Genomic DNA, 115,343 nt, shown 5'->3' with positions numbered 1-115,343 from the left:
TAAGGTATAGATCACGCAAGGGGTTTAGACGAACCGAAGGCGCTTTCATTCCCTGCCCCGGCAGACACAAGCGCCGACTATTTTTTTGCAGGCGGCAAACTCCCCTATAAATCAGTGGTCTACACCCCTCGATGAATTCGTAAACCAGCAGTTATATTCAGTTTCAGAGGTTTCAAAGCAAATGGCTTCAGTTCTCGTCGGACAATTTCATGCCAGAGATGCGGAAGGTCGCGTTTATCCGGTGCATGAATTTCATGAATCGCAGCCCGATGAGGCTCAGGGTCAGCCTGTGATCACTTATCGCCTGGCTATCGGCGACCGCGTCAAGCATCTGGGCGGGGACGATTTCGAGCTGGTGCAGTCCGGCGTGAAGATGACCCGCCTGCCGAAGTAACCCCCCGACAATCAGGCCCTGTTCATGCGCGAATCAGGGCTGGGGAAAGATCAGGTACCAGAAGATCGCCGACTCGCGGGTCTGCGGATCGATGCCCCTGTAGCGCATGTGGTCCACACCGCCAACCACGAATCCACACTGCTCATACAGCTTGCAGGCCGCCAGATTGTTGTTCTGGGTTTCCAGCATGATGCCGGGAAGGTTGCGCTTGCGACTCCAGAACTGGGCGACGTCCAGCAGTGACCGCGCGACACCATGACGTCGCGCCGACTCGTCGACGGCCAACTCATCGATATAGGCATAACCGCTCCAGTGGGTCCTGAGCACCATGTGCCCGACGGCTCGACCGTCCAGCCAGGCAACCAGCACCGAGCTGCCGGCAGAATCCCGGTAATCACAGAACTCCTGTGAGTCGATGCCGTAATTCTTGCGATAAGGCTCTACCGGCTCCACCTGCCAGGACTCGACGCTTTCCCCGACCTTCGGCGTTGCGTAACCGCGAACGGTAAACGTGAATTCGCTGTTGAGGATGTAATCCTCGAAGCACTCGTCCGCGACGCGGATACTCAGAGCAGGGTTTGCCACAGTCATGTCACCACTTTGCCGGTTGCTGTCAGGATGAAGCCTGCGCCTGGGCCTCCAGCAGTTGCACCCACAGCGCAGGCGCGCCGGATGCCTTGGCGATCGTAGACATACGCACTTCATGCTCGGCCAGTTCACTTTCGCTGGCATGAATGATTCGGCACGGCGCGCGATCGGCAGGCAGGCGGCGGATCTCACTGCCACGATTGCTCGACCCGCCATCCGAACCATTGCCATCGGACGCATTGCCCGCCAGCGACAGACTGGTCTGTCCGCCGGTCATTGCCAGATAGACGTCAGCCAGAATCTCGGAGTCGAGCAAGGCGCCGTGCAGTTCACGACCCGAATTGTCGACGCCGTAGCGCTTGCAGAGTGCATCGAGGCTGTTGCGCTGCCCCGGATGCCGCTCGCGGGCCATCATCAGGGTGTCGAGCACCGTACAGTGCTGGGTGATGTCGGTCTTGTCGTGAGCACCCATCAACGCGAATTCGTTGTTGATAAAGCCAACGTCGAACGCCGCGTTGTGGATGATCAGCTGCGCGCCCTTGATGAACTCGAAGAATTCATCGGCGACTTCGGCAAAGCGCGGCTTGCCGACCAGAAATTCGTTGGTGATACCGTGCACGCCTATCGCGCCCTCATCACTCTCGCGATCAGGTTGCAGGTAAACGTGAAAATGCCGCCCGGTCAGGCGACGGCCGATCAGCTCGACGCAACCGATCTCGATGATGCGGTGCCCGTCGGTCACCGGCATACCGGTGGTTTCGGTGTCGAGTACGATCGATCTGTTGTCTGTGTTTTGCAATGCCATGAACTGATGCCTCGTTTGCAGGCCGCGATATTAGCATGTCGCAGCCCTTGCCAGCCTGTTCCCCTGCCTCACCCTGCGGCAGACAGGACGATGTCAGTCTAGCCGTGCTTGATGCCACGCACTTCGTCGACGCCGCGGTTGGCCAACTGGTCGGCACGCTCGTTGCCGGGATGGCCGATATGACCGCGTACCCATTGCCATTTCACGGTGTGTCGGCTGACCTGTTCGTCCAGTTGCTGCCAGAGATCGGCATTCTTGACCGGTTCCTTGGCTGCGGTTTTCCAGCCGCGTTTCTTCCAGTTGACCATCCACTCGGTGATGCCTTTCATCACGTATTGCGAGTCGGTGACCAGCGTGACTTCGCAGGGACGCTTGAGCTCTTCGAGGCCGCGGATGGCGCCGGTCAGTTCCATGCGGTTGTTGGTGGTGTTGGCTTCGCCGCCCCACAGCTCCTTTTCAACGCCCTTGCAGACCAGCAGTGCGCCCCAGCCGCCGGGGCCGGGGTTGCCTTTGCAGGCGCCATCAGTGAAGAGTTCTACGCTATCGCTCATTACAACCTTTCCAGAATGATGGGCTTCATGGCGGGCGTGGGCAGGTCTGGACTCAGGAGTCCTGGGTGGTGCGGCTGACCTTGGCCATGGGCAGCGGAATCAGCTTGCCCATCGGTTCGCGACGCACCTGGCGCAATGGCCTGAGGCCCACTACCAGCTTGCGTGCGACCAGAAGATAGAAGCCGCCGCCGGGGCTCTGTCGCCCTTCGCCAAGGTTTTCCAGCCCTAGAAGCCGTGCCTGCCACGCCGCCGAAGCAAGGGGCGGACGATAGCATCCGAAGCGGCGTTTCTCCAGCGCGAAGCCCAGCAGGTTGAGCCAGTCGGCAACGCGTGAAGGCGAGATGCAACGGGCCTTGCGCAAAGCATCGCGGGCAAAAACATGGCGTACGCCCCAGGCGCTCCAGGGATTGATGCCGATGATCAGCAAGTGCCCGCCTGGGCGCACGCTGCTGGCAGCTTCACGCAGCAGGCCATGGGGCGACAGGCAGAAATCCAGACCATGTTGCAGCACCACCACGTCGGCGGCGTGCTCGCTCAACGGCCAGGCCTGTTCTTCACAGACGATTTCGACCCCCGGCAATGGCGCGCCGATCCTTACATTGCGCTGGACCTGATGCGCCACCGGCGGGGTTTCGGCCGACGGTCCGTAATGCACAAGGTAGCCGCCAAAGTAGCGGCCGAGTTCCTCTTCCAGAACCCGGCGCTCCTCTTCGAGCAGAAGCTGGCCCAGCGGGCCGGACAGCCATTGGCGAGCGGCGCTGATCAGGGCAAGCCACTCAGGATCAGCCTGAGCGAACGCTTCATCGGTCATGAGTTCTCCTCCAGAGGTGCTCGCATACAACGGCAACAGACTCTAAGATGCACGATTGTTCCCTGTGATGCGAACTGCGCCATGATACAGATCCATGCCCTTCCCGCTTTCAATGACAACTACATCTGGTTGTTACAAGACCTTTCGGCCAAACGCTGCGCCGTGGTCGATCCGGGAGACGCAGCCCCGGTGCTGGCCTGGCTGAACGATCACCCGGATCATCAGCTCACCGATATCCTGATCACGCATCACCACAACGATCACGTAGGCGGTGTCGCGCAGCTAAAGCAAGTGACGGATGCCACGGTGTCGGGGCCGCAGGCGGAAACCATTCCTGCGCGCGACGTTGCGCTTGTCGACCATGACGTCATTACAGTGCTGGGTCTGGACTTCACCGTTCACGCGGTTCCGGGACATACCCTCGGCCATATAGCCTTCTACCACGATGACGCCACCCGGCCGCTGCTGTTCTGCGGCGACACCCTGTTTGCAGCAGGCTGCGGGAGGCTGTTCGAAGGCACACCGGAGCAGATGCATACATCGCTCGGCCGACTGGCCGCCCTGCCGGACAGCACCCTGATCTACTGCGCCCACGAATACACACTGAGCAACCTCAAGTTCGCTCAGGCCGTCGAGCCCGACAACGAGGATATCGCCGAGCGCCTTGCTGCGGTTGTTAAGTTGCGTGAGGAAAATCGTATCACCCTGCCTTCCAATCTGGCGCTTGAACGACGCACCAACCCCTTCCTGCGTACCCATGAAACATCCGTTAAAGAAAAAGCGGACGAACGGGCCGGCGTGGAAAACACCTCGCAGAGTGCGGTCTTTGCCCGCTTGAGGGCATGGAAAGACAAGTTCTGAAACGACCGTCAAATCGCAATAAAATTCTGAAAGGTTGACCAGCGGCAGCACGCTTTCTAGAATCGCCCGACATTTTCGTCTGGATGTACCCCCCGAACAATGTCGTCATCTATTAGCAAGCCTGTAAATTCGGACGCATTGACTCGGTTGGCCCAGGCCGTGGCTGTAGCAGCGAGTGCGCTTCTGGTCGGCTGTCAGAGCACAGCCCACGTCGATTCTTCCAGCTCATACCGCGCGCCGAATCTGGCCACCGGCATCAAGCAAAAACCCATCTTTCTGACCAACAAGACTGCCACCCCGCAAGCACCGCCTCAGGATGTCTGGGAGCGTATGCGTCAGGGTTTCCAGTTGCAGCAGGGTAACGATCAGAACCCTCGCATCGATCAGCAACGCCTCTGGTTCGCCAACAACCCTTCCTTTCTGGAAAACGCTGGCGAGCGCGGCAGTCTTTACATGCATTACATCGTCGAGCGTCTGGAAGAGCGCAACATGCCGCTCGAACTGGCCCTGCTTCCTGTTATCGAAAGCGCCTACAACCCGATGGCCGTCTCGCGCAGCCAGGCTGTAGGCCTCTGGCAGTTCATTCCGTCGACGGGGCGCTACTTCAATCTGCGTCAGACCAATTTCTACGACGGACGCCGCGACATTCAGGCGTCGACCGTTGCCGCACTGGATTACCTGACACGTCTGCACGACATGTTCAACGGTGACTGGCTGCTGGCGCTCGCGGCCTACAACGCCGGAGAAGGCACGGTCAGCCGCGCCATCGAACGCAACGACAAGCTCAACCTGCCGACCGACTACTGGAACCTGCCGCTGCCGCAGGAAACCCGTGATTACGTGCCCAAGTTGCTGGCGCTGTCACAGGTGGTGCTGTCGCCGGAAGCCTATGGCGTCAATCTGAACCCGATTGCCAACGAACCCTACTTCGAAGTTGTCGAGCTCAACAAGCGCGTCGACCTGTCCAAGGTGGCCAGCGCCGCCGACATCGACGAAGACGAGCTTATCCAGCTCAACCCTGCTTTCAAGAAGCGCCTGACCATCGACGGCCCCCAGCATCTGCTGGTGCCAACGTCCAAGGCGCAGCTGTTGACCGCCAGCCTGTCGACCATGAAGCAGGAAGAGCTGGTCGCCTGGCAGCCTTACCGCGTTCGCCGTGGCGACACGCTTGAAAGCCTCGCAAGCCGTTATCAGGTGACCGTCAGCTCGATCAAGAGCAACAACAAGCTGGCGGGCAATCGCCTTAAAGCCGGCCAGTCGTTGAGCATTCCGGTCAAGCCGGGCCTGAATACCTCGCAGCCGGTGTTCGAAGCACTGGCCAGCAATGAGAAGCCTGCTCGCAGCCGCACCTACAAAGTGAGGAACGGCGACAACCTGACCACCATCGCACAGGCCAACAAGGTCGATGTGGAGGATTTGCAGCGCTGGAACAAGTTGTCCGGTCATAAGCTCAAGATCGGTCAGACTCTGGTGATGCAGGACAACAGCAAAACCAGCAAAACCAGCAGCAAGGCCGTTGCCAGCGCCAGCAGCAAGGATGGCGAAAAGAAATCCATGCAGTACAAGATCCAGAAAGGTGACTCGATGTATCTGGTCGCCAAGCGCTTCAACGTCGAGATGCAACATCTCAAGCGTTGGAACCCGCGTACCGGCCAGGCTCTCAAGCCCGGCCAGACCCTCACGGTCTATCTGCCACACTGATGAACTGCTCCGGATCATGCCGATGCCCTGCATTGGCATGGTCCAGAAAAGCCTCCGTATTACCACCCGAAATTGACCTGAACGCCTGCACCCTGTTGTTCTCCAGTCATGCGCCCTTCTCCAGTCTTTTTCCTGTCGGGACAAGCTGTTACTGTTAGCGACCCGAAAGCCCAAGTCGCCTGGATCGTGATACGTCCCTTCCTGCTAATCGTCAGTCTGGCCTTGAGCTTCTGCGCCAATGCAGCCATTACCGAAAGTCACGGTTATGCGCAGTTTGGCGTCCTCAAGTACCCGGCAAGCTTCACTCACTTCGACTGGGTCAATCCCGAGGCGCCGAAGGGTGGCACCCTGAGAATGATGGCCTTCGGCACGTTCGACACGCTCAACCCCTACACCTTCAAAGGCACCAGCCCGGTATCGACCGGCAATTTCCTGCAATACGGCGTCAATGAGCTCAACGAGACGCTGATGGTCGGCACCGGGCAGTACGACCCTTCCGGCGATGAGCCGACCTCCAGCTACGGCCTGATCGCCCAGTCTGTCGAATACAGCGAAGACCGCAGTTGGGTGGTGTTCAACATCCGCCCTCAGGCGCGCTTTCACGATGGCAAGCCGATCACCGCCTACGACGTGGCGTTCTCGTACCGCACGCTGCTCAAGGACGGTCACCCTCAATACCGCACCGCCCTGCAGGAAGTGCAGCGCGTCGACATTCTCGACCGGCACCGCATCCGCTTTGTGTTCAAACGGGCCGGTAATCCGCTGCTGATCCTGCGTCTGGGTGAACTGCCGGTACTGCCGCAGCATTACTGGAAGGACCGGGACTTCAAGGCCACTACCTTCGAGCCGCCACTGGGCAGCGGCCCCTATCGCATCACTCGTGTGCAACCGGGGCGCCAGTTGATCTTCGAGCGGGTCAAGGATTACTGGGGCAAGGACCTGCCGGTCAACCGCGGCAAGTACAACTTTGACCGCGTCGAAGTGGAGTTCTACCGCGACAACGACGTGGCCTTCGAAGCGTTCAAGGGCGGCGAGTTCGATATCTATATCGAGCATCAGGCGAAAAACTGGGCCAACGGCTACAACTTTCCGGCGGTTGCCAACGGTGACGTGATCAAGGCGCAGATACCGCACCGGATTCCGACCCAGACCCAGGGGTTGTTCATGAACACCCGCCGCGCGGCGTTCGCCGATGTCCGGGTGCGCGAAGCACTGGGGCTGCTGTTCAACTTCGAATGGACCAACCGGACGCTGTTCAGCGATGCCTATGCACGCTCGACCAGCTACTACCCGAACAGTGAGTTTTCCGCGACCGGGCTGCCAACAGGTGGTGAATGGCTTGCGCTCGCGCCCTATCGGGACCAGCTGCCGCCCAGCCTCTTTACTCAACCATTCATGCCCTCGAAAACCGATGGCGGCGGCATCCCGCGTGAAACCCTTCGCAAGGCATTGAGCCTGCTGGGCAGCGCAGGCTGGAAGCTCACAGACAGGGGTCTGCTCAATGCCGACAACCAGCCGCTGCGTTTCGAGATCCTGCTGGTCAATCCCAGTCTGGAACGCATTCTATTGCCCTATATCGAAGACCTGCGCCGCCTGGGCATCAATGCGGGCCTGCGCACCGTGGACCGCGCACAGTACAAGCAGCGCCTGGATCGCTTCGACTTCGACATGATCCTCATGACCCTGCAGCAGACGCTCAGCCCAGGCCTGGAGCAGTGGCAGTACTTTCATTCGAGCCAGGCGTCCATCCACGGCAGCAAGAACTACGCAGGTGTCGCCAATCCGGTGGTGGATGGCCTGCTCAACAAGCTGCTGGCCGCGCAGACCCGCGATGAGCAAGTGGCCACCGTCCGCGCGCTGGATCGCGTCCTGCTGTCCCAGCACTACAGCATTCCGAACTGGTACCTGAACAATCATCGCCTTGCGTATCGCAATCGATTCGCCATGGTCACCACCCCGCCCTACACCCTGGGGCTGCGTGCGTGGTGGCTCAAGTCTCTGGAGAAGCCCCGATGAACTCTTTGCATTCCCTGCGCCTGCGAACAGCCGCTCTGCTGTTGGCAAGCCTGGCCTGCTCGGTACAGGCTGCACCTCAGCACGCCCTGACGCTGTATGACGAAGCGCCCAAGTACCCGGCCGATTTCAAACACTTCGACTACGTGAATCCGGACGCCCCCAAGGGCGGCACCTTTCGCCAGGCGGGCTTTGGCGGTTTCGACAGCCTGAACCCGTTCATCAACAAGGGCGTGCCGGCAGATGACATCGGCCTGATCTACGACACCCTGGCACGCGGAAGTCTGGACGAGCCTCTGACCGAATACGGATTGATTGCGAGCAAGATCGAAAAGGCCCCGGACAACAGCTGGGTACGTTTCTACCTGCGCCCCGAGGCACGCTTCCACGACGGCCATCCCATTCGCGCCGAAGACGTGGAATTCAGTTTCAAGACGCTGATGGAGCATGGCTCGCCCATGTACCGCGGCTACTACGCCGACGTTGATCAGGTCATCGTCGAAGACCCGTTGCGCGTGATGTTCAAGTTCAAGCACGCCGACAGCCGTGAGTTGCCGCTGATCCTGGGCCAACTGCCGGTTCTGCCCAAGCATTTCTGGGCCACGCGAGATTTCAGCAAGGGCAATCTGGATTTCCCGCTGGGCAGCGGCCCCTACAAGGTCGCAGACGTGAAAGCCGGTCGTTCGGTGCGCTACGAGCGAGTCAAGGATTATTGGGCCAAAGACCTGCCGGTCAACAAGGGCTTTTACAATTTCGACGTCCTGACCACCGACTATTACCGTGACAACACAGTGGCACTGGAAGCCGGCAAGGCCGGTCAGTTCGATTACTGGATGGAAACCAGCGCCAAGAACTGGGCCACTGCCTACGACACGCCTGCCGTCAGAGAAGGTCGGCTGATCAAGGAAGAGCTGCCCAACGGCAACCCGACCGGCATGCAGGGTTTCATCTTCAACCTGCGCAAACCAGTGTTTCAGGACGTGCGCGTGCGCGAGGCGCTGACCCTGCTGCTGGATTTCGAGTGGACCAACAAGCAGCTGTTCAACGGCTCGTATAGCCGCACGAAAAGTTACTTCGACAACTCGGAAATGGCCTCAAGCGGCCTGCCCTCCCCTGAAGAACTGAAGATTCTGGAGCCATTGCGCGGCAAGATTCCGGATCGGGTCTTTACCGAAGCGTTCAAGCTGCCGGTCACCGATGGCAGCGGCATGATTCGGCCACAGCAGCGTCGCGCGTTTCAGTTGCTGCAGGAAGCGGGCTGGAAGATCGTCGATGACAAGATGGTCGATAGTCAGGGTAACCCGGTCAAACTGGAGTTCCTGATGGCTCAGACCGAGTTCGAACGCATCCTTTTGCCCTACAAGCGCAACCTCAGCGACCTGGGCATCGAGCTGGTGATTCGCCGCGCTGACGTCTCGCAGTACATCAACAGACTGCGCTCGCGTGACTACGACATGATCGTCAGCAGCTTTCCGCAGTCCAGTTCCCCCGGCAACGAACAGCGGGTCTATTTCGATTCATCCAGCGCCGACAACCCTGGCAGCCGCAACTTCATGGGCCTCAAGGACCCAGCGGTCGACGCACTGGTCAGCGGCCTGATCAACGCAGATTCGAGGCAAAGCCTGATCAACCACACCAAGGCGCTGGACCGGGTGTTGCTGTGGGGCTTCTATATCGTGCCGAACTGGCACATCAAGACCTGGCGGGTCGCGTACTGGAACCACATTGGTCACCCGCAAGCCAAGGCACTGTCGGACATCGGCCTGATGACCTGGTGGGTCAAGCCAGACGCCAAGCCCATGGGGCCGACTCAACCCGCCCCTGACCAGGCTGCCCCCGCGAGCACGGAGCAATAACATGCTGGCCTATATTCTGCGAAGGCTGCTGCTGATCATTCCGACCCTGTTCGGGATCTTGATCATCAACTTCATCATCATCCAGGCCGCGCCCGGCGGACCTGTCGAGCAGATGATCGCCAAGATCGAAGGCTTCGACGGTGCCACCAGCCGCATCGCCGGCGGCGGTGCGGAGGTTTCGGTAGCGGGCTCGAACTACCGGGGCGCGCAGGGTCTGGACCCGGCGCTGGTCAAGGAAATCGAGCGCATGTACGGCTTCGACAAGTCCGCGCCGGAACGCCTGTGGATCATGATCAAGAACTACACCACGCTGGATTTCGGTGACAGCTTCTTCAGGGACGCCAAGGTGATCGACCTGATCGTCGAGAAGATGCCAGTGTCCATCTCCCTCGGGCTGTGGAGCACCCTGATCATGTATCTGGTGTCGATCCCACTGGGCATCGCCAAGGCCACCCGACACGGCAGCCACTTCGACGTCTGGACCAGCTCGGCAATCATCGTCGGCTACGCGATACCGGCGTTCCTGTTCGCGATTCTGTTGATCGTGGTGTTTTCCGGCGGCAGTTACTTCAACTGGTTCCCCTTGCGCGGGCTGACCTCAAACAACTTCGAAGAGCTGAGCACGGCGGGCAAGATTCTCGATTACTTCTGGCACCTGGTGCTGCCGGTCACTGCGCTGGTGATCGGCAACTTCGCGACCATGACCCTGCTGACCAAGAACAGCTTTCTCGACGAGATCAGCAAACAGTACGTCACCACCGCCAAGGCCAAGGGCCTGAGCAATCACAAAGTGCTGTACGGCCATGTGTTCCGCAACGCAATGCTACTGGTGATTGCCGGTTTCCCGGCCGCCTTCATGGGCATCTTCTTCACCGGCTCGCTGCTGGTGGAAGTGATCTTCTCCCTGGACGGTCTGGGCCTGATGAGTTTTGAAGCGGCCATCAACCGCGATTACCCCGTGGTGTTTGGCACGCTGTTCATTTTCACCCTGCTGGGTCTGGTGGTGAAGCTGATTGGCGACATCACTTATACGCTGGTAGACCCGCGCATCGACTTTGAAAGCAGGAAGCATTGATATGAAGCTGTCTCCTCTCAATCGCCGCCGCTTCGAACGTTTCAAGGCTAACAAACGCGGCTGGTGGTCACTGTGGCTGTTCCTGCTGCTGTTCGGCCTGAGCCTGGGCGCCGAACTGATCGCCAACGACAAGCCGCTGGCCGTGCGTTACGACGGCCAATGGTATTTCCCGGTGCTGGAGCGTTATCCCGAAACCACCTTCGGTGGTGAATTCCCGCTGGAAGCCAACTACAAGAGCCCCTACATCAAGGAGCTGCTGGCGGCCAAGGACGGCTGGACCCTGTGGGCGCCGATCCCGTTCAGCTACCAGAGCATCAACTATGACCTGAAAGTCCCCGCTCCCGCCCCGCCGTCGCGGGAGAACCTGCTGGGCACTGACGACCAGGGCCGTGATGTGCTGGCACGGGTGATCTATGGCTTCAGGATCTCGGTGCTGTTTGCCCTGACCCTGACGATTCTCAGCTCGATCATTGGGGTGGTGGCCGGTGCGCTGCAGGGCTTCTATGGCGGCTGGGTCGATCTGCTGGGCCAGCGGTTTCTGGAAGTATGGTCCGGGCTGCCGGTGCTCTACCTGCTGATCATTCTGGCCAGTTTCGTGCAGCCCAACTTCTGGTGGCTGCTGGGCATCATGCTGCTGTTCTCCTGGATGGGTCTGGTGGACGTGGTGCGTGCAGAGTTCCTACGGGGCCGCAACCTGGAATACGTGCGTGCCGCCCGCGCACTGGGTATGGAGAACGGCGCGATCATGTTCCGCCACATACTGCCCAACGCCATGGTATCGACCATGACCTTCATGCCGTTCATTCTCACGGGTGCGATCGGTACCCTGACAGCACTGGACTTCCTGGGCTTCGGCCTGCCTGCCGGATCGCCTTCGCTGGGCGAACTGGTCGCGCAGGGCAAATCCAACCTGCAGGCCCCCTGGCTGGGGATCAGCGCTTTCGCGGTGCTGGCCCTGATGCTGAGCCTGCTGGTGTTCATCGGCGAATCCGCCCGCGATGCTTTCGACCCAAGGAAATAAGATGAACAATGACAATCTGATCGAAATCCGCGATCTGGCGGTCGAGTTCGTGACGGGCGACTCGCGGCAACGGGTGGTCGAGAACATCAGTTTCGATATCCGTCGTGGCGAAACCCTTGCCCTGGTCGGTGAAAGTGGCTCGGGCAAGTCCGTGACTGCGCACTCGATCCTGCGTCTGCTGCCCTACCCCATCGCCAGCCATCCCAGCGGCACCATCCGTTATGCGGGCGACGACCTGCTGAAGGTCGAAGAAAAAAAACTGCGTTCGATCCGTGGCAACCGCATCGCCATGATTTTCCAGGAGCCGATGACCTCGTTGAACCCGCTGCATTCAGTGGAAAAGCAGATCAACGAAGTCTTGGGCCTGCACAAAGGCCTTACCGGCAAGGCGGCCACTGAGCGTACGCTGGAGCTGCTGGATCTGGTTGGCATACCAGAGCCGCGCAAACGCCTCAAAGCGCTTCCACACGAGCTGTCAGGCGGCCAGCGCCAGCGTGTCATGATCGCCATGGCCCTGGCCAACGAACCTGAGCTATTGATTGCCGACGAGCCGACGACCGCGCTCGATGTGACCGTGCAGCTGAAAATCCTCGAATTGCTCAAGCATTTGCAGGCGCGGCTGGGCATGGCGCTGTTGTTGATCAGCCACGATTTGAACGTTGTGAGGCAAATAGCCAACCGAGTATGTGTCATGCAGCGCGGTTGCATCGTCGAACAGGCATCGTGCGAAGAGCTGTTCCGTTCACCGCAGCACCCGTACACCAAAGTGTTGCTCAGCGCAGAGCCCAGCGGCGGTCCTTCAACCAACCCCGCAGGTGCTCCGCTGCTCGAGGTCGAAGACCTGAAAGTCTGGTTTCCGATCAAGAAAGGCCTGCTCAAGCGCACCGTCGATCACGTCAAGGCGGTCGACGGTATCCGCTTCAGCCTGCCGGAAGGGCAAACACTGGGGATCGTGGGTGAAAGCGGATCGGGCAAATCGACGCTGGGCCTGGCGATTCTCCGGCTCATCGGTAGCCAAGGCACCATACGTTTCAGGGGCAAACCGCTAGACTCCCTGTCGCAGCAGCAGGTCCGTCCGTTGCGCAGACAGATGCAGGTGGTGTTCCAGGACCCGTTTGGTAGCCTGAGCCCGCGCATGTCGGTGAGTGATATCGTTGGCGAAGGCCTGCGCATTCACAACATGGGGACAGCCGCCGAGCAGGAAACGGCGATCATCGAAGCACTCAGGGAAGTAGGTCTGGATCCGGAAACCCGGCACCGCTACCCTCACGAGTTCTCTGGTGGTCAGCGACAGAGGATTGCCATTGCCCGAGCCCTGGTGCTCAAGCCGGCACTGATACTGCTGGACGAGCCGACTTCGGCGCTCGACCGGACAGTGCAGCGCCAGGTGGTAGAGCTGCTTCGCTCGCTGCAAACCAAGTACAACCTGACGTATTTGTTCATCAGCCATGACCTGGCTGTCGTCAAAGCGCTGAGCCACCAACTGATGGTGGTCAAGCAAGGCCAAGTGGTCGAACAGGGTGCGGCGCAGGCTGTTTTTGCCGCACCGCAACATCCTTATACACAGCAGCTTCTGGAAGCCGCCTTTTTGGCACCAGTCGCTGTCGATTAACCTGAAGAGGAACAACACATGGGTTTTCTCGCCGGTAAGCGCGTCCTGATCGTCGGTGTCGCCAGTAAACTGTCCATCGCATCCGGCATCGCTGCCGCCATGCATCGTGAAGGTGCAGAGCTTGCTTTCACCTACCAGAACGACAAACTCAAGGGTCGTGTCGAAGAGTTCGCCGCAGGCTGGGGCTCGGGCCCTGAACTGTGCTTCCCTTGCGACGTGGCCAGCGACGAAGAGATCAACAAGGTCTTCGAAGAGCTGAGCAAGAAGTGGGACGGCCTGGACGTGATCGTCCACTCGGTAGGTTTCGCACCGGGCGACCAGCTCGATGGCGACTTCACCGAAGCCACCACTCGTGAGGGCTTCCGCATCGCTCACGACATCAGCGCCTACAGCTTCGTGGCCCTGGCCAAGGCTGGTCGCGAAATGATGAAAGGCCGCAATGGCAGCCTGCTGACCCTGTCGTACCTGGGCGCAGAGCGCACCATGCCTAACTACAACGTGATGGGCATGGCCAAGGCCAGTCTGGAAGCCGGTGTTCGTTACCTGGCTGGCAGCCTCGGTCCTGAAGGCACGCGCGTCAACGCGGTTTCGGCAGGTCCGATCCGTACTCTGGCAGCGTCGGGCATCAAGAACTTCCGCAAGATGCTGGCCGCCAACGAAGCGCAGACCCCTCTGCGTCGCAACGTGACCATCGACGAAGTCGGCAACGCAGGCGCGTTCCTGTGCTCCGATCTGGCCTCGGGCATCAGCGGTGAGATCATGTACGTCGACGGCGGCTTCAACACCACCGCGATGGGCAACATCGAAGAGTGACGGGCGAGTGCCGCTCATTGCGAGCGGCACTTTCCGGGGCACAAAAAGAAGGCCGCTCAGTGAGCGGCCTTCTTTTTTGGCTTCTGCAAAGGGTCAGGTCGTTTCCGACCTGACCCTGCATGACACCGGGCTTAGAACTTCTCGATCTTCGCCTTGCTTTCCAGCTGGGCACGGAACGCTGCGAAATCCTGCTGACCAGCACGCGATGCGAGGAAGCGGCGGTATTGCGCCTTTTCCGCGTCAGTCGGTGCAGCCGCCTGATTCACACCATTGAGACGCACGATCACAAAGCTGCCATCGGCCGCGGTCTGGCTGGTGTATTCCGGCTTGTCCTTGCCAGTCGGCTTGGGCATGCGGAACAGCGCCTGCAGGACAGCAGGATCGACACCTTCCTGACTGCGAGTGACCGCTTCCATGACTTTCCACTCATGGCCTTCCTGCTTCGCCGCCAGCGGGATCTTGCCATCACGCAGACCGGCCAGCAGAGCCTCGCCCTTGGCCTTGGCCGCAGCACTTGCGTGCTCCTTGACCAGCTGGGCACGAATGGCACTGGCAACGCTTTCAAGCGGCAGCTGCTGTGGTTGCAGATGCTCTTTGGCACGCACCACCACTACGGTCTCCGGATCCAGCTCCAGCGTGTTGCTGTTGGAGCCTTCTTCCAGGACTTCCGGGCTGAACGCAGCCTGGATGATCGCACGGTTGGCCGTCAGACCTTCGCCGCCTTCACGACCGAATGGCGCGGTAGTCTGAACCTTGAGGCCCAGATCCTGAGCCGGCTGGGTCAGATCAGACGATTCGAATGCCGAATCTTCCAGCTGCTTGGTCACTTCGACGAACTTCTGCTCGACCTGCTGCGACTTGAGGTCGTTGGTCAGCTTGTCTTTCAGGCTCGCGAAGGTCGGCACCGAAGGCGCTTCAACACCCAGCAGCTTGATCAGGTGCCAGCCGAAGTCGGTGCGCACAGGTTGCGAAACCTGGTCCTTGTTCAAGCCGTACAGTGCGTCTTCAAATGCAGGGTCGTAAACACCCTTGCCTGCATAGCCCAGATCACCACCCTTGCTCGACGAACCCGGGTCCTGCGAGAACTCCTTGGCCAGCGCGGCAAAGTCCTCACCCTTGGCCAGACGCTGTTGAATTTCTTCAATCTTCGCCTTGGCCTGCTCATCGCTGAGCTTGTCGTTCACTTCGATCAGGATGTGCGCAGCGCGACGCTGCTCGGCGAGGTTGGCAATCTCTTTCTGATAGGCCGCCTGCAAGTCTTCATCCTTGACCTGCACCTTGTCGAAGAAGGCAGACTTCTTCAACTCGATGTAGTCGAGCACGACCTGCTCGGGACTCATGAACTCTTTGGCGTGCTCGTCGTAGTGAGCCTTGACCTCGTCGTCGGTGACTTTGACTGCCGAAGGATCGGCCGGCAGGGTCAACGAAGCGAAATCGCGGGTCTGTTTTTCCAGACGGGCAAAGGCATCGACCTGAGCGTCGGTCACGAAGGCACTGCCTGCGACACCGGCACGGACCTGACCGATGAGCATTTCCTGACCCAGCATCTGGCGGAACTGCATGCGGCTGTAGCCCAGCTGACGAATCACCTGATCGAAACGGTCTGCGCTGAATTTGCCGTCAACCTGAAATTCAGGCGTCTGCAAAAGCTGCTGATCCAGTGCCGCGTCGGAAAAGGAGAATTTGGAATCGGCTGCGCCCTGCAGCAGCAGCTTGCGGTCGATCAGCCCTTTGAGAGCGGACTCGCGCAGCAGCTTCTCGTCCAACATTGCAGGATCGAAATCCTTGCCCAGCTGTTGGGAGAGTTGCTGGGCCAACTGACGGCGTTGCATGTCCACCGCCTGGCTCAGCTCGTTCTGAGAGATATCCTCGCCATTGACCTCGGCAGCGTTCTGCTTGTTGCTGGTAGCGGTAAACATTGCCTCGATGCCGGTGAAGGCCATCAATGCGACGATGATTCCGATGATTGTCTTGGCAATCCAGCCCTGTGAATTGTCCCTGATGTTCTGCAGCATTGCGTCCCCCAAAACGGTTGAACCGACTAACCAACCGCGGAGCGTGGGTAGAAAGCGGATAGAAGAAAGGCGCATCCGAGGATGCGCCTTCTCGTAACTGACGGAGCGGAAGGGCTCGAACCCTTCGGCGTTGCAACCGACTGCACCACCGCTCCGCTACTGGATCAGAACAACACCGATCCAGCGGGCAAAGGCATAAAGAGGCTTAGTTGACAGCTTCTTTCAGGGCTTTACCGGCTTTGAAACCTGGTTTTTTAGCAGCAGCGATTTCCAGCGTCTTGCCAGTCTGAGGATTACGACCGGTGCGCGCAGGACGATCTGTAACGGAGAACGTACCAAAGCCAACCAAAACAACCGAGTCGCCAGCCTTCAGAGCGCCAGTGACGGATTCGATCACTGCGTCCAGCGCACGGCCAGCAGCAGCTTTCGGGATATCAGCAGATGCAGCGATAGCATCAATCAGTTCCGACTTGTTCACTCTAAGTCCCCTTATCTCTATTTTGAGTATGTTTCTAAGTTTTAGGTGTTAAGCAAAACGAGCGCTGGAAGGCCTGCCGGACTTGCTTCAAAGAGCCGCTTTATAACAAGGGCTCTAAAAAGCTGTCAAGGAAGCCTGCCAGACTTAATGCGTGCTAATTCTTTCCTTAGAGTCAGACTCGCGTTTTTCATCCTTTGCAACAAGATCAGGAGCCACATCCGGCAAGGGCTCCGGCGCGTATTGCAGCGCAATTTGCAGGACTTCGTCAATCCATTTAACCGGCTTTATCTGAAGATCCTGTTTGATATTGTCAGGAATTTCCTTCAAATCGCGTACATTTTCTTCAGGAATGATCACCGTCTTGATTCCACCACGGTGTGCAGCCAGAAGTTTTTCCTTCAGACCACCGATGGCAAGCACCTGACCCCGCAGGGTAATTTCACCGGTCATTGCCACATCGGCACGCACCGGAATCTGGGTCAATGCCGATACCAGCGCCGTGCACATGCCTACACCCGCGCTCGGACCATCCTTCGGCGTAGCACCCTCAGGCATGTGGATATGCGTGTCGTGCTTCTCGTGGAAGTCCGCAGAAATGCCCAGGCTGCGAGCACGGCTGCGCACGACGGTCTGGGCTGCCGTGATGGATTCGACCATCACATCACCCAGCGAACCGGTCTTGATCAACTGGCCCTTGCCGGGGACGACAGCCGCCTCGATGGTCAACAGCTCACCGCCTACCTGAGTCCAGGCAAGGCCCGTTACCTGACCGATCTGGTCCTGTTGCTCGGCAAGACCGTAGCGGAATTTGCGCACGCCCAGGAAGTGTTCGAGCATGTCGGCAGTGACGTGAACGGCAAAGCGTTTTTCCAGCGCATGCTCTTTGACTGCCTTGCGGCAGACCTTGGCAATCTGGCGCTCCAGCCCGCGCACACCGGCTTCACGGGTGTAGTAACGAATGATGTCGCGGATCGCTTCCTCGTCGAATTCGATCTCACCCTTCTTCAGACCGTTGGCCTGAATCTGCTTCGGCGAAAGGTATTTGACGGCGATGTTGATCTTCTCGTCTTCGGTGTAGCCCGGCAGACGAATGACTTCCATCCGGTCCAGCAGCGCTGGCGGAATGTTCATCGAGTTCGAGGTGCACAGGAACATCACGTCCGACAGGTCGTAATCGACCTCAAGGTAGTGGTCGTTGAAGTTGTGGTTCTGCTCGGGGTCAAGGACCTCCAGCAAAGCCGACGCCGGATCGCCACGCATGTCGCTGCCCATCTTGTCGATTTCATCGAGCAGGAACAGCGGGTTGCGCACGCCAACCTTCGTCATCTTTTGTATCAATCTTCCTGGCATCGAACCGATATAAGTCCGGCGATGACCACGAATTTCAGCCTCGTCACGCACGCCACCCAGGGCCATGCGCACGAACTTGCGGTTGGTTGCGTTGGCAATCGACTCGGCGAGCGAGGTTTTACCCACACCCGGCGGGCCTACCAGGCACAACACAGGACCGCGAATCTTCTTCACGCGCTTCTGCACGGCGAGATACTCAAGGATGCGCTCCTTGACCTCATCCAGACCGTAGTGGTCGGCATCCAGAATGGCTTCGGCACGGGCCAGATCCAGACGCACCTTGCTCTGGGCCTTCCACGGCACCTGAACCAGCCAGTCGATGTAGGAACGCACGACAGTGGCTTCAGCGGACATCGGCGACATCTGCTTCAGCTTGTTCAGCTCGGCAGTGGCCTTGGTCAGCGCATCCTTTGGCAGGCCAGCGGCATCGATACGCTTTTTCAGCTCTTCGATTTCGTTGTGGCCTTCATCGCCATCGCCCAGTTCTTTCTGAATGGCCTTCATCTGCTCATTCAGGTAGTACTCGCGCTGGCTGCGCTCCATTTGTTTCTTGACGCGGCCGCGGATGCGCTTCTCGACCTGCAACAGGTCGATTTCAGCATCCAGCAGCGCCAGCACGTGCTCGACACGGGCCGACAGGTCGATAATCTCAAGGATGTCCTGCTTCTGCTCGATCTTGAGCGCCATGTGAGCTGCCATGGTATCTACCAGACGGCCAGGCTCATCGATGCTGTTAAGCGACGACAGGACTTCTGCAGGGACTTTCTTGCCCAGTTGCACGTACTGCTCGAACTGAGCCAGCAGGCTGCGGACAAAGACTTCGGACTCACGATCCGGGGCGTCGACTTCGTCGATCAGCGCGACTTCGGCGCGGTAATGACCGTCGACCTCGATGAAGCGCTCGACCGAACCACGCTGCTCACCCTCGACGAGCACCTTGACGGTGCCATCGGGCAATTTGAGCAACTGCAATACGGTTGCAATGGTACCGACGCTATAAAGAGCCTGCTCATCAGGATCATCGTCGGCAGGGTTTCTTTGCGCGAGCAACAGGATCTGTTTATCACCCGTCATCGCTGCCTCAAGGGCTTCGATAGACTTCTCGCGCCCCACGAACAGCGGGATAACCATGTGCGGATAAACCACGACATCACGCAATGGCAAAAGAGGCAATTCGATGGTGGTCTTCATGATTTCGCCTCTACAGCGGCCAAACGGCCGGGACAGATGGAATTAGCTTGAAGCCAAGATGGGGGTAGTGTCCGAAAAAAACAAGCCCCATGGGCTGCGGCCCTCTCAGGTTCGCCCTCTTCTACAAGACGAACGGGAGTGCCGGAAATGCAAAAGGGGACCCTGAGGGCCCCCTTTCGTGTCTGTTCACGTGTAACGACAGTGTCGTTACGCGTCAGGAGCGACCTTTGCAGGCGGCTCGCTGTTTTCGTAGATCAGCAGCGGCTTGGACGAGCCATCGATCACACTTTCGTCGATCACCACCTTGCTCACGTCGCTCTGCGACGGGATCTCGTACATGGTGTCGAGCAACACGCCTTCCAGAATAGAGCGCAGGCCACGGGCACCGGTCTTGCGCTCCAGCGCACGACGGGCAACCGATTTCAGCGCATCGGTGCGGAATTCGAGGTCCACACCTTCCATCTCGAACAGCTTGGCGTACTGCTTGGTCAGCGCGTTCTTCGGCTCGGTGAGAATCTGCATCAACGCAGCCTCATCCAGCTCGTCCAGCGTTGCCAGAACCGGCAGACGGCCCACGAATTCAGGGATCAGACCGAACTTGACCAGATCGTCAGGCTCGACTTCACGCAGGGATTCGCCAACCTTCTTGCCCTCTTCCTTGCTGCGGACTTCGGCGTTGAAACCGATGCCGCCGCGAGTGGAGCGGTTCTGAATGACCTTTTCCAGGCCCGAGAAGGCGCCACCGCAGATAAACAGAATGTTGCGCGTGTCCACCTGCAGGAATTCCTGCTGTGGATGCTTGCGGCCACCCTGGGGCGGAACCGAAGCCACCGTGCCTTCGATCAGTTTCAGCAAGGCTTGCTGCACGCCTTCGCCCGAAACGTCACGCGTAATGGAAGGGTTGTCGGATTTGCGCGAAATCTTGTCGATTTCATCGATGTAGACAATACCCATCTGGGCCTTCTCTACGTCGTAATCACATTTCTGCAACAGCTTCTGAATAATGTTTTCCACGTCCTCACCCACATAACCGGCTTCGGTCAGGGTGGTGGCGTCGGCGATAGTGAACGGTACATTGAGCAGACGGGCCAGTGTTTCAGCCAGCAGCGTCTTGCCGGAACCCGTAGGGCCGATCAGCAGGATGTTGCTCTTGCCCAGTTCCACATCGTCATTTTTCTTGTCGCGCTGGTTCAGACGCTTGTAGTGGTTGTACACCGCTACTGCGAGAACCTTCTTGGCACGTTCCTGACCAATCACGTACTGGTCAAGGATGCCGCTGATTTCTTTGGGCGAAGGCAATTTATGCGCGCTGCTTTCGGCCTGTGCTTCCTGCACCTCCTCGCGGATGATGTCATTGCACAGGTCGACGCACTCGTCGCAGATAAAGACCGAGGGGCCGGCAATCAATTTGCGCACTTCATGCTGGCTTTTGCCACAGAAGGAGCAATAGAGCAGTTTGCCGTTGTCCTCGCCGTTGCGGGTGTCAGTCATTCGATCGATCCAAATCCGATAGGCTTGCAACACAAGATGAAGGCTATTGCGGGCTTTTTCAAGTCCGCAGGCGGTCGGTTGCACCGACCCCCTACATTTTGAGGTGCTTAGGCAGGCATTTGACGCTTGTTGATCACCGAGTCGATCAGGCCGTATTCGGCCGCACGCTCTGCGCTCATGAAGTTGTCACGCTCGGTATCGCGCTCGATGGTCTCGAGGCTCTGGCCGGTGTGATGCGCCAGCAACGAGTTCAGGCGGTGACGAATGTGCAGGATTTCCTTGGCATGGATGTCGATGTCCGACGCCTGACCCTGGAAACCGCCCAATGGCTGGTGAATCATCATGCGCGAGTTCGGCAGGCAGTGACGCTTGCCCTCGGCACCGCCAGCCAGCAGGAACGCACCCATGCTGCACGCCTGACCGATACAGATGGTCGACACGTCAGGCTTGATGAACTGCATGGTGTCGTAGATCGACATACCCGCAGTCACCGAACCGCCCGGTGAGTTGATGTAGAGATGGATATCCTTGTCCGGGTTTTCCGCTTCAAGGAAGAGCAGTTGCGCCGCGATAAGGTTGGCCATGTAGTCCTCTACCGGACCAACCATAAAGATCACCCGCTCCTTGAGAAGGCGCGAATAGATGTCATAGGCGCGTTCGCCACGGGCGGACTGCTCGATAACCATCGGGACCAAGCCGCCAGCGGCCTGGATGTCAGAGTTCTGCTGAATATAAGAATTGCGGGACATGTCCTGCATTCACTCCCAAATAGTCGAGTCTTGAATACGCACAAGCCAGCGCGAAGGCTGGCTTGTGGGTGTTTTCGAACGAAAATAGAAATCAGTCGGCTTTTGGAGCTTCCACCGGCTTGACAGCTTCTTCGTAGGAGACCGATTTGTCGGTCACGCTAGCTTTCTGCAAAACAGTATCTACAACTTGCTCTTCAAGCACAACAGAACGTACTTCGTTCATTTGCTGCTCGTTCTTGTAGTACCAGGCCACAACCTGCTCTGGCTCCTGGTAGGCCGAGGCCATTTCCTGAATCAGATCACGAACGCGGGCATCGTCAGGCTTGAGGTCGAACTGCTTGACCACTTCAGCAACGATCAGACCCAGCTCGACGCGGCGCTTGGCCTGCTCTTCGAACAGCTCGGCCGGCAGTTGGTCAGGCTTGATGTTGCCACCAAACTGCTGAACCGCCTGAACGCGCAGACGGTTGACTTCGTTTTCCAGCAGCGCTTTAGGCACTTCGATCGGGTTGGAGGCCAGCAGACCGTCCATTACCTGATTCTTGACCTTGGATTTGATGGCCTGACGCAGCTCACGCTCCATGTTCTTGCGAACTTCGGCGCGGAAACCGTCGATGCCGGTTTCCTTGATACCGAACTGCTTGAAGAACTCTTCGTTCAGCTCAGGCAGCTTTGGCTCGGAAACGGTGTTGACGGTGACAGTGAACTCGGCAGCCTTGCCGGCCAGCTCCAGGTTCTGGTAATCCTCAGGGAAGGTCACGTTCAGAACGCGCTCTTCACCGGCCTTGGCGCCAACCAGACCGTCTTCGAAGCCAGGGATCATGCGACCGGAACCCAGAACCAGCTGGGTGCCCGTGGCAGAACCGCCAGCGAATGCTTCGCCGTCGACCTTGCCCACGAAATCGATGTTCAGCTGATCTTCGTTCTGAGCGGCACGATCGGTCTCTTCAAAACGAACGTTCTGCTTGCGCAGCACTTCCAGCATGTTGTCCAGATCGCTGTCGGCCACGTCGGCGGACAGACGCTCTACAGCGATGCTGTCGAAGCCGGCAACGGTGAATTCCGGGAAGACTTCGAAAGTCGCCACGTATTCCAGATCCTTGCCTTTTTCGAAGGATTTCGGCTCTACAGCAGGTGCGCCAGCCGGGTTGAGCTTCTGCTCAACGACAGCTTCGTAGAAAGTAGCCTGAATCAGATCGCCCAGTGCTTCCTGACGCGCGCCGTCTTCGTAACGCTGACGAATTACGCTCATAGGCACTTTGCCAGGGCGGAAGCCCGGGATCTTGGCTTTACGTGCGGTCTGCTGCAGACGCTTGTTGACTTCAGTCTCGATGCGTTCGGCAGGCACGCCAATGGTCATGCGGCGCTCAAGAGCGGAAGTATTTTCAACAGAAACTTGCATGGATATTCCTCGTTGCACAGACGTTAGCCGGCCGTTTCCGACCCCAGAATCAAGGGCATGCATTCTAGTGGGTCAAACTCAAGAAGTCACCCTACTGAAAAAGGGCGGTTTAAGAGGAAGGAATCGGACCGCCGACGAGCACGGACCACAAAGGCCTCGCACTGCAGGCGAAGCGTCTGGCACGGCCTTCTATATAAGGAAGCCTGTGTACCGGATCACTACCGACTCCATCCGCGTAGCGCGCCTCGCTCGACCGACGGCAGCAGGCCTTCGGACCAGCGAAACGGTAAAACCAATACGCTGAAACAAAAAAAGCCGCACTAGGCGGCTTTTTTATTGCAACCGAAGCGTTTCCACTCAGGCTGTTTACATCTTGGTGCGGACGGAGAGACTCGAACTCTCACACCTTTCGGCGCTGGAACCTAAATCCAGTGTGTCTACCAATTCCACCACATCCGCGCTACAAGCTTTTAAAGCAAAGGCGCCAGATTATAAATCTGGCGCCTTTCTTAATATGGGGTGGACGAAGGGGATCGAACCCTCGACAACAGGAGTCACAATCCTGTGCTCTACCAACTGAGCTACGCCCACCATATTGCATGTGACCAGTACATCTTACTTGCTGTGCCAAAGCTGCCTTGAATGGCGCACCCGGCAGGACTCGAACCTGCGACCATCCGCTTAGAAGGCGGATGCTCTATCCAGCTGAGCTACGGGCACTTATATAATCTGTATTCTTTTACGATCACAAATTAAAAGGCTTTCAATCACACCGAGCTGATTTGCAACTCTGCCTGACCTAATCAACCAGTGCTAGCTTAACCAGTGCTGGGCTCTGCCCGGCAAGTGCGACGAATCTTATAGACGCCCCCAAAGGTCGTCAACTCTTTTTTGAAAAAAATTCAGTTAGATAAAGGGGTTAGCGGAATATGCTGACCAAGCGACTTTGCCCTCGCGCCATGTCATGCGAGAATGCGCGCTCATTTTATTTCCTCTCGATGGTTAATCACGCGTCATGACTGCAAAACTAATCGACGGCAAAGCGATCGCCGCCAGCCTGCGCCAGCAGATCGCCAAACGTGTCGCCGAACGTAGCCAGCAAGGCCTGCGTACGCCGGGCCTCGCGGTGATTCTGGTGGGCAGCGACCCCGCCTCCCAGGTGTATGTCTCCCACAAGCGCAAGGACTGTGAAGAGGTCGGCTTCATCTCCCAGGCCTACGACCTGCCCGCAGACACCACTCAGTTTGCACTGACCGAGCTGATCGATCGCCTCAATGAAGACGCTGCCGTCGACGGCATCCTTCTGCAACTTCCTCTGCCCGAGCATCTGGACGCTTCGCTGCTGTTGGAGCGCATCCGCCCCGACAAGGACGTGGATGGTTTCCATCCTTATAACGTCGGCCGTCTGGCTCAGCGTATTCCCCTGCTGCGCCCGTGTACGCCAAAAGGCATCATGACCCTGCTGGAAAGTACCGGCGTCGATCTGTACGGCATGGACGCGGTCGTCGTGGGCGCTTCCAATATCGTCGGTCGTCCGATGGCGATGGAGTTGCTGCTGGGTGGCTGCACCGTCACTGTGACTCACCGTTTCACCAAGGATCTGGCTGGCCATGTCGGCCGCGCCGATCTGGTCGTGGTTGCCGCTGGCAAGCCCGGTCTTGTGAAGGGCGAGTGGATCAAACCTGGCGCCATCGTGATCGATGTCGGCATCAACCGTCAGGCCGATGGCAAGCTCGTCGGCGATGTGGTCTATGAAACCGCCCTGCCCCGCGCCGGCTGGATCACTCCAGTCCCAGGCGGCGTCGGCCCCATGACCCGCGCCTGCCTGCTGGAAAACACGCTATACGCAGCCGAGACGCTGCACAGCTGATACAGCTTTTCGGCAGCAAAAAAAACGGCACCCGAGGGTGCCGTTTTTTTGTACTTCAAAAGCGCTTATTTCTTCGCAGCTTCCCAGCTTTTCAGCAGGTCGGAGTAGGCAATGGTTTCGCCTTTCGGTTTCTCGTTGGCCAGCTTGCGCTGAGGTGCGAGGAACTTGCCGCCGCTGTTCTCGGCCTTGCTGTACCACTCTTCAGCCGTGGTTTCCGGGTTCATCTTCGGCGCACAACCGCTGGCATCCTGGACCTTGGAGCGCTCGATGCGCGTCATGATCGCATCCTGATCCTTGGCCAGTCCGTCCAGAGCGGCCTGAGCAGTCTTCTCGCCCGTTACAGCTTCAGCCACATGGCTCCACCACAACTGGGCCAGCTTCGGATAGTCCGGTACGTTGGTGCCGGTTGGCGACCACTGCACTCGGGCCGGGCTGCGATAGAACTCGACCAGACCACCCAGCTTGGGTGCCAGCGCAGTCATTTCCTTGGAGTTGATGTCCGACTCACGGATCGGCGTCAGGCCGACGATGGTTTTCTTCAGCGACACCGACTTGGAGGTCACGAACTGCGCGTAGAGCCAGGCGGCGTTACGCTTTTTCTCTTCGGTGGACTTGAGGAAAGTCCAGGACCCCACGTCCTGGTAGCCCAGCTTCATGCCCTCTTTCCAGTACGGGCCCTTTGGCGAAGGCGCCATGCGCCATTTCGGCGTGCCATCGGCGTTCATCACTGGCAGGCCAGGCTTGGTCATGTCTGCAGTGAATGCGGTGTACCAGAAGATCTGCTGAGCAACCTCGCCCTGCGATGGAACAGGCCCCGACTCGGAGAAGGTCATGCCTGCCGCTTGCGGCGGTGCATAGGCTTTCAGCCAGTCGATGTATTTCTGGGTAGCGAAGACCGCTGCCGGACCGTTGGTGTCGCCACCACGGGTGATGCTGGAGCCGACCGGATGGCAGGCTTCAACACGAATACCCCACTCATCCACAGGCAAACCGTTGGGCAGGCCCTTGTCGCCACTGCCGGCCATCGAGAACCAGGCATCGGTGAAGCGCCAGCCCAGCGATGGATCCTTCTTGCCGTAATCCATGTGGCCATAGACCCGCTTGCCGTCGATGGTTTTCACGTCTTCGCTGAAGAACTTGGCAATGTCTTCATAGGCCGACCAGTTCACCGGAACGCCCAGCTCGTAACCGTACTTGTCCTTGAACTGCTTTTTCAGGTCTGCGCGATCGAACCAGTCGGCGCGGAACCAGTAAAGGTTGGCAAATTGCTGGTCGGGCAGCTGATACAGCTTGCCGTCAGGTGCGGTGGTGAAGGAAGTACCGATGAAGTCCTTCAGGTCCAGCGTAGGAGAAGTGACTTTCGCACCCTCGGCACTGGCCATCAGGTCGGTCAGAGACAGCGCTTTACCGTAACGAAAGTGCGTACCGATCAGGTCAGAGTCGTTGACCCAGCCGTCATAGATGCTTTTGTCAGACTGCATGGCGGTCTGCAGCTTCTCGATGACGTCGCCTTCCTGAAGCAGGTCGTGAGTGACCTTGATCCCGGTAATTTCGGTAAATGCCTTGGCCAGGGTCTTGGATTCATATTCGTGGGTGGTCAGGGTTTCCGACACCACTTTGATGTCCATGCCACGGAACGGCTCGGCAGCCTTGATGAACCACTCAAGCTCTTTCAACTGCTCGGCATCGGAAAGCGTGGTCGGCTTGAATTCGCTGGCCGCCCACTTCTTTGCCGCATCCTCGTACTGATCCGCCCAGGCTGAAACGCTCAGCCCGCTGAGCATGATCATGGTTGCCAACGTCACGCTATGTTGCAGCTTGTTTTTCTTATTGAACATAGACACCTCAAGAGTTGCTTCTTATGTAGTCCCGCTTTTCGAATACCGCCAGCCGTCGCCCGGACAATCACGCCCGCCCGCCTGCTAACCCCAACGCATCACCACCAACAGCCACACCAGAGAGGCTCCCGAAGCGACCCAGATACTCCAGTCGGTCGCGCCGATCACCATCAGATGCAGATAAGCACTGCCCAACAGCCCGATGAACAGCCGGTCGCCACGTGTGGTGGCAATCGGCAGAAACCCGCGACGCTCGATACTGGCCGAGCGCAGCTCCCATACCGTCATTCCCACCAACAGCAACGCGATACTGCCGAAGAAGGCCGCGGTGGGCAGTGTCCAGGACATCCACTCCATTTTTCGTCTCCTCAGACACGGCCAAGGGCAAAGCCCTTGACCACGTGGTTGCGAACAAACCAGATCACCAGCATGCCCGGCAGAATGGTCAGCACACCGGCCGCAGCCAGCACACCCCAATCGATACCGGACGCCGAGACCGTACGTGTCATGACCGCGGCAATCGGCTTGGCATTGACCGAGGTCAGGGTGCGCGCCAGCAGTAGCTCGACCCAGGAAAACATGAAGCAGAAGAACGCCGTGACACCAATCCCCGAGCCAATCAGCGGGATGAAAATCTTGCCGAAGAACTTGGGAAAGCTGTAACCGTCGATGTAGGCGGTTTCATCGATCTCCTTCGGAACACCCGACATGAAGCCTTCCAGAATCCATACCGCCAGCGGCACGTTGAAAAGGCAATGCGCCAGAGCGACAGCGATGTGCGTGTCGAACAGACCGATCGACGAATACAGCTGGAAAAACGGCAGCAGGAACACTGCCGGTGGCGCCATGCGGTTGGTCAGCAGCCAGAAGAACAGGTGCTTGTCGCCGAGGAAACGATAGCGTGAAAACGCGTAGGCCGCTGGCAACGCGACACTCAGCGATATCACGGTATTAAGGCACACGTAGTACAGCGAGTTGATGTAGCCGCTGTACCAGCTCTCGTCGGTGAAGATCACCTTGTAGTTGGCCAGGGTGAAATCCTGCGGCCAAAGGGTCAGACCGCCGAGGATCTCGGTGTTGGTCTTGAACGACATGTTGACCAGCCAGTAGATCGGTACCAGCAGAAAGAGCAGGTAAATCAGCATCGGTATGGCTTTGCGCAGACTCATGACCCGGCCCTCAATTCTTTTCACTGTGGGTCATGGCGGTGTAGAACACCCATGACACCAGCAGAATGATCAGGAAATACACCAGCGAGAAAGCTGCCGCCGGACCCAGGTCGAACTGCCCGAGCGCCATGGTCGTCAGGGTCTGGCTGAGGAAGGTGGTGGAGTTGCCCGGACCGCCGCCGGTGAGCACGAACGGCTCGGTGTAGATCATGAAGCTGTCCATGAACCGCAGCATCACGGCGATCAGCAGCACGCTTTTCATCTTCGGCAACTGAATGTGCCGGAAGATTGCCCAACTCGACGCCCGGTCGATCCGCGCCGCCTGATAATAGACGTCCGGAATGGCCCGAAGCCCCGAGTAGCTCAGCAATGCCACCAGCGAGGTCCAGTGCCAGACATCGATGACCAGCACCGTGACCCAGGCATCCGACGCGTTGGCCGCGTAGTTGTAGTTGATGTGCAGAATGTTGTTCAGCGTGTAACCCAGCAACCCGATGTCACCACGGCCGAAAATCTGCCAGATGGTGCCGACCACGTTCCAGGGAATCAGCAGCGGAATGGTCATCAGGATCAGGCAGACCGTGGACCAGCGCCCCTTGGTCGGCATGCACAGCGCGACCGCGATGCCCAGCGGGATCTCGATCAGCAGCACGCTGCCCGAGTAAATGAACTGCCGCAGCAGCGAGTCGTGCAGACGCGGGTCCTGCAGGACCTGCCTGAACCAGTCGGTGCCGACAAAGTAACGGCTGGACTGGTCGAAGATGTCCTGCACCGAGTAGTTGACCACGGTCATCATCGGAATGATGGCGCTGAAGGCCACCAGCAGAAACACCGGCAGCACCAGCCACCAGGCCTTGTTGTTCTGGACCTTGTTATTCATGGCAGGTCTCGCTCTGGAGTGGGCTCAAGCAGGAAATCATCGGCGTACACCATCAGCCACTGCGCCGGAAAACTGATCCACGCCTGACCTTGCGGCACCGGCTTGTCTTCGGGCATGCGCACCTTGATCTTCTGCCCGGCCAGCGACAGGGTCAGAATCTTGTAGGTGCCCAGATCTTCGACATAGACCACCTCGGCGCACATCGCTTCCTCGTAGGGACCGTCCCAGACGTGCACGAACTCGGGGCGAATGCCGATTTTCAGACTGGTAAACGAGGTCCGTGCGATCTGTTGCTGCAACAGGCCGGACAGCGGCACATGAACGTCGCCAAAACCGACGCCGTCTCCCTGTGGCTGCACATCGATGAGGTTCATGCCGGGACTGCCGATGAAATAGCCGACAAAGGTGTGCCGGGGCTTCTCGAACAGTTCACGCGGGGTGCCGAACTGGACAATCTGACCGCCGTACATCACCGCGATCTTGTCGGCGAAGGTCGAGGCCTCCAACTGGTCGTGGGTGACGTAGACCATGGTGATGTTGAACTGCTCATGAATCTGCTTGAGCTTGCGGCGCAGCTTCCACTTCAGGTGCGGGTCGATGACCGTCAGCGGTTCGTCGAACAGGATGGCTGAAACATCATCACGTACCAGCCCGCGCCCCATGGACACTTTCTGCTTTTCATCCGCCGTCAGGTTGCGCGCCTTCTTTTTCAGCAATGGCTGCAGATCCAGCACTTCGGCGATTTCATTGACCTTGGCGAGAATGCGCGCCTTGTCCATACCCTGGTTGCGCAATGGAAAGGCCAGGTTATCGAACACGGTCATGGTGTCGTAGATCACCGGAAACTGGAAAACCTGAGCGATGTTGCGGTGCTCGGGCGGCAGCTCGTTGACCACTTTGGAGTCGAACAGCACCTGCCCCTGCGACGGGCTCAACAGACCGGAAATAATGTTGAGCAAGGTCGACTTGCCGCAGCCGGAAGGCCCGAGCAGCGCATACGCCCCGCCCTGCTCCCAGATATGGCTCATCTCGCGAATTGCGTAGTCATCAGGCCCGGGGTTGGCGCTGTAACTGTGCGCCAGGTTCTGCAATCGGATCTCGGCCATCAGGCAACCCTCGACATGCGCAGGCCCGGCGCCTGGATAAGGCCGCCCTGCTGATCGAACACGAAAAGTTTGTGGGTCGGGATGTACACCCGGATCGGCGCATCGACGTCGTAAGCGTGAACGCCCGGCAGATGCAGCACCAGCGAGAACAGCTCGTTGCGCACGTGCAGGAAGGTTTCCGAGCCGCTGATTTCGGCCAGCTCCACAGTCACGGCCAGCTCGAGGTCATCGTCGTTGGACGGCACCAGACTGAGGTGGCTGGGACGCACGCCAAAGCGGTATTCACCATCACCGATGGCACGCAGGTCGACGTTGAGCGGGAAATGTACGAAGTTGGCGAAGCTCACCTCGTTACCTTCGATGCGCCCCGGCATGAGGTTGATCGGCGGTTCCGAGAACAGCTCGGCAGCCAGCACGGTGGCGGGCTTGTGATAGACCTCAGGGGTCTTGCCGCTCTGCACCACCCGACCTTCATGCAGGATGGTGGTCGTACCGCCCAGCGCCAGCGCTTCGTTGGGTTCTGTGGTGGCGTAGATGGCGATGGTATGGCGAGCTGCGAACAGTTCGCGCATCTCCTGACGCAGCTCTTCGCGCAGCTTGTAGTCGAGGTTGACCAGCGGCTCGTCGAACAGGATCAGTTCGGCATCCTTGACCAGCGCCCGGGCCATCGCGGTGCGCTGCTGCTGGCCGCCGGAAAGTTCAAGGGGATGGCGCTGCAGAAACTTCTCGATGCGCAGCATCTTTGCAGTTTCGTGGACGCGGCTGTGGATAACGTCCCTGGACATGCCCGCCTGACGCAGCGGCGAGGCGATGTTTTCGAATACCGTCATGCTCGGGTAATTGATGAACTGCTGGTAAACCATCGAGACGTTGCGCAGGCGAACCGGACGATGGGTGACATCGACCCCGTTCATCAGCACTCGCCCGCTGTCGGGTTTGTCCAGCCCGGCCATCAGGCGCATCAGGCTGGTTTTGCCTGACAGGGTTCGCCCCAGCAGAACGTTGAAGGATCCTGGCTCAAAGCTCAGGGACGCGTCGTCGATCCATATTTGGCCATCGACTGCGCGACTGACGTGCTCCAGCGTGAGAGACATGGCGTGCCCTTTGTTGTTTTTTTAAGGGTAATGCGTGACTGGTGTGCAGATAGCGACATTCGTGCCAGTTCTGGCAAAACCGCGCCAAGGCCCGTCCCAGAGCATTCGCCCGGTTTCATTGGGCGAAAGCCGCTTCATAGCTGAACAAAAATGAACAGTAAACGCTGAACAACTGAACAAAATGAACGTTGACTTTGAACACATCTGAACGACACTGGACGGACGTTGCACGCCAGGATGGACACGCGACGAAACCTGAAAATAAAAACAACACGTCATCCTTGCAGGTTTTGCCATGGCTCAATCCAGCACTTCGCTTGCGCACGACATCATCATTCGCGATTCATGGACACGCTGCCGGGACTTCGGTCTCAGCCATCAGACGCGTCCGTCGTTCGGCCAGTTGCCCGGGTCGGAAGTCTCACAGCTGCTGGAGCGCCACAACGCGCTGGTGCAGACGACCCATCAGGAAGTACTGCCGGTCTACGAAAACATCCTGAGCAATTCCAATTGCCTGATCCTGCTGGCCGATCCCCAGGGCCAGTTGCTCAAGTCATGGGGCACTCAGCGGTTCGGCGATTCATCGCATCAGGGCTTTCTGGCGGGAGCCAGCTGGAGTGAACGAGGCACCGGCACCAACGCCATCGGCACCGCACTGGCCTGTGAACAGGCCATCCATATCGAGCCTGACGAGCATTTCCTCAAGGCCAACCGATTCATGACTGGCTCGGCCTCGCCGATCTTCGACGCCGACCGGCGCATCATTGCGGTACTGGATGTGTCCAGTGACAGCTTCCTGCCGCCCTCCCACACTCTGGGCATGGTCAAGATGATGAGCCAGTCGGTGGAAAACCGGCTGATCCTCGACCAGTTTCGCGACACGCATTTCCAGCTGATCTTCAATACAGGCCTGAACAACCTCGACAGCCAGTGGGCCGGACTGCTGATTTTCGACGAGAGCGGCCAGATTCTCTGCGCCAATCGCCGCGCCGATACCCTGCTGGGCGTCAGGCTCGCCGGCGTCAGCATCGAGACGCTGTTCAAATGCCCGATCCTGCAACTGCTCAGCGAGCCCGAAGCCCGGCCTTTTGCGCTGCAGGCGTTCGGCAACAACCGCTTCCAGTGCCTGATCAAGCGCCCGAGACGCAAGCCATTGCAACTGCATGCGGTTACGGCAGCCACTCCTGCTCCGATTGTCGCCCGAAGCCTGGATCTGCAAGCCATCAGCCTGGGCGATACCCGCGTCGAGAAGGCTGTTATCCAGGCACAGCGCCTGCTGGAAAAGGATATTCCGTTGTTGATCCATGGCGAGACCGGGGTCGGCAAGGAAGTGTTCGTCAAGGCGCTGCATCAGGCCAGCTCGCGGGCCAGTCAGCCGCTGATCGCGGTGAATTGCGCGGCGATTCCGGCCGATCTGGTGGAAGCTGAACTGTTCGGCTACGCCAAGGGCGCGTTCACGGGTGCCAGCCAGAAAGGCAGCATCGGGCTGATTCGCAAGGCCGACAAGGGCACGCTGTTTCTGGACGAAATCGGTGACATGCCGATGTCGGTGCAGGCACGCCTGCTACGGGTCCTTCAAGAGCGTTGCGTTCAGCCGCTGGGCGGTGGCGAGTTGTATCCGGTGGATATCCGCCTGGTATCGGCCACCAACCGCACGTTGCGCGATCAGGTGCAGGCCGGACATTTCCGTCAGGACCTGTATTACCGGATCAGCGGCCTGAACATCGAACTGCCGCCGCTGCGCGAAAGAACCGACAAGCACGCATTGGTGCAACGCATTTGGGAACGGCATCGGGACCCGCACCAGCGGGCCGGTTTTTCACGGGAAGTGCTTGAGCTGTTCGAGCATCACCCATGGCCGGGCAATATTCGCCAGCTCAACAGCGTGATCCAAGTGGCGCTGGCATTGGCCGACGATCAGCCGATCACGACCGATCATTTGCCGGAAGACTTCTTTCTGGATGCAGGATTGGATGAGCAGCGCAGTGACAGACAGACAGCAGAGACTACGCAGGAACGTCTGCAAAACACCGACGACCTGAATGATCTGCTTCAGGCAGCCGGGGGGAATATTTCGCAGCTGGCGAAGCGACTCGGGGTGAGTCGCAACACCTTGTACAAACGCTTACGGGAACAGCAAGGCGGCGAAACCTGATCGACGCCAGGCAGTGTCCGCCTCGACGCTGATCGTGCCCATTGCTCCGCGTGGGCATGCATCCCGTGACGCTCGGCGTCACATCCAGAGCGGACGCGGAGCGTCCTGAGAGGCGTTACCACGCTGGAGCGTGGGAACGATCAGAGTGATCTCAAGCACGCCGATCATGCTCACGCCTGTGCTCAGCGTCATACCCGAGTCTTGCTGCAACCACGGACTACTGTAGGAGGCAGCTTGCCGGCGATGCTTTTTCTGAAGCGACCTATCAGTGAATGAACTGACGCCATCGCCGGCAAGCCGCCTCCCACTCGTTATGCATCCAGCCAGACACTCTCGTTTCGACTTCAGTCCGCCAGACGCCAGGTCGTTCCGCCCTTACCGTCTTCCAGCACAACGCCCATGGCGGTGATCTGGTCGCGGATGCGGTCGGATTCGGCCCAGTCCTTGGCAGCACGCGCCGCCAGACGCGCCTGAATCAGCGCTTCCACTTCAGCGGCATCGACACGACCTTCTGCGCCAGCGCGTAGAAAGTCATCAGCCTCCAGCTGCAACACACCCAGCACACTGGCCAGCTGCTTGAGGCGCGCCGCAAGGCCCGCTGCTGCTGCAGGATCGGTCTCACGCAGACGGTTGATCTCACGCACCATTTCAAACAGCACGGCACAGGCTTCGGGCGTACCGAAGTCGTCGTTCATTGCCGCAGAGAAACGCTCGACGAACGCTTCGCCACCGACCGGCTCTGAGACCGGCAGGCCCTTGAGCGCATGATAGAAACGCTCCAGCGCCGCCTTGGACTCGCGCAGGCTGTCCTCGGAATAGTTGATCGCGCTCCGGTAATGGCTCGATACCAGCAGGTAACGCACCACTTCGGGGTGGTATTTCTCCAGCACATCGCGAATGGTGAAGAAGTTGTTCAAGGACTTGGACATCTTCTCGCCATTGATGCGGATCATGCCGCAGTGCAACCACGCATTGGCGTACGTCTTGCCTGTCGCCGCTTCGCTTTGGGCAATCTCATTTTCATGGTGCGGAAATTCGAGGTCACTGCCGCCGCCATGAATGTCGAAGGTGTCACCCAGGCAGCAGGTCGACATCACCGAGCACTCGATATGCCAGCCCGGACGACCCGGACCCCACGGCGAATCCCAGCTCGGCTCGCCCGGTTTGACGCCCTTCCAGAGCACGAAGTCCAGCGGATCGTCCTTGGACTCGTCCACTTCGATCCGTGCACCGATGCGCAGGTCTTCGATTTTCTTGCGCGACAGCTTGCCGTAGCCGACAAACTTGCCGACGCGGTAGTACACATCGCCATTGCCCGGCGCGTAAGCGTAACCCTTGTCGATCAGGGTCTGGATCATGGCGTGCATGCCGGCGATGTGATCGGTGGCACGCGGCTCCATGTCCGGCTTGAGGATGTTGAGGCGAGCCTCGTCCTCGTGCATGGCGTCAATCATGCGCGCAGTCAGCGCGTCGAACGACTCGCCGTTGTCACGCGCACGGTTGATGATCTTGTCGTCAATGTCGGTGATGTTGCGCACATAGGTGAGTTCATAGCCGCTGAACCGCAACCAACGGGTCACCAGATCGAACGCGACCATGCTGCGGCCGTGGCCCAGGTGGCAGTAGTCGTACACGGTCATCCCGCAGACGTACATGCGCACCTTGTTGCCATCCAGCGGCTTGAAAACTTCTTTGCTCTTGGTGAGCGTGTTGTAGATGGAAAGCACTTTCCTACCCCCGTGGTACAGCCTCAGCTCCAGGAATCGCGCAGTGTCACTGTGCGGTTGAAGACCGGACGACCAGGTTTTGTATCCTTGATGTCGGCGCAGAAGTAGCCTTCGCGTTCGAACTGGAACCTGTCTTCCGGCTGTGCATTAGCCAGCGATGGTTCAGCACGACAACCTGTCAGGACCTGCAGGGAATCAGGGTTGATGTTTTCCAGGAACGTGGCGCCATCTTCGGCCTTGTCAGGCGAAGGGGAACGGAACAGACGGTCGTAGAGACGCACTTCGCATTCCACGCTGGCCTCGGCCGGCACCCAGTGGATAACGCCCTTGACCTTGCGGCCTTCAGGGTTCTTGCCCAGGGTGTCAGGGTCGTAGGAGCAGCGCAGCTCGACGATGTTGCCGTCGGCGTCCTTGATGGCCTCGTCGGCACGAATCACGTAGCTGCCACGCAGGCGCACTTCGCCATTCGGCTCAAGGCGCTTGTAGCCTTTAGGCGGCTCTTCCATGTAGTCGTCGCGATCGATGTAGATCTCGCGAGCGAACGGCAATTCGCGCACGCCCAGGTCTTCCTTGGGGTGACGCGGCAGTTCGAGCTTCTCGACCTGACCTTCCGGGTAATTGGTGATCACGACTTTCAACGGACGCAACACGCACATGGCGCGTGGCGCATTGCGATCCAGGTCGTCACGGATGCTGAATTCGAGCATGCCGAAATCCACCACGCCGTCGGAACGGTTGGTGCCAACCATTTCGCAGAAGTTGCGGATCGAAGCCGGCGTGTAGCCACGGCGACGGAAGCCGGACAGCGTGGACATGCGCGGATCATCCCACCCATTGACGTGCTTCTCGTCAACCAGTTGCTTGAGCTTGCGCTTGCTGGTCACGGTGTAGCTCAGGTTCAGGCGCGAGAACTCGTACTGGCGCGGCTTGCACGGCACCGGCAGGTTGTCCAGGAACCAGTCGTACAACGGACGATGGCTTTCGAACTCCAGCGTGCAGATCGAATGGGTAATGCCTTCGATGGCGTCCGACTGACCGTGGGTGAAGTCATAGATCGGGTAGATGCACCATTTGTCACCGGTCTGGTGGTGATGTGCATGGCGAATGCGGTACAGGATCGGGTCGCGCAGGTTCATGTTCGGCGACGCCATGTCGATCTTGGCGCGCAGCACGCGAGCACCGTCTTCGAACTCACCGGCTTTCATGCGGGCGAACAGGTCCAGGTTTTCCTCGACGCTGCGCTCACGGAACGGGCTGTTCTTGCCCGGTTCGGTCAGGGTGCCACGGTATTCGCGTGCCTGCTCGGGGGTCAGGTCGTCCACATAAGCCTTGCCGGACTTGATCAGCTCAACGGCCCAGTCGTGCAGTTGATCGAAGTATTGCGAGGCGTAACGCACTTCGCCCGCCCACTCGAAGCCGAGCCACTTCACGTCGCTCATGATGGCGTCGATGTATTCCTGGTCTTCCTTGGCCGGGTTGGTGTCGTCGAAACGCAGGTGCGTCGCGCCACCGAACTCGTTGGCCAGACCGAAGTTCACGCAGATCGACTTGGCGTGACCGATGTGCAGATAGCCGTTCGGCTCTGGCGGGAAGCGGGTCACGATCCGGGTGTGTTTGCCCGAATCCAGGTCAGCCTGCACGATCGGACGCAGGAAGTTGGTCGGTACGACAGGGCCTGCCTTTGAATTCGCAGCGGGTTCTGGAGTGGGCTTGCTCATAGGATCCTTGGACATACTTGTGCGCGGCCAGGGTAGGCCGACTAAATCAAAGCGCTTATCATAGCCGAAGCTGTCAAGTCCCTGACAACAGAGTGCAGGGTTCAAACAGAAAAGCGGCAAAAAGCGCGAAAAATGTAACCTCGCCTGTAAACTGCACGTCAGGGTGATATTGCGCCCCTTCATGAACGCCAAGAGATCGACTCTCCTATGTCCAAAGTAAAACTCAGCACCAACCACGGTGACATCGTTCTGCAATTGAACGCAGAAAAAGCACCGCTGACCGTTGCCAACTTCATCGAATACGTCAACGCTGGCCACTATGAAAATACCGTTTTCCACCGTGTGATCGGCAACTTCATGGTCCAGGGCGGTGGTTTCGAGCCAGGCATGAAGGAAAAGAAAGACAAGCGCCCGAGCATCCAGAACGAAGCTGACAACGGCCTGCCAAACAAGAAATACACAGTTGCAATGGCTCGCACCATGGAGCCGCATTCGGCTTCCGCGCAGTTCTTCATCAACGTGGCTGACAACGCCTTCTTGAACCACAGCGCCAAGACCGTTCAGGGCTGGGGCTATGCCGTATTCGGTGAAGTGATCGAAGGTACTGACGTTGTCGACAAGATCAAGGGCGTTGCCACCAGCAGCAAGGCCGGTCACCAGGACGTTCCTGTCGAAGACGTGATCATCGAAAAAGCAGAGATCGTTGAGTGATACTGCTGATCTCCGATTTGCATCTTGAGCAAGAACGCCCGGACATTACCCGGGCGTTTCTGGATCTACTCGCAGGCCGGGCTCGCACAGCCGAGTCGCTGTATATCCTCGGGGATTTCTTTGAAGCCTGGATCGGTGACGACGCCATGTCGCCGTTCCAGCTTTCGATCTGCAAGGCCCTGCGCGAACTGAGCGACAGTGGTACCCGAATTTTTCTGATGCACGGCAACCGCGACTTCATGATCGGCAAGGGTTTCTGCAAGGCAGCGGGTTGCACGCTGCTGGCCGACCCGACCGTGGTGCAGTTGAACGGTGAGCCGGTGCTGTTGATGCACGGCGACAGCCTGTGCACGCGTGATGTGGGCTACATCAGAATGCGCCGCTACCTGCGCCATCCGCTGACGCTGTTCATTCTGCGTCACCTGCCCTTGAAAACCCGCCACAAACTGGCGCGCAAGCTGCGCAATGAAAGCCGCGCAAAGACCCGCATGAAAGCCAACGACATTGTCGATGTGACGCCTGAAGAGGTGCCGCGAATCATGCAGCAATTCGGTGTGCACACGCTGATCCACGGCCACACGCATCGCCCTGCCATTCATAAACTGCAGCTCGGCGACGTAGCCGCCAGGCGCATCGTGCTGGGCGACTGGGATCGTCAGGGCTGGGCGCTGCAGGTGGACGAACAGGGTTTCAGCCTCGGTTCGTTCGATTTTGTGCCGGAAGAGAATCGCACGCTGGCGTTGCCGCCTTCGTTGTAGATAAAGGCAGCTGCCTCCCTTACTGAACCTGCAGTCTGTGCCATTTGTGACGCGGAGCGTCACGGGCGGCATACCCACGCGTGGGCACGATCAGGGTTGAGGCAGACTTGTGCATAACGATGAGCGCAGGGCGATGGGCACGATCATGCAGCGGCGTCGGTCTATGTTTAGCCAGCCAAACCCGCTATCAATGCCCTCCCCCTGCCGCTGGTCCTGCTTTCGCGGCGAACGGTGGTTTGGCGAACCAGACCAGCAGGATCAACCCCGCGAACAACCAGCCCAGCATGTAGAAGTAGTCCACCGTCGACATCATGTACGCCTGACTGTTGAGCGTCTGCTCCAGCTGCGCGTAGGCCTGCGGACCGGCACCGCCCAGGGTGTCGAGCGCATGCCGTGTGGCCGGGTCATAGGTGCTGATGTTTTCGCTCAGGTACGCATGATGCTGCTCGGCACGGCGAATCCAGATCCAGGTGGTCAGCGATGCCGCGAAGCTGCCGCCCAGCGTACGCAGGAAGGTGGCGAGGCCTGAACCATCGGCAATCTGGTTGGGTGGCAGGTCCGATAACAGAATGCTCAGGGTCGGCATGAAGAACAGCGCGACGCCTATCCCCATGAACAACTGGACCATGGCGATGTGCTGGAAATCCACCTGATTGGTGAAGTCTGCACGCATGAAACAGCTCAGGCCCATGGCCAGGAACGCCAGGCTGGCCAGCAGGCGCAGGTCGAACTTGTGTGCGTACTTGCCAACGAAGGGCGACATCAACACCGGCAGGATACCAATCGGCGCCAACGCCAGTCCGGCCCAGGTCGCGGTGTAGCCCATCTGCGTCTGCAACCATTGTGGCAACAGCAGGTTGACGCCGAAAAACCCTGAATACCCGCCAATCATCGCCAGTGTACCGACCCGAAAGTTTCGATAGGCGAACAGCCGCAAATTGACGATAGGATGTTTATCGGTCATTTCCCAGATCACGAATACCGACAGCGCTACCAGCGAAATCAGTGCGCCGATGACGATGAAATTCGACTCGAACCAGTCCAGGTTATTGCCTTTGTCCAGCACGACCTGCAGCGCGCCGACGCCGATGATCAGGGAGATCAGCCCGACGTAATCCAGAGGCTGTTGCTGGGTGTTGACCGGACGCTTGGCCATCTGCGTGCGCACCACCAATGCTGCGAACAGGCCGATCGGAATATTGATGAAGAAGATCCAGGGCCAACTGTAACTGTCAGTAATCCAGCCGCCCAGAATCGGCCCGACAATGGGCGCGACCACCGTGACCATCGCCAGCAAGGCCAGCGCCATGCCCCTTTTTGCAGGCGGGTAGACCGCCAGCAGCAAGGTCTGGCTCATGGGATAAAGCGGCCCGGCAACGATGCCCTGCAAGGCCCGAAAACCTACAAGCTCGGGCATCGACGTGGAAATGCCGCACATAAACGAAGCCAGCACAAACAGCAGGGTCGCCCACAGGAACAGTTTGACCTCGCCGAAGCGGCGGCTCAGCCAGCCGGTCAGGGGCAGCGCGATGGCGTTACTGACGGCGAACGAGGTGATGACCCAGGTGCTCTGCTCCGAGCTGACACCCAGGTTGCCTGCGATGGTCGGCAGGGCCACGTTGGCGATGGTGGTGTCGAGCACTTGCATGAAGGTCGCCAGCGACAGACCGATGGTGCAGAGCAACAGGCTGGGTGGCGTAAAGGAAGCGGGGGCGTTGGTGCTCATCGCGAATCCCTGAAAACGTGGGCGACACCCCGGCCGAAAGACCGGGACAGGCGGATGGGCGGATCAGCGCTGGGCGGTCTTGCTTTTGTCGCTGGCGGCGCTGTTTTCATGGATCAGGCGCGCGATCAAGGCATCGGCATCAGCCAGCTGTTCGGTGTAGACCTGGGTAGTGAATGCAGCCTGCTTCGGAGGCTGCTGCGCCAGAATCGGACCACTCTGGTCGTGCAGATTGACTTCAACGGTGGTCGACAGACCAATGCGCAGCGGGTGTTGCGCCAGTTCCTCAGGGTTGATGTGGACGCGGACCGGCACACGCTGGACGATCTTGATCCAGTTGCCGGTCGCGTTCTGGGCTGGCAACAGCGCGAACGCGCTGCCGGTCCCCGCGCCCAGGCTGTCGATGGTGCCGCTGTACTTCACGTCGCTGCCATACAGGTCGGAGCTGATTTCCACCGGCTGACCGATACGCATCTTGCCCAGCTGGGTTTCCTTGAAGTTGGCATCGATCCACAGCTGATCCAGTGGAATCACCGCCATGGTCGCGGTACCAGGCTGAACGCGCTGGCCCAGTTGCACGCTGCGCTTGGCAACGTAACCGGTCACCGGTGCGACCAGAGTGGTCCGCGCATTGGCGAGATAGGCCTGACGCAACTGCGCAGCCGCCGCCTTCACGTCCGGATGGGAAGACACTACGGTGTCATCAACCAGCGCCACACTGGTGCTCAACTGTTGCTGGATGTTGTTCAAGGCACTTTGTGCGCTGGTCAGTTGGTCCCGGGCATGGGACAGCTCTTCCTGGGAGATTGCGCCACCGGCCGCCAGACTGCGACGACGGCTGTAGTTATCCTGAGCCGTCTGCACCGCCGCACGTTGCGCGGCCAGTTGAGCCTTCATGCCATCGACGTTGCTGTACAGGCCGCGAACCTGACGCACGACCTTGCCCAGATTGGCTTCGGCGCTCTGCAGCCCGACTTCGGCATCGCTTGGATCGAAACGCAGCAGCACCTGTCCTTCGCGGACCAGATCACCGTCGTCTGCGGCAATGCTGATGACCGTGCCGGTGACCAGCGGCGTGATTTCCACCACATTGCCACTTACGTAGGCGTCATCGGTCTCTTCGCTCCATTGACCATACAACTCATACCAGCCCCAGATCGCCAGTCCACAGAGAACGACGATGATGGCGAGACCGGCCAGCAGGAATTTGCGCTTGCCGGATTTCGGGGCGTTTGGCTGTTTCTGTTCAGGGGCAGACGTGTTTTCAGCGGCGGCAGTGGCCATGGCAATTACCTTCAAGTAGGCAGAACGGCTGAGATCCGGCCAGACCGGCCGCCCTCAACTTCGGGCTATTCGTATTTATTTGCCTTTGGCGTTGAAGCTCAGGCGAGTCAGGGCGATATGGTCGTCGGCGGCGACCAGCACCTTGGTCAGAATCCGGCGCAGCACTTCCACTTCCTCAGCGTCGAGGGCTGCGAAGGTGTCGTTCATGGCATCGGCACCGATCTGCGGCAGCAGGTCGGATAGCGCTTGTCCCTGAGACGTCAGGGCGACACGCACCTGACGACGATCGGTTTCCGAACGGGTGCGCACGATCAGTCCCTTCTGTTCCAGGCGGTCCAGCATGCGAGTCATCGAACCGCTGTCCAGCGACAGGTGCCGACACAATTCCACCGGCGTATCCGTCGAAAACTGGGCAATGATGATCAGCACCTTGAACTGCGCGAACGTGACGTCGTACGGCAGCAGGTACTTGTCCAGCATGCGGTCTTTCAGCGCGTTGGTACGGCCGACCAGCAGCCCGATCAGGCTGGAATCAAAGTTTTCAGGACTGAAATGTTTCAAGGAATCACCCGGAAAGCTGCTTAGGCAGTGATTACAAAATATTACTGCCTAGACAGCTATTGTCAAAGTATTTGTTAGCTTGCTTACTAAAAAGGCATAAAAAAACGACCGCTGGTAAGGCGGTCGTTTTTTGTCGCTGGCCGAAATGGCGCGCCAGATCAGGCGGCGACAGGTACGCCACTGTGAAAACGAAATTCCTCGTCAGGGCTTTCGATCAGCTCGCGCTCGGCCAGACGAATCTCTTCGATCTTGGCGTCCACGTCTGCCTTTTCGCCATAGGTGTAAGCCAGCTTCAGGTAGTCCTGAAAATGCCGCGCTTCTGACTTGAGCAGACTGCCGTAGAACTTGGCCAGGTCCTCATCCAGGTGCGGCACCAACGCGGCGAAACGCTCACAGGAACGGGCTTCGACGATGGCACCCACCACCAGCGCATCGGTCAGGCGGTAGGGGTTGTGATTACGCACCAGCTTGCGCAATGCGCCGGCATAACGCGCCGAGCTGATGTTGGCCATCGGAATCTGGCGCTTGCGGATGATGCTGATCACTTGTTCGAAATGACGCAGTTCTTCACGGGCCAGGCGCGACATCTTGGCCAGCAGGTCGAACTTGTCGTTGTACTGGAACATGAACTGGAACGCCGCCCCTGCCGCCTTCTTCTCGTTGTTCGCGTGGTCGATCAACAGGATGTCGAGGTTGCGCAATGCAGCCTGAACCCAGCTGTCGGGCGTACGGCAAAGCAGAAAGGCTTCGATTTCAGGGATCGGGTACATAGGCTCACACATGGCGCAGAGGCAAAGCGCGGCATTATACGAGGGCTATCGACGTCCCGCGAGACAAAAGCGCGGCGGCGGATCAGGCGCCGAAGGCATCCTTGAGAAAGCCCGGCGCTATATAACGCTGGTAATGCGCCTCGGAGAGCAGAAAGAACTCGCGGTCGATCGCATCACGTAACTCAGGCAGCGACCAATTGCGAAATTCGGGTAACAACACGAAACCGTAGGCTTCCACCTGACTGATGACCCGCGCACCGCGAGCGATCAATTGATAGGCCCAGCAATATTCGGACTGGTGCGGCACGAAGCGAATCTTGCGCTGGACAAGCTGCAGCCGCAGTTTGTCGGCATCGAAGATTTCGAGCTTGGCGGTCATGACCTGAACCAGCAACTGCTCCAGACGCAACCAGACGGCTCTTTTTTCGTCTTCGTTGTAACCGTTCCAGTGGATGACTTCATGGTGGAAGCGTTTGCAGCCACGGCACACCAAATCCCCGTAAACAGTGGAGCAAAGGCCGACGCAGGGTGTTTTGATGATGTGATCAGGCATGGCTGGCGGGGCTTGGGCAGGCGAAACAAGGGCCCATATTAGTCCTTTGTCTAAGCACTTTCACCCCCGAACATGTAGGGGCTAACTTACCTTTAGTTCAGATTTGCCGTAGAATCAGCGAGCCTTTTAAGGCGCCAATGTCCGTTGGAAGCTGTTTTCAAAGCGTCACGAGCACAGTCAAGTTAATCCCGCAGTGCGGCGTCGACAGGCCATCCCCTCATCACGGATGGCCGTGTCGACCGCCTCTCCTCCCCGTCCTGCAGGCGTAAAACTTTGAAAACAGCTTCTGTTAGGAATTGCCGACACCCTGCCAACAAGGCTCCAAAGTCTTGCGTGGGTACGGACAATTTCTGGATGAGCGTCCCGGACACCCATTTGGGACCACTGATGAGGGTAATACTGTGCTTGAAGCCTACCGTAAACACATCGAAGAGCGTGCCGCCCAGGGTATCGTGCCCCAGCCGCTTAACGCCGAACAAACCGCAGGCCTTATTGAGCTGCTGAAAAATCCCCCGGCTGGCGAAGAAGCTTTCCTTGTCGATCTGATCACCAATCGCGTTCCACCAGGCGTTGACGAGGCTGCCTACGTCAAGGCCGGTTTCCTGTCTGCCCTGGCCAAGGGCGAAGCCACTTCTCCCCTGATCGACAAAAAACGTGCAACCGAACTGCTGGGCACCATGCAGGGCGGCTACAACATCGTCACGCTGGTTGACCTGCTCGACGACGCCACGCTGGCGCCGGTCGCTGCCGAACAGCTCAAGCACACGCTGCTGATGTTCGACGCCTTCCACGACGTGGCCGAGAAAGCCAAGAGCGGCAACGCTCACGCCAAGGCGGTCGTTCAGTCCTGGGCTGATGGCGAGTGGTTCAAGAAGCGCCCGACGCTGGCCGACAAGATCAGCCTGCGCGTCTTCAAGGTCACCGGCGAAACCAACACCGACGACCTGTCGCCAGCGCCTGATGCCTGGTCGCGTCCAGACATCCCGCTGCACGCTCTGGCCATGTTGAAAATGGCCCGTGAAGGCATCGTTCCGGACGTACAGGGCTCCATCGGTCCGATGAAGCAGATCGAAGAGATGCGCGGCCAGGGCTTCCCTATCGCCTACGTCGGTGACGTGGTCGGTACCGGCTCCTCGCGTAAATCGGCGACCAACTCGGTGCTGTGGTTCTTCGGCGACGACGTTCCTTACGTGCCGAACAAGCGCGCAGGCGGTTTCTGCTTCGGCAGCAAGATCGCTCCGATCTTCTACAACACCATGGAAGATGCGGGCGCCCTGCCGATCGAGTTCGATGTCTCGAACATCAACATGGGCGATGTGATCGACGTTTACCCGTACGCTGGCAAAGTCTGCAAGCACGACAGCGACGAAGTCATCACCACCTTCGAAATGAAGACCCCGGTGCTGTTGGACGAAGTCCGCGCCGGTGGCCGTATCCCGCTGATCATCGGTCGTGGCCTGACCAGCAAGGCACGCGCCGAGCTGGGCCTGCCAGCCTTCGACCTGTTCAAGACGCCTGACCAGCCAGCCGAAAGCACCAAGGGTTTCACCCTGGCGCAGAAGATGGTCGGCAAGGCGTGCGGCGTGGAAGGTATCCGTCCGGGCACCTACTGCGAACCGAAAATGACCACCGTCGGCTCCCAGGATACCACTGGCCCGATGACACGCGACGAGCTGAAAGACCTGGCGTGCCTGGGCTTCTCGACCGATCTGGTCATGCAGTCCTTCTGCCACACCGCGGCCTATCCGAAGCCGATCGACGTCAAGACGCACCACACGCTGCCTGACTTCATCATGACCCGTGGCGGCGTTTCCCTGCGTCCGGGCGACGGTATCATCCACAGCTGGCTGAACCGCATGCTGCTGCCGGACACCGTCGGCACCGGTGGTGACTCTCACACCCGCTTCCCGATCGGTATCTCCTTCCCGGCCGGCTCCGGTCTGGTTGCGTTTGCTGCCGCCACTGGCGTCATGCCGCTGGACATGCCTGAGTCGATCCTGGTTCGCTTCAAGGGCAAGATGCAGCCTGGCATCACCCTGCGCGACCTGGTTCACGCCATTCCTTACTACGCAATTCAGGCTGGCCTGCTGACCGTAGAGAAGAAAGGCAAGAAGAACGCGTTCTCCGGTCGCATCCTGGAAATCGAAGGCCTGGACAACCTGAGCATCGAGCAGGCTTTCGAGCTGTCCGACGCTTCGGCCGAACGTTCGGCTGCCGGTTGCACCATCAAGCTGGCCAAAGAGCCGATCATCGAATACCTGAACTCGAACATCACGCTGCTGCGCTGGATGATCGAACAGGGTTACGGTGATCCGCGCACCCTGGAGCGTCGTGCTCAGGCGATGGAAGCCTGGGTTGCCAACCCAGAGCTGCTGGAAGCCGACAAGGACGCCGAGTACGCTGAAATCATCGAGATCGACCTGGCCGACGTCAAAGAGCCTGTGCTCTGCGCGCCGAACGACCCGGACGATGCCCGCCTGCTGTCTTCGGTACAGGGCGAGAAGATCGACGAAGTGTTCATCGGCTCCTGCATGACCAACATCGGCCACTTCCGCGCTGCGGGCAAGTTGCTGGATCAGGTCAAGGGCCAGCTGCCGACACGCCTGTGGCTGTCGCCGCCGACCAAGATGGATGCGCATCAGCTGACCGAAGAAGGCTACTACGGCATCTACGGCAAGGCTGGCGCGCGCATGGAAATGCCGGGCTGCTCGCTGTGCATGGGTAACCAGGCACGCGTAGAGCCGAACTCGACAGTGGTATCGACGTCGACCCGTAACTTCCCGAACCGTCTGGGTGACGGCGCGAACGTCTACCTGGCCTCGGCCGAGCTGGCGTCCGTCGCATCGATCCTGGGTCGCCTGCCGACCGTCGAGGAGTACATGGGCTACGCGCAACAGATCGACACCATGGCAGCGGACGTGTACCGCTACCTGAGCTTCGATCAGATCGCCGAGTTCCGTGAAGCCGCAGCGAACGCCAACATCCCGGTCGTTCAAGCGTAACAGCGAAACACAGCGTTGAAAGAACCCCGCCTTGTGCGGGGTTTTTTTATGACTGGAACGTCGATCATTTCACCAAGGGGACTACAACACCCTCTCTACCGAAAACACCCACCGACTGAATGGCCTGACATAGACAAGATTGATGAAGTCAAAAAGAACCCAGCCTCGCGTCCTGACCTTGAAAGCCTGCAGATTGCCGCAGGGCATCACTTCCATGCCTTTAGTCATCGTGTCAAAACCCATTTGCAGAAGTCCTGCCCTGTCAGGAAGCACCAGCACTTCGGTTGTCCCGGTTGCCACCTGCCCGACGAGCCTTGCATCAAAGAAAATCGAAAGCGGCAAGCAAGCCCCGTAGGCGCTTTTGAAAAGACCTTTCTCTCTGTGGACTGATATATCCATGTCGTCCCTGCTGTACTGAATAAATATCTAGCGGGTTTCCTATGGAAGACGCTAGCTCAGAAACAGATAGTTTGATTTCAGCTCAACTGAAGCTGCGAAAGCCACTGCTCCATCGCATCACCACTGCTCATTGCAGGCTGCACCAGACCGTCGACCATAAAGGTCGGGGACACATGGATGCCGTTCTGGCGGGCGTATTTGCAGTGCCATTTGATGACGTGCTCAAGCTCGGGCTGCGCGAACGCTTCGACCAGTTGGACGCCGCTGTAACCTTCCAGCCGGGCAATGATGTCGTTCGGTGTGGCGTCGAGATTGGGTCCGCTGGCGTGGTGCTCGAATTCGAATTCGGCGCGATGCGCAGCAACGGCTGCCATCACGGCCTTGGCCGTATTCTTGCCGCCTTCAAGGGTCGAAGCGGCCAGGATGCAGCGCACGATGACGCCGGAAAACATGTGCCACGGCTGGGACTGGAGACGAATTTTGATCGTGAGGCGGTCCTCGCCAGCCTGTTCCAGCAGCTTGTCGAGCTTGCGAAAAGCCTTGACCGAAAACGGGCACGTGGGCTCAAGGAATACTTCAAGAATGCGAGGGCCGTGGCCCCATGTGAGTGCGTCTGCCTGCATGTTTGCTCTCCCGTGAAATGGATGATGGGGTATTGACCCCACTGTTCGTGTAAATGCTCAGACCCGTAATGAGCAACGTACCTTCAAAGCAAAAAACCCCACATCTCTCGATGCGGGGTTTTTAGTCTGCTTACAGCCCGGTCAAACCATCACACCGTGATGGCTTGTCCGCTCATGGCCAAGTCCAGCAACTCGCGGTTGGCGACGGCGTACATGGCGTAGTCGGTGCCGCTGGCGGCACGCAGTTCGACCAGCATGGCGCGCCAGCGCTCGACCATGAGGGCGTGCTGTTCCAGCCACAGCGCAAGACGCTCTTCCACGTCCGATGGACCATCCGGCATCTGCAGGACCGATACGGTGATCGCCCGCTGTTGCCAGTCGATGTCGTCACGGAACGCTTCGCGGGCCAGGGCCTGCCAGTTGTTTTCCACCGGCAGGCTGCTGATCTGCTGCAGGTACCAGGTTACGTCCAGCGCACTGCCTACGGCGAAGTACACCTTGGCCACGTCGGCAGCGTTCTGCCCGGTGACGTCGGAGGCTTCGATGATCGGCAGCAGCGTGTACAGGTGCGTAGTGCCCGCCACCATGCGCGCCAGCAACTCGGGCACACCGGCTTCGACATAGGCCTGATAACGCGCCTGCCAGACTTCACGGGTCGGACCTTCCAGCAGCTCGTCGAGCTTGAGACCCAGCGCGGCGATGTGCGGACCGAAGTGCGCCACGTCACGACCGGCATCCAGTTCGTTGCGACGGCTGCGCAGGAACCAGCGTGTGGCACGACGGCCCAGACGCATCAGCTCATCCATCAGCGACAGCTGGATTTCTGCCGACACCTTGTAGTCCAGCGCCTCGATCTGACGGAACCAGTGCGGGAGGTGGAAGATATCACGCACGATCACGTAGGCACCGGCCACGTTGGCAGCGCTCATGCCGGTCGACTCTTTGAGTCGCTGCACGAACGTGATACCCATGTGGTTGACCAGATCGTTGGCGATCTGGGTGCTGACGATTTCGCGCTTCAGACGGTGACCGCGCATGGCCACGGAGAACTTGGCGCTCAGCGATGGCGGGAACGCGGTTTCCATGTCACGTGCCAGGTAGTCGTCATCCGGAACACGGGATTCCAGCAACGCTTCCTTGAGGTCGATCTTGCTGTAGGAGATCAGCACCGACAGCTCGGCACGGCTCAGGCCATGACCGGCCGACACACGCTCGACGATCTGGTCTTCGGCCGGCAGGAACTCGATGGCACGGTCCAGCTTGCCACGGGCTTCCAGGTCGTTCATCAGACGCTTGTATTCAGCGATGCGGTCGTAGGCACGGCGAGCGGCCAGCGACAGTGCCTGCGTCTGCTTGTAGTTGTTGCCCAGCACCAGGTGGCCGACTTCGTCGGTCATGCTTTCAAGCAGCTGGTTGCGCTGCTTCTCGGTCATGTCGCCAGCCTGCACCACTTCGTTGAGCAGGATCTTGATGTTCACTTCGTGGTCGGAGCAGTCCACGCCACCGGCGTTGTCGATGAAGTCGGTGTTGGTCGCGCCGCCATTGAGGCCGAACTCGACACGGCCCAGTTGGGTCATGCCCAGGTTGCCGCCCTCGCCCACCACCTTGCAGCGCAGCTCGTTGCCGTCGACACGCAGCGCGTCGTTGGCCTTGTCGCCGACATCCGCATGGGACTCTTCGCTGGACTTCACGTACGTACCGATGCCGCCGTTCCACAACAGGTCCACTGGCGCCTTGAGCAGCGCGTGCAGCAGCTCGGTCGGGGTCAGCTTGTCGGCCTTGATGTCAAAGCGTGCCTTCATCTGTTCGGTGATGGCGATGCTCTTGGCGCTGCGCGGGAAAATACCGCCGCCCGCAGACATGATGCTGGTGTCGTAGTCGGTCCAGGCCGAACGCGGCAGGTCGAACAGACGCTGACGTTCGACGAAGCTGGTGGCCGGGTCCGGATTCGGGTCGATAAAGATGTGCAGGTGGTTGAAGGCTGCGACCAGTTGCAACTTGTCGGACATCAACAGGCCGTTACCGAATACGTCACCGGCCATGTCGCCGATGCCGATCACGCTGATGCTGTCCTGCTGAACGTTGATATCACGCTCACGGAAGTGACGCTGCACGCCGACCCAGGCACCCTTGGCAGTGATACCCATCTTCTTGTGGTCGTAACCGGCCGAACCGCCGGACGCAAACGCGTCGCCCAGCCAGAAGCCATAGTCGATGGCAATACCGTTGGCGATGTCGGAGAAGGTCGCGGTGCCTTTGTCGGCAGCAACGACCAGGTACGGATCGTCGTCATCGTGGCGAACCACGTTGACCGGCGGCACCAGCACGCCTTCCTTGAGGTTGTCGGTGATGTCCAGCAGACCCGAGATGAAGATGCGATAGCAGGCGATTGCCTCAGCCTGCACTTCGTCGCGGTTGCCGGTGGTCGGCAGACGGCGCGGCACGAAACCGCCCTTGGCACCGACCGGCACGATAACCGAGTTCTTCACCTGCTGGGCTTTTACCAGGCCCAGCACTTCGGTACGGAAGTCTTCTTCACGATCCGACCAGCGCAGGCCGCCGCGCGCCACGTTGCCGAAACGCAGGTGCACGCCTTCGACGCGTGGCGAATAAACGAAAATCTCGAACTTGGGCACCGGCTTCGGCAGTTCGGGAATCAGACGCGGGTTGAACTTGAAGCTGAAGTAGCTCTTGTTCTGGCCGTTGGCATCTGTCTGGTAGAAGTTGGTCCGCAGGGTCGCCTTGATCAGGTCCAGGTAACGACGCAGGATGCGGTCTTCGTTGAGCACCTGAACGTCGTCCAGCGCGGTCAGGATGGCCTGTTCCAGACGCAGTTGCTTGTCGTCCAGATCGTCCGAACCCAGTTTGCGCGCCAGATAGAAACGGGTCTTGAACAGACGCGTCAGCTCGCGGGCGATATCCGTGTGGTTGTTCAACGTGCTGGCGATGTAGCCCAGGTCGAAGCCCAGACGAATCTGCTTCAGGTAACGGGCATAGGCACGCAGCAGCGCCACGTCGCGCCATGGCAGACCGGCAGTCAGCACCAGACGGTTGAACGCATCATTCTCGGCGTCGCCGCTGACGATGTGCACGAAAGCGTCCTGCAGCGTGTCGTTGAGCTGCTGAATATCGAGGTTCAGGCCTTCGCCGTAGGTAAAGGCGAAGTCGTGAATCCAGAATTCGCGACCGTTGGCGTGGTGCAGGCGGTACGGGAATTCACCCAGCACACGCAGGCCGAGGTTCTCCAGAATCGGCAGCACGTCGGACAGCGCCAGCGGCGTGTCGGCGTGGTAAAGCTTGCAGTGCAGTTGCTGACGACCACCGGCCAGTGGCTGGTAGAAGCTCATCACCAACGGATTGCTTTCGCTGAGGCTCAGCACATGCTGCATGTCGACCACGGCCGAATGCGCTGCGAAACGCTCGCGGTAGCCTGCAGGGAAGCCTTTCGGGAAGTCGGCCAGCACGTTGGTGCCATGGGCTTCGCCGAAGCTTTCGACCACGAGACTGGCGTAGTCGTCCTTCCAGGAACGGCAGGCCTGAATGACCTCGTTTTCCAGCTGGGCGACGTCGATTTCCAGATTGACCTTCGGGTCTACGCGTAGAATCAGCTGCACGCGGGCCAGCACGGATTCGGAGAAGAACGTCCAGAATTCGCAATCGCTGGCTTTCAGGCGATCCATCAGCACCTGCTGGATCTTCTGTCGCACCTCGGTGGAGTACACATCACGCGGTACGTAGGCCAGGCAGTAGCAGAAACGGCCGTACGGGTCCTTGCGCAGGAACACGCGAATCTTGTTGCGCTCCTGGATCTGCACGATGGACATGACGGTGGTGAACAGTTCGTCCACCGGCGTCTGGAACAGATCGTCGCGGGGCAGCACTTCGACCACCTGCGCCAGTTCCTTGCCCAGGTGCGCCTTGGCATCGAAACCGGAACGACGCTCGACTTCCGCGACCTTGCGACGGATGTAAGGAATCTGCCTGACACTCTCGCCGTACACCGACGAGGTGTAGAGGCCCATGAAGCGGCATTCCTTGATGACCTTGCCCGACGCGTCGATCTGACGGATCGAGACGAAGTCAGGATAGGCCGGACGATGCACGCGGCTTGGCACGGCAGCCTTGGCGAATGACAGCAGCATCGGCTCTTGCAGGTATTTCACTGCGTAGTCTTCGATGTGCAGTTCTTCGCGGCTCAGGCCCGGACGCAGCAGTTTGGTCAGGCCCAGGAACGAGGATTCGTCGTAGATGAGTTGCCCGCCATCGGCGTCGTTGCTGACCTGGAATTCTTCATAGCCCAGAAAGGTGAAATGGTTATCCACCAGCCATTCAAGGAAAACCTTGATCTCGGCCTTTTCTTCGACGTCTGTGTTGGATTCGTTGGCGTCGATGCTGACAAGCAGGTCACGCAGGCGCGCCTTCATCGGCTCGAAATCTTCGACAGCGGCGCGGACTTCGCCGAGCACCTGCTCCAGCTCGCGGGCCAGCACGTTCAACTCGCTGGCGTTGGCGCAGCGGTCGATCTCCAGGTACATCAGCGATTCCTGCAACACGTCGTCGCCGGTCGTGCCTTTTGGCAGCAGTTCGAGCAACTGGCCATTCGGGCCGCGTCGCACGCTCAGGACGGTGGTTTGCAGGGTGTGGATGCTGTAACCGCGACGGTTCAGCTCGGTGCGTACGGAATCGACGAGAAACGGAAGGTCATGATGCAGCACTTCGACGGCGCTGTGGGTCGACTGCCATCCGTGACGCTCGTAATCGGGGTTGTAGACGCGGACCTGAGGATGGGCGTGTTCGAAACGCTCGAGCAGGCGCCAGGCGGACAGTGTGCAGCCCGCGAGGTCGGACAGTCGACGCTGTGTGAGTTCATCCAGTGAAATGATGCCGAAGAACTGTTCAGCGAACAGCGCCACTTGTGGCAGTGCCTGCTCGCTGATGTGCTGAGCCAGTGCCGATTGCAGTTGATGCTGGAAATCGGACTTGCTGGCTGCGGTGAAGAACGCCATCTGTGGTACTCCGCTTTGGCTTTTATTGGGGAGGCTTGAAGAAGGTGTTGTGATCCGGGTGTACCGGCGTCCGGTTGAATGGACACCACCTGATCGAGTGTAAAGCTAAAGTACTAACGCCTGTCGTGTCAGGGTAGTCACATTTGAATGTCGCAGTGCATGTCATGAAAAAAAGAAGCAGGAAGCCTGAGGGCTTCGTGCGCGCACGTCTTTGGTGCAGCTTAACGACAGCGGACCGGACACTACTTACGAGGCTGCGACATATTCGGTCATCGCCTAGCCGGTCAACCGGTACGAAAGTGCCAATCAATGGCCGACAAAATGTCTCGGGGACTGGCAAAATCCGTCCTGCCCGCCCACTTTCGAATACCGGAACCCGACCATGCTCATCAAGACTGCCAGCCTTATCGTCAATCCCTGCGACGACGAATACGACAACATGGCGCTGCTCTGCTGCCACAGCGAGAACGGCGAGTTGTTCTCGCTGAGTCGTTTTCCCGATGAAAACGAAGTGGAAATCACCGTTCGCGACGACAGGACGCATACGGTCTCGACGCTGAAAGTGACCTTCAGTGCCGAACGCCTGCTGCTGGAAATCGATCCTGCGGACGGCAAGCAACTGGACGGCCATGAGCGTTACGAAATCCTGCACAGCACCTCCGCAGGCGAACTGCACGAAGTCGAGGAAACCCTGCAGATCATTCTGAAAGACGTGGGCAGCTATGTAAGCGAACTCGCCTGATCACATCTACTGCCGTTCGGACCACAAGGAGCCCGTCATGCCCGCCATTTTCGACGCCCACTGCCACATCATCGACCCCGGTTATCCGCTTCAGGCCAACAATGGTTTCCTGCCGGAGCCGTTCCGGATGAGCGACTATCTGGCGCAGGTCGAACCCTTGGGTGTCAGGGGTGGTGCCGTGGTTTCGGGCTCGTTTCAAGGCTTTGATCAGACTTACCTGCTGGCCGCACTGAAACGGCTGGGACCGAATTTCGCAGGCGTGACTCAGTTACCGTCCAGTGTCACGGATGCAGAGCTGGAAATGCTCAACGCGTCTGGCGTACGGGCCCTGCGTTTCAATCTGAAGCGGGGCGGGTCTGAACAGCTCGATCAACTGGAAGCCCTGGCACTAAGGGTTCACGATCTGGTCGGCTGGCATTCGGAGCTGTATATCGACTCACGCGAGTTGGCCGACATCGAAACCCGCCTGCTCAGGCTGCCTGCCGTGAGCATCGATCATCTGGGGCTGAGTGCCGAAGGTCTGCCTGTGTTGTTGCGTCTGGCCGAGCATGGCGTGCGGATCAAGGCCTGCGGCTTCGGGCGGGTCGACTTTGCTGTGCCAGCGGTTTTGAAGGACATCCACGCAGCCAACCCCGACGCCCTGATGTTCGGCACCGACCTGCCCTCCACTCGCGCACCCCGGCCGTTCGAACCGGGTGATATCGATCTGGTAGTGGACGCGCTGGGTGAGGCGGCTGCGCAAAACGTGTTGTGGGGCAATGCTGCGGCGTTTTATCGGGTGTCCTGAGTGATGCGATTTTTCAGGCTCTGCATCAGCGCCTGAACCGACGTCATCGCGGGCAAGCCCTCACTTATCAGACACTCTGTAATTTGCTGAAATGCACGCACGCCTGCTTCTGCCCGAAAGGCGTAGGAGCTCTCGGAGGTTACGACGGCAGCGATGGGCTGCGCAGCGGCCCCGGGTTGCATCTGACACGCCGCGTGTGCAGTTTGCTGCCGGTTCCTGGCAGATCGCGGGCAAGCGCGCTCCTACAGTGCGGTGTCTGCGCGAAAGCGCTACGCCGAAGGACCAGTGAGGCCTCCCACAGTCATTTGTCAGCTGCAAGTCTGCGGCCGGTCAGACATGAGGCAATTACTGTTGAAAGTAGCCCTCGCCTGTAACTTCCTACAAAGAGCAGACAAAACATGTAGGACAATTCTCATCTAAACGTATGAACCATCTCTAAACTTCATAAAAAACCCTAGAGTCGTTAGTCGATACCCGCCCGAATGAATTAAAGTATCGCCCCCAGCCTGACGTCGCTCGACGCGGCTGATTACCCTGCCAGGAACAGTCACCGATGGAACATCGTGAGGCGCTGATTGCGCTGCGAACATTTCTTTCAACGCAAATCCTCGGCCAGGAAAAGCTGATCGAACGCCTGCTCATCGCCTTGCTTGCCGACGGCCACATGCTCGTCGAAGGCGCTCCGGGTCTTGCCAAGACCAAAGCCATCAAGGAACTGGCAGAAGGCATCGAAGCACAGTTTCATCGCATTCAATTCACCCCCGACCTGTTGCCTGCCGACATTACCGGCACCGAAATCTATCGCCCGGAAACTGGCAGTTTCGTGTTCCAGCAAGGCCCGATCTTCCACAACCTGGTGTTGGCGGACGAAATCAACCGGGCGCCAGCCAAAGTCCAGTCCGCGCTGCTTGAAGCCATGGCCGAGCGTCAGGTCAGTGTCGGGCGCAGCACCTATGATCTTTCGCCGCTGTTTCTGGTCATGGCAACCCAGAACCCTATCGAGCAGGAAGGCACCTATCCCCTGCCCGAAGCACAGCTCGATCGCTTCCTGATGCACGTCAAGATCGGCTTTCCGGATGCTGCTGTCGAACGCAAGATCCTGCAGCAGGCCCGCGGCGAAGCGCTGAACGGCGAAACCAAGCCGGAGCGGCGCGTCAGCCAGCAGGCGATCTTCGCGGCGCGCAAGGAAATCCTAGGTCTGTACATGGCCGACGCCGTTGAGGAATACCTGGTGCAACTGGTCATGGCCACTCGCACCCCAGCCAAGTTCGATCAGGAACTGGCCGAATGGATCGCCTACGGCGCCAGCCCGCGTGGCTCGATCTCGCTGGACCGCTGCGCACGAGCCCACGCCTGGCTGGCGGGACGCGACTTCGTCAGCCCCGAGGACATTCAGGCGGTGCTGTTCGACGTGCTGCGCCACCGCATCATCCTGTCGTTCGAGGCCGAAGCTGCGGGCATCGATCAGGACCGCGTGATTCAGCGGATCCTCGACGTCGTGGCCGTCGCCTGACCCCATGCAACCCTACCTGATCCCACAACCGGGCATTCGCGTCACGCTCAGCGAGCTGATCGAGATGCGTCATCGCGTGCGGGAAGTGCAGCTGTTTTCCACGCCGAGCCAGCGCAGCCCGCTGATCGGCCTGCACCACTCCAAGCTGCGTGGCCGAGGGGTGGATTTCGATCAGGTCCGGGTCTATCAGGCAGGCGACGATGTGCGCAGCATCGACTGGCGAGTGACCGCACGCACGCAGGAGCCGCACACCAAACTGTTCCACGAAGAGCGCGAGCGGCCGATTTTCATTCTGGTGGAACAGAGCCGTCGCCTGTTCTTCGGCTCCGGACAGATGTTCAAGTCGGTACTGGCTGCACAGGCCGCGGCGCTGATCGGCTGGGCCGCACTGGAACACAATGACCGGGTGGGCGGGCTGGTGTTCGGCGACAACGAGCATTACGAGATCAAACCCCGGCGCAGCAAACAGAGCCTCTTACAGCTGCTCAACCGGCTGGTGCGGGTCAATCAGTCGTTGCACACCGAAATCCCCGCCGACCGTGATGCGTTCGGCACCGCCCTGCGGCGTGCCCGTGAAGTGCTGCGCCCCGGCAGTCTGGTGATCGTGCTGTGTGATGAGCGCGCCCTTTCCGATGCCGCAGAGCAGCAACTCACCCTGCTGGCGCGCCACAGCGACCTGTTGCTGCTGCCGCTGTCCGACCCGCTGGACCGCGCGCTGCCTGCAGCCGGGCTGCTGCGATTTGCCGAGCGCGGTGCGCAACTGGAACTCGACACCCTTGACCCCGAACTGCGTCGGGCCTATCGCGTTCAGGGCGAAGAACGCTCGGCGCGCTGGGAACTGCTGGCCCAGAAACTGCGCGTGCTGCTGATGCCGTTGAGCACCCAGTTCGAACTGGTCGAGCAATTGCGTGAATACCTCAACGCACAGCGTCCGGTGAAGCGCAAATGAATCCACTGGATCAGTTGCAACCCCTGATCGCCCCTGAAGCCATCGGCTTCTGGCCTCCTGCGCCGGGCTGGTGGCTGCTGTTGCTGTTGATTCCCGCGCTGGGCTGGGGCATCTGGCGGCTGCGCACGCTGTTGCCGGTCAAGGTCAGCAAAAGCCGCAGCGAGCAGCCGCTTGACCCCGTGCGGGTCGCGGCGCTGGCGGAACTGGCCAGCCTGCCCAAACCCTATGACGGCGCCCCCGCCGGAGCCTGGCTGCAACAGATCAACGGCCTGCTCAAACGCCTGTGCCGCAACCACTATCCACACAGCCAGAGCCACACCCTCAACGGTCGTAAATGGCTGGCGTTTCTCGATAACCGCTGCCCGGCCGCAGGCCTGACGCGCTGGATGATCCTTGTTGAAGGTGCCTACAAACCCGAATGCAAACTCGATGACAAGGCCATCAGCGGCCTGACCCAGGCCGTCGATATCTGGATTCGCAAACATGTTTGAGTTCGTCTGGCCCTGGGTCTTCGCCCTGCTGCCGCTGCCCTGGCTGATGCGCTTCGTGTTGCCGATGGCCGACAGCGGCGAAGCCGCGCTCAAGGTCAGCTTCCTCAACGAACTCGAAGGTTTGAGCGGTCGGCGCGCCAAGGCCAACCTGCCTGCGTGGCGACAGCGCTCGCCGTTCCTGCTCATCTGGCTGTTTCTGCTGATCGCCGCCGCCCGCCCGCAATGGCTGGGTGAGCCGCTTCCCGTGGCTGCCAGCGGCCGCGACCTGCTGGTGGCCGTGGACGTTTCCGGTTCCATGGATTACCCGGACATGCAATGGCAGAGCGACGAAGTCAGCCGACTGGTGCTAGTTCAGCATCTGCTGGGCGATTTTCTCGAGGGCCGTCAGGGTGATCGAGTCGGCCTGATCCTGTTCGGCAGCCAGGCCTTCGTTCAGGCCCCGCTGACGTTCGACCGCCGCACGGTGCGTATCTGGCTGGACGAGGCGAAAATCGGCATCGCGGGCAAAAACACAGCCATCGGCGACGCCATCGGTCTTGCGCTCAAACGCCTGCGCCTGCGTCCGGCCAATAGCCGCGTTCTGGTGCTGGTCACCGATGGCGCCAACAACGGCGGGCAGATCGACCCGATCACGGCGGCACGGCTGGCAGCAAACGAAGGCGTTCGGATCTACACCATCGGCATCGGCTCCGATCCCGACAAAAGCGGCATCCAGGGACTGCTGGGCCTGAACCCGAGCCTGGACCTGGATGAGCCTACGCTCAAGGACATTGCCAGCCTCAGCGGCGGCCAATACTTCCGCGCCCGCGATGGCGAGCAACTGGAAAAGATCCGCGCCACCCTCGACTCGCTCGAACCTGTCGCCCAGCAACCCACCCAGGCCCGCCCGGCGCAAGTGCTGTACCAGTGGCCATTGTCATTGGCGCTGCTGATGAGCGTGTTGCTGGTGATCCGCAGCCTGTGGCCCAACAACGCCATGCAGCGGACGCTTGTTCGCCTGCGCGCTTTCGGCTGGCGTGAGCGCGTCGAACGTCTGTGGAGGTCGCGATGATCGCCTCCCTCTGGCCGCACTGGTTCCGTCCATGGTGGCTGCTGATCGTGCCCTTGCTGGCGCTGTTGATCTGGCAACTCTGGCATCGGCAGAAACGCGCCGGACGCTGGCAGATCATCCTGCCCGCCGCCTTTCATGCCGTGTTGCTGAACGGCAGTCGCGGCAGCAACAGCAAACTGCCGTGGGTGGTGCTGGCGCTGGCCTGGCTGCTGGCGCTGGCCGCGCTGCTTGGTCCCAGCTGGCAACGTGTCGAGCAGATCAGCCAGAAACCGGTCGACCCGTTGGTGGTGGTGCTGGAACTCACCCCGCAGATGCTCGCCACCGACATCGCCCCGACACGTCTGGAACAGGCGCGACGCAAACTGCTCGATCTGTTGCAACTGCGCAGCGACTCACAGACCGCCATCGTGGTCTACGCGGGCAGCGCCCACACGCTGGTGCCGCTGTCCGACGATCTGGTGACCAGCCATAACCTGCTGGAGGCGATCAGGCCGTCGATCATACCGGTCCCGGGCCAGCGTGCCGATCTGGCGGTCGTCAAGGCGCTGAACCTGCTCAAGCAGGGTGCGCTGGGCCAGGGCAGGATTCTGCTGATCGGCTCGTCCTTGAGTGAACAGGAGCGCGACGGCATCCGTCAGGCCCTGCGCGGTCAGTCGCCGCCCTTGTTGATACTGGGTATTGGAACCGCCGAAGGTGCTCCAGTGACTCAGGAAAACGGCAGCCTGCTCAAGGACGATCAGGGCGCGATCATGGTGCCGCGTCTGGACAGCACCAGCCTCAATGACTTTGCCGAGCAGGTCGGCGGCAGCTACCGTCAGGCGCGGGCTGATGAAGAGGACCTGCGCAGCCTTGGCCTGCTCGCCAGCCCGCAACGCCTGCGCAGCGACGGTCAGATCGTGCAGCTCGACACCTGGGCCGATCAGGGTCACTGGTTTCTGCTGCCGCTGCTGTTGATCGCCGCCTGTGCAGGTCGCCGCGGCTGGCTGTTCTGCCTGCCGCTGCTGTTCATGTTTCCTCAGAACAGTCAGGCGTTCGAATTTCAGGACCTGTGGCTGCGCCCGGATCAGCAGGGTCAGCGTCTGCTGGAAGAGCGCCGGCCGGCAGAAGCCGCACAACGCTTTGAAGACCCACAGTGGAAAGGTATCGCCTTCTACGAAGCCGGGGATTACGCCAGCGCAGCGCAACGCTTTGCTGAAGGAAACACAGCCGCCGATCATTACAACCGTGGCAATGCGCTGGCCCGCAGTGGCGAACTGGAAGCGGCGCTGGACGCCTATGAACAGGCGCTCGAACGGCAGCCGGACTTCCCCGCAGCAGTGAACAACCGTGCACTGGTTCAGAATCTTCTGGATCAGGCCAATACGGCTCAACCCGAACAGGACAAACCGGAAAAACCCGAGCAGGATGAAGCAGGCCAGAATGGCACGCAGGATCAGACCAGCAGCCATTCGCCCTCTGAACAGGACACTGCCCGGCCAAGTGAGGACGACGGCAGCGAAAGCCTGCCTCCGGACACGTCCGGCCTGCAGTCTTCCGGCCCGTCGGCAGACGATGAACAGACCACTCGCCCGCCCCTGCAGCCTGCCGACCGTCCCGTCACCAGCGAACGACGTCAGGAACTGGAGCAGTGGCTGAGACAGATTCCGGACGATCCGGGCGAACTGCTGCGGCGCAAATTCCGCTACGAACAGCAACATCAGGAAAAGACCCGATGAGTCGCGCGTACCCCTTATTGACCGGCCTGCTGCTGAGCCTGTCTGTCCTGTCGTCACACGCGGCCGAACTGACGGCCAGCGTCGACCGCACACGGCTGAACGCCGGGGAAACCTTCGAGCTGACGCTGGAAACCGACGACGTCACGCAATTCGGCAAGCCCGACCTGACCGTGCTGGACAGTGACTTCGAGGTGCGCGACACCCGCCAGGTCAACCGACTGACGACCCTGGGCACCAACAATCAGGCGACCACGCGCTGGATCGTCACCCTGCTGCCACGGCAAACCGGCAGCGTGACGATTCCTCCCCTGCAACTGGGCGACCTGAAAAGCCAGCCACTGACTCTGCAAGTGATTCAGAACGAAGCCAGGGAGCAGGATCGGCAACTGGCGCCGGTGTTCATCGAGGCGACGCTTGATCAGGACAGCGTCTACGTTCAGGCTCAGGTCGTGCTGACCCTGCGCATCTACCACTCGGTGCAGTTGTTCGACGACAGCAGCCTAAGCCCGCTTCAGGTGCCGGATGCCCGCATCGAGAAGCTGGGCGATTCGCGTACCTACGAAAAGCTGATCAACAGCGTGCGCCACGGGGTCATCGAGATGCGCTATGCGCTCTATCCCCAGCACAGCGGAGTCTTGACCATTCCGCCTCAGGTGTTCAGCGCGACGCAAGTGCAGCCTCAGGCCAGCAGTGCAGCGAATCAGGACGCCAATCCGTTTGGCCCGCAACCGGGCAAGGTGATGCGCGTCAGTTCCGCCGAGATCCCGCTGAACGTCAGAGCAGTGCCTGCGGACTATCCGACTCAGGTGCCATGGCTCCCGGCCCGCACCGTCAGCCTTGAAGAGAGCTGGAGCCCGGAACCGGGCAAGACTCAGGTCGGCGATTCACTGACACGCACCCTCATTCTCAAGGCCGAAGGTCTGGCCGGTGCGCAATTGCCGCCCTTGCCTGCCACCGAAGTACCCGGCCTGCGCCGTTATCCGGACCAGCCGCAACTGCGCAACCTGCCCAGCGAGCGAGGGCTGATCGGCACCCGCGAAGAACGCGAAGCGCTGGTGCCCACCCGTGCCGGCGCGATTGATCTGCCTGCGGTGGAAGTCACCTGGTGGAACACCCGCGAAGACCACCTGGAGCACACAAGCCTGCCCGCCCGAACCTTGCAGATCAGCGGCAACCCCGGACTGGGCGTTGATACACCGGTCAGCAACGACATGAGTGGCCTGACCGTCATCGGCCCACCGGTCTGGCCGTGGCAAATGAGCACGCTGTTCTTTGCCTTCACCACCTTGCTGGCCTGCCTGCTCTGGTGGCGCGCGCGCGGCCAGCCGGCAATCGCCAAAACCGTGCAGGCAGGACCCAGCCCGCGTACTGTGCTGGACGACCTCAAGCGCGCCTGTCTGGCCAACGACCCGCAGGCCACGCGCCAGGCCCTGGATGCCTGGGCGCGCCAGCAACCGGAAACCCTGGCCGACATGGCGGCCCGTTTCGTGCCGCTGTCCGATGCACTGGATGGCCTGAACGGCGCACTCTACAGTGAGACCGGTAAACTCTGGCTGGGCGAGGACCTGTGGCGTGCGATCCGCACCCTGCCCGCCGCCGAACACATTCAGGACCCGGCAGGCGATGCCGGGTTGCCGCCGCTGTATCCCAAGTGAGGATGCAGCCGGCCACCCCTTTGATGACAAGGTAATTCAATGCGTCTGTTTCACACCTCCGACTGGCATCTGGGTCAGAACCTTCACGGTCAGGAGCGCGATTTCGAACACGCCTGCTTTCTGACCTGGCTGCTGGCCCGTCTGGCCGAGCGCCAGCCTGATGTGCTGTTGATCGCGGGCGACATCTTCGACACCGTCAACCCGCCGGTCAAAGCCCAGGAGCGGCTGTACGACTTCATCGTCAATGCCCACGAACAGAACCCGCTGCTGACCATCGTCATGATCGCCGGAAACCACGACTCAGGTTCGCGCATCGAACTGCCCGCGCCGCTGATGCGTCGTCTGCGCACCCACGCGCTCGGCCGTGTGCTGTGGCTGGATGAAGGCGTGCTGGACGCCGAGCGGCTGCTGCTGCCACTGCCCGACGCCGAAGGTCAGGTCCGAGCGTGGTGCCTGGCGCTGCCGTTCCTGCGCCCCGCCGAAGTCACCGGCCCGACGCTGGGCGACGATTACCTGAAAGGTATCGCACGGGTTCACGAGCGCCTGATCGAAGCCGCCAACCTCAAACGCCAGCCAGGTCAGGCGCTGATCGCCGTGAGTCATGCGCACATGGCCGGTGGTTCGGTGTCCGAAGACTCCGAGCGCAGCCTGATCATCGGCAACGCCGAAGCCCTGCCCGCCAGCCTGTTCGGGCCGAGCATCACCTACGTCGCCCTCGGCCATCTGCACAAGCCGCAACGGGTCAACGGTGAAGAACGCATTCGCTACAGCGGCTCACCGATCCCATTGTCATTCTCGGAAATCGGCTATCAGCACCAGATTCTGGAAATCAACTGCGACGGTGAAACCCTGACCAGCGTCGACACCTGCCTGATTCCACGCGCCGTCAACCTGCAACGCCTGGGCCCTGCACCGCTGGCCGAACTGCTGGTGCAGCTCAAGGAACTGCCCAACGTCGATCTGCTGGCCGACCCGGATCGACAGCCGTGGCTGGAGGTGCGCGTGCGCCTCGACGAGCCGCAGCCGGACCTGCGCAACCAGATCGAAACCGCCCTGCAGGGCAAGGCCGTGCGACTGGTGCGCATCGGTGCCGAATACGCAGGCAAGGGCAGCGCCGACGGCAGTGATGACGATGCCGCGCTGATCGAACTGGATCAGCTCAGCCCGCAGGAACTGTTCAGCCGCGCCTGGCAGGACAACTTCGGCAGCGAGGTCGATGAACAGACCCTGACCGACTTCGCCACGCTGTTGCGTGAAGTGCAGCAGGAGAGCGAACAGCCATGAAGATTCTTGCCATTCGCCTGAAAAATCTGGCCTCGCTGGCCGGACCGTTCGAACTGGACTTCACCGCAGAGCCCTTGGCCAGCGCCGGCCTGTTCGCCATTACCGGCCCGACCGGTGCAGGCAAGAGCACGCTGCTCGATGCGTTGTGCCTGGCGCTGTTCGGGGCCATTCCGCGCCTGAGCAACATCGGCCAGTCGAAGGTTCCCGACATCGACGGCGACATTACCACCAGCGATCCACGCACCCTGCTGCGCCGTGGAACCGGCAGCGGTTACGCCGAAGTGGACTTCATCGGCATCGACCAGCGCCGCTATCGGGCGCGCTGGGAAACCAATCGCGCGCGGGACAACGCCGCGAAGAAACTTCAGGCCAGCCGCCAGACCCTGACCGATCTGGACAGCGAGCAGATTCTCAGCAATCAGAGCAAACGCGAATTCGAGCAACTGATCGAAAGCCGTCTGGGTCTCAATTTCGAACAGTTCACCCGTGCCGTGATGCTTGCCCAGAGCGAGTTCAGCGCCTTTCTCAAGGCCGACGACAAGGAACGCAGCGAACTGCTGGAGAAGCTGACCAACACGGCGATCTACAGCCAGCTCGGCCGACGCGCTTACAGCAAGAGCAAGGAAGCCGAAGAAGCCCTCAAGGCCCTGACGGCTCAGGCCAGTCATATCAGCCCGTTGGATCCCGAGCAGCTTGCCGAGCTCGAGCAGCGCATGAGCGATGCCCAGCAACAGCTCAAGCTCCATCAGGCTCAACAGCGCCAGCTGGAACTGCAGCAGCAATGGCTGACCGAGCTGCATCGGCTGCGCGACGAACAACTCGCCGCTCAGGAGAGCCTGACCGCCGCGCAGCAGGTGTGGGACGACCAGAGCAGCCAGCGTCAGACACTGGGACAGCTTGAACGCCTCGGTCCGCAACGGCACCGCTTCGCACGCCGGATCACCCTGAACGCTCAGCTCGCGCCACTGGCCGAGCAGATTCGCCAGCACCAGGAGCGGCAGATCGCGCTGCAAACCGATCAGCAGCAGTTGCACGATCAACGCAGCCAGGCGCAGCTTCGGTTACAGGACGCCCAGCAGGCGCACAACACGGCCAAACCACTGTTGCAGCAGGCGTTCGATGCGCAAAGCACGCTGAACCGCCTCGCTCAGGAATTGGCCAAGGCCTCGGAACACCATCAGCAGGCCGAGCACCTCTGCACCCAAGGCCAGACCGGCCTGGACATCCTGCTCGACCAGCAACAGCAGGTTGCCCAGCGTCTTGAGCGCATCGCCGGACAACTGGCGGACAGCAGCGATCTCGCACCGCTGGCCCAAGGCTGGAACGCGTGGCGCGACCGCCTGAAAACCCTGACGCTCACCGCCAATCGCCTCAAGCACGGCAATCGTGAGCTGCCTGCGCTGCAACAGCGCGCCAGCGAGGCCGAGCAACAGCTGACAGAGCAGCGCAACGCGTTGGAATTGCTGTACCGCGAGGCAGATTGCGAAGTCGCTGCCGTCACCGAACAGTTACAGATCCTCGGCAGCCTGTTGCAAGACAACCGCAAACAGCAGCGCGCTTTCGAAGAGCTGACGCGTCTGTGGGCCAGCCAGCAGGACATCGAACACCAATTGCAGGCGCTGACCCGGCAGCAGCAGGAAGCCCAGCAGGAACGCGAGTCACTGGTTACCCAGGGCATCAAGGTCAAGGACGAGCTGGCTGTCGCCGAACAGACCCTTAACGTGACCCGCCAGTTGCTGGAGCGCCAGCGTCTGGCCCGCAGCGCCAGCGTTGAAGAACTGCGCACCCAGTTGCAGGACGACCAGCCCTGCCCGGTCTGCGGCAGTGCCGAGCACCCTTGGCATCAACCGGAAGCCTTGCTGCAAAGCCTGACCCAACACGACGAAGACGAGCAGGCCAGCGCACAAAAGGCCGTCGACACCCTGACCGAGCAGCGCAACCAATTGCGCGAGCAGGTCGGCGGTATCATCGCCCGGCAGAAAGAACTGCTACGCCAGCACGATCAACTGATGCAACGCCATCAGGCACTGGCCCCGGACCTGGAAGCTCACTCGCTTGGCACCCAGTTGCTGGACCGTGACCCTGCCAAACGCGATGCCTGGCTGAGCCAACAGCTCAGCCACTTGAACGAAATCATTCTGCGCGACGAGCAGCGCCAGCAAGCCCTGCTCAACCTGCAGAAAGATGCCGCACGCCTGCAGCAGTCGGTGCAGACCGCGCAGGAAGCCAGTCAGGCCGCTGCCCATCACGTGACCGAACAGCTGCAGCAACTGAGCGCTGATCAGCAGCGTCTGGACGAAGAGCTGGCTGCACTCGCGCCGCTGGTGTCTTCGCAGACTCTGGATGGGCTGCGCAATGATGCCTCGGCCACCGTGATGCAGCTTGAGCAGCAAGTGGTGCAGCGCCTCGATCAACTGGAGCAGCAAGGCGAAGAGCAGCAGGAACAGCGTGAACGCCAGCAGCGCATCGACAGCGAACAGGTCGAGCAGAAGAACCGCCTGCAGCGCGTTACAGAACAGCAGCAGGCCGTGGCCTCCCTCAGCGAACAGCAGCAGGCAAGCCAGCGACGGTTGCAGGACCTGCTGGGCGACCATACCAGCGCCGAGCAGTGGCAGCAGACCCTGGAACACGCCGTCGAGCAGGCCCGTCAGGCCGAAAGCTCGGCTGCCCAATCCTTGCAGGATATCCAGAGCCAGCTGATCCAGCTGGCTGCCGAACTCAAGTCCGGTGAGCAACAGCAGCAGGCCTTGCAGCAGGAACTGACGGAGCTGGACGCCACCCTTACAGACTGGCGCAGTCAGCACGCAGAACTGGATGATGCGGCGCTGGACAATCTCCTCACCTACGATGACGAGCAGGTCGAACAGTTGCGCCAGCAGTCGCAGGCGGCCGAGAAAGCTCTGGAGCAGGCGCGCATCCTGCTCAATGAGCGCGAACAGCGCGTGCAGCAGCATCAGGCGCAACATCCCGACCTGACCGACAGCGAGGCCCTGAATACGGCGCTGTTGCAAGCTCAGGAGCAGACGGCCCTGAGCGAACAGCACTGTGCCGAACTGCGTGCGCAACTGAGCGAAGACCAGCGCCGCCGCAACGCCAACAGTGAATTGCAGACGCGCATCAACGACGCCACCGGCGAATACCAACGCTGGGCACGACTGGCCGCGCTGATCGGCTCGGCCGAAGGCGACAAATTCCGCAAGATCGCCCAGGCCTACAACCTCGATCTGCTGGTGCACCACGCCAACGCGCAACTGAAACAACTGGTGCGCCGCTACCGCCTCAAACGCGGCGGCAGCATGCTCGGCCTGCTGGTGCTGGACACCGAGATGGGCGACGAAACCCGTTCGGTGCATTCGCTGTCGGGCGGGGAAACCTTTCTGGTATCGCTGGCCCTGGCGCTGGGCCTGGCATCGATGGCGTCCAGCACCTTGCGCATCGAATCGCTGTTCATCGACGAGGGCTTCGGCAGCCTCGACCCGGAGTCGCTGCAACTGGCCATGGATGCACTGGACGGCCTGCAGGCGCAGGGTCGCAAAGTGGGCGTCATTTCCCACGTTCAGGAAATGCACGAACGCATCCCGGTGCAGATCAAGGTCCGTCGTCAGGGCAACGGGCTGAGCACCATCGAAGTCGGCAGCTCATGACGCCGGTGCTTTACTCGTTCCGCCGCTGCCCATACGCCATGCGCGCCCGCATGGCGCTGCGTTACGCGGGCTGCGAGGTGGATATCCATGAAGTCAGCCTCAAGGCCAAGCCGCTGGAAATGCTCGAACGCTCGCCCAAGGGCACAGTACCGGTGCTGATTCTGGAAGACCGTGTTCTGGAACAGAGTCTGGACATCATGCACTGGGCGCTGGCGCAGAACGATCCGGATGACTGGCTGCTGGCGCAGGCTCCTGCGGGACAACGGCAGATCGCCGACCTGATCGAAGAGAACGATCAGGTTTTCAAGCTGAATCTGGACCGCTACAAGTACGCCGTACGCTACCCGGAGCATCCACCTGAGCATTACCGAGCGCTGGCGGAAGTCTTTCTGCACAAGCTGGAAGATCGACTGCAATCGGGGGCTTATCTGCTGGGTGAACGCCAGACACTGGCTGACATCGCCCTCGCGCCGTTCATTCGCCAGTTCTGCTTTGTCGATCCGGACTGGTTTGCGCAAAGTCCCTACCCTGCCTTGCGCAACTGGCTGCAGCGCTTTCTGGACTCCGATCTGTTTGAAGCGGTAATGCGCAAATAGACCAATTGCCCATGACTGTCTTTTTCCGGCACAAAAAAATCCCCGTTACGGATGAGGTAACGGGGTCAAGGGGATTCAACGCTTTCGCGAGCAGGCTCACGTAACAGTCCATGCCTTGTCTGCCACGCAATGGGCAGTGGTCGCGTGGACCTGTGTGGGCGAACATGCTCGCGAAAGCATTGCCGTTCACGAATCCATTCCCCGGTATCGAAACCTTCGTTAACGGGGAATGGATTCACGTACGTTTCATTGCGCGGACTTGTGATCCAGAGCGGCGTAGAAGTTGGCGCTTTGTTGCAGATACTTGGTTGTGTAGGTCTGTGTCGCGTGGGCTTTCTTGTCGCTGACTTCAACACTGGCGCTGGCAGGAAGTGCCACGGAAGCGGAAATAGCCGATGCAGCAATGATGGAGAAAAGATTGAAGTTCATGTTGGTCACCTCTCTATGTCGGCGCTGCACGCTGCTTCTGTGCTGCTATGAGTTCTGGCCGTCTTGGCCGTGACTCAAACTTACGCCTGAGGGTGATTCAGCAGAAATCTTTTGTAGCACTAACTTATATCATCAGGATTGATAACGGCCTCAGCCCGCGGTTTGCGCGGGCTGAAGCGTTTGTATCCTATTTGTCGCTCAGAAAATGCACATAAGAAGGTGCATCCACATCAAGTTTCTGCACCGTTTCGCCGATCATGCCGGTTTGCGGATCACGACGTACGGTCACGATCTGGTTACTCTTCTGATTGGCAAACAGCATGAACCTGCCGCTGGGGTCGAAGCTGAACTCACGAGGCTCCTTGCCTTCAACGGTGCGACGCTGGATTTCCTCAAGTTTCCCGCTGGCAGGGTCGATGCGGAACACCACCACCTGGTTGGCCTCGCCACGGTTGGTCACGTACAGGAACTTGCCATCGGGTGAGGCGTGCAAGGCGCCGCCGCCGTTCTTCTGGTCAACGCCCTTGTTTTTCATGTCCAGTATCTGGGTTTGCTTGAAGCCGCCGTCCAGGTAGTCGAACACCACCACCTGAGCCGACATTTCCAGTACCAGCCAGGCATGTTTACCGTTGCTGCTGAAGAGCACATGACGCGGACCACTGCCCGCAGGCAACTGCACGGTCGGCACCTTGGCAGGTTGCAGCGGTTTGGCCTGATCGGCGTTGTAGCGGTAGACGAACAGCTTGTCGGCACCCAGGTCGGCCGTTACCACGTAATTGCCATCCGGAGTCGGCACTGCGAGGTGAACATGGGACGAGGCCTGCCGTTCCGGATTGACCTTGCTGCCAGGGCCCAGAGGCAGGACCTGAACGGCATCACTCAACTGGCCATTCTTGCCGACCGGCATCACGGACAACGCGCCACCCGGATCAGGGTTCACCGCGTAGTTCGCCACGAACAGGTAGCGGCCGTCCTTGCTCAGGCTCGAGTGAGTCGGCTCCTCGCCCTTGGTTTCGACCTGATTGATCGGCGTCACGTTGAAAGTCTTGGGTTCGATGGAGAAACTGCTGACCTTGCCCACCGTGTCGGTCTGGCCAGGGCCGTTCTCGTTGACGACGAACAGGTAACGCTGGTCTTTGGAAACCGTCAGCCAGGACGAGTTCTCGGTCTTGATCACTTGAAGCGGCTTGGGGCTGATCATGCCGGTCTTGCTGTCGAAGCCAAAACGGTAGATCCCCTCGCTTGTTCCCTGGGTATAGGAACCCAGCAGCAATTCGGAATCGGTCATGGTTTGAGCCTGCAGGGTGAAAGCGCTCATGGCACTGGCCATCGCCAGCCAAGGCAGAATTTTGTGGGGCATGGGGGCATCCCTTTTGTTGAAGTTATGACGCCTGTCACGCGGCAATCAGCTCTATGACACTGACAACGGGGTGTAGTTTTGCAGGGCCTGCAATGGATCTGCGCCGACTAGCCTTCCGGCTGCCGGAAACGGGCTTGTGTCTCGGCAAATGACACCCACGGCAGCTCCATGCCCGGAACCAGCGTAGCCACGATGTCCTGCGTATGGTGAGTGAAGTACTTGAGCTGACCAATGGGGTCGAGCGTGATGCCCGCCAGGATCAAAGCGATGATGAGGCTACTGACAGACACGCGCTGACGGGAAGGTTTGAGCGCCTGACGTGCAACCGGCAGTACCAGCACCAGCCCGACCAGGAACCACACGAACAGGCGTGGCATCAGGCGTTGACGGTCCAGGCCAACCTCCCAGAGCGCCCATACCGTGCTCAGCAACAGCATCAGCGTGAACAGCCAGACAGCGAAGCGCAGCCCGATCACCAGCAGAATACCGATGGCCGAGAAACCGAACCCGCAAAGCATGTAGTAGAAGGAACCGCCCAGGCCCGACAGCCTGAAGCCGCCAATGACCATGATCACGCCCAGCCCCAGCAGCAGGACGCCCAGAAACGTCGGCAACAGACGTGCACGACTCAACGCACCTTGAGTAGACATTGGATCTCCCTATCTTTTTGGTTTCGGCCCAGTCCATTGGGCCGACACTGGCGAAGCCAGTGTGTACAGCGTCGAATCTAGCGGCTAACCGGTGAAGCGCACTTGATCTGGATCAAGCTTCGTCGGCGTCGTCTTCATCGCTAGGCGTGAAGGCATCAAGGCAGACAATGCGGTGGTCGGCGTTGCCATCGTTGACGACCCAGCTTTGCAGCGACTCGTCGAAGACCGCTGCCTTGACCTGATCCAGCGTGAAACGCCATACCTTGCGCTCGCGTCCGTCCATGCACTCGATGTTCAGCTCTTCACCCAGGGAAAATTCCCAGGCGTGAAGACCGTCGATTTCCAGCATGGAAGAGGTTTCAAGGGCGGCGAGCAAGGTGTCTGGGGTAGTCGTCATGAGGGTATCCGGGCTGCAAAAGCGCGAATGATAGGGCAATAGCGCGATGACTTGCCATGATCTTCGCGAACTCTGCAACGGCCACAAGCGGACGCGGAGCGTCCTGAGAGGCATTCCCACGCAGGAGCGTAGGAACGATCAGCGTGATCTCAAGCACGCCGATCATGCCCATGCTTGCGCTCAGCGTTATACCCGAGTCTTGCCGCCTCCCACGGGGTATGCATTCAGTCGTTTTGCCCCCCCGTTTTGCGCGTCTTGCGGACTTGTGTATAACGATGAGTGCTCTGCGTGGGTATGCAGCCCGTGACGCTCTGCGTCACCTTGAGGAGATGGCGCAGAACTTCATGGGTGCCCTTATCTCACAGCTTGCCAATACCGCCCGGCTGGAACACCGCTTCGCTCGGTGCCAGACCGTTGACCAGCGGCTTGCCGAATTCAGCCTGGCTGACTTCGAACTTATCCCCCGGCTGGGTCCGGATGCCGTCGGCGAAGGACAGCGTCGCGGTGCCGAAGAAGTGTACGTGCACGTCGCCAGGACGCAGGAACTGGGCGTATTTGAAGTGATGGTACTCAAGGTTTTCCAGGCTATGGCACATGTTGGCCTCGCCGCTGAGGAACTCTTTTTCCCACAGCACCTTACCGTCACGCCAGACCTTGCTGGTGCCCGACAGGTTCTGCGGCAGCTCACCCACGCGCAGTTCCGGCCCGAACGAGCAGGCGCGCAGCTTGGAATGGGCCAGGTACAGGTAATTGCGGCGCTCCATGATGTGGTCGGAGTATTCATTGCCGATTGCGTAGCCCAGCCGGTAAGGCTTGTGGTCGTGGCCGATCACGTACAGACCGCTCAACTCCGGCTCTTCCCCGCCATCTTCAGCGAACGGCGGCAGCGAGAACGACTCGCCCGGACGCACGACAATGCTGCCATCGCCCTTGTAGAACCATTCCGGCTGCACACCGACCTGCCCGGCTTGCGGTTTGCCACCTTCCACGCCCCACTTGAAGATGCGCATGGTGTCGGTCATGGCTGACTCGTCACCCGACTGCTGGTGCATCCTGTCCCGCGCAGAAGCGCTGCCCAGGTGCGTCAGCCCCGTACCACTGACCAGCAAGTGCGCCGGATCCGGGTGATCCAGTGGCGGCAGAATGCGTAGTTCTTCCAGCAGTTGCGCGTAATCATGCGCCTCGCCAACACCGCGCTGCTCGACCTGCTGCGCAAGCCCTGAACCTGCCTTGATCGCCGCCAATGCCAGTTCGCGCACGCTCTCTACGCCCTGCACTTCACGCACCTGATCGCCGTCCACCAGACCAACCCGACGCTCACAGTTGTTCAATTCAAATTGCACCAACCGCATGGAAATCTCCTTTCAGACAGTGAAAAGCCGGACCTAGCGCGCCTTGGCGCTGGCGGCAAACTCGGAGGCTGGCAGCACATGTTTGCGCTCCAGCACGTGATAAACGATGCCGGTCAGCACCAGGCCGAAGACCATGACGCCGGACAGGAAGTACAGACCTGACGCCAGACTGCCGGTCACCTCTTTCAGGGCGCCGATCACGAACGGTCCAATATAGCCGCCCAGATTGCCGACCGAGTTGATCAACGCAATACCGGCTGCCGCACTGGCACCGGCGAAGAAACGACCCGGCAGGGTCCAGAACACGGCCGTGCAGGAAAACAGCGCGAACGCCACGACACACAACGCTGCCAGCTGCGCGACCGGCAACGTCAGCCAGGCACTGCAGAACAGACCGATGGCGCCCAGCACATACAACACCGCCAGATGGCCGTAACGGTCGTTGAGGCGGTCGGAACTGCGCGGCACGATCAGCAGGCCGATGATCCCGAAAACGTAAGGCACCGAAGACACGAAACCGGTGGTCAGATCACTGCCGCCGAACTGCTTGATCAGCGTCGGCAGCCACAGGCCAAGTCCATAGATGCTCAAGGTCACGGGCAGGTAGAACAGCGCCAGCAACAACACGCGCTTGTCCTTGAGCGCATGCAGCGGATTGCCATGGCGGGTCTGGCCGTACTCCTCCAGATCTTTCTTTAGCTCGCCGGTCAGCCAGTCCTTCTCGTCCTGACTCATCCAGTTGACCTGCTGCGGACCGTCAGGCAACCAGCGCAACACCGGCCAGGTCAGCAGGATCGCAGGGGTACCGATAACAATGAACAGCCACTGCCAGCCATGCAGGCCCAAAACGCCATCCATGCCCAGCAGACCGCCGGACACGGGACCGGTGATCATCATGGCGATGGGTTGCGAGAGGATGAACAGGCCCAGGATCTTGCCGCGATGGCGAACCGGGAACCACTGGGTGATGTAGTACAGCACACCAGGAAAGAAGCCCGCCTCGGCCGCGCCCAACAGAAAGCGCATCACGTAGAAGCTGTGCGGCCCCTGAACGAAGGCCATACCAATGGTGATGGCGCCCCAGGTGATCATGATCCGGGCGAACCAGCGGCGTGCACCAAAGCGTTCGAGCATCAGGTTGCTGGGGATTTCCAGCAGGAAGTAACCGATGAAAAACAGCCCGGCACCCAGCCCGTAGGCAGCGTCGCCGATACCAATGTCGGCACCCATGTGCAGCTTGGCAAAGCCCACGGCAGAGCGGTCCACGTAGGCGATCAGGTAAAGCAGGATCAGAAAGGGAATCAGTTTGAACGTAATGCGACGTATAAGCCGCAGTTCCTGGCTCATGAAGGCGGTCTCCCATTGTTTTTGTTATGGAACCTGCGGGGATCGCCTCAGTACCTGGGTGCCGATATGCAGCAACACCGAGGCAAGGGTCGTCCCTCAACTGAAAACGACTATATAGTAATACTATTTAAACTGACAACTCTTCCAATCGGCGTTTTTTAGGCTTACCTTAGCCAGCAGCATCGACATTAAGTCTTACAATAAGAGAGCCGATCATGTCTGACTCCGATAAAAAACCGACCCTTCGCTCTGCCCAGTGGTTTGGCACTGCCGACAAGAACGGCTTCATGTACCGCAGCTGGATGAAGAATCAGGGCATCGCCGACCATCAGTTTCAAGGCAAGCCGATCATCGGCATTTGCAACACCTGGTCCGAGCTGACGCCTTGCAACGCCCATTTCCGTCAGATTGCCGAACACGTCAAACGCGGCGTGATCGAGGCCGGTGGCTGGCCGGTTGAATTCCCGGTGTTTTCCAACGGTGAGTCCAACCTGCGCCCTACCGCGATGTTCACCCGCAACCTGGCCAGTATGGATGTCGAGGAAGCGATTCGCGGCAACCCGATCGATGGCGTTGTGCTGCTGACCGGCTGTGACAAGACAACCCCGGCCCTGCTGATGGGCGCGGCCAGTTGCGACATTCCGGCCATCGTCGTGACCGGCGGCCCGATGCTCAACGGCAAGCATGAAGGCAAGGACATCGGCGCTGGCACCATCGTCTGGCAGATGCACGAATCCTATAAAGCCGGCACGATCAGCCTGGATGAATTCCTGTCCGCCGAAGCCGGCATGTCCCGCTCGGCAGGCACCTGCAACACCATGGGCACCGCATCCACCATGGCCTGCATGGCCGAGGCGCTGGGCACCTCGCTGCCACACAACGCAGCGATTCCGGCAGTGGACTCACGACGCTACGTGCTCGCGCACATGTCCGGCATGCGCGCTGTAGACATGGTTCGTGAAGACCTGCGTCTGTCGAAGATCCTGACCAAGGCCGCGTTCGAGAACGCAATTCGGGTCAACGCCGCCATCGGTGGTTCGACCAACGCCGTGATCCATCTGAAAGCCATCGCCGGACGCATCGGTGTCGATCTGGAGCTGGATGACTGGACACGCGTCGGTCGCGGCATGCCAACCATCGTCGACCTGCAACCGTCCGGGCGCTTCCTGATGGAAGAGTTCTACTACGCGGGTGGCCTGCCCGCCGTGCTGCGACGCATGAACGAAGCCGGTCTGCTGCCCAACCCTGACGCACTGACCGTCAATGGCAAAAGCATTGCCGAGAACACCTGCAACTCGCCGATCCATGGCGAAGATCAGGTGATCCGCGCGCTGGACAACCCGATCCGCGCCGACGGCGGCATCTGCGTGCTGCGTGGCAACCTCGCCCCGCTGGGCGCCGTGCTCAAGCCTTCCGCTGCGACACCTGCGCTGATGCAGCATCGCGGTCGCGCCGTGGTGTTCGAAAATTTCGAGATGTACAAGGCCCGCATCAACGATCCGGATCTGGACATCGATGCAACCTCCGTCATGGTGCTCAAGAATTGCGGACCCAAGGGTTATCCGGGCATGGCAGAGGTCGGCAACATGGGGCTTCCGGCCAAGCTGCTGGCTCAGGGCGTAACCGATATGGTGCGGATTTCCGATGCCCGCATGAGCGGCACGGCCTACGGCACCGTGGTCCTGCATGTCGCGCCGGAAGCGGCGGCAGGCGGACCGCTGGCGGTAGTCAAGGAAGGCGACTGGATCGAACTGGACTGCGCCAGCGGCCGTCTGCACCTGGACATTCCCGAAGCGGAACTGGCGGCGCGTCTGGCCGACTGGCAGGCTCCGCCTCAATTGCTGCTGGGCGGCTATCGCCAGCTGTATATCGATCACGTCATGCAAGCGGATCAGGGCTGCGATTTCGACTTCCTGATCGGCAGCCGCGGCTCTGAAGTGCCGAGGCATTCTCACTAGTCGCTGACTGCCATCAGCTCCCTGTCCTGAGCAGCGGCTGCCCTCCCACGGGCGGCCGCCTTGGGCGATGCGCAGTGTTATGATGCGCGGCACTCACCGCCAGGATCGACGCACGTTCCCATGGACTACCGAAAGCCTTCAGACCGTAAAAGCATGCACGCGCGCATTGTCCAGGAACTGGGCATGCAGATCGTATCCGGTCGTTTCAAACCTGACGAAAAACTGCCTCCCGAGGCGCTGCTCTGCGAAGAGTACGCTGTCAGCCGTCCGGTGCTGCGTGAAGCCACACGGGTATTGGTGGCCAAGGGCCTGGTCTACTCGAGGCCGCGCGTCGGCACGGTGGTCAAGGAACGGCGCGAATGGCACCTGCTGGATCCGGATGTATTGCACTGGGTGATGCAGAGCTCGCCGCAGAATGAATTCTTCAACCTGCTGACCAGCGTGCGCGCAGTGATCGAACCCGCTGTTGCGGCGCTGGCGGCGCAGCATGCGACGGATGAGGAAATCGAGTCGATTCATGAGGCGTACCAGCGCATGGAAGCAGCCCCGACGCCGGAAGACCTGCTGCAACCTGACCTGGATTTTCACAGCCGTATCGCCGACGCGACCCACAATGATCTGTTGGCTCACTTGTGCAACATGTTGTCACTGGCATTGCGCGAAGCGCTGAAGTATTCCAACAAACGGCCCAACCTGCACGAACTGGCCATGCCGCGTCACAAGGCAATCCTCACCGCCATCCAGAACCGCGACGCCCTCGCCGCCCGCCATGCTTCGCTGGTGCAACTGGACGATGCGCGCAATGCGCTGACGGTGGTACTGGGCGGGGTTTGATTGCCAAGAAGCAAAAGGGTGATTTGAGCCATGCGCTCGGCTCCCTGATTCGACAGTCTGAGCCATTTGTGACGCGGAGCGTCACGGGCGGCATACCCACGCAGAGCATGGGCACGATCAGTGTGGAGTCGCGTGATGATCGTTCCTCACGCTCCGCGTGGGAATGCCTCCCAGGACGCTCCGCGTCCGCTTTCGAATGTGGCGCAGATGTGTGCCCAAGCTCCAGCGTTATCCACGTCATGCGCTCGGCTCCCTGATTCGACAGTCTGTGCCATTTGTGACGCGGAGCGTCACGGGCGGCATACCCACGCAGAGCATGGGCACGATCAGTGTGGAGTCGCGTGATGATCGTTCCTCACGCTCCGCGTGGGAATGCCTCCCAGGACGCTCCGCGTCCGCTCTTGAATGTGGCGCAGATGCGCGCCCAAGTTCCAGCGTTACCCACGTCATGCGCTCGGCTCACTGAGTCCGCAGTCTGTGCCATTTGTGACGCGGAGCGTCACGGGCGGCATGCCCATACTGAGCGCGTTACGTGGACGCGCTCATGAGCCACTGCCCTATCAATGCGAAAACAGTGAATTCCCCACCTTGCCCGCCATTTTCTCCGGTTTGATCAGGAACCGCGCCAGCGCTGGCAGCAGCCACAATGCGCCGAACATGTTCCAAAGCAGCATGAAGGTCAGCATCAGGCCCATGTCGGCCTGGAACTTGATCGCCGAGAAGATCCAGGTGCACACGCCAATCGCCAGGCAAAGCCCCGTGAACAGCACCGCCTTGCCCGTGGACTTGAGGGTTTCGTAATAGGCCTCCTGCAACGGCAGTCCGGCGCGCAGGAAACTCTCCAGACGGCTGTAGATGTAGATACCGTAATCGACACCGATCCCCACGCCCAGTGCCACCACCGGCAAGGTCGCGACTTTCACGCCGATGCCCATGAACGCCATCAGCGCGTTGCCCAGCACCGAGGTCAGGACCAGCGGCAGCACGATGCACAGCGTCGCCGCCCAAGAGCGGAAGGTGATCATGCACATGGCGGCCACGCAGATGTAGACCAGAATCAGGATGGTCAGCTCGGACTTCTTGATCACCTCGTTGGTCGCTGCTTCGATACCGGCGTTACCCGCAGCCAGCATGAACTGCATGTCCGGGCGGTCGTTTTCTTTGGCAAAGTCCTGCACCGCATGTACAGCACGGTCGAGGGTTTCAGCCTTGTGGTCGTTGAGGAACACCAGCAGGGGTGCCAGCGAACAGGTGTTGTTGTACAGGCCATCGGCACGGGCGATGGAGTTGTTGAGCACGTCCTTGTTACGCGACAGGGTTTCCCATTTCAGGTTGCCCTCGTTCATGCCCTTGATGACCTGCTTGGAAACCGTCACCAGCGAGATGGCCGATTGCACGCCCTGAGTGTTCTCCATCTTCCAGGCCAGTTCGTTGATCGCCGACATCGTCGGATAGGCCGAGCAGCCTTCTGGAGGCGTCTTGACCATCACCACCAGCACGTCCGAACTGGTGGAGTAATGACTGATGATGAACGCGTTGTCCTTGTTGTAGCGTGAATCGGGACGCAGCTCCGGCGCGCCCTGATCCAGGTCGCCGATCTTGAGGTTCTGGCTGTACCAGAGGCCGCCACCGAAGGCGAGCAGCGCCAGCACAATGGAAACCGGCGCAACCTTTGCGCTGGCAAAGTTGGACAGCAGCCGCCAGAACGGATGCTCGGACACCGCATCCTGCTTGCTGCGATTGATCGCCCGCTTGCTGATGCCTGCGTAGGAAATCGCCACCGGCAGCAGGATCAGGTTGGTGAACACGATCACCGCGACACCGATGGACGCCCCGATGGCCAGCTCGCGAATCACGCCGATATCAATGATCAGCAGCGTGATGAAGCCCACGGCGTCGGCCAGAATCGCGATCATGCCCGGCAGGAACAACTGACGGAAGGTACGCTTTGCCGCCATCAATGCGTTTTCGGCGTCGCTGGATTGCAAGGCGATACCGTTGATCTTCTGCACGCCATGGGAAATGCCGATGGCAAAGATCAGGAACGGCACCAGCATCGAATACGGGTCGATACCGAACCCCACGACATGCATCAGACCCAGTTGCCAGATCACCGCAATCAGCGTGGTGATCAGCACGGCGATGGTGCTGCGGAGGCAGCGGGTGAACCAGATCAGCAGCACCAGCGTGATCAGAAAGGCGATGCCGAAGAACATCACCACCATGAACAGGCCGTCGATCAGATCACCGACCTTCTTGGCGAAACCGACGATGTGAATCTTGATGTTGGGGTTCTGGGCTTCGTACTTGTCGCGAATTTTCTCTTCGAGCTGGTGCGAGAACTGCTGATAGTCCAGCGCCAGCAACTTGCCCTGATCAGCAGGGTCCGGATAGGACTCCTGCAACGGCACGTCGATGATGCTGGATTTGAAGTCGTTGGCCACCAATCGTCCGACCTGCCCGGACTTGAGTATGTTGTTGCGCAACAGATCCAGACTCTCATCCGAACCGTTGTAACTCTGCGGAATCACTTCGCCACCGGCAAAGCCCTCCTCCGTCACTTCGGTCCAGCGTACGCTCGGGCTCCACAGCGATTTCAGGCCGGAACGGTCGACGCCGGGGATGTAGAACACCTCGTCGCTGATCTGGCGCAGCGTCTCCATGTACTGTTTGGAAAAGATGTCGCCATCCCTGGCCTCCACCGAGATGCGCACGGTGTTACCCAGGTTCGCCAGATCGTTGCGGTGTTCCATCATGTTCTGGATGAACGGATGGGACAGCGGGATCATCTTCTCGAAGCTGGTGGACGGGCGAACCTGGGTGGCCTGCCAGAACAGAAAAATACTGGCCAGCAGGCACAGAATGATCACGGCTGGGCGGTTGTTGAAAATCAGGCGCTCGAGAAAGGTCTCTTTTCCGCCGGAATGCTGGGTGTGTTGAAGATTGGTCATGCCTGAATGTCCCCGCCCTGAAAGGTCTTATTGTTGGGTCGTCTCGGCGCCCGTTGGCGAGGCGATGCGAACGCCTCCTTGACCTACCAGAATCAGATTGCCTTGAAGATTGGAGGTCACACCCGCCAGCGAGATCCGGTCGGGGCGGTTGAAGACCTGAAACGTTTCGCCGTCATCGCTGCTGCGCATCACACTGCCGCCATTGCCGACCAGCACCAGCGAGCCATCAGCCAGCAGCGAAGCACTGGCCAGACCGAACTCCAGCGGGCCGCGTGCGCCCTGCAGCTCAATGGGCTGCCAGGTGTCACCAAAGTCAGTGGAGCGGAACAGGTTGCCGCGCAAACCATAGGCCAGCAGCGTCGAAGGGCTGGCGGTACCGATCACCCCGAACAGCGAGCCCTGATAGGGGCCTTCAAGCTTTTCCCAGGTCTGCCCTTCGTCACCGGAGCGAAACATGCTGCCAGCCTCGCCGACGATGAATAGCCCAGCGTCCTTGACCTGGGTGATGCCGTTGAGGTGGTATTGATCTTCGTTGTCCAGACGATCACTGACATCTTCCCAGTGCTGTCCGCCGTCAGTGGTGGTCAGCAAGGCACCGTAGGCCCCTACGGCCAGACCGTTCTGCAGGTCCTTGAACCAGACATCCAGCAACGGCGCCTCGCGTGCCAGGTCTTCGAACTGTTTGTTCCAGCTCTTGCCGCCATCGCTGCTGGCGAGGATCTGTGCGTCGTGTCCCACCGCCCAGCCGTGCTGTTCGTCGACAAAATAGACGGCGGTCAGCAACTGGCGAGTCGGCACGCGGGCCTGGACCCAGCTCTTGCCCTGATCATCGGAATAAAGAATATGACCGTGATCCCCGACGGCGACCAGTCGAGCCCCTGCGTGGGCGACGTCAAGCAGCAGGCCGCGGGCGGCTTTCGCTGATTCAATGGCATAAATGCCGGTCGTGCTGGTGGTCCCGGCTGGCGCCGGATCGGTCGCAGCCATGAGCGGTGCAGACACCGTGCAGGCCATCAGGATTGCCAGGGACATGCCCGCGCGTAACCGGGTGCGCCGATAGACAGGCTCACTCATGGACGTTCCCCTCTTATTGTTATTAGGCTCTGACACCGGCCCGTTCGCACGGGTCAAACGCTCGCGAGCGCTCTGGCCGTACCTTTTCCAAGCCTCGCCATCCTAGGCAGTTTTGCAAATGGCTGACAATCGACATGTCGTTATCTTTTGTTAAGCGCATTGACTGTGATTGATGCGCTATCAGCCAGCCTGATACAGAACGTGTCGGTCGCAGTCAGTCGATGACGACGTGAGGCAGGAAACGGCTGGAGTCCTTGGTGATCAGGCTGTCGTCTTCCCGGATGCCAATACCCGAGGCCAGATCACCGATCACCCAGGAACCGATCAGCGTATAGCTGTCGTCGAATCGCGGCAGTGGCGAGTACGCCTGCATGATGTAGGGCGCATCGGTATACGGCCCATCGACGGCAATGACCTGATCACCCGGTGTGCGCATCTCGATGTTGGCGCCTTCGCGGGAGAAGTACGGCTTGCGTACCCAGCCTCTGGGCACAGCCTGCCGGGGATCAAGATCCACGTGAGACTCCAGCAGGTTGGGATGGCCTTCGTTGAATTGCCACAGCAGCGGCAGAATGCCTTTGTTGCTGAGAATGGCCTTCCAGGCCGGCTCGACGAACTGCGTGCCGCTGGCCGCGACATACTCGCCGAACGACTCGTGAAAGATGTGCTCCCAGGCATGCAGCTTGAACAGACGTTCGATGGGCTGTGCGTCCAGGTCGACAAAGCGTCCGTCGGCGGTCAGACCGATGTCTTCGATGTCGATGTGTCGGGCGTCGATGCCGACATGAGCCGCCATCCGCCGCAGGAAATCAGTGGTGCCGCGATCCTCGACTGAACCCGACATCGCCGAAAAATGAAACGGTCCCTGACGGGGAAACTCGGCGAACGCTCGCACAAGGTCTTCGGCAATGGAGTTGAACTGAGTGGCATGAGCAGGCAGAACACCGCGCGCCATCTGCTCCTCCAGCCATAGCAGTTGCACCGCTCCGGCCTCCATCAGGCTGGTCGGGGTATCGGCATTGATCTCGTACATCTTTGCCGGACCGCTGCCATCGTAGGCGAAGTCAAAACGTGCGTAGAGGTGCGGGTGACCCTGCTTCCATGAGGTGCGGATCAGGTGGAAGAACGCTTCCGGAATGGCGAGCTGGCGCAGCAGCTCTTCGCTGTCCACGATCCGTCCCACGGCATCCATGCACATCTGATGCAGTTCCTGGGTCGGCGCTTCCAGATCGCGGGTGATCTGCTGTTCGGTGAACAGGTAATACCCGCGTTCATCCCAGTAGCGTTCGCCGTCGATGGTGTGGAAGTTGAACCCCTCACGCTCGACGGTGGCTTGCCAGTCGGGTCGTTCTTCGATGCTGATCTTTTTCATGGGCCGGATCCGTCAGCCTCCGAAACTGCTACTGCTGCTCTTGCCACCCCAACCGCTGCGCGCCGATGCCTGGCTGCCGAAGCCACCGCGCGAAACCGTCGAAGAGACCGAAGAGCCTGAGCTGGAGCCGCCAAGGCTTCGGCCCAGCGTGCTCTTGTTGTAACTGCCGGAGTTCGAACGGGCCTGGGTCGAGTTGCCGAACGTCTTGCCCCGGTCCATCTGACTGGACAATGTGGAGCCGTAATACCCGAATGTGCCACCGCCTGAATTGCGGTCATCGCGCGTCTGGTAAATCGGCTGGGAGTAGTAGCGATTGTTACCGAACCCGTTGCTCATCAGATTGCCGATCAACAGGCCTGTCAACAGGCCACTGGTCCCGCTCATCCCGGCAGGTGCCGACTGGGCCACTTCCTGATTGGCCCGGTCCAGTGCGGACTTGGGTACATTGCCCTCGAACCCCAGTTCGAAGCCACCCAATTTTGGCATGTACTTGCCATCAGACGTGACCTGGCAATAATCCGGGACGAAGTCGGCGTCGCAGGAGGCCTTGTCATCATAAGTGGGCGCAATGCGTCGGTGATCGGACAGCGCCTGCATGTAGGCATCCGAGCACACGTCCACCGGCACCTTCGCCTCGGTGCATTCCTGAACGGACTTGAAGTTGGCCTGGGCCTTGAAGTTAGGCTCGTCGCTGGAACCACAGCCTGAAATGGCCAGAGGCAGCGTGCTGACAAGTACCCATTTTACTGAACTGCGTCTCATCGATAGTCTCCTTGACCGTCGCTGCTGTCAGACCGAAGGGGTCATGCAGGCTGCGTTGAGGAGACCGACGCTGATCGCGACGCTGGCCGAGTAGATCGCCGCAGCCGTTTCGCCCTTGGCAATGCGCGTCGACAGCCCTTTGAGCACCACGCTGGTGACGCCAAACGCGGCCAGTTGCACCACGGCTGCGATCACCACCCAGACGATCACGTCCAGAATGCTGATGCTGTACGTGATGATGTTACTGGCTGGCAGCGCGAAACCGATCAGCGAACCACCCAGCGCCAGTGCGGCGGCGCTGTTGTTCTCGCGGATCAGCGCGAATTCCTTGTGCGGCGTGATGCGGCTGTAGATGAACTGGAACAGGGCGAACAGGATGGCCGCCACCAGGATGTACATCACAAAACCGAACACCGCAGTGGCGTTGAGCGACATACGAAGCGCGTCGATCATGAGGATTTCCTTGTCATAGAACGTTGATATCAGTGGATTGCAGCGTCACGCCAACCGCGGTGGTGAGGGTGATTTCACCCTCCTCGTCTTCCTCGACCGAGAACAGCAGGAACTCCCGACGATTGATCAGGCCTGTCTCACGGGCGTACAGCATGCTCAGGTGTTTGACGCGATAAGTGCCGTCAGGGCTGACGACGTCTTCGTCCAGCGGCGTCAGCTCGGTCTGTCCCGTTTCGGTTCCCCACTGCCGTTCGAAGACTTCACCTTCGTGCTCGTATGTCGGCAGCCCGATCTTCGACGCAGGCCCGGTCAGACGCAGCAACTCGTCCTTGCTGGTGATCGGCGAGGTACTGTAATAGCCGAACAGGATGATGTCCTGAATATCTTCGGGAGCCGGGCCATTGGTGACCACCTGCAGAAAGTAATCTTCGTTATCCAGATAGAAACGCTGAAGCGCCATGGACTGACCGAGGTCGATACGACCGACCGACCAGACCTTTTCGTCGCCGGGAATGACCACATAGGAATGCCCGTCGAGCAGCATCTTCAGCGAGCTGTCCAGGCACAGCATCCGTCCGGAGGCCAGGCCCAGTGGACTGGAAAAACCCGTCGTTCCGTTGGCACTGGCCGACGTCTTGGGCGCTTCCAGCCCCATGGCACGTTTGAACCAACTCATAGCGCATCTCCTTGAAGCCGACTGGAGGCAATGTAGAAAATTTCCCCACCGTGTACAGGTACATCATTGGCGGGATTGATCTGAAACTGCGCCACGGCAGAGGTTCGATAGCCAATCAGCGTGGCGTTGAAATCCTGACGCAGGCGCATGTAAAGGTCGCCGCAGGATGAGGTGTAATTGTCTGGCAGCACGTGGCGGAACTGCGTGGCGCCCTCGCCGATGCACAGCAACTCGGTGATCACCGAACTCGAGCCCGGGTCCTGAGACGAACGCACCAGCATTTCGATGGCCATGTTCGAGGTGCACTCAAGTTCAGGGGCGTAGGTTCTGGCCAGCGCCGCCCGTTCGGAGTTGTTGAAATGCGCCACGACATGCCCGGTAGGCCCCAGACTCTTGAGCGTCAGCACGATTGCCAGGGTCAGACTGTCGGACTGGGTGTGCACCAGAATCCGTTGCGCGCCGATGGCTCCGGCACGCAGCAGCACGGTTGGCGAGTCCAGCGAGTCGCCCTTGATGAACGAGGCACGACCCGGCATCGGGTTTTCCGTGATGATCGAGTCACAGATCACCAATCCTGTGCGGCTGGTGGTCGTGTCCTGGCCGAGCAGCTCGACGATGCGTTCGCTGGTCTCACCGTCCCAGCCGACGAGTAAGGTGTGGCCGGTGAGAGCCGAGCAGTCGCCCTGTCCTTTCATGTTTCTTCTCCAGATGTCACCGACCGAAGTCGACGCCTTGCCAATGACGGTCGTCAGCAAGGCGATACCGCCCAGCATGATCCAGGTGGTGGTAATGAGCTTTCCCCACTCTGACTTGGGCGACAGATCGCCGTACCCGACCGTGGTCGCCGTCGTGAGGTAGAAGTAGGTGAAATCGACACCCTGAACCAGGTGTTCCTCGCCCGCCAGCGTCAACAGCAGCCAGGAGACGATGTAGTGCGTCAACAGCAGGACGCCGATACCGGCCCAGCCAAATCGTTCGAAGAACACCGAGGCGTGACGCCGAAGTAACAGCAACAGGGTCATGCGTGCAAATCCATGATTCAGGTTCCCTTCCAGACGGGTCGGCAACGACGACCCACAATCCACAGCATGCCCTTCAAACCACTCGGGTGGTTTCACTCTGTAACGTTTTCGAATGCATCAGCCGGGCGACGATGACACCCGCAATCGCGCCGGCCAGGTGCGACTCGAATGAAATACCCGGCATGGGAACGAATCCATAGATCAGTCCGCTGTAACCGGCCAGCGCGATCATCGCCAGAAAGAGGCTGACCAGACTGCGCTGATACCACGCCCGCGCCAGTAGATAGGTCCACAGGCCGAATATCAAGCCACTTGCACCGACATGAATGCTGGAACGGCCAAACAGCCATACCAGAATGCCACCCAGTAGACAGATCAGCCCTGCGACCCAGGCGTAACGTTTCACCCCTTCGGTCGCCACCAGCCAGCTCAGCACCATGAACGGCAGCAGATTACCCAGCAGATGCCGGAACGAACCATGGATGAAAGGCGCAAAAACGATGCCCTGCAAACCGGAAACCGTACGCGGAATGATGCCGTACGTGACCAGATTGCCGGACGAGAACACATTGACGCACTGCACGGCGACCAACACCAGCGACAGTGCGAGGATGACCTTCAATCGTGCCGAAAAGCTCATCCGGTCACCTCGCCTGCATTCAATGAACGATTACTGTGCAGGCGTCTGGCTTTTGGCTTTCAGGCGCGCCAGTACGTCATCTGCACCGCCGCTTTTGGCACCAATGCCCGCTTCCTGAAGACGACGCTCCAGATCGCTGCCGTTGGACTGACCCGCCAGCTCTTCAGCGGCTTCCAGCTTGGCGTCCTGTTCGTCCTGACGCTGCTTGAGGCGAGCCAGCGAACCGACGGCTGTTTCGACCGCGCCGCTCGCGCCACCGGTCGCAGTGGCTGTTGCAACGCGGGCTTTCTGTACGGTTTCGCGCGCCTTGGCCATTTCGACCTGCTGCTTGAGGCTCTTGATGCGCGACTCGGCTTTGACGACCTGTTCCTGCAGCAGACCGACCTGCTTGCCGAACTGATCAGCCAGTTCCTTTTCCTGATCACGCAGGGCTTCGATCTCGGCGATCTTGGTGGCGCATTCCACGGCCAGCGCTTCTTCACCCTTGTTCAGGGCCTGCATGGCGCGACCTTCCCAGTTGGCGATACTGGTGGCGTGTTCTTCAAGACGCTGCGCCGAAAGCTTGTGCTTGGCCTTGATGGTGATCAGACCGTCGCGTGCCCGGACCAGCGCGCTGTCTGCGTCACGGATTTCCTGATCCAGAATACGGATGGCGTTGGCGTCGGCGATCGACTCGCCCACTTCAGAAGCACCGCCACGGACAGCGGTAACCAGTTTTTTCCAGATGCTTGTTGTCATGAATGCTTTGCTCCTGACAGGGATGTTCAGTAAATGAAGTGATCTTCGAAGGCTTCGGCCGCACGGATCACGTTGTCCGCGAGGGTCAGAATTTCCTGAACAATCACTGTGAGCGAAGACGCAGCGCTCAGCGCGCCAAACAGGCAATAGACTTCCTGGCCATCAGCCAGACTTTCGATACCGACCGAAGACAGCGGAAACAGGTCGCGACTGCGCAACACTTCGCCATTGAAGGCGGCGACATCCTTGATCTTGTTCACTTCGATCAGCGTGGCGTCGGCCAGAATCTGATCGCCCTCGACCGCGATGTAGATAGGCAGATCACCGAAGTCGGCCATGGTCAGCTTGATGCCTGCCGCGTCGCCTTCGATAACGCCCATCTCGATCCTGCCCTCAGTGACCAGATCCAGTTCGGAAAGGGCCTTTTGCAGAGAGCTGATCGTCCAGTTGGTGTTCTCGGTCATGAAATCCTCCAGTTTGATCCTGTCACCCAGAAAGGGCTGTCTTAACGCTTTCTCGATCCCCCGCAGGGCATCGACATTCTCGGGCCGTATCCAGAACTCCCGCTTGACCAGCCCGGCGTCCTTGAGTCGCAGACGCATTTCACGCATGTAGTCGGTGGAGCTCTTCGATGCCTTGGCCGGGTCAGTTGCGTTATCGCCCTTGGTTTTACGAGGCATTGGCGCTTCCCCTTGTGTATGGCCATGAAACTGATGAGCAACGTATCAGAAGTTTTCACGGCTGGATATATATCACATGTGAGATTTTTTGTAGGATTTGTCTCGATGTTCACGCGATCATTGCGCGCGTAATCTGTGGTGTCTGAAACGCTCGGTCACTCACCGCATAAAAAAGGGCCGTCCCCCGCAGCGGACAGCCCTTCTGTTCAGAGTGCCGACATCACACCCTTCATTACATCAGCCCTTATTCGACCAGACTTTTGCTCACAACTTCATACACATCCGGCGACAGCTTGCCGGAAGCAAGGATGCGTTCCAGCTCGGCCTTCATCAGTGCCTGACGGGCGCTGTCGTATTTGCGCCAGCGAGTCAGCGGGGCCAACTGGCGGGAGGCGATCTGAGGGTTGAAGCCGTTCAGCTCAATCACCAGATCCGCCAGAAACCGATAGCCAGAGCCATCCGCAGCATGGAAGTTGATCAGGTTCTGCGCGGCAAAGGCACCAATCAGGGCGCGGACCTTGTTCGGGTTCTTGATGTTGAACGCAGGATGCTGCATCAGCTCTTTGACCCGCTCCAGACCACCCGGCTGCGGACTGCCAGCCTGGACGCTGAACCACTGATCCATGACCAGCGCGTTGTCCTTGAAGTTCTCGGCGAACACGGCCAGTGCCTTGTCACGCTCTTCAGTGAACGGCGAGTTGACCAGTACCGCCAGCGCAGTCAGGCGCTCGGTCATGTTGTCGCTGGTATCGAACTGGTCGATGGTCGCGGTCAACACCTGCGGCTTGCCGCTGAGCATGAGGTACGACAGCGCAATGTTCTGCAACGCACGGCGGGCGAAATGCTCGGCCTCGGCGACATAAGGTGTGACTTTGGAAATGTCACGATTGGCCTGATAACGCGCCCACAGCCCCTCGAACAGGCTGTCCGCCAATTGCTGACGGGCGAACTCGCGCGCCGTATGAATGGCTTCGACGTCCGCCACTTCGCTGATTTCAGTCAGATAGGCCTCGCCCGGCAGCGACAGCATTTCCGCGACCATCGCCTGATCCAACTGCTCGTCAGCCAGCACGGTGCCCAGCGCTGTCACCAGACGCTGGTCCATCACCAGTGCCTGACCTTGTTGATGTTGAGCGATCATTTCCTGGAGGACCTGCACCGACAGTTGCTGACCGGCATCCCAGCGGTTGAAGCCATCGCTGTCGTGCTGCATCAGGAACATCAGTTGGTCGCGGTCGTAAGGGAAGCTCAGCTTCACCGGGGCCGAGAAGCCGCGCAACAACGAAGGCAGCGGCTTTTCAGTGACATCGACGAACGTGAACGTCTGCTCGGCCTCGGTCACCGACAGCACGCGCGTGGTACCCGTGGCTGACGCTTCGCCCGACAGGCGCAGCGCAATGTCGTTGCCCTGACTGTCCAGCAGGCCCAGTTCGACCGGAATCACAAACGGCTGCTTCTGGTCACCCGGTTGACCCGGTGTCGTCGGGCAGCTCTGGCGGAAGGTCAGGCTGTAGGTGCCAGCTGCGCTGTCATAGGACTCGCTGACTGCCAGACGTGGCGTACCGGCCTGGCTGTACCAGCGCTTGAACTGGGTCAGGTCGACGCCGTTGGCATCCTCCATCGCCTTGATGAAGTCATCGCAGGTCACTGCCTGGCCGTCATGCCGCTCGAAGTACAGATCGCTGCCCTTGCGGAAGCCGTCGGCGCCCAGCAGGGTATGCAGCATGCCGACCACTTCGGAACCCTTCTCGTACACCGTCAGGGTGTAGAAGTTGGAAATCTCGATGAAGCTGTCAGGACGCACGGCATGGGCCATCGGGCCTGCATCTTCGGCGAACTGGTGAGTGCGCAGGAACGCGACATCCTGGATGCGCTTGACCGTGGCCGAGTTCATATCGGCGGAGAAGCCTGCGTCGCGGTAGACCGTGAAGCCTTCCTTGAGCGACAGCTGGAACCAGTCACGGCAGGTCACGCGGTTGCCCGACCAGTTGTGGAAATATTCGTGGGCCACGATGGCCTCGACGCGCTGGTGAGCGGCGTCGGTGGCGGTCTCGGCACGGGCCAGTACGGCGCTGGAGTTGAAGATGTTGAGACCCTTGTTCTCCATCGCGCCCATGTTGAAGTCGTTGACAGCGACGATCATGAAGATGTCCAGGTCGTACTCACGACCATAGGTCTCCTCGTCCCAGCGCATGGACTTCTTGAGGCTGTTCATGGCGTGCTGGCACTTGTCGATGTTTTCCGGCTCGACATAGATGCGCAGGGTCACGACCCGCTGGCTCATGGTGGTGAAGGTGTCTTCGACACACCACAGATCGCCCGCTACCAGCGCGAACAGGTAGGCCGGTTTCATGAACGGGTCTTCCCAGGTCGCCCAGTGACGACCGTCTTCTTCCTCGCCGCTGGCAACCGGGTTGCCGTTGGACAGCAGGATCGGGAAGCTGTGTTTCTCGGCGCTGACGGTCGTGGTGAACTTGCTCATCACGTCAGGGCGGTCAAGGTAATAGGTGATCTTGCGAAAGCCTTCGGCCTCGCACTGGGTGCAGAACATGCCGCTGGACTTGTACAGCCCTTCCAGTGCGGTGTTGGTTTCCGGGTGGATGCGCACGGTACTGTCGACCGTGAAGCGCTCTGCCTTGGGGTGCAGGGTCAGGTGGTCTTCGGTCAGTTGATAATCGGCCGCCGTCAGCTCGACGTCGTCCAGATTTACCGACAGCAGCTCCAGATGCTGACCGTCCAGCACCAGTGGCGGCAGACCGGCACCACGCGCAGGGTTACGGCGCATGACCAGTTGCGCATGGACCAGCGAGTGATCGTCGAACAGCTCGAACGTCAGGTTCGTCTCGTCGATGAGGTACTCGGGCGCCTGATAATCCTTCAGGTAGATCATGGTCGGTTGTTCGGTGCGCATGCTGGAATCCTTTTACTGATGCACGGCCAGCTGGTAGGCCGTGTATTTGCGAATATTGATCACGCCTGTATCGAAGATCAGGTATTGGCCTTTGATCCCCAGCAGCGTGCCCTCGGCAATCGGGTTCTTGTCCAGGTTGAAGCTTACGATCTTGGTCGGATAAGCCTCGACCGGATAGCGAAACTCGACCGGCTCGGCGTTATGAAGTAATTGGATGGCTTGCAGACCGAATCGTTCTTGCAGTCCCAGCAGGCCCGCGCCGCAGGTGTCGAACAGCTCCTGACGGATGGCCTTGAGGTCCACCGGCTGGGCATCGCCCTTGAGCAAGGCGCGCCAGTTGGTACGGTCGGCCACCTGACTGCGCAGCAGGTCTTCGACAAAGCCCGACTGCTGACGCGTAGCGACCCGCAGGATCGGCAGCGCCTGGCTGGCGCCCTGGTCCAGCCAGCGGGTCGGCAACTGGGTGGAACGCGTGATACCCACCTTTACGCCCGACGAATTGGCCAGGTAGACAATGTGGTCAGTCATGCAGAACTGCTCGCCCCACGACGGATCACGGCAAGTGCCTTGGTCGTGATGGCATTTTTCCGGACTCATGATGCACACGTCGCACTGCGCCAGCTTGAGCATGCACGGGTAGCAATAACCCTGGCTGTAGCTGGACTTGGTCTTGCGACCGCAGTGGCTGCAATGAATCGCGCCCAGAAATTCCAGACGGACCGTCTTGCCGATCAGCGGGTTGACGGCGATTTCAGTGTCGCCCAGGCGAAAAGCGTACTGCACCAGCGACGAATCGTCGTCCTGGCGCACGGACATCTTGTTGACGGCGCCGCGTCCAATCTCGATCAATGGATGGCATCCGACTTGAACAGGATATTGGGCACCGGTGCCGACTTGGACGAACATTCCTGCGGGCCCATGTAACCGGTGCGCTGGTCTTCAGGCAGATTCTGCGCTTCCCAGGCGATCAATGCCTGCAGCGACAGCTCGCGCTGCTCTTGGGTCAGCTTGCGACCGTCGGACCATTTGCCGATTTCCACGGCCAGTTTCAGGCTCTCGTAGATATCCGGGGTGATGTTTTCAATCATTTCTACAAAAGACGACATGGCGCACTCCAGAAAATAGCGGGCAATTTTAGGCCTTGCGGCGCGCGAGCGCACCACCCAGCAGGCCGGTAATACAACCGATGATCAGGCCGCCGACGTGGGCACCGTTGGCGATTTCGCCAAAGCCGAGCATGCTCACCAGACCCGACAGGCACAGCACCAGCCAGATCAGCATCATCGCCAGCACGCCGCGCGGAAGGCGGTAGACAGGATTGGGCGCCAGCATCTGGAAAATCCAGCAATGGCCGAGCAGACCATAAAGCACACCGGACAGCCCACCGAACAGACTCGGACCGGACGACAGGTACTGAACATAGTTGGACACTGCCGAGAACAGCAGCGTCAGACCCAACAACTGCCAGCTGCCCTGACGAATCTCGATCCGCCGACCCAGCTCCCAGTACCACATGCCGTTCATGGCCAGGTGCAGGATGCCAAAGTGAATCAGCATGGGCGATACGATCCGCCACCACTGACCACTGGCAAGCATGTCATCCAGCGGCAGGAAGGTGGCGTAATCACCCTGAATACGGAAGTCCAGAAACGTCAGCCAGCGAATGGCTTCCAGATTGTCGCCCAGCAAGGTCAGACCGGCGACGAGCAGCGTGACCAGCAATACCAGCGCGGTCACCGGGCAACGTCGCAACTGATGCATCACACCGGGACCGCCGGTGACCGGAGCCTGGGTGCTGCCGGGCAATTGAAAGGCTTCGTCACCCTGGGGGAAGCGCTCGTACAGCTCTCGGACGTCTTGCACCAACTCTCCCGCATCCGGCACCCACAGTACCTGTTCGCCCACTTCCTCACTGACCCGATGCGGAATCTGCAAACGCTGCAAAAGGGTCACAAAACCGCTCAGGTCAGCGTTCAACGGCAGACGCAGTGCTGCAACAGGGTTCATCGTGAAACCTCGGGACGCTGTACGTCGACCCAGACAAATTTGTCCGGATCGATGTGTGTTTCCTGATCCAGTCGGTAAGCGACCAGTTTGCCGTAGAGCACGGCACTGTAATCCAGACAGGCCAGGTTCGGCCGGATGGGTGCAGGAATACCACTGCGCCAGTAATGACCGACGAACAGCATTGGCTCGTCACTGCCGTAACGCAGCAGCGCATTCTTTTCGGAAGTGGACAACGGCGTCTTGGCCACGCCCTCGGGCAGCGCGTCGGGCTGGAACACGATATCGCCGTAGGTCTGCGGATCGTCTTCCCAGAACTTGGTGCGGAAGAAGGCACGGGTGAGGCCGTCGCCACCGGTAAGGGTCAAACCGTGCGGCAGGCGCATGTCGGTACCGCGCAGCAGGCGATTGAACACATTGCTGGCAAAACTGCCGGGCACGGCCGAGGCCTGGACGAAGTGTTTATCGATGCAACCGGTGCCGTGCAGACCGCGTAGCGGATCGATCAGGGTCGCATCCCAGCAGGCATGCACCACCCTGAAACGCCCTGCATCCAGGTACAGCGGCAGCTCATAGAACCACTCGACGAAGGCTTTCCACTCATCGGGATGCTGTTCGAACTGCGCCAGCGTCTCGCCGATCAGCTTGGCGTGACGCGGCGTGTGCTCACGCACGAAACGGTGGCCGCTTTCCGGCAACGCCGGCGTAACCCAGCCCAGTGCGTTGAATTCATGGTTGCCCATGATGCAGTACGCCTGACCGGCCTGGACCATGTCATGAACGATATGCAGCGACTCACGGATGCGAGGCCCGCGGTCAATGATGTCACCGAGAAAGATCGCGATGCGTTCAGGGTGGCGCCACACGCCAGCCTGGAGGCGGTAACCGAGAAGCTCCAGCAGATGCTCCAGGGTATGAGCACACCCATGCACGTCACCGATCAGATCGTAGCCACGCGCCGGATCGATCATCAGTCGCCTCCAGCACCAAGCCGGCTGCCCCAGCCGAGCTTGGTGCGGCAGACTTCGTAGTAGTTATGGTCCAGAGGGTGAATCAGGCGCAGCTTCTGCGGTTTCTTGCTGACCGTGATGGTATCGCCGGGCGCGCAGGTGAAGTGGTTCTGCCCGTCGCAGGATACTTGCGGATAGATCGTCATGTCCTTGGCCACCACGATTTTAAGCTCGCTGTTGCCATCGACCACGATGGGCCGGCCGGACAAGGTGTGCGGGTACATCGGCACGATGACGATGGCGTCGAGTTTGGGGTGCATGATCGGGCCGCCCGCCGACAAAGCATAGGCTGTCGAACCGGTCGGGGTGGCAACGATCAGGCCGTCCGCCTTCTGGCTGCACACGAATTGGCCATCGATATAGATCTCGAACTCGATCATCCGCGTCGATTTGCCGGGGTGCAGTACCACGTCGTTAAGCGCATCGCCTTGCCCGATCGCCTCGCCATGACGGCGAACCTCGGCCTGCAGCAGAAAACGGTTCTCGACCAGATAATGCCCGTCCAGCACTTCGGCGCACTTGACCTCCAGCTCGTCGGGACGAATGTCGGTCAGGAACCCCAGGCTGCCCCGGTTGATACCCAGAACCGGCACGTTGTGCCTGGCCAACGCCCGGGCAGCACCCAACAGGCTGCCGTCACCGCCGACCACGATCACCATGTCGCAGACTTCACCGAGCATCTTGCGTGACGAGGTCTGCAGGCCGTGACCCGGCAGCACTTCGGCGATGGTCTCTTCAAGGATGACGTGAAGATGCCGGTCCAACAGGAATTTCTTGAGTCGGCGCACGGTATCGAGCACCTGAACACTGCCCAGGCGGCCGATGATGCCGATATTGCGAAATTGCTCCATGAGACTCCTGCTGCGGGTTCGAGACGGCTTGGAAAAGGGGATTATGGGCGAAAGCACCGCGCAGCGGCAAACGGACGTGCAGCAGCAGACGCCGTTTCAGGGCTCCAGGCCAGGCGATGGCACCAGAGCCTGCACCTGATCACGCTCGGGGTAGAAACGCCCTGCCGTTGAGTCAGACAGCGGCGAATTTTTCCAGAAGGCCATGTCCTTGCCTGCCCCCTTGGCCTGATACAGGTTGACGTCCGCCGTCTTTAGCACTTGAAAAGCGGTCGATTCGGCGTCGATTTCAGCCAGCCCGGCGCTGCAGGTAAAGGGGTAACCGGTCGCTGATTGCCTGATGGTGTCCAGCAGACGGCTCACATAGTCCAGCGCCTGGTGCTCGCTGCAGACCGGCAGGATCACGCCGAACTCCTCACCGCCCAGACGGCCATACGCGAGGCTGCCATCCGTTCGTTTGAGGCACGATGCCATGTATCGCAGCACGTCGTCACCGACGTCATGGCCGGACTCGTCATTGATCCGCTTGAAGTCATCAATATCCAGCATCAGAAAATAACCGGCACTTCGGGCATCCAGATGATACTCAAGCGACTCCATCAGGGCGCGGCGATTCAATATATCCGTCAGGTGATCAGTCAACGACAGTTCGCGAAAGCGGCTTTCCAGCGACAGTACATTTCTAATCGTCCGGGTGTAGGTGTGATTGAGAAGAATACCGAGGCTGGTCGATGCAATAAACAGCAGCGCGATGAATATATAAGCAACCGCGCCGGGTTCAATACCACGCGCGGGAGAGAGAATGACCCAGGAGAGCATCGTTACGACTACATAATCCCGGGTATAAACCATCAACAATGTCGACCCCAGAATAATCATCACGGCAATGGGCAGTGCCCAATTGACGCCCATGGCGCTGTTCAACTGACTGGCTCTGGCAAAACAGCAGGCGACCATGATCACGAAGAGAACGCCCGCCAGCCGCCAGACCTTGAAATTCCTTGCTCGGCATTGCACCACACAAATAGAAAGAAGCCCCAGGGTAAGCGCGACTTCCAGAACGCCGTACTGGACGCCAGGCGTCACCAACAGAACAATGACCCAGCACAGGATCGCCAGACATTGCGCAAGTGCAACGGCAGGTGAGAGAAGATTCTTTATTCGGGCCTGCATTTCAGCATTCATTGAAAACTCCAGGCCTTCCAAACCCTGATCACGACCAATATTGCCCCGTTCGCTGTACCACACTGTCAACAACGATAGGTTTTAAAACCCGCTGCCATTCAATGCCTGAACACAAGCTCACATTAAAATGCCAGCATCAAGATATGCCTGTCATTGTTACGAATCAATTGCTGCGAAAGATTTGCTACGAAGCAATTGTTACGAAGCAATGATCGCTTTGGCAGGTCTGACAGCGTGATAGTGAATTGATCGCCTGTGGTGTGAACACTATCGACCTGGCGCCTGATAAAACACTCGACCTGCCATACCCTACTCAAGCTATTCTCGATACATGACTTTATTCCCCGATCTGATCGACCTGCCGCGTCAGTTGCGACACCCTGAGGTGCGCGACCTTGCGTGGGTCATTCTGGCGCCGCCCATGCTTGATGCCACGCCCTGGCCACAACGCCATCCACTGGCGGGGAGCGACTGGGTCGAGGCGCCGCAACGACTGGCCGATTTCCTCCGTGAACTGGATCAGAACAGCCGAGAGCTGGAGTACTGGATCGCGCAGGCCTCCACTCGCCGTCTGGGGCGTTATTACGAAAGACTTTGGCAATTCGCAGTGCAGCACGCGCCGGGCGTGGAGATCATCGCCGCCAACCTGCCGATCCGCCTGGACGGTCAGACACTGGGCGAACTGGATATGCTGCTGCGCGACCGTGACGGCGTGCATCACGTGGAGCTGGCGATCAAGTTGTATCTCGGCCCGCAGGACGGCGACGGCAGCGACCCGACGCAATGGCTGGGCCCTGGCTGTCACGACCGGCTGGATCGCAAGCTGGCGCACCTGAGCCAGCATCAACTGCCGATTTCTTCACGACCGGAAAGTCGCTCGACCCTGGCAGCTCTGGGCATCGAGACATTCAGCGCCGAGCTGTGGCTGGGTGGGTATCTGCTCTACCCTTGGCCGGGGTCTGCCGATCCACCTGCCGGAGCGCATCTTCAACATTTGAAAGGCCGCTGGCTGCATCAGCGCGACTGGGAGCGGTTCATGAGCCAGAGCGAAACAGGTCGCTGGCAACCTCTGCCCCGCCACGCCTGGCTGGCACCCGCGCACTATCGACGGGCGTGGAGCAGTGAACAGTTACAGGACTGGCTGACCCAGCTCGACCCGCTGGCACCGGCGCAGCTGCTGGTGCGCCTGACCGAGAATGCCGACGGCGAGTGGGAAGAAGCCGAGCGATTGTTTCTGGTGTCGGACCTGTGGCCGAACCTGGCCGACACCAGCCATCCGTTCAACCCAATCGCACTGCCAGCGCCGCCAGTGTGATCAGCAACACCGGCAAGGTCAGCACGATGCCGACCTTGAAGTAATAACCCCAGCCGATGGTGATGCCCTTGCGTTGCAACACGTGCAGCCACAGCAGGGTTGCCAGACTGCCGATCGGGGTGATTTTCGGTCCCAGGTCGCTGCCGATCACGTTGGCGTAAATCATCGCTTCCTGAATGGCACCGGTCGCATGACTGCCTTCGATGGACAACAGACCGATCAGGACCGTCGGCATGTTGTTCATGATCGACGACAGGAACGCGGTCATCACGCCCGTGCCCATCGCCGCGCCCCAGATACCGTAACCGGCGAACCAGTCCAGCAGACTGGCCAGATAACCGGTCAGCCCGGCATTGCGCAGGCCGTAGACCACCAAGTACATGCCCAGCGAGAACACCACGATATGCCACGGTGCTTCCTTGACGACCTTGCGCGTGGAAATCGTATGGCCCTTGGCGGCGATGCCCAGCAACAGCACCGCGCAGGTCGCCGAGATCGCGCTGATCGGAATCCCCAGCGGTTCAAGTGCGAAACAGCCCACCAGCAGGATCAGCAGCACCCACCAGCCAGCCATGAAGGTTGCCCGGTCCTTGATGGTGGTTTCCGGCTTCTCAAGCTGCTCCGGATCGAAGTCATGCGGGATGTCACGACGGAAATACAGCATCAATACCGCCAGCGTGGCCGCAACACTGACCAGGTTGACCGGCACCATCACCGCCGCGTAGCGGTTGAAGCCGATCTTGAAATAATCCGCCGACACAATGTTCACCAGATTCGACACCACAAGCGGCAGGCTGGCAGTGTCGGAAATGAATCCGGCAGCCATGACAAAGGCCAGGGTCGAGGCCGGGGAAAAACGCAGCGCCAGCATCATCGCGATCACAATCGGCGTCAGGATCAGCACCGCGCCATCGTTGGCGAACAGCGCCGACACCAGTGCGCCGAACAATACAAAGAACGCGAACAGACGCCGACCCTTGCCATTGCCCCACCGCGCCACGTGCAGCGCCGCCCAGGAAAAGAAACCCGCCTCATCCAGCAGCAACGTGATGATGATCAGCGAAATGAAAGTGGCAGTGGCATTCCAGATGATGCCCCACACCACTGCAATATCGCTGAGATGAACCACGCCGGTGAGCAACGCCAGACCCGCCCCGAGCACTGCGCTCCATCCGACACTGAGCCCTTTGGGCTGCCAGATGACGAGCGTGATGGTGAACAGGAAGATCAGCGTTGCTATTAGCATCATTTAGTCCGGGGCAGAAAGATCGCGAGAATGCCAAGCAGCGGCAGATACGAACACAGGTTGTAAACGAAGAGGATGCCGTGGCTGTCGGCCAGACTGCCGAGCAAGGCTGCGCCGATACCGCCGAAGCCGAACATCAGCCCGAAGAAAAGCCCGGCAATCATGCCGACATTACCGGGTACCAGTTCCTGGGCGTAGACCACGATGGCGGAGAACGCCGACGCCAGCACGAAACCGATGATCACACTCAGCACGCTGGTCCAGAACAGGTCTGCGTAAGGCAGCGCCAGGGTGAAAGGCGCGGCACCGAGGATCGAGAACCAGATGACCGCCTTGCGACCGATCCTGTCGCCAATCGGGCCGCCGAAGAACGTACCCGCCGCCACCGCGCCCAGAAACAGGAACAGATGCAGTTGTGAGCTGGCCACGGACAGGTCGAACTTCTCGATCAGGTAGAACGTGAAGTAGCTGGTCAGGCTGGTCATGTAAAAGAACTTGGAGAACACCAGAAACGCCAGCACGGCCAACGAGGCGATCACCCGGTTTCTCGACAGACCGTGCGTGGCGGCCTGCCCGGCCTTGAGCTTGAACAGGTTCAGGTGCGCGCGATACCAGCGGCTGATCGCATAGAGCAGGCCCAGCGAAAACAGCGCGAACAGGCCGATCCAGGCCACATTGCCCTGCCCGAACGGGATGATGATCGCAGCCGCCAGCAACGGGCCGAACGCCGAGCCGGTGTTGCCACCCACCTGAAACGTCGACTGCGCCAGCCCGAAACGCCCGCCCGAGGCCAGTCGCGCAATACGCGAGGCTTCCGGGTGAAAGGTGGACGAACCGATGCCGATCAGCGCGGCGGCGAGCAGGATCAGCGGAAAGGTGCCGACCATCGACATCATCACGATGCCGATCAGGGTGCAGATAGAGCCCACTGGCAACACCAGCGGATTGGGATGGCGGTCCGTGTAATAGCCGACCCAGGGCTGCAACAGCGACGCAGTGATCTGAAACGTCAGGGTGATCAGGCCGATCTGGGTGAAACTCAGGTCATAACTGGCCTTGAGCATCGGGTAGATCGACGGCAGGATCGCCTGGATCAGGTCATTGATCAGGTGCGCGAGGGCAACCGCACCGATGATGCGCATCACCAGCGGGCTGGATTGTGGGGTTGTCGTGGCCGTCGCCGCACCTGGCTGAGCACTGGTCGCCATGGGATTCATCCATAAAAGATTTTCGGGTGTCCCCGGACGGATGATTACAAGATGTGTCACGCGTACCAGGGCGCGCCAATGTGCCATTTTTTGAAGCAGGTGTGCCACGTTTTGTTGCGTTTTTGTAAACCGGTTCAGCCGCTGGCAAGGACAAGGTATTTGAGTGATCGTGCCAATGCTCCGCGTTGGCATGCCGCTCGGGACGCTTTGCGTCCCAAAGAGTCTGATCACCGGGGTATATCTGCGTGCACGCCGGGACGCGGAGCGTCCTGAGATGCATTACCACGCGGAGCGTGGTAACGATCGGTGATCCGTGACTTGACTGATCGTGCCCATCGCTCCGCGTGGGCATGCCTCCCGTGACGCTGCGCGTCACATCCGTAAGCAGACGTTACGCATGCGTCTGGGCCGAAGCCACTGCAGCCCCGTTATCCGCAACCGCCACATCATGCAACGAAACCCTGGAAGTCTCGGGCAGGGCCAGACCGCCCACCATCGCCATCACCGCCACGGCAATCAGGTAGAACGCCGGGGACAGGTTGCTGCCGGTCGTGCTGATCAGCCAGGTCGCCATCAAGGGTGCCGTGCCGCCAAACAGCGTGTAAGCCATGTTGTAGGTGATGGCCGACGCGGTGTACCGCGTGCGGGTCGGAAATGTCTCCGACAGCAGCGCTGCCGTGACCACACCACACAATACAGCGCCGACTGCCAGCAGCATCACGCCGACAACGGACGCTGCGAACGAGCCGGAACTGGCCATCAAAAACGACGGGAACACCACCAGCATCAACAGTATGCAAGCCGTGGCCATGGTGACGCGACGCCCTACGCGGTCAGAATACGCCCCTGCCAGCGGGCAGATCGCGGCGGCAAACGCTAGGGCAATCAACGACACCAGCAACGCCGACGCCCGACTCAAGCCGCCCGCCACCTGCAGATAGGTCGCAAAATAGGTGGTGAACATATAGAACGACAGCGCCGTCAGCGACACGAACGCGCCCAGGCAACAGATAGCGCCTGCGTGGTTACGCAGGGTTTCCTTGAGCGGTGAATGAGCGACCGCGTGCTCCTTGGTGACCGCCTGGAACGCCGGGGTTTCATCCAGCTTCCAGCGCAGGTACAAACCCACCAGCCCCAGCGGCGCGGCGATCAGGAACGGCAGACGCCAGCCCCAACTGCCCATGGCTTCAGCGGACAACGAAGCCTCAAGCGCGTAAGCCACCACGGCCGCCGCCGCGAAGGCGGAAAACGTCGAGACCGGGACGAAACTGCCGTACCAGGCGCGTTGCGTGCGCGGAGCATGCTCCATCAGGTAGGCGCAGGCACCGGCATATTCACCACCCGCCGAAAAACCTTGAGCGCAGCGGATGATGGTCAGAAGAATCGGCGCGGTCACACCGATGGCGGCGTACGTGGGCAGCAAACCGATCAGTGTTGTTGCCGCCGCCATCAGCAGAATGGTCATGGCCAACGTCCGCTTGCGGCCGATTCGGTCACCCAGCATGCCGAAAAAGATGCCGCCCAACGGCCTGAACGCAAACGCAACGGCAAACACAGCGAAGGTTTTCAACAGTGCGGCGCTGGTGTCGCCGCTGGGGAAGAACTGCAAGGCGATGGTGGTGGCCAGAAAGCCATAGACGGCAAAGTCGAACCATTCGACAAAGTTGCCAATGGCAGCGGCCACGATGACTTTTCTCAGCGTGGCAGGATCCACGTGTTCTGCGGCGGTAGTTGTCATGCTGACCTCGGCGTATTGATCTGGAATGGATCGATTATCGAGACAGCGACCCGGACACCTCAGTCCAGAACAGTCATCCGCATATTCAGGGCCGACGCCTCGGCGCATTTGGTACAGGTTTCATGCCAAAGGCTCTGGCGCGGGCTTTAGCCCCATCGCACGTCTGCCCTGCAACCCACCGGTATGGACAAAAACCAGACGGGTGCCGGGCTTGAAGCGGCCAGCCAGCACTTCGTCATGCAGTGCCAGCAAGGCTTTGCCCGTATAGATCGGCTCAAGCGGCACGCCACTTTGCGTTTCACTGCGGTTTATGAACTCCAGCAACACAGTGTCAGTTCTGGCAAACGCGCCTCGGCTGGCATCGAGCAACTGCCAGCCGGGCTTGTCATCACCGATCAATGCCACAACGTTCTGCGCGACACCATGATCATCCGGCACCGCCATCGCGCCATACACCGGATGGCTACCCTGCTCGGCAATGACCAGTCCGGCCAGCGTCGTGCCGGTCCCGGCGGCCAGCCACCAGCCGTGGTAATCATCCCAACCCGATTGCCCGAGCTGACTGCCTACCAGCGACAACAGCCGTGCGCAGCCTTCGGTCCCCGGCAAACCGCCACCGCCTTCAGGAATCGGATAGAACCCGGGATAGCTCGCCTGCCAGGGGCACCAGAAACCCGCTGCATGACGCTCGCGATAACCGGCGTAACCGAGCCAGTGCAACTGCATGCCGAAGGCCTGCAAGTCGAGCACAGTTGGCGTGTCCTGCGGATGACCCCGCAACAGGCCGACGGTCGGGAAGCCAAAGCGCTTGCCCGCAGCGGCCAGCGCGTGGAGATGGTTGGAGTGGGCACCGCCCAGGCTGATCGCACCCGTTGCCCCGACGCGAACGGCCTGAGTCAGGTGCCCGATCAACTTGAACCATTTGTTGCCGCTGATCAGCGGGTCGATGAGGTCCAGACGCAAAACCTTGACCTCGACCCCGGCCTGTTGCAACCAGTCGAAGTCGAGGGGTTCAAGCGCTGCAACGGGTTGCCAGTCAAGGGCATCGCGGATCATGGTGAAGGCCGGTTATGAAACGAGCCGCAGTTTACCTGCCCGCGTGCGATGTCACAGCCCAGCGGCCAGCCGCGAGCCCTGATCGATGGCCCGCTTGGCGTCCAGTTCGGCTGCGACGTCCGCGCCACCGATCAGATGCACGCTCTGCTTCGCCGCGACCAGATCGTCATACAGTTCACGCAACGGGTCCTGCCCGGCGCAGATCACGATATTGTCCACCGGCAACAGCTTTTCCTCACCCTCTTCGCCGATGCGGATGTGCAAACCGGCATCGTCGATTTTCAGGTACTGAACGCTGTTGAGCATCTGCACCTGCTTGTTCTTCAAGCCCGTGCGATGAATCCAGCCGGTGGTCTTGCCCAGACCGTCGCCAACCTTGGAGCTCTTGCGCTGCAACAGGAAAACCTGACGCGCCGGCGCATGAACTTCAGGCTTGATCCCCGCCACGCCACCGCGCGCTTCCAACGTGGTGTCGATACCCCACTCCTTCCAGAACGCCTCCCGGTCCAGACTGGTGGCGATACCCTGATGGACCAGATACTCCGACACGTCGAAACCGATACCACCGGCGCCGATCACCGCCACGCTGCGCCCGACTGGCTTGCGCTGCAGAATCACGTCCAGATAGCTGAGTACCTTCGGGTTGTCGATACCGGGAATGGCCGGCATACGCGGAGCGATGCCCGTCGCGAGGATCACTTCGTCAAAGCTCGCGCCCAACAGGTCCTGCGCAGTCACGCGGGTATTCAGACGCAGGTCGATACCGGTGTCCTGCACCTTGTGAGTGAAATAACGCAGGGTTTCGGCAAACTCCTCCTTGCCCGGAATGCGCTTGGCGATGTTGAACTGACCGCCGATTTCGCTGGCGGAATCGAACAGGGTCACCTGATGTCCGCGCTCGGCAGCCACCGTAGCCGCTGCCAGTCCTGCCGGGCCTGCGCCGACCACGGCGATCTTCTTGATCTGTCGGGTGGGCAGGTAATTCAGTTCGGTTTCGTGACAGGCGCGCGGATTGACCAGACAACTGGTCAGCTTGCCGCCGAAGGTGTGGTCCAGACACGCCTGATTGCAGCCGATGCAGGTGTTGATCAGGTCGGCGTGCCCGGCCGCAGCCTTGTTGACGAATTCCGGATCAGCCAGGAAAGGCCGCGCCATGGAGACCATGTCCGCATCGCCTTCACTGAGAATCCGTTCAGCGACTTCCGGGGTGTTGATCCGGTTGGTGGTGATCAGCGGAATGTTCACCGAGCCACGCAGCTTGGCCGTGACCTTGCTGAACGCGGCGCGTGGGACCTTGGTGGCGATGGTCGGAATCCGCGCTTCGTGCCAGCCGATACCGGTGTTGATAATCGTCGCGCCCGCCTGTTCGACGGCCTTGGCCAGTTGCACGATTTCCTGCCAGGTGCTGCCGCCTTCGACCAGGTCCAGCATCGACAGGCGGAAGATGATGATGAAATTCGGGCCAACGGCCTGACGCACACGCGTCACGATCTCTACCGCCAGACGCATACGGTTTTCGTAACTGCCGCCCCAGCGGTCGGTGCGGTGATTGGTATGCGCGGCCAGGAACTGATTGATGAAGTAGCCTTCCGACCCCATGATCTCCACGCCGTCATAGCCCGCGCTCTGAGCAAGGGTCGAGCAGGTCACGAAATCGCTGATCTGCTTTTCGATGCCCTCTTCGTCCAGTTCACGCGGCTTGAACGGGTTGATCGGTGCCTGAATCGCACTGGGCGCGACCTGCTTGCGGCTGTACGCATAGCGCCCGGCATGCAGAATCTGCAGACAGATCTTGCCGCCTGCCTCGTGAACCGCCTGGGTCACGACGCGATGCTGCAAGGCTTCTTCCTGAGTCGTGAGTTTGGCTGCACCCTCGTAGACGCCGCCTTCTTCGTTCGGCGCGATGCCACCCGTCACCATCAGGCCCACACCGCCCTGTGCACGCTCGGCAAAGTACGCCGCCATGCGCTCGAAACCGCCTGGTTTCTCTTCAAGGCCGGTGTGCATCGAGCCCATCAGGCTGCGGTTGCGCAGCGTGGTGAAGCCCAGATCCAGCGGGGCCAGCAGATGCGGGTAATGAGCAGCAGTCATGGCGGAGCTCCATCGTTTCAATCACGGGTAGATGAGGGCCTCTGCGTGCCCTCTTCATCAGGATCCTGTAGACCCTCTATGGCGCAACAGTAAAGAGCCGCCCGATCACACTCAATGACCGAAAGTGACAAGTTATTGATCCAAACGCGCAGCACCCCTTGGCAAGCGCCGGGTGTAGTCCTACCCTAGTCGACTATTTCACTCAGGCAGCCGTGCGCCCCTCTTATGCGTAAATTCTTTGCCACGTGCCTCATTCTGGTGAGCCTGGTCAGCGTTGTCAGTTACGCGCTCTGGACCGAGCAGCGCCCCATGGGCCACTACCTCTCGGATCTGCGCATCCGCCTGGCCATCAATGAAGGGCAACCCGGCGAGCGGGGAAACCTGCTGGGCATCGAGCCCGAGCTGTTTCCCACCGATTATCAGGACCTATCGCATCTGCATCGCAAACTGGCAGCCTACCTGCAGCAAGCGCGCGATCAGGGACTGCTCAATGCCCGGACCATCGTTGTGCTGCCTGAGCACATCGGCACCTGGTTGTATGCCAGTGGTGAGAAGAACCAGTTCTATCAGGCTGCGACCGTGGACGAGTCCATGGACTGGCTGGCCTGGAGCAATCCCCTGAAATTCGTCACGGCGATGATGACTGCCGAGGGCGAAAAGCGTCTGGACGATGCCCGTCTGCGGATGAAGGCCCGCTCCATGGTGCGCGATTATCAGAACGTTTTCGGCGGGCTGGCCAAGGAATTCGAGGTAACGCTGGTGGCAGGCTCCATCGTACTGCCTGACCCACGCGTGGAAGACGGGCAGTTGCAGGTCGGCAGCGGCGCCTTGTACAACAGCAGCGTGACCTTCGGCAGTGACGGCAAGCCGCTGGGTCAGCCCCAGCGCCAGCTGTTTACCAGCCGCTACCATAAGCGTTACGTCAAAGCGGCAGGCGACTCCCGGATCAATGTGATCGACACGCCGGCCGGCCGGTTGGGGATCCTCATCGGCACCGACAGCTGGTACCCCGATAATTACGCACGGATGAATCAGCAAAACGTCGAGCTGATCGTCGTACCGGCCTTTGTAAACGGAAAAAACAGCTGGTCGGGTACCTGGCATGGCACCCGCACGCACGACACGCCGACGCTGGACCTTGAGCCCGGCAGCCTGAGCGAACGCGAAGCCTGGCACCGCCTGACCCTCATCGCACACGAACCACAGAGCACCGCCAGGGCCGGTATCAGCGTGTTCATGCACGGGCAATTCTGGAATCACGGCACCTCCGGGCAGAGCTTTGTCAGCCGCAGCGGTCAGACCATTACCGAGCAACCGTTGGAAAATGCTGCTGACGGCGGTGCCCGCCTGATCAACGTCTGGCTCTGAACATGCCGAACCTGACCCTGCGCCTGGGCGATCTCTCGGTGGGTTTCGTACAGAGCCTGACCGACGCGGTACGCAGTTTCGGGCACGACCCCGACCTGCTGCTCGAACAATACGGTCTGGATGCGGACCGCCTGAGCGAGGCCGGTGCACGGCTGTCGATTCCACGCTACATGCGCCTGGGCCACGCCGCCATCCGGCTTACCAACCAACCGGGCCTGGGGTTGCGCATGGGGGCGCTGAGCAGGCTCGGTCAGGCAGGGCTTGCCGGTGTCACCGCAGCCCAGGCACCGAATGTACGCGAGGCAGCCCGCACCATGATCCGGTTCGAGCCTCTGTATGGCGCAAACTACCGGGGCCAGTCGAGCTTTCATGAAGAGGCTGGCGGGGCGTGGATACGCTTCTATTCCATCAGTCCCTATAACAGTTACAACCGCTTTGTCGTGGACTCGATTCTGAGCGGATGGGTCGCGCAACTGTCATCGCTGGCCGGTCGCCAACTGCGCGCTCAAAGGGTCGAAATCGAGTTCGACGCACCTGAGTACGCCGCGCAATACGCCCACTTGAGCGACAACCCGATTGCGTTCGGTGCGACCACCAACCAGCTTCGGCTGGATCTGGACTGTCTGGCACTGAAGAATCCCGACCATTGCCCGAGCACCTGGCGGCATCTGCTGCAGTTGTGCGAGAAGGAACTGGATCAGCTGACCCGCACACGCAGTCTGCGTGAACGCATCACTCAGTTGCTGGGACCTTTATTGAGCGGAGGCAGGGAACCGGACCTGGAGGAAGTGGCCGCGCGGCTGAAGTTGCCGACCTGGACACTGCGCCGCAAGCTGGCCGAAGAAGGTACTCGTTTTCGCGCCATCCTCAATGACACGCGACGTGATCTGGCGATGACGTATATTCGCGACACCGAACTGGCGTTCGGGGAGATTGCCTATCTGCTGGGTTTCGCGTCGGCCGAAGCCTTTCAACGCGCCTTCAAACGCTGGAACGGACAGACTCCGGGGGAGTTCCGCCGCAGCCAGCGTCGAAGTGCCTGAAGCCCTTCACAGTTCGGTAGCGTCGTCGGCCGGCTCTACCGGGTCCAGCTCCGATGCGCGATATTCGAGCAGTTCTTCCTGATATTCATCCATTTCTTCGCCCTCCGGCTGAGTGAGTCATGCAGTGGTTTTAACAGGGTCAGTTACGACGGTCAGTAAAGCTGGAATAACTGACCGTTGGATCAACATTAAAGTGCCAATGTGAAATAAAAATGTTGATACCCATCAATAAACGAAAAGCCTGACAGGATCTTCAGAAGCCGGACGTCTCGGGATGTTGGCAATCAAGCCTTGACTTCATTGCCCCGGCCGCCCTACCCTCGGCCACATGAACCTCATCCAGCAAAACCTCGGCCAGATTATTATTACCGTCATTCCAGTCATGGCGGGTTAGCCGACGTTTGCAGCCGACGTTTGCAAAAAACCCGCCCTGGAGGCGGGTTTTTTTCTGCCTCCAGAGCCACTGAATGCTCAACAGGAGTCAGACATGATCACTATCCATCGCTCTATCGCCCTCATTGCAACCGCGCACTCGATCGTTGCCTCTTCCTGCAACGCCTCCTGCGAAACAACGACCTGCAAGGACACGACGCGATGAGTCATGGCCAGCCTGATCTGCTCAATCACTACGCCCGCAAGATCCTCACCTCGCGCGTCTACGATGTCGCCATCGAGACGCCGCTGCACGGCGCGCGTCAACTCTCCGAGCGGCTCGGCAATCAGGTGCTGCTCAAGCGCGAAGACCTGCAACCGGTGTTCTCGTTCAAGATTCGCGGCGCTTACAACAAGCTGGCGCAACTGACCGCTGAAGACGCGGCGCGCGGTGTGGTCACGGCCTCGGCCGGTAACCATGCGCAAGGGCTGGCGCTGGCGGCGCGGGAGCTGGGCATCAAGGCGACCATCGTCATGCCGCGCACCACGCCTGAAATCAAGGTCGAAGGCGTGCGCTCACGCGGGGCGACCGTGGTGCTGCATGGCGATTCGTTTCCCGAGGCGCTGGCGTATTCGCTGAAGCTGGTCGATGAGCAGGGTTTTGTGTACATCCATCCCTATGACGATCCAGACACCATTGCCGGTCAAGGCACGGTGGCCATGGAAATCCTGCGTCAGCAGCCGGGCCAACTGGACGCGATCTTCGTGCCGGTGGGCGGCGGCGGACTGATCGCGGGGATTGCGGCCTACGTGAAGTATTTGCGGCCCGAGATCAAGGTGATCGGCGTCGAGCCGGACGATTCCAACTGCCTGCAAGCCGCCATGGCCGCAGGCGAGCGTGTGGTGCTCAGTCAGGTCGGGCTGTTTGCTGATGGCGTGGCCGTGGCGCAGATTGGCCATCATACCTTCGAGGTCTGCCGTCATTACGTGGATGAAGTGATCACGGTCAGCACCGACGAAATCTGTGCAGCGATCAAGGACATCTACGACGACACTCGCTCCATCACTGAACCTTCCGGCGCGCTGGCCGTGGCCGGGATCAAGAAGTACGTCGAACAACGCGGTGTCAGCGGCCAGACTTTGGTAGCAATAGATTCCGGGGCCAACGTCAACTTCGACCGCCTGCGCCACGTGGCCGAGCGTGCCGAACTGGGCGAAGGCCGCGAAGCGATCATCGCCGTGACCATCCCCGAACGGCCGGGCAGCTTCAAGGCGTTCTGCGAGGCCATCGGCAAACGGCAGATCACCGAATTCAACTACCGCTACCACACCGACCGCGAAGCGCACATCTTCGTCGGCGTGCAGACCCATCCGGAGAACGATCCGCGCAGCGCGTTGATCGCCAGCCTGACCGAACAGGGCTTTCCGGTGCTGGACCTGACCGACAACGAACTGGCCAAGCTACACATCCGCCACATGGTGGGTGGACACGCCGAGCGGGTCAGCGATGAAGTGGTGCTGCGCTTCGAATTCCCCGAACGCCCCGGCGCGTTGTTCAACTTTCTTAACCGTCTGGGCGGACGCTGGACCATCTCGATGTTCCACTACCGCAACCACGGCGCGGCGGATGGTCGAGTGGTTGCAGGGCTGGTGGTGCCTGAGGACGAGCGGCACCTGGTGAGCCAGGCACTGACCGAGATCGGCTATCCATACTGGGATGAAAGCGAGAACCCGGCGTACCGGTTGTTTTTGGGCTGAGGACTTAAAGCTGCGTACACCGGGACGCGGAGCGTGCTGAGAGACATTCCCACGCGGAGCGTGAGGAACGATCAGTGTGAGAGCTGAAGTTATACCGATCGTGCCCACGCTCTGCGTGGACATGAAGCCCGGGACGCTCCGCGTCCCAATTGGATCTGCTTATGCAGGTCTCGCGGGTGCGTACACCGGACGCGGAGCGTCCTGAGAGGCATTCCCACGCGGAGCGTGAGGAACGATCAGTGTGAAGCTACTACTGCGCTGGCTGGGTCTCGACCGGCGCGGGGGTGGTCATTTCGACCGGCTGAGCCTCGGGTGGCGTGACGGTCTCGGCCTTGAACGAGGCAGGCTCGTCCGGTGCCGGTACGGGCTCGCTGGCAGCCGGCGTTGCGGACTCGGCCTTGGGCTCGGTAACCGGTTCAGCCTTGGGCGCAGCCTCAACCGCTTTAGGTGCCAGTTGCGCAGGCTCTGCGGCCTTGGGCACAGCTCCGGCAGGCGCCGGGTCAGGCACACCCAGATCAGCCTTTGGTTTCTCGACGATATGCGCAGCCTTCTTCACCTCCGGCGGCAGGAAGTTCTCCACCAGACCGAAGAAACGCTCGTAGAACTTGGCAGACGCAACAGTCTCGCTAGCCACCTTGACCATCGAATCATCGGTAGAGCCGATCGGCATCGACACCGAACCCAGCACCCCTACCCCGAGGCTCGCCGAGTTATTGGTTTTCTTGAGTGCGTAGCGGTCCTGCAGGGCGTTGGCGAACATCGTCGAACTGCCCGCTGTCACGTCGGCGGCGCACACCAGGTTGAAGCTGATCTCGATGTGCGTGTCACCCGTCTGCTGAAAGCTCTTGCGCCCGGCAATCATTTTCGGATCGCTGCTGGTGATGATGTATCCCTGACTCAGCAAGGCCCGGCGTCCGGCTTCACAGTACGACAGATCCGTTGCCGGGTAGCTGCGGGAAAACGTCCCGGCATCGTCGAAATGCTCATGGTCGTAGACCGCCTGCTTGGGCGAAGAACAGCCGGCAGCCAGGAACAGCATGGACACAACGCACGCGGTACGAACGTTCAGTAAATTAAGCATCGATAATCCTGAGGAAGGAAATGACTGCCAGCAAGACTGCAAACTGGAAATGGCGACAAGTCTGCAACAAGGCCGACCCAGGATCAACGCAGAGTTCGCAACGATTCGATACAAGGCGCGTCACGCGGATAGAAACGGCCACAAATCGCAGACAACAAAAAAGCGACCCTTGGGTCGCTTTTCTGTTGCTTCAAGGAGTTCAAGGGCCTTGAAGCTTTGTATGGCGCAGCGGACGGGACTCGAACCCGCGACCCCCGGCGTGACAGGCCGGTATTCTAACCGACTGAACTACCGCTGCGTATCGCTTGTAAACCTGTTTGAAACAAACTTTCGGTAGCTTGTTTCCTGTACATCGGATTGAGCGGCTTGAGCCTTTCAACCTCAGACCCGGAAAACCGAATCTGTACAAATATGGCGCAGCGGACGGGACTCGAACCCGCGACCCCCGGCGTGACAGGCCGGTATTCTAACCGACTGAACTACCGCTGCGCAGTGTGGACTTGCGTCCGATTTCAACTTTGAAAGCCCTCGTACATCAGCTTTCAAACTCAACGATGGTGGGTGATGACGGGATCGAACCGCCGACCCGCTGCTTGTAAGGCAGCTGCTCTCCCAGCTGAGCTAATCACCCTTTGCTTCGTTGAGGCCGCGAAATTTACGCACCTAACGAACCTAAGTCAATAGCCTGATTGAAGTTTTTTTAAAAACCGCTTCAATCGCACCACACGCCACAACCTGCCAAACACACCCGCCTGCAAACACGGATGCGCAACTACTCGGCGTACACCATCTTGCGGGTCATGCCGCCATCGACCACGAATTCCTGCCCGGTGACAAAACCGGCATTGCGGGAAAGCAGCCACGCGACCATTGCCGCCACGTCCTCCACTGTCCCTACCCGGCCAGCAGGATGCTGCGCATGATCGGCCTCTGACAAGGGTTCGGCGCGGCGCAATGAAGGATCTCGCGCGTCGATCCAGCCGGGGCTGACAGCGTTGACACGTATCTCGGGACCCAGACTGATGGCGAGCGCATGGGTCAGCGCCATCAGACCGCCCTTACTGGCGGCATAGGCCTCGGTATCAGGCTCTGACTGACTGGCACGGGTCGAGGTCAGGTTGACGATGCTGCCGCAGTGCGCGCGCAGATAAGGCGCACAGTGTTTGGCCAGCAGCATCGGCCCGCCAAGGTTGACGCCCAGCACGCGATTCCAGTGCGACAGCTCAAGACTTTCCAGTGTGGTGTTATGCGGATCGGCAATCGCCGCATTGCACACCAGCGCGTCCAGCCGCCCGAAGCGCCGGAGCACCTCGGCAACGCCCGCTGCGACCTGTTCCTCGCTGGCGACATCCATGGTGATGAACAGGGCGTTTTCGCCCAGCGCACCGGCCACTTTCGAACCACGCTTGCGGTCCAGATCGGTCAGCACCACTTGCCAGCCTTCGGCAATCAGCCAGGCTGCAATGCCCAGACCGATGCCACGCGCGGCACCGGTAACCAGTGCAACGCGGCCATTGTGGGTACTGGAGAATTTCATCGCCCAGTCGTCGCTCATGCTCTCGCTCGCGTCGCTGCTCACTTCAACCGTCACAACGCCGCCAGACCCAGCGCCAGATCGGCCTGCAGGTCTGCGACATCTTCCAGCCCCACCGCCACACGGATCAGGCTGTCACGAATGCCTGCGGCTTCACGTTCCTGAGGCGCCAGGCGCCCGTGGGACGTGGTGCTCGGGTGAGTGATGGTAGTTTTGGTGTCGCCCAGGTTGGCGGTGATCGAGATCAGTCGAGTTGCATCGATGAAGCGCCACGCGCCCTCTTTGCCACCCTTGACCTCGAAACTCACGACCGCACCGAAGCCTTTCTGCTGACGCTGGGCCAGCTCGTGCTGCGGGTGGCTCTTGAGGCCGGCGTAATGGACCTTCTCGATACCGTCCTGCTGCTCGAGCCACTCGGCCAGCGCCTGAGCGTTGGCGCAATGAGCGCGCATGCGCAGGTTCAGGGTTTCGAGGCCCTTGAGGAAGATCCAGGCATTGAACGGGCTCAGGGTCGGCCCGGCTGTGCGCAGGAATCCGACCACTTCCTTCATCTGCTCGCTGCGCCCGGCAACCACACCACCCATGCAACGGCCCTGGCCGTCGATGAACTTGGTTGCCGAATGGACGACGATGTCAGCGCCCAGCTTCAGCGGCTGCTGCAGGGCTGGCGTGCAGAAGCAATTGTCGACGATCAGCATCGCGCCCTTGGCGTGGGCGACTTCCGCCAACGCGGCGATATCCACCAACTCGGCCAACGGGTTGGACGGCGACTCGACGAACAGCATTTTGGTGTTGGCCTTGATGGCTGCATCCCAACCGCTCAGGTCCGCCAGCGGCACGTAGTCCACTTCGATGCCGAAACGCTTGAAGTACTTGTCGAACAGGCTGATGGTCGAACCGAACACGCTGCGCGACACCAGAACGTGATCACCGGCGCTGCACAGACTCATGACGACCGCCAGCGTGGCAGCCATGCCAGTCGCCGTGGCGACGGCCTGCTCGGCGCCTTCCAGCGCTGCCATGCGCTCCTCGAAGGAACGCACGGTCGGGTTGGTGTAGCGCGAGTAGACGTTGCCCGGCACTTCACCGGCGAAACGCGCGGCCGCGTCGGCGGCCGTGCGGAACACGTAGCTGGAGGTGAAGAACATCGGATCGCCATGCTCGCCTTCCGGCGTGCGATGTTGCCCGGCACGTACGGCGAGGGTGTCGAACCCTACGCCTTCAAGGTCGCTGTCGAGACGACCTGCATCCCATTCCTGAGTCATGCCGCTACTCCTGAAACCAATTAGTTGTTGTACAGATCGATGATCGCGCTCACTGCCTGGGTCTTGACCTTGGAGGCGTCGTTACGCGCCTGTTCGATCTTGTTCAGATAATGCTCGTCGATGTCACCGGTCACGTACTTGCCGTCGAAGACCGAGCAATCGAAGTTATCGATCTTGATCTTCTTGCTGCCGCTGACCGCCTCGATCAGGTCATTCAAGTCCTGATAGACCAGCCAGTCGGCACCGATGAGGTCGGCAACGTCCTGGGTGGAACGGTTATGGGCAATCAGCTCGTGAGCACTCGGCATGTCGATGCCGTAGACGTTGGGGTAACGCACCGCCGGAGCGGCCGAGCAGAAATAGACGTTCTTGGCACCGGCTTCGCGGGCCATCTGGATGATCTGCTTGCAGGTCGTGCCGCGAACGATGGAGTCGTCCACCAGCATGACGTTCTTGCCGCGGAATTCCAGCTCGATGGCGTTGAGCTTCTGGCGCACGGACTTTTTGCGTGCAGCCTGACCCGGCATGATGAACGTGCGGCCGATGTAACGGTTCTTGACGAAGCCTTCGCGGAACTTGACGCCCAGGTGGTTGGCCAGCTCCAGCGCAGCCGTGCGGCTGGTGTCCGGAATCGGGATAACCACATCGATGTCGTGATCCGGGCGCTCGCGCAGGATCTTGTCGGCCAGTTTCTCGCCCATGCGCAGACGCGCCTTGTAGACCGAGATACCGTCGATGATCGAATCCGGACGCGCCAGGTAGACGTGTTCGAAGATGCAGGGCGCGTACTTTGGATTGGCGGCGCATTGACGGGTGTGCAGCTTGCCGTCTTCGGTGATGTAGACCGCTTCGCCCGGTGCCAGGTCGCGGATCAGCGTGAAACCCAGTACATCGAGGGAAACGCTTTCGGAGGCGATCATGTACTCGACACCTTCGTCGGTATGACGCTGGCCGAACACGATGGGGCGAATGGCGTCCGGATCGCGGAAGCCGACGATACCGTAGCCGGTGATCATCGCCACGACAGCGTAGCCGCCACGGCAACGATTGTGCACGTCGGTCACGGCCGCGAAGATGTCTTCTTCGGTCGGCTGCAGCTTGCCGCGAACGGCCAGCTCATGGGCGAACACGTTGAGCAGCACTTCCGAGTCGGAATTGGTGTTGACGTGGCGCAGGTCGGATTCGTAGATCTCTTTGGCCAACTGCTCGACGTTGGTCAGGTTACCGTTGTGCGCCAACGTGATGCCGTAAGGCGAGTTGACGTAGAACGGCTGAGCCTCGGCCGAGGTCGAGCTGCCCGCGGTCGGGTAGCGCACATGGCCGATACCCATGTGTCCGACCAGGCGCTGCATATGGCGTTGATGGAACACATCACGCACCAGTCCATTGTCCTTGCGCAGGAATAACCGGCCGTCGTGGCTGGTCACAATACCGGCAGCATCCTGGCCGCGGTGCTGGAGGACGGTGAGCGCGTCATACAGCGCCTGATTAACGTTCGACTTACCGACGATACCGACGATGCCACACATGCGACACAACCCCTACTTAGTGGAACTGGATTTACCAAGCACATCCTGCGGTATTGTAGACGGCAGGATCTGCTCCTTGAACGGCAGATCAGCAGGTACGCTGATGCCGCTGGCGAGCCACTTGCTGGACATCCCGAGAATCAGGTTTTTCGACCAGTCAGCGACCATGAGAAATTGCGGCACCAGTCTCGACTGCTGCCACCATTGATCCTGTTGCACCGGCCCGAGACTCAAGAGTCCGACCGCTACAACGACAAGCAGGCCTCCGCGCGCCGCGCCAAAGACCATACCCAGAAAACGATCGGTCCCGGAAAGCCCGGTGACGCGAATCAGTTCGCCTATCAGAAAGTTGACCATGGCGCCGACCAGCAAGGTGGCGACAAATAGAATGGTGCAGCTCGCGATCACGCGGGCCGAGGGTGTTTCTATGTAGTTGACCAGATACTGCGACAGCCCCGCACCGAACATCCAGGCCACGACACCTGCAATGATCCATGTCGTCAACGACAGTGCTTCTTTTACGAAGCCGCGTTTCAGACTGATCAGGGCGGAGATGGCGACAATTCCCAGAATTGCCCAGTCAACCGGAGTAAATGGCACGTTGCAGCCTGCAGACAGATAAGGCGGCGCATTTTAGCAGAGCGCCCGCCCGCCGGTAAGCAGCGATTATCGGCGGGCGTCATTTTCCGTGCAAACGGCTTGGCAGAGCCTGTACAGAGGGCGGGAAGATCAGCCTTTTTCGGGCTGGAACCGCACCACAATACCTTTGAGTTTCTGCTGCTTGTCGAGTTGGTCACGCAGGCGATCAGCCTCGGCGCGCTCGATCAGCGGACCCACGAATACCCGGTTGACGCCATCGGCGGTGCGAATGTAGGCGTTGTACCCCTGGGTACGCAGGGTTTTCTGCAGATTGTCGGCGTTGGCACGGTTGGACATGCTGGCCAACTGCACAGACCAACTGACTGACAGACCATTGGCATCGACGCCGCTCGGAGCGGCCTTGGCGACCGCAGGTGCAGCAGGCGTTGTTACAGGCGCTGCCGGAGCCGGCGTCGGCTTCGGTGCTGGCGCAGGCTTGACTGCCTGTGGCGCAGCGGCCGCTGGAGCCTGTGCGGCAGGAGCAGGCGCAATCGGCATCGACGGCGGCTGATTGCTCGCCGCTACATTGTCCTCATCCGGAACCGGTTCCTGCGGCAATGCCTGAGGCTCGGGAACGGTCACAGGCTCGACCTGTACCTGCTGACCCGCAGGCGCCTGTGGAGCGGCAGGCGCATCGACCTGAACCGGATGGCTCTCGTCCTGACGGGTGAACAGCATCGGGAGAAAGATCACCGCCAGGGCGATCAGTACCAGAGCACCCACCATCCGCTGCTTGAATACGTTATCCAGCAAAGCCATTTGCAGCGTCCTCGTCGGTATGCCGGGCCAGCCAATCCAGGGCCTCGGCTACACAGTAAAAAGATCCGAACAGCAGAATTTCGTCATCGGGCGTGGCATGCGCGCACTGAGCTTCCAGCGCAGACGCAATACTCTGGTAGGACTTCACGCGCGCCCCAAGGTTCTCCAGGGCAACCTGCAACTCTGCCGCAGGCCGACTACGGGAGGTGGGCAGCGGCGCAACGGCCCAGTCCTGAATGCTGGAAGCCAGCTCATGGACCACACCGTCAAGATCCTTGTCAGAGAGCAGACCGAACACCGCCAGACGCTTGCCGACCACCGGCCGCTGCGCCATGCGGTGCGCCAGAAACTGCGCAGCATGCGGGTTGTGGCCCACATCGAGCAGCAGCGTGAGCGCCCTGCCCTGCCAATGAACGGTACGGCGGTCGAGACGGCCGACGAGTCGGGTCTGCGCCAACGCCTCGCTGACGACCTGCTGATTCAGGGGGTAGCCCAGCAAAGCAAACGCCTGAAGTGCCAGCGCGGCATTCTGCATGGGCAGATCGAGCAACGGCAGATCATGCAGCTCGACCACCTCGCCATGAGCGATACCGCGCCAATCCCAGCCTTGGGGACTGACAGAGAGATCAAAGTCGTGACCCCGTAACAGCAAGGGACAGCCCAGCTCTCGCGCCTTGGCCAGCAAAGGCTCAGGCGGATCGAGGTCACCGCAGAGTGCCGGGCGACCGGCACGGAAGATACCGGCCTTTTCGAAAGCCACGGATTCGCGCGTGTCGCCCAGCCAGTCGGCATGGTCAACACCAATGCTGGTGACCAGGGCTAGATCGGCATCAATGAGATTGACGGCGTCCAGACGACCGCCCAGACCGACTTCCAGCACGACTGCGTCAAGCTGCGCCTGCTCGAACAGCCAGAACGCGGCGAGCGTGCCCATTTCAAAATAGGTCAGCGTGACATCGCCACGCGCCGATTCGACCGCTGCAAAGGCATCACACAACTCAAGATCGGTTGCTTCGACACCCTGCACCTTCACCCGCTCGTTATAACGCAGCAGATGCGGGGAGCTGTAGACACCCACCTTGAGCCCCTGAGCCTGCAACAGGGACGCGACAAAGGCGCAGGTCGAGCCCTTGCCGTTGGTACCGGTTACCGTGATGACCCGAGGCGCCGGGCGTGTGAGCCCCAGTTGCTGCGCCACCTTTCGCGACCGATCCAGCCCCATGTCGATGGCAGAAGGATGCAGTTGCTCGAGGTAGGCGAGCCAGTCGCCCAGGGTCGACGGGGTCATACCGTGGCCGGAGCCGGTGGAACGACGATCGGCTCAATCACTGGCGCCACGAATTTCGGCGTCGGCAGGTTCATCATTTGCGCCAGCAGGTTGCCCAGACGTGGGCGCAGCTCGCTGCGAGCGATGATCATGTCGATTGCGCCGTGATCCAGCAGGAACTCGCTGCGCTGGAAACCTTCAGGCAGTTTTTCGCGAACGGTCTGCTCGATGACGCGAGGGCCGGCAAAACCGATCAGCGCCTTTGGCTCAGCGACAATCACGTCGCCCAGCATTGCCAGGCTGGCAGAAACACCACCGTAGACCGGATCGGTCAATACCGAGATGAACGGCAGGCCTTCTTCACGAAGACGCGCCAGCACGGCCGACGTCTTGGCCATCTGCATCAGGGAAATCAGCGCTTCCTGCATGCGCGCACCACCGGAAGCGGCAAAGCAGATCATCGGGCAGCGGTTTTCCAGTGCGTAGTCGGCAGCGCGCACGAAGCGCTCGCCAACGATGGCGCCCATCGAGCCACCCATGAAGGAAAACTCGAACGCCGAGGCGACCACCGGCATGCCCAACAGCGTGCCGCTCATGGAGATCAGGGCATCCTTCTCACCTGTCTGCTTCTGCGCAGCGGTCAGACGGTCCTTGTACTTCTTGCCGTCGCGGAATTTCAGACGGTCAACCGGCTCCAGATCGGCACCCAGCTCCTCACGGCCCTCGGCATCCAGGAAGATGTCCAGACGGGCGCGGGCACCGATACGCATGTGATGGTTGCACTTGGGGCAGACATCCAGGGTCTTTTCCAGCTCAGGCCGATAGAGCACTGCTTCGCAGGACGGGCACTTGTGCCACAGCCCTTCAGGAACCGAACTCTTCTTGACCTCGGAACGCATGATCGATGGGATCAGTTTGTCTACCAACCAGTTGCTCATGCTTTATCTCTCCAGTACCGGTGTGGCTCGAACGCATGACGTTTTCACGCCAGACGCATGCCCTCAGCTAAATTCGTTAGTTGGCGATGAGACGGGGAACGGTCGGCCGTCGGCCTGACCTGCACACCCTCTACCACGATTTTTTACAACCCGGACGATGCGCACCGGCACCGCCCTTGACTCAATTCGACCCGCAGGACTTGTGGCGGGGACAGGCTTATGGACGGCGGCCGAACCGCAGCCGTCACATCACGCACCCTGGACCGCACTCATGAACGCGAGAATCTTTTCCCGATCCTTGATGCCCTTTCCTTTTTCGACGCCACCGCTGA

94 protein-coding genes and 6 tRNA genes (1 of these 100 running past the window's edge) are annotated in these 115,343 nt (G+C 60.0%); 31 read left to right on the top strand and 69 right to left on the bottom strand.

All coding sequences use genetic code 11. The features are described from left to right. Positions 1 to 181: 181 nt before the first annotated feature. Positions 182 to 394: a hypothetical protein gene (locus tag AC0IXS_RS23305; protein ID WP_004883932.1), complete on the top strand. Its 213-nt coding sequence runs from the start codon at positions 182 to 184 to the stop codon at positions 392 to 394. Between the two features lie 33 nt (positions 395 to 427). Here the strand turns inward: AC0IXS_RS23305 and AC0IXS_RS23300 are convergent, their stop codons facing one another. The 4 genes from AC0IXS_RS23300 to AC0IXS_RS23285 form a co-directional block, all read right to left on the bottom strand. Then, positions 428 to 985 (bottom strand): GNAT family N-acetyltransferase, encoded by a 558-nt coding sequence (locus AC0IXS_RS23300; protein WP_004883930.1) that lies wholly within the window; start codon positions 983 to 985, stop codon positions 428 to 430. A 22-nt stretch (positions 986 to 1,007) separates the two neighbouring features. Beyond that, a complete protein-coding gene (gene dnaQ / locus AC0IXS_RS23295; RefSeq protein ID WP_122847654.1) occupies positions 1,008 to 1,787 on the bottom strand; it encodes a DNA polymerase III subunit epsilon in 780 nt (259 codons plus the stop codon). A 98-nt stretch (positions 1,788 to 1,885) separates the two neighbouring features. After that, positions 1,886 to 2,338 carry a ribonuclease HI gene (gene rnhA / locus AC0IXS_RS23290; RefSeq protein ID WP_004883928.1) on the bottom strand — a complete coding sequence of 151 codons (453 nt, stop codon included), beginning with the start codon at positions 2,336 to 2,338 and terminating at the stop codon, positions 1,886 to 1,888. A 52-nt stretch (positions 2,339 to 2,390) separates the two neighbouring features. Then, positions 2,391 to 3,149, bottom strand: a complete 759-nt coding sequence (locus AC0IXS_RS23285) for a methyltransferase domain-containing protein (RefSeq protein WP_057410005.1) — start codon at positions 3,147 to 3,149, stop codon at positions 2,391 to 2,393. Between the two features lie 81 nt (positions 3,150 to 3,230). On the opposite strand from AC0IXS_RS23285, the gene gloB reads away from it, so the two are divergent. The 8 genes from gloB to fabI all read left to right on the top strand — a co-directional run bounded on the left by gloB (position 3,231) and on the right by fabI (position 14,101). After that, positions 3,231 to 4,010 carry a hydroxyacylglutathione hydrolase gene (gloB, locus tag AC0IXS_RS23280; protein WP_057410004.1) on the top strand — a complete coding sequence of 260 codons (780 nt, stop codon included), beginning with the start codon at positions 3,231 to 3,233 and terminating at the stop codon, positions 4,008 to 4,010. A 99-nt stretch (positions 4,011 to 4,109) separates the two neighbouring features. Further along, entirely contained in the window at positions 4,110 to 5,711 is a 1,602-nt protein-coding gene (locus AC0IXS_RS23275) for a LysM peptidoglycan-binding domain-containing protein (protein WP_057410003.1), read from the top strand. Between the two features lie 186 nt (positions 5,712 to 5,897). Beyond that, a complete protein-coding gene (locus tag AC0IXS_RS23270) occupies positions 5,898 to 7,727 on the top strand; it encodes an extracellular solute-binding protein (protein WP_471825785.1) in 1,830 nt (609 codons plus the stop codon). Beyond that, a complete protein-coding gene (locus tag AC0IXS_RS23265; RefSeq protein WP_471825783.1) occupies positions 7,724 to 9,580 on the top strand; it encodes an extracellular solute-binding protein in 1,857 nt (618 codons plus the stop codon). Before AC0IXS_RS23270 ends, AC0IXS_RS23265 begins: the two co-directional genes overlap by 4 nt. 1 nt (position 9,581) lies before the next feature. After that, positions 9,582 to 10,655 carry a microcin C ABC transporter permease YejB gene (locus AC0IXS_RS23260; protein ID WP_004883916.1) on the top strand — a complete coding sequence of 358 codons (1,074 nt, stop codon included), beginning with the start codon at positions 9,582 to 9,584 and terminating at the stop codon, positions 10,653 to 10,655. A gap of 1 nt (position 10,656) precedes the next feature. Beyond that, positions 10,657 to 11,676 carry an ABC transporter permease gene (locus AC0IXS_RS23255; protein ID WP_004883914.1) on the top strand — a complete coding sequence of 340 codons (1,020 nt, stop codon included), beginning with the start codon at positions 10,657 to 10,659 and terminating at the stop codon, positions 11,674 to 11,676. Between the two features lies 1 nt (position 11,677). Beyond that, positions 11,678 to 13,288, top strand: coding sequence for an ABC transporter ATP-binding protein (locus AC0IXS_RS23250; RefSeq protein ID WP_057410000.1), 1,611 nt, complete (start codon positions 11,678 to 11,680; stop codon positions 13,286 to 13,288). Between the two features lie 18 nt (positions 13,289 to 13,306). Next, the gene (gene fabI / locus AC0IXS_RS23245) at positions 13,307 to 14,101 is read left to right on the top strand and encodes an enoyl-ACP reductase FabI (RefSeq protein ID WP_024687900.1); all 795 of its coding nucleotides are present in this window, start codon (positions 13,307 to 13,309) and stop codon (positions 14,099 to 14,101) included. 131 nt (positions 14,102 to 14,232) lie between these two features. On the opposite strand, the gene AC0IXS_RS23240 is transcribed toward fabI, so the two are convergent. The 9 genes from AC0IXS_RS23240 to AC0IXS_RS23200 all read right to left on the bottom strand — a co-directional run bounded on the left by AC0IXS_RS23240 (position 14,233) and on the right by AC0IXS_RS23200 (position 23,497). After that, positions 14,233 to 16,116, bottom strand: a complete 1,884-nt coding sequence (locus AC0IXS_RS23240; RefSeq protein WP_191957652.1) for a SurA N-terminal domain-containing protein — start codon at positions 16,114 to 16,116, stop codon at positions 14,233 to 14,235. Between the two features lie 205 nt (positions 16,117 to 16,321). Further along, entirely contained in the window at positions 16,322 to 16,594 is a 273-nt protein-coding gene (locus AC0IXS_RS23235; RefSeq protein ID WP_004883906.1) for an HU family DNA-binding protein, read from the bottom strand. Between the two features lie 144 nt (positions 16,595 to 16,738). Next, positions 16,739 to 19,135, bottom strand: coding sequence for an endopeptidase La (gene lon / locus AC0IXS_RS23230; RefSeq protein ID WP_025995947.1), 2,397 nt, complete (start codon positions 19,133 to 19,135; stop codon positions 16,739 to 16,741). A 207-nt stretch (positions 19,136 to 19,342) separates the two neighbouring features. Then, positions 19,343 to 20,626: an ATP-dependent Clp protease ATP-binding subunit ClpX gene (gene clpX, locus AC0IXS_RS23225; protein WP_024687896.1), complete on the bottom strand. Its 1,284-nt coding sequence runs from the start codon at positions 20,624 to 20,626 to the stop codon at positions 19,343 to 19,345. Between the two features lie 107 nt (positions 20,627 to 20,733). Next, complete coding sequence (clpP, locus tag AC0IXS_RS23220; RefSeq protein ID WP_002552734.1) at positions 20,734 to 21,375, bottom strand: ATP-dependent Clp endopeptidase proteolytic subunit ClpP; 642 nt, start codon at positions 21,373 to 21,375, stop codon at positions 20,734 to 20,736. A gap of 91 nt (positions 21,376 to 21,466) precedes the next feature. After that, a complete protein-coding gene (gene tig, locus AC0IXS_RS23215; protein ID WP_004883903.1) occupies positions 21,467 to 22,777 on the bottom strand; it encodes a trigger factor in 1,311 nt (436 codons plus the stop codon). Positions 22,778 to 23,151: 374 nt separating this feature from the next. Further along, positions 23,152 to 23,236 (bottom strand) — tRNA-Leu (locus AC0IXS_RS23210). 56 nt (positions 23,237 to 23,292) lie between these two features. Further along, positions 23,293 to 23,368, bottom strand: a tRNA-His gene (locus AC0IXS_RS23205). A gap of 52 nt (positions 23,369 to 23,420) precedes the next feature. Beyond that, positions 23,421 to 23,497: transfer RNA gene (locus AC0IXS_RS23200), tRNA-Arg, on the bottom strand. A 295-nt stretch (positions 23,498 to 23,792) separates the two neighbouring features. Between AC0IXS_RS23200 and folD the strand changes: the two genes are divergently transcribed. Beyond that, a complete protein-coding gene (gene folD, locus AC0IXS_RS23195; RefSeq protein ID WP_122667567.1) occupies positions 23,793 to 24,647 on the top strand; it encodes a bifunctional methylenetetrahydrofolate dehydrogenase/methenyltetrahydrofolate cyclohydrolase FolD in 855 nt (284 codons plus the stop codon). A gap of 65 nt (positions 24,648 to 24,712) precedes the next feature. On the opposite strand, the gene AC0IXS_RS23190 is transcribed toward folD, so the two are convergent. The 6 genes from AC0IXS_RS23190 to AC0IXS_RS23165 all read right to left on the bottom strand — a co-directional run bounded on the left by AC0IXS_RS23190 (position 24,713) and on the right by AC0IXS_RS23165 (position 30,734). Beyond that, a complete protein-coding gene (locus tag AC0IXS_RS23190) occupies positions 24,713 to 26,485 on the bottom strand; it encodes an ABC transporter substrate-binding protein (protein ID WP_025996882.1) in 1,773 nt (590 codons plus the stop codon). 84 nt (positions 26,486 to 26,569) lie between these two features. After that, positions 26,570 to 26,842, bottom strand: coding sequence for a DUF2160 domain-containing protein (locus AC0IXS_RS23185; RefSeq protein WP_004883898.1), 273 nt, complete (start codon positions 26,840 to 26,842; stop codon positions 26,570 to 26,572). Positions 26,843 to 26,853: 11 nt separating this feature from the next. Continuing rightward, positions 26,854 to 27,654 (bottom strand): carbohydrate ABC transporter permease, encoded by an 801-nt coding sequence (locus AC0IXS_RS23180; RefSeq protein ID WP_004883897.1) that lies wholly within the window; start codon positions 27,652 to 27,654, stop codon positions 26,854 to 26,856. A 10-nt stretch (positions 27,655 to 27,664) separates the two neighbouring features. Beyond that, the gene (locus AC0IXS_RS23175; RefSeq protein WP_004883896.1) at positions 27,665 to 28,534 is read right to left on the bottom strand and encodes a carbohydrate ABC transporter permease; all 870 of its coding nucleotides are present in this window, start codon (positions 28,532 to 28,534) and stop codon (positions 27,665 to 27,667) included. Next, positions 28,531 to 29,640 carry an ABC transporter ATP-binding protein gene (locus tag AC0IXS_RS23170; protein ID WP_029241484.1) on the bottom strand — a complete coding sequence of 370 codons (1,110 nt, stop codon included), beginning with the start codon at positions 29,638 to 29,640 and terminating at the stop codon, positions 28,531 to 28,533. The genes AC0IXS_RS23175 and AC0IXS_RS23170 overlap by 4 nt, the downstream gene beginning before the upstream one ends. Further along, positions 29,640 to 30,734 (bottom strand): ABC transporter ATP-binding protein, encoded by a 1,095-nt coding sequence (locus tag AC0IXS_RS23165; protein ID WP_449124040.1) that lies wholly within the window; start codon positions 30,732 to 30,734, stop codon positions 29,640 to 29,642. The genes AC0IXS_RS23170 and AC0IXS_RS23165 overlap by 1 nt, the downstream gene beginning before the upstream one ends. A 295-nt stretch (positions 30,735 to 31,029) precedes the next feature. On the opposite strand from AC0IXS_RS23165, the gene AC0IXS_RS23160 reads away from it, so the two are divergent. Next, on the top strand, positions 31,030 to 32,889 hold the full coding sequence (locus tag AC0IXS_RS23160; RefSeq protein WP_122438152.1) for a sigma-54-dependent Fis family transcriptional regulator: 1,860 nt from the start codon (positions 31,030 to 31,032) through the stop codon (positions 32,887 to 32,889). A gap of 344 nt (positions 32,890 to 33,233) precedes the next feature. Here AC0IXS_RS23160 and cysS read toward each other — a convergent pair whose 3' ends face one another. After that, a complete protein-coding gene (gene cysS / locus AC0IXS_RS23155; protein WP_057407997.1) occupies positions 33,234 to 34,616 on the bottom strand; it encodes a cysteine--tRNA ligase in 1,383 nt (460 codons plus the stop codon). A 23-nt stretch (positions 34,617 to 34,639) separates the two neighbouring features. After that, positions 34,640 to 36,334, bottom strand: coding sequence for a glutamine--tRNA ligase/YqeY domain fusion protein (locus AC0IXS_RS23150; RefSeq protein ID WP_043302824.1), 1,695 nt, complete (start codon positions 36,332 to 36,334; stop codon positions 34,640 to 34,642). A 207-nt stretch (positions 36,335 to 36,541) separates the two neighbouring features. Here AC0IXS_RS23150 and AC0IXS_RS23145 point away from each other — a divergent pair, with 207 nt between their 5' ends. Together AC0IXS_RS23145 and lpxH are read left to right on the top strand one after the other, a co-directional pair. Then, entirely contained in the window at positions 36,542 to 37,045 is a 504-nt protein-coding gene (locus AC0IXS_RS23145; RefSeq protein ID WP_057407998.1) for a peptidylprolyl isomerase, read from the top strand. After that, the gene (gene lpxH, locus AC0IXS_RS23140) at positions 37,042 to 37,803 is read left to right on the top strand and encodes a UDP-2,3-diacylglucosamine diphosphatase (protein ID WP_043302822.1); all 762 of its coding nucleotides are present in this window, start codon (positions 37,042 to 37,044) and stop codon (positions 37,801 to 37,803) included. The genes AC0IXS_RS23145 and lpxH overlap by 4 nt, the downstream gene beginning before the upstream one ends. Positions 37,804 to 37,990: 187 nt before the next feature. Here lpxH and AC0IXS_RS23135 read toward each other — a convergent pair whose 3' ends face one another. From AC0IXS_RS23135 to AC0IXS_RS23115, 5 genes are all read right to left on the bottom strand, one after another. Beyond that, positions 37,991 to 39,529, bottom strand: a complete 1,539-nt coding sequence (locus tag AC0IXS_RS23135; protein ID WP_122415117.1) for a DHA2 family efflux MFS transporter permease subunit — start codon at positions 39,527 to 39,529, stop codon at positions 37,991 to 37,993. Between the two features lie 63 nt (positions 39,530 to 39,592). Then, complete coding sequence (locus AC0IXS_RS23130) at positions 39,593 to 40,810, bottom strand: HlyD/EmrA/EmrK family protein (RefSeq protein WP_043302821.1); 1,218 nt, start codon at positions 40,808 to 40,810, stop codon at positions 39,593 to 39,595. A 75-nt stretch (positions 40,811 to 40,885) separates the two neighbouring features. After that, entirely contained in the window at positions 40,886 to 41,371 is a 486-nt protein-coding gene (locus tag AC0IXS_RS23125) for a MarR family winged helix-turn-helix transcriptional regulator (RefSeq protein ID WP_057408000.1), read from the bottom strand. A gap of 158 nt (positions 41,372 to 41,529) precedes the next feature. Continuing rightward, complete coding sequence (locus AC0IXS_RS23120; RefSeq protein ID WP_122667570.1) at positions 41,530 to 42,141, bottom strand: MiaE family protein; 612 nt, start codon at positions 42,139 to 42,141, stop codon at positions 41,530 to 41,532. 82 nt (positions 42,142 to 42,223) lie between these two features. Next, positions 42,224 to 42,694 (bottom strand): DUF1289 domain-containing protein, encoded by a 471-nt coding sequence (locus AC0IXS_RS23115; protein ID WP_004883872.1) that lies wholly within the window; start codon positions 42,692 to 42,694, stop codon positions 42,224 to 42,226. A gap of 401 nt (positions 42,695 to 43,095) precedes the next feature. On the opposite strand from AC0IXS_RS23115, the gene acnB reads away from it, so the two are divergent. Further along, complete coding sequence (gene acnB / locus AC0IXS_RS23110) at positions 43,096 to 45,696, top strand: bifunctional aconitate hydratase 2/2-methylisocitrate dehydratase (RefSeq protein ID WP_004883871.1); 2,601 nt, start codon at positions 43,096 to 43,098, stop codon at positions 45,694 to 45,696. 81 nt (positions 45,697 to 45,777) lie between these two features. Here acnB and AC0IXS_RS23105 read toward each other — a convergent pair whose 3' ends face one another. From AC0IXS_RS23105 to AC0IXS_RS23095, 3 genes are all read right to left on the bottom strand, one after another. After that, positions 45,778 to 46,095, bottom strand: coding sequence for a hypothetical protein (locus AC0IXS_RS23105; RefSeq protein ID WP_057408001.1), 318 nt, complete (start codon positions 46,093 to 46,095; stop codon positions 45,778 to 45,780). Between the two features lie 77 nt (positions 46,096 to 46,172). After that, positions 46,173 to 46,718, bottom strand: coding sequence for a DsbA family protein (locus AC0IXS_RS23100; RefSeq protein WP_057408002.1), 546 nt, complete (start codon positions 46,716 to 46,718; stop codon positions 46,173 to 46,175). Between the two features lie 149 nt (positions 46,719 to 46,867). Next, a complete protein-coding gene (locus AC0IXS_RS23095) occupies positions 46,868 to 51,724 on the bottom strand; it encodes an NAD-glutamate dehydrogenase (protein WP_122438144.1) in 4,857 nt (1,618 codons plus the stop codon). A 382-nt stretch (positions 51,725 to 52,106) separates the two neighbouring features. Here AC0IXS_RS23095 and AC0IXS_RS23090 point away from each other — a divergent pair, with 382 nt between their 5' ends. From AC0IXS_RS23090 to AC0IXS_RS23040, 11 genes are all read left to right on the top strand, one after another. Further along, complete coding sequence (locus AC0IXS_RS23090; RefSeq protein WP_004883866.1) at positions 52,107 to 52,466, top strand: hypothetical protein; 360 nt, start codon at positions 52,107 to 52,109, stop codon at positions 52,464 to 52,466. 37 nt (positions 52,467 to 52,503) lie between these two features. After that, the gene (locus AC0IXS_RS23085) at positions 52,504 to 53,253 is read left to right on the top strand and encodes an amidohydrolase family protein (RefSeq protein ID WP_122667571.1); all 750 of its coding nucleotides are present in this window, start codon (positions 52,504 to 52,506) and stop codon (positions 53,251 to 53,253) included. Positions 53,254 to 53,806: 553 nt separating this feature from the next. After that, positions 53,807 to 54,766 (top strand): AAA family ATPase, encoded by a 960-nt coding sequence (locus AC0IXS_RS23080; protein WP_004883864.1) that lies wholly within the window; start codon positions 53,807 to 53,809, stop codon positions 54,764 to 54,766. A gap of 4 nt (positions 54,767 to 54,770) precedes the next feature. After that, positions 54,771 to 55,715: a DUF58 domain-containing protein gene (locus tag AC0IXS_RS23075; RefSeq protein ID WP_004883863.1), complete on the top strand. Its 945-nt coding sequence runs from the start codon at positions 54,771 to 54,773 to the stop codon at positions 55,713 to 55,715. After that, entirely contained in the window at positions 55,712 to 56,206 is a 495-nt protein-coding gene (locus tag AC0IXS_RS23070; RefSeq protein WP_025994351.1) for a DUF4381 domain-containing protein, read from the top strand. Before AC0IXS_RS23075 ends, AC0IXS_RS23070 begins: the two co-directional genes overlap by 4 nt. Then, positions 56,199 to 57,257, top strand: a complete 1,059-nt coding sequence (locus AC0IXS_RS23065) for a vWA domain-containing protein (protein ID WP_122689423.1) — start codon at positions 56,199 to 56,201, stop codon at positions 57,255 to 57,257. The genes AC0IXS_RS23070 and AC0IXS_RS23065 overlap by 8 nt, the downstream gene beginning before the upstream one ends. Then, complete coding sequence (locus AC0IXS_RS23060; protein WP_471825769.1) at positions 57,254 to 58,972, top strand: vWA domain-containing protein; 1,719 nt, start codon at positions 57,254 to 57,256, stop codon at positions 58,970 to 58,972. The genes AC0IXS_RS23065 and AC0IXS_RS23060 overlap by 4 nt, the downstream gene beginning before the upstream one ends. Beyond that, a complete protein-coding gene (locus AC0IXS_RS23055) occupies positions 58,969 to 60,627 on the top strand; it encodes a BatD family protein (protein WP_122614046.1) in 1,659 nt (552 codons plus the stop codon). Before AC0IXS_RS23060 ends, AC0IXS_RS23055 begins: the two co-directional genes overlap by 4 nt. A 39-nt stretch (positions 60,628 to 60,666) precedes the next feature. After that, positions 60,667 to 61,911, top strand: a complete 1,245-nt coding sequence (locus AC0IXS_RS23050) for an exonuclease SbcCD subunit D C-terminal domain-containing protein (protein ID WP_004883858.1) — start codon at positions 60,667 to 60,669, stop codon at positions 61,909 to 61,911. Continuing rightward, the gene (locus AC0IXS_RS23045) at positions 61,908 to 65,555 is read left to right on the top strand and encodes an AAA family ATPase (protein ID WP_471825767.1); all 3,648 of its coding nucleotides are present in this window, start codon (positions 61,908 to 61,910) and stop codon (positions 65,553 to 65,555) included. The genes AC0IXS_RS23050 and AC0IXS_RS23045 overlap by 4 nt, the downstream gene beginning before the upstream one ends. Further along, the gene (locus AC0IXS_RS23040) at positions 65,552 to 66,151 is read left to right on the top strand and encodes a glutathione S-transferase (RefSeq protein WP_137202402.1); all 600 of its coding nucleotides are present in this window, start codon (positions 65,552 to 65,554) and stop codon (positions 66,149 to 66,151) included. The genes AC0IXS_RS23045 and AC0IXS_RS23040 overlap by 4 nt, the downstream gene beginning before the upstream one ends. Positions 66,152 to 66,397: 246 nt before the next feature. On the opposite strand, the gene AC0IXS_RS23035 is transcribed toward AC0IXS_RS23040, so the two are convergent. From AC0IXS_RS23035 to AC0IXS_RS23010, 6 genes are all read right to left on the bottom strand, one after another. After that, entirely contained in the window at positions 66,398 to 66,580 is a 183-nt protein-coding gene (locus AC0IXS_RS23035) for a hypothetical protein (RefSeq protein WP_004883855.1), read from the bottom strand. Between the two features lie 187 nt (positions 66,581 to 66,767). Further along, complete coding sequence (locus tag AC0IXS_RS23030) at positions 66,768 to 67,940, bottom strand: lactonase family protein (RefSeq protein WP_471825764.1); 1,173 nt, start codon at positions 67,938 to 67,940, stop codon at positions 66,768 to 66,770. Positions 67,941 to 68,047: 107 nt separating this feature from the next. Further along, a complete protein-coding gene (locus AC0IXS_RS23025) occupies positions 68,048 to 68,590 on the bottom strand; it encodes a hypothetical protein (protein WP_057408012.1) in 543 nt (180 codons plus the stop codon). A 112-nt stretch (positions 68,591 to 68,702) separates the two neighbouring features. Next, entirely contained in the window at positions 68,703 to 68,987 is a 285-nt protein-coding gene (locus tag AC0IXS_RS23020) for a DUF5629 family protein (RefSeq protein ID WP_032651582.1), read from the bottom strand. Between the two features lie 359 nt (positions 68,988 to 69,346). Next, a complete protein-coding gene (gene araD1 / locus AC0IXS_RS23015) occupies positions 69,347 to 70,339 on the bottom strand; it encodes an AraD1 family protein (RefSeq protein ID WP_057411004.1) in 993 nt (330 codons plus the stop codon). 33 nt (positions 70,340 to 70,372) lie between these two features. Beyond that, entirely contained in the window at positions 70,373 to 71,686 is a 1,314-nt protein-coding gene (locus AC0IXS_RS23010; RefSeq protein ID WP_025994362.1) for an MFS transporter, read from the bottom strand. A gap of 215 nt (positions 71,687 to 71,901) precedes the next feature. Here AC0IXS_RS23010 and AC0IXS_RS23005 point away from each other — a divergent pair, with 215 nt between their 5' ends. Both AC0IXS_RS23005 and AC0IXS_RS23000 read left to right on the top strand, forming a co-directional pair. Next, positions 71,902 to 73,644: an IlvD/Edd family dehydratase gene (locus AC0IXS_RS23005; protein WP_471825760.1), complete on the top strand. Its 1,743-nt coding sequence runs from the start codon at positions 71,902 to 71,904 to the stop codon at positions 73,642 to 73,644. 120 nt (positions 73,645 to 73,764) lie between these two features. Next, complete coding sequence (locus tag AC0IXS_RS23000; protein WP_004884509.1) at positions 73,765 to 74,478, top strand: FadR/GntR family transcriptional regulator; 714 nt, start codon at positions 73,765 to 73,767, stop codon at positions 74,476 to 74,478. Between the two features lie 560 nt (positions 74,479 to 75,038). On the opposite strand, the gene AC0IXS_RS22995 is transcribed toward AC0IXS_RS23000, so the two are convergent. The 17 genes from AC0IXS_RS22995 to AC0IXS_RS22915 all read right to left on the bottom strand — a co-directional run bounded on the left by AC0IXS_RS22995 (position 75,039) and on the right by AC0IXS_RS22915 (position 92,804). Continuing rightward, positions 75,039 to 77,429: an efflux RND transporter permease subunit gene (locus AC0IXS_RS22995; protein WP_137202400.1), complete on the bottom strand. Its 2,391-nt coding sequence runs from the start codon at positions 77,427 to 77,429 to the stop codon at positions 75,039 to 75,041. A 27-nt stretch (positions 77,430 to 77,456) separates the two neighbouring features. Further along, a complete protein-coding gene (locus tag AC0IXS_RS22990) occupies positions 77,457 to 78,503 on the bottom strand; it encodes a WD40/YVTN/BNR-like repeat-containing protein (protein ID WP_191955054.1) in 1,047 nt (348 codons plus the stop codon). Between the two features lie 214 nt (positions 78,504 to 78,717). After that, positions 78,718 to 79,875 (bottom strand): glutathionylspermidine synthase family protein, encoded by a 1,158-nt coding sequence (locus AC0IXS_RS22985; protein WP_137202399.1) that lies wholly within the window; start codon positions 79,873 to 79,875, stop codon positions 78,718 to 78,720. Between the two features lie 12 nt (positions 79,876 to 79,887). After that, on the bottom strand, positions 79,888 to 80,637 hold the full coding sequence (locus AC0IXS_RS22980; protein WP_122689414.1) for a DUF1190 domain-containing protein: 750 nt from the start codon (positions 80,635 to 80,637) through the stop codon (positions 79,888 to 79,890). A gap of 27 nt (positions 80,638 to 80,664) precedes the next feature. After that, a complete protein-coding gene (locus tag AC0IXS_RS22975) occupies positions 80,665 to 81,090 on the bottom strand; it encodes a DUF350 domain-containing protein (protein ID WP_004884514.1) in 426 nt (141 codons plus the stop codon). Between the two features lie 13 nt (positions 81,091 to 81,103). Further along, positions 81,104 to 81,766, bottom strand: coding sequence for a YjfK family protein (locus AC0IXS_RS22970; protein WP_057410521.1), 663 nt, complete (start codon positions 81,764 to 81,766; stop codon positions 81,104 to 81,106). After that, complete coding sequence (locus AC0IXS_RS22965; protein ID WP_122667577.1) at positions 81,763 to 82,788, bottom strand: ion channel; 1,026 nt, start codon at positions 82,786 to 82,788, stop codon at positions 81,763 to 81,765. Before AC0IXS_RS22965 ends, AC0IXS_RS22970 begins: the two co-directional genes overlap by 4 nt. 73 nt (positions 82,789 to 82,861) lie before the next feature. Beyond that, positions 82,862 to 83,428 carry a rhomboid family intramembrane serine protease gene (locus AC0IXS_RS22960; RefSeq protein WP_057410523.1) on the bottom strand — a complete coding sequence of 189 codons (567 nt, stop codon included), beginning with the start codon at positions 83,426 to 83,428 and terminating at the stop codon, positions 82,862 to 82,864. Positions 83,429 to 83,458: 30 nt separating this feature from the next. Continuing rightward, on the bottom strand, positions 83,459 to 84,166 hold the full coding sequence (locus AC0IXS_RS22955) for a PspA/IM30 family protein (RefSeq protein WP_025994373.1): 708 nt from the start codon (positions 84,164 to 84,166) through the stop codon (positions 83,459 to 83,461). 26 nt (positions 84,167 to 84,192) lie between these two features. Next, the gene (locus AC0IXS_RS22950) at positions 84,193 to 84,846 is read right to left on the bottom strand and encodes a YjfI family protein (protein ID WP_057410525.1); all 654 of its coding nucleotides are present in this window, start codon (positions 84,844 to 84,846) and stop codon (positions 84,193 to 84,195) included. Between the two features lie 244 nt (positions 84,847 to 85,090). After that, complete coding sequence (gene pepN, locus AC0IXS_RS22945) at positions 85,091 to 87,757, bottom strand: aminopeptidase N (protein WP_191955056.1); 2,667 nt, start codon at positions 87,755 to 87,757, stop codon at positions 85,091 to 85,093. Positions 87,758 to 87,769: 12 nt separating this feature from the next. Further along, a complete protein-coding gene (locus tag AC0IXS_RS22940; RefSeq protein ID WP_163033495.1) occupies positions 87,770 to 88,606 on the bottom strand; it encodes a DUF2797 domain-containing protein in 837 nt (278 codons plus the stop codon). Beyond that, positions 88,603 to 88,863 carry a YeaC family protein gene (locus AC0IXS_RS22935; protein ID WP_004884522.1) on the bottom strand — a complete coding sequence of 87 codons (261 nt, stop codon included), beginning with the start codon at positions 88,861 to 88,863 and terminating at the stop codon, positions 88,603 to 88,605. The genes AC0IXS_RS22940 and AC0IXS_RS22935 overlap by 4 nt, the downstream gene beginning before the upstream one ends. 28 nt (positions 88,864 to 88,891) lie before the next feature. Beyond that, entirely contained in the window at positions 88,892 to 89,764 is an 873-nt protein-coding gene (locus AC0IXS_RS22930) for a rhomboid family intramembrane serine protease (RefSeq protein ID WP_057410527.1), read from the bottom strand. Continuing rightward, on the bottom strand, positions 89,761 to 90,732 hold the full coding sequence (locus tag AC0IXS_RS22925; RefSeq protein ID WP_004884524.1) for a metallophosphoesterase: 972 nt from the start codon (positions 90,730 to 90,732) through the stop codon (positions 89,761 to 89,763). The genes AC0IXS_RS22930 and AC0IXS_RS22925 overlap by 4 nt, the downstream gene beginning before the upstream one ends. Continuing rightward, positions 90,732 to 91,622, bottom strand: coding sequence for an NAD(+) kinase (locus tag AC0IXS_RS22920; RefSeq protein ID WP_004884525.1), 891 nt, complete (start codon positions 91,620 to 91,622; stop codon positions 90,732 to 90,734). The genes AC0IXS_RS22925 and AC0IXS_RS22920 overlap by 1 nt, the downstream gene beginning before the upstream one ends. Before the next feature lie 96 nt (positions 91,623 to 91,718). Then, a complete protein-coding gene (locus AC0IXS_RS22915; RefSeq protein ID WP_122667580.1) occupies positions 91,719 to 92,804 on the bottom strand; it encodes a GGDEF domain-containing protein in 1,086 nt (361 codons plus the stop codon). Positions 92,805 to 93,135: 331 nt separating this feature from the next. Between AC0IXS_RS22915 and AC0IXS_RS22910 the strand changes: the two genes are divergently transcribed. Further along, positions 93,136 to 94,119 carry a DUF1853 family protein gene (locus tag AC0IXS_RS22910; protein WP_057410529.1) on the top strand — a complete coding sequence of 328 codons (984 nt, stop codon included), beginning with the start codon at positions 93,136 to 93,138 and terminating at the stop codon, positions 94,117 to 94,119. On the opposite strand, the gene AC0IXS_RS22905 is transcribed toward AC0IXS_RS22910, so the two are convergent. From AC0IXS_RS22905 to AC0IXS_RS22885, 5 genes are all read right to left on the bottom strand, one after another. Then, complete coding sequence (locus tag AC0IXS_RS22905; RefSeq protein WP_057410530.1) at positions 94,085 to 95,365, bottom strand: arsenic transporter; 1,281 nt, start codon at positions 95,363 to 95,365, stop codon at positions 94,085 to 94,087. The genes AC0IXS_RS22910 and AC0IXS_RS22905 overlap by 35 nt on opposite strands. Then, positions 95,365 to 96,573: an MFS transporter gene (locus tag AC0IXS_RS22900; RefSeq protein ID WP_057410531.1), complete on the bottom strand. Its 1,209-nt coding sequence runs from the start codon at positions 96,571 to 96,573 to the stop codon at positions 95,365 to 95,367. Before AC0IXS_RS22900 ends, AC0IXS_RS22905 begins: the two co-directional genes overlap by 1 nt. Before the next feature lie 391 nt (positions 96,574 to 96,964). Continuing rightward, positions 96,965 to 98,311 (bottom strand): MFS transporter, encoded by a 1,347-nt coding sequence (locus tag AC0IXS_RS22895; RefSeq protein ID WP_057410532.1) that lies wholly within the window; start codon positions 98,309 to 98,311, stop codon positions 96,965 to 96,967. Between the two features lie 120 nt (positions 98,312 to 98,431). Next, the gene (locus AC0IXS_RS22890) at positions 98,432 to 99,367 is read right to left on the bottom strand and encodes a 1-aminocyclopropane-1-carboxylate deaminase/D-cysteine desulfhydrase (protein WP_449117629.1); all 936 of its coding nucleotides are present in this window, start codon (positions 99,365 to 99,367) and stop codon (positions 98,432 to 98,434) included. 51 nt (positions 99,368 to 99,418) lie between these two features. Further along, complete coding sequence (locus tag AC0IXS_RS22885) at positions 99,419 to 101,458, bottom strand: oxidoreductase (protein WP_471825752.1); 2,040 nt, start codon at positions 101,456 to 101,458, stop codon at positions 99,419 to 99,421. A gap of 225 nt (positions 101,459 to 101,683) precedes the next feature. On the opposite strand from AC0IXS_RS22885, the gene AC0IXS_RS22880 reads away from it, so the two are divergent. The 3 genes from AC0IXS_RS22880 (at position 101,684) to ilvA (ending at position 105,999) form a co-directional block, all read left to right on the top strand. Further along, positions 101,684 to 102,826: a carbon-nitrogen hydrolase family protein gene (locus AC0IXS_RS22880; RefSeq protein WP_122667583.1), complete on the top strand. Its 1,143-nt coding sequence runs from the start codon at positions 101,684 to 101,686 to the stop codon at positions 102,824 to 102,826. A gap of 2 nt (positions 102,827 to 102,828) precedes the next feature. Then, the gene (locus AC0IXS_RS22875; protein ID WP_057410536.1) at positions 102,829 to 103,869 is read left to right on the top strand and encodes an AraC family transcriptional regulator; all 1,041 of its coding nucleotides are present in this window, start codon (positions 102,829 to 102,831) and stop codon (positions 103,867 to 103,869) included. 594 nt (positions 103,870 to 104,463) lie between these two features. Further along, positions 104,464 to 105,999: a threonine ammonia-lyase, biosynthetic gene (ilvA, locus tag AC0IXS_RS22870; protein WP_122659731.1), complete on the top strand. Its 1,536-nt coding sequence runs from the start codon at positions 104,464 to 104,466 to the stop codon at positions 105,997 to 105,999. Positions 106,000 to 106,249: 250 nt separating this feature from the next. Here ilvA and AC0IXS_RS22865 read toward each other — a convergent pair whose 3' ends face one another. The 12 genes from AC0IXS_RS22865 to AC0IXS_RS22810 all read right to left on the bottom strand — a co-directional run. Further along, the gene (locus AC0IXS_RS22865; protein ID WP_057408122.1) at positions 106,250 to 107,080 is read right to left on the bottom strand and encodes a DUF2242 domain-containing protein; all 831 of its coding nucleotides are present in this window, start codon (positions 107,078 to 107,080) and stop codon (positions 106,250 to 106,252) included. Between the two features lie 221 nt (positions 107,081 to 107,301). After that, positions 107,302 to 107,378: transfer RNA gene (locus AC0IXS_RS22860), tRNA-Asp, on the bottom strand. Between the two features lie 114 nt (positions 107,379 to 107,492). Further along, positions 107,493 to 107,569 (bottom strand) — tRNA-Asp (locus AC0IXS_RS22855). A 66-nt stretch (positions 107,570 to 107,635) separates the two neighbouring features. Beyond that, positions 107,636 to 107,711, bottom strand: a tRNA-Val gene (locus AC0IXS_RS22850). Between the two features lie 141 nt (positions 107,712 to 107,852). Continuing rightward, positions 107,853 to 108,635, bottom strand: a complete 783-nt coding sequence (locus AC0IXS_RS22845) for an SDR family oxidoreductase (RefSeq protein WP_043306496.1) — start codon at positions 108,633 to 108,635, stop codon at positions 107,853 to 107,855. Positions 108,636 to 108,667: 32 nt separating this feature from the next. Further along, a complete protein-coding gene (locus tag AC0IXS_RS22840) occupies positions 108,668 to 109,879 on the bottom strand; it encodes an O-succinylhomoserine sulfhydrylase (RefSeq protein WP_025994112.1) in 1,212 nt (403 codons plus the stop codon). 20 nt (positions 109,880 to 109,899) lie between these two features. Beyond that, the gene (gene purF, locus AC0IXS_RS22835) at positions 109,900 to 111,408 is read right to left on the bottom strand and encodes an amidophosphoribosyltransferase (protein WP_004884541.1); all 1,509 of its coding nucleotides are present in this window, start codon (positions 111,406 to 111,408) and stop codon (positions 109,900 to 109,902) included. Positions 111,409 to 111,420: 12 nt separating this feature from the next. Beyond that, positions 111,421 to 112,008 (bottom strand): CvpA family protein, encoded by a 588-nt coding sequence (locus AC0IXS_RS22830; protein WP_004884542.1) that lies wholly within the window; start codon positions 112,006 to 112,008, stop codon positions 111,421 to 111,423. A 129-nt stretch (positions 112,009 to 112,137) separates the two neighbouring features. After that, entirely contained in the window at positions 112,138 to 112,806 is a 669-nt protein-coding gene (locus AC0IXS_RS22825) for an SPOR domain-containing protein (RefSeq protein WP_057410319.1), read from the bottom strand. After that, positions 112,790 to 114,094 carry a bifunctional tetrahydrofolate synthase/dihydrofolate synthase gene (gene folC / locus AC0IXS_RS22820; RefSeq protein WP_122667584.1) on the bottom strand — a complete coding sequence of 435 codons (1,305 nt, stop codon included), beginning with the start codon at positions 114,092 to 114,094 and terminating at the stop codon, positions 112,790 to 112,792. Before folC ends, AC0IXS_RS22825 begins: the two co-directional genes overlap by 17 nt. Next, positions 114,091 to 115,011 (bottom strand): acetyl-CoA carboxylase, carboxyltransferase subunit beta, encoded by a 921-nt coding sequence (gene accD, locus AC0IXS_RS22815; RefSeq protein WP_004884545.1) that lies wholly within the window; start codon positions 115,009 to 115,011, stop codon positions 114,091 to 114,093. Before accD ends, folC begins: the two co-directional genes overlap by 4 nt. A gap of 249 nt (positions 115,012 to 115,260) precedes the next feature. Then, positions 115,261 to 115,343: the end of a phosphoribosylanthranilate isomerase gene (locus AC0IXS_RS22810; protein ID WP_025994109.1), read on the bottom strand. Its footprint extends 538 nt past the window's final position; 83 of the gene's 621 nt are visible here — the last part of the coding sequence; its start codon lies off the right edge, out of view — the gene reads right to left on this strand; the stop codon is at positions 115,261 to 115,263.

The organism is Pseudomonas sp. AC016 (assembly GCF_979253365.1).
The sequence above is the reverse complement of the archived record's forward strand: the minus strand, read 5'-3'. Positions and strand labels throughout refer to the sequence as shown.

Bases quoted from the DNA above. Each gene is read 5' to 3' on its own strand.
- AC0IXS_RS22905 (WP_057410530.1), bottom strand. From the start codon at position 95,365: ATGCTAATAGCAACGCTGATCTTCCTGTTCACCATCACGCTCGTCATC.
- AC0IXS_RS22840 (WP_025994112.1), bottom strand. From the start codon at position 109,879: ATGACTCAGGAATGGGATGCAGGTCGTCTCGACAGCGACCTTGAAGGC.
- AC0IXS_RS23170 (WP_029241484.1), bottom strand. From the start codon at position 29,640: ATGGCCGAGATCCGATTGCAGAACCTGGCGCACAGTTACAGCGCCAAC.
- AC0IXS_RS23035 (WP_004883855.1), bottom strand. From the start codon at position 66,580: ATGAACTTCAATCTTTTCTCCATCATTGCTGCATCGGCTATTTCCGCT.
- AC0IXS_RS23000 (WP_004884509.1), top strand. From the start codon at position 73,765: ATGGACTACCGAAAGCCTTCAGACCGTAAAAGCATGCACGCGCGCATT.
- AC0IXS_RS23190 (WP_025996882.1), bottom strand. From the start codon at position 26,485: ATGTTCAATAAGAAAAACAAGCTGCAACATAGCGTGACGTTGGCAACC.
- AC0IXS_RS23135 (WP_122415117.1), bottom strand. From the start codon at position 39,529: ATGAGCACCAACGCCCCCGCTTCCTTTACGCCACCCAGCCTGTTGCTC.
- AC0IXS_RS22970 (WP_057410521.1), bottom strand. From the start codon at position 81,766: ATGAGTTGGTTCAAACGTGCCATGGGGCTGGAAGCGCCCAAGACGTCG.
- AC0IXS_RS23025 (WP_057408012.1), bottom strand. From the start codon at position 68,590: ATGTCTACTCAAGGTGCGTTGAGTCGTGCACGTCTGTTGCCGACGTTT.
- AC0IXS_RS22880 (WP_122667583.1), top strand. From the start codon at position 101,684: ATGCGTAAATTCTTTGCCACGTGCCTCATTCTGGTGAGCCTGGTCAGC.
- folD (WP_122667567.1), top strand. From the start codon at position 23,793: ATGACTGCAAAACTAATCGACGGCAAAGCGATCGCCGCCAGCCTGCGC.
- AC0IXS_RS23080 (WP_004883864.1), top strand. From the start codon at position 53,807: ATGGAACATCGTGAGGCGCTGATTGCGCTGCGAACATTTCTTTCAACG.
- AC0IXS_RS23175 (WP_004883896.1), bottom strand. From the start codon at position 28,534: ATGAATAACAAGGTCCAGAACAACAAGGCCTGGTGGCTGGTGCTGCCG.
- AC0IXS_RS23160 (WP_122438152.1), top strand. From the start codon at position 31,030: ATGGCTCAATCCAGCACTTCGCTTGCGCACGACATCATCATTCGCGAT.
- AC0IXS_RS23040 (WP_137202402.1), top strand. From the start codon at position 65,552: ATGACGCCGGTGCTTTACTCGTTCCGCCGCTGCCCATACGCCATGCGC.
- AC0IXS_RS23145 (WP_057407998.1), top strand. From the start codon at position 36,542: ATGTCCAAAGTAAAACTCAGCACCAACCACGGTGACATCGTTCTGCAA.
- AC0IXS_RS23105 (WP_057408001.1), bottom strand. From the start codon at position 46,095: ATGGATATATCAGTCCACAGAGAGAAAGGTCTTTTCAAAAGCGCCTAC.
- AC0IXS_RS22975 (WP_004884514.1), bottom strand. From the start codon at position 81,090: ATGATCGACGCGCTTCGTATGTCGCTCAACGCCACTGCGGTGTTCGGT.
- AC0IXS_RS23120 (WP_122667570.1), bottom strand. From the start codon at position 42,141: ATGTACCCGATCCCTGAAATCGAAGCCTTTCTGCTTTGCCGTACGCCC.
- AC0IXS_RS23285 (WP_057410005.1), bottom strand. From the start codon at position 3,149: ATGACCGATGAAGCGTTCGCTCAGGCTGATCCTGAGTGGCTTGCCCTG.
- AC0IXS_RS23090 (WP_004883866.1), top strand. From the start codon at position 52,107: ATGCTCATCAAGACTGCCAGCCTTATCGTCAATCCCTGCGACGACGAA.
- AC0IXS_RS22845 (WP_043306496.1), bottom strand. From the start codon at position 108,635: ATGAGCGACGACTGGGCGATGAAATTCTCCAGTACCCACAATGGCCGC.
- AC0IXS_RS23005 (WP_471825760.1), top strand. From the start codon at position 71,902: ATGTCTGACTCCGATAAAAAACCGACCCTTCGCTCTGCCCAGTGGTTT.
- AC0IXS_RS23130 (WP_043302821.1), bottom strand. From the start codon at position 40,810: ATGGCCACTGCCGCCGCTGAAAACACGTCTGCCCCTGAACAGAAACAG.
- AC0IXS_RS23305 (WP_004883932.1), top strand. From the start codon at position 182: ATGGCTTCAGTTCTCGTCGGACAATTTCATGCCAGAGATGCGGAAGGT.
- AC0IXS_RS23010 (WP_025994362.1), bottom strand. From the start codon at position 71,686: ATGAGCCAGGAACTGCGGCTTATACGTCGCATTACGTTCAAACTGATT.
- AC0IXS_RS22890 (WP_449117629.1), bottom strand. From the start codon at position 99,367: ATGATCCGCGATGCCCTTGACTGGCAACCCGTTGCAGCGCTTGAACCC.
- AC0IXS_RS23100 (WP_057408002.1), bottom strand. From the start codon at position 46,718: ATGCAGGCAGACGCACTCACATGGGGCCACGGCCCTCGCATTCTTGAA.
- fabI (WP_024687900.1), top strand. From the start codon at position 13,307: ATGGGTTTTCTCGCCGGTAAGCGCGTCCTGATCGTCGGTGTCGCCAGT.
- AC0IXS_RS22980 (WP_122689414.1), bottom strand. From the start codon at position 80,637: ATGAGACGCAGTTCAGTAAAATGGGTACTTGTCAGCACGCTGCCTCTG.
- AC0IXS_RS23065 (WP_122689423.1), top strand. From the start codon at position 56,199: ATGTTTGAGTTCGTCTGGCCCTGGGTCTTCGCCCTGCTGCCGCTGCCC.
- AC0IXS_RS23185 (WP_004883898.1), bottom strand. From the start codon at position 26,842: ATGGAGTGGATGTCCTGGACACTGCCCACCGCGGCCTTCTTCGGCAGT.
- gloB (WP_057410004.1), top strand. From the start codon at position 3,231: ATGATACAGATCCATGCCCTTCCCGCTTTCAATGACAACTACATCTGG.
- AC0IXS_RS23300 (WP_004883930.1), bottom strand. From the start codon at position 985: ATGACTGTGGCAAACCCTGCTCTGAGTATCCGCGTCGCGGACGAGTGC.
- AC0IXS_RS22960 (WP_057410523.1), bottom strand. From the start codon at position 83,428: ATGAGCTTTTCGGCACGATTGAAGGTCATCCTCGCACTGTCGCTGGTG.
- AC0IXS_RS23070 (WP_025994351.1), top strand. From the start codon at position 55,712: ATGAATCCACTGGATCAGTTGCAACCCCTGATCGCCCCTGAAGCCATC.
- tig (WP_004883903.1), bottom strand. From the start codon at position 22,777: ATGCAAGTTTCTGTTGAAAATACTTCCGCTCTTGAGCGCCGCATGACC.
- AC0IXS_RS22955 (WP_025994373.1), bottom strand. From the start codon at position 84,166: ATGACAACAAGCATCTGGAAAAAACTGGTTACCGCTGTCCGTGGCGGT.
- AC0IXS_RS22990 (WP_191955054.1), bottom strand. From the start codon at position 78,503: ATGAGTGAGCCTGTCTATCGGCGCACCCGGTTACGCGCGGGCATGTCC.
- AC0IXS_RS22920 (WP_004884525.1), bottom strand. From the start codon at position 91,622: ATGGAGCAATTTCGCAATATCGGCATCATCGGCCGCCTGGGCAGTGTT.
- AC0IXS_RS22915 (WP_122667580.1), bottom strand. From the start codon at position 92,804: ATGAATGCTGAAATGCAGGCCCGAATAAAGAATCTTCTCTCACCTGCC.
- araD1 (WP_057411004.1), bottom strand. From the start codon at position 70,339: ATGCGGTTGGTGCAATTTGAATTGAACAACTGTGAGCGTCGGGTTGGT.
- AC0IXS_RS22825 (WP_057410319.1), bottom strand. From the start codon at position 112,806: ATGGCTTTGCTGGATAACGTATTCAAGCAGCGGATGGTGGGTGCTCTG.
- AC0IXS_RS22985 (WP_137202399.1), bottom strand. From the start codon at position 79,875: ATGAAAAAGATCAGCATCGAAGAACGACCCGACTGGCAAGCCACCGTC.
- AC0IXS_RS22910 (WP_057410529.1), top strand. From the start codon at position 93,136: ATGACTTTATTCCCCGATCTGATCGACCTGCCGCGTCAGTTGCGACAC.
- AC0IXS_RS23045 (WP_471825767.1), top strand. From the start codon at position 61,908: ATGAAGATTCTTGCCATTCGCCTGAAAAATCTGGCCTCGCTGGCCGGA.
- ilvA (WP_122659731.1), top strand. From the start codon at position 104,464: ATGAGTCATGGCCAGCCTGATCTGCTCAATCACTACGCCCGCAAGATC.
- AC0IXS_RS23020 (WP_032651582.1), bottom strand. From the start codon at position 68,987: ATGACGACTACCCCAGACACCTTGCTCGCCGCCCTTGAAACCTCTTCC.
- AC0IXS_RS22950 (WP_057410525.1), bottom strand. From the start codon at position 84,846: ATGCCTCGTAAAACCAAGGGCGATAACGCAACTGACCCGGCCAAGGCA.
- AC0IXS_RS23260 (WP_004883916.1), top strand. From the start codon at position 9,582: ATGCTGGCCTATATTCTGCGAAGGCTGCTGCTGATCATTCCGACCCTG.
- lon (WP_025995947.1), bottom strand. From the start codon at position 19,135: ATGAAGACCACCATCGAATTGCCTCTTTTGCCATTGCGTGATGTCGTG.
- purF (WP_004884541.1), bottom strand. From the start codon at position 111,408: ATGTGTGGCATCGTCGGTATCGTCGGTAAGTCGAACGTTAATCAGGCG.
- clpX (WP_024687896.1), bottom strand. From the start codon at position 20,626: ATGACTGACACCCGCAACGGCGAGGACAACGGCAAACTGCTCTATTGC.
- AC0IXS_RS23255 (WP_004883914.1), top strand. From the start codon at position 10,657: ATGAAGCTGTCTCCTCTCAATCGCCGCCGCTTCGAACGTTTCAAGGCT.
- AC0IXS_RS23240 (WP_191957652.1), bottom strand. From the start codon at position 16,116: ATGCTGCAGAACATCAGGGACAATTCACAGGGCTGGATTGCCAAGACA.
- AC0IXS_RS22965 (WP_122667577.1), bottom strand. From the start codon at position 82,788: ATGACCCTGTTGCTGTTACTTCGGCGTCACGCCTCGGTGTTCTTCGAA.
- rnhA (WP_004883928.1), bottom strand. From the start codon at position 2,338: ATGAGCGATAGCGTAGAACTCTTCACTGATGGCGCCTGCAAAGGCAAC.
- AC0IXS_RS22895 (WP_057410532.1), bottom strand. From the start codon at position 98,311: ATGACAACTACCGCCGCAGAACACGTGGATCCTGCCACGCTGAGAAAA.
- AC0IXS_RS23150 (WP_043302824.1), bottom strand. From the start codon at position 36,334: ATGAGCAAGCCCACTCCAGAACCCGCTGCGAATTCAAAGGCAGGCCCT.
- AC0IXS_RS22925 (WP_004884524.1), bottom strand. From the start codon at position 90,732: ATGATCGATCCGGCGCGTGGCTACGATCTGATCGGTGACGTGCATGGG.
- dnaQ (WP_122847654.1), bottom strand. From the start codon at position 1,787: ATGGCATTGCAAAACACAGACAACAGATCGATCGTACTCGACACCGAA.
- AC0IXS_RS23250 (WP_057410000.1), top strand. From the start codon at position 11,678: ATGAACAATGACAATCTGATCGAAATCCGCGATCTGGCGGTCGAGTTC.
- AC0IXS_RS23050 (WP_004883858.1), top strand. From the start codon at position 60,667: ATGCGTCTGTTTCACACCTCCGACTGGCATCTGGGTCAGAACCTTCAC.
- AC0IXS_RS23275 (WP_057410003.1), top strand. From the start codon at position 4,110: ATGTCGTCATCTATTAGCAAGCCTGTAAATTCGGACGCATTGACTCGG.
- AC0IXS_RS23060 (WP_471825769.1), top strand. From the start codon at position 57,254: ATGATCGCCTCCCTCTGGCCGCACTGGTTCCGTCCATGGTGGCTGCTG.
- AC0IXS_RS23075 (WP_004883863.1), top strand. From the start codon at position 54,771: ATGCAACCCTACCTGATCCCACAACCGGGCATTCGCGTCACGCTCAGC.
- accD (WP_004884545.1), bottom strand. From the start codon at position 115,011: ATGAGCAACTGGTTGGTAGACAAACTGATCCCATCGATCATGCGTTCC.
- AC0IXS_RS22995 (WP_137202400.1), bottom strand. From the start codon at position 77,429: ATGACCAATCTTCAACACACCCAGCATTCCGGCGGAAAAGAGACCTTT.
- AC0IXS_RS22930 (WP_057410527.1), bottom strand. From the start codon at position 89,764: ATGAACCCTGTTGCAGCACTGCGTCTGCCGTTGAACGCTGACCTGAGC.
- AC0IXS_RS23180 (WP_004883897.1), bottom strand. From the start codon at position 27,654: ATGAGTCTGCGCAAAGCCATACCGATGCTGATTTACCTGCTCTTTCTG.
- folC (WP_122667584.1), bottom strand. From the start codon at position 114,094: ATGACCCCGTCGACCCTGGGCGACTGGCTCGCCTACCTCGAGCAACTG.
- AC0IXS_RS23055 (WP_122614046.1), top strand. From the start codon at position 58,969: ATGAGTCGCGCGTACCCCTTATTGACCGGCCTGCTGCTGAGCCTGTCT.
- AC0IXS_RS23115 (WP_004883872.1), bottom strand. From the start codon at position 42,694: ATGCCTGATCACATCATCAAAACACCCTGCGTCGGCCTTTGCTCCACT.
- AC0IXS_RS23265 (WP_471825783.1), top strand. From the start codon at position 7,724: ATGAACTCTTTGCATTCCCTGCGCCTGCGAACAGCCGCTCTGCTGTTG.
- pepN (WP_191955056.1), bottom strand. From the start codon at position 87,757: ATGCGCACCGAACAACCGACCATGATCTACCTGAAGGATTATCAGGCG.
- AC0IXS_RS22935 (WP_004884522.1), bottom strand. From the start codon at position 88,863: ATGTCGTCTTTTGTAGAAATGATTGAAAACATCACCCCGGATATCTAC.
- AC0IXS_RS22885 (WP_471825752.1), bottom strand. From the start codon at position 101,458: ATGACTGCTGCTCATTACCCGCATCTGCTGGCCCCGCTGGATCTGGGC.
- AC0IXS_RS23085 (WP_122667571.1), top strand. From the start codon at position 52,504: ATGCCCGCCATTTTCGACGCCCACTGCCACATCATCGACCCCGGTTAT.
- AC0IXS_RS22865 (WP_057408122.1), bottom strand. From the start codon at position 107,080: ATGCTTAATTTACTGAACGTTCGTACCGCGTGCGTTGTGTCCATGCTG.
- AC0IXS_RS23165 (WP_449124040.1), bottom strand. From the start codon at position 30,734: ATGTCTCTCACGCTGGAGCACGTCAGTCGCGCAGTCGATGGCCAAATA.
- AC0IXS_RS22875 (WP_057410536.1), top strand. From the start codon at position 102,829: ATGCCGAACCTGACCCTGCGCCTGGGCGATCTCTCGGTGGGTTTCGTA.
- AC0IXS_RS23095 (WP_122438144.1), bottom strand. From the start codon at position 51,724: ATGGCGTTCTTCACCGCAGCCAGCAAGTCCGATTTCCAGCATCAACTG.
- AC0IXS_RS23030 (WP_471825764.1), bottom strand. From the start codon at position 67,940: ATGCCCCACAAAATTCTGCCTTGGCTGGCGATGGCCAGTGCCATGAGC.
- AC0IXS_RS22900 (WP_057410531.1), bottom strand. From the start codon at position 96,573: ATGGCGACCAGTGCTCAGCCAGGTGCGGCGACGGCCACGACAACCCCA.
- clpP (WP_002552734.1), bottom strand. From the start codon at position 21,375: ATGTCCCGCAATTCTTATATTCAGCAGAACTCTGACATCCAGGCCGCT.